The sequence below is a fragment of the Pseudomonas sp. IT-P395 genome, from assembly GCF_949767675.1.
GTDB lineage: Bacteria > Pseudomonadota > Gammaproteobacteria > Pseudomonadales > Pseudomonadaceae > Aquipseudomonas.
The window spans coordinates 226,738-313,530 of sequence record NZ_CATKPW010000059.1 but is presented as its reverse complement, the minus strand read 5'-3'; the positions used below and the strand labels follow the sequence as shown (position 1 = coordinate 313,530).

Genomic DNA, 86,793 nt, shown 5'->3' with positions numbered 1-86,793 from the left:
TCCACCCGCAGCAACGGATATGCCCCCAATCCCAAACCCCAAATCCCAGACAAACAAAAACGGCCCCTATATAAATAGAGGCCGTTCCCGGTAAAGCTAAGACTTCATCGCAAGACAAGTCTTATTTGCGGTCTTCCAGCTTGGAAATGTCACGCGACTCGTAACCAGTGTACAACTGGCGCGGACGGCCAATCTTGTACGGGCTGGAGAGCATCTCTTTCCAGTGGGAGATCCAGCCAACAGTACGTGCCAGCGCGAAAATCACCGTGAACATGCTGGTCGGAATGCCGATCGCCTTGAGGATGATCCCCGAGTAGAAGTCGACGTTCGGGTACAGCGAGCGCTCGATGAAGTACGGGTCGGTCAGCGCGATCTCTTCCAGGCGCATGGCCAGTTCGAGTTGCGGATCGTTGTTGATGCCCAGTTCCTTCAGCACTTCGTCGCAGGTCTGCTTCATTACAGTCGCGCGAGGGTCGCGGTTCTTGTAAACGCGGTGACCGAAGCCCATCAGTTTGAACGGATCGTTCTTGTCCTTGGCCTTGGCGATGAACTTGTCGATGTTCGAAACATCGCCAATCTCGTCAAGCATGGTCAACACGGCTTCGTTTGCACCGCCGTGGGCAGGGCCCCACAGTGCAGCGATACCGGCGGCGATACAGGCGAACGGGTTGGCACCCGAAGAGCCGGCCAGGCGCACGGTAGAGGTCGAAGCGTTCTGCTCGTGGTCGGCGTGGAGGATGAAGATCCGGTCCATGGCCTTGGCGAGCACCGGGCTGATCGGTTTGATCTCGCACGGGGTGTTGAACATCATGTGCAGGAAGTTTTCCGCGTACGTCAGATCGTTGCGCGGGTACATCATGGGTTGGCCCATGGAGTACTTGTAAACCATCGCTGCCAGGGTCGGCATCTTGGCAACCAGACGGATCGCGGAGATTTCGCGATGCTGCGGGTTATTGATGTCCAGGGAGTCGTGGTAGAAGGCCGAGAGGGCGCCGACTACACCGCACATGACGGCCATCGGGTGGGCGTCGCGACGGAAGCCGTTGAAGAAGGTTTTCAGCTGCTCGTGAACCATGGTGTGGTTTTTCACGGTGCTGACGAACTGGGCCTTCTGTTCTGCGGTCGGCAGTTCGCCGTTGAGCAGCAGGTAGCAGGTTTCCAGGTAGTCCGATTTTTCAGCCAGTTGTTCGATCGGGTAGCCGCGGTGCAACAGAATGCCGTTGTCGCCGTCGATATAGGTGATCTTCGATTCGCACGAGGCGGTCGACATGAAACCAGGGTCGAAAGTGAAGCGGCCCGTGGCCGTCAGGCCCCGAACATCAATTACATCGGGACCAACGGTGCCGGTTAAAATGGGCAGCTCGACGGGGGCTGCGCCCTCGATGATCAACTGCGCTTTTTTGTCAGCCATGTGGCCTCCTATTTATGCTTGAACCATCAGACAGACCCCCCACGCAGGGCCCGCACCACTATAGTGAGATAAATTCGAATGTCAATTTGCCTAAAGTCTTGCTCCAGAAGGCTTTAAGCGCACTTTTTCCTCGAAATTGACTGCCATTTACGCCTTTTATACGACTTGTGCAATCAGCTATTTGGGGTAGGTGATTGCGTTGTCATTAGTAACCTAACTGTCTATACTCGGCCACCGACCGCCAAGGGCTTTTGGGCCAGCTTTGTTGGGGGTCGCATCCCTGGGTGGTGGTTACCTGACCAGTGCACTCCCCAACAACTTTGCCCTGATTGTTAGGGGCTCTTCAGTGTGAAAAAAAAGCCGTGAAAAGCCAACGACCTGTAAACCTAGACCTAAGGACCATCAAACTCCCCATCACCGGCGTTACGTCGTTTCTTCACCGTGTTTCCGGCATCATCCTCTTCCTGGGTATCGGCTTCATGCTTTATGCATTGGGCAAGTCTCTGGGTTCCGAGGAAGGTTTTGCCGAAGTGAAGGCATGCTTGACCAGCCCGCTGGCCAAGTTCGTAGCATGGGGCCTCCTGTCCGCTCTGCTGTATCACCTGGTAGCCGGTGTGCGCCACTTGATCATGGACATGGGCATCGGTGAGACGCTGGAAGGCGGCCGCCTGGGCTCGAAAATCATCATCGCCATTTCCGTGGTGCTGATCGTTCTGGCAGGAGTTTGGATATGGTAACCAGCGTTACGAACCTTTCGCGTTCGGGCCTCTATGACTGGATGGCGCAACGTGTGTCTGCGGTTGTTCTCGCGGCTTATTTCATCTTCCTGATCGGATACCTTGCAGCGAATCCGGGCATTGGCTACGACCAGTGGCACGGCCTGTTCGCTCACAACGGGATGCGTATCTTCAGTCTGCTGGCCCTCGTTGCCCTTGGCGCTCACGCCTGGGTCGGCATGTGGACCATCGCGACCGACTACCTGACGCCAATGGCGCTGGGCAAGTCCGCGACTGCAGTACGTTTCCTTTTCCAGGCAGTTTGCGGCATCGCGATGTTCGCTTACTTCGTCTGGGGTGTGCAGATTCTCTGGGGTATCTGATTCATGGCTAACATTCCAACGATTTCTTTCGACGCCATCATTATTGGTGGTGGCGGCGCCGGCATGCGCGCTGCGCTGCAACTGGCGCAGGGCGGTCACAAGACTGCCGTGATCACCAAGGTTTTCCCGACCCGTTCGCACACTGTGTCCGCCCAGGGCGGCATCACGTGCGCAATCGCGTCCGCTGACCCGAACGATGACTGGCGCTGGCACATGTACGATACCGTCAAGGGCTCCGACTACATCGGTGATCAGGACGCTATCGAGTACATGTGTCAGGAAGGCCCGGCCGCGGTTTTCGAGCTGGACCACATGGGTCTGCCGTTCTCGCGTACCGAGCAAGGCCGTATCTACCAGCGTCCGTTCGGTGGTCAGTCCAAGGACTACGGCAAGGGCGGTCAGGCTGCACGTACTTGCGCGGCGTCCGACCGTACCGGTCACGCACTGCTGCACACCCTTTATCAGGGCAACCTGAAAGCCGGTACTACGTTCCTGAACGAGTACTACGCTGTTGATCTGGTGAAAAACCAGGAAGGCGAATTCGTCGGTGTGATCGCGATCTGCATCGAAACCGGCGAAACCACCTACATCCGCGCCAAGGCCACCGTACTGGCTACCGGCGGTGCAGGTCGTATCTACGCTTCCACCACCAACGCCCTGATCAACACCGGTGACGGCGTCGGCATGGCTCTGCGTGCTGGCGTGCCGGTACAAGACATTGAAATGTGGCAGTTCCACCCGACCGGCATCGCCGGCGCCGGTGTACTGGTTACAGAAGGTTGCCGTGGTGAAGGTGGTTACCTGATCAACAAGCACGGCGAGCGTTTCATGGAGCGTTATGCTCCGAACGCCAAAGACCTTGCCGGTCGTGACGTGGTTGCTCGTTCGATGGTTAAAGAAATCATCGCCGGCAACGGTTGCGGTCCGAATGGCGACCACGTAATGCTCAAACTCGACCACTTGGGCGAGGAAGTGCTGCACAGCCGTCTGCCAGGCATCTGCGAACTGTCGAAGACGTTCGCTCACGTTGACCCTGTTGTTGCGCCGGTTCCGGTTGTTCCGACTTGCCACTATATGATGGGCGGCGTTGCCACCAACATCCACGGCCAGGCGATCACCCAGAACGCCGAAGGCGTGGATCAGATCATCCCTGGTCTGTTCGCAGTAGGTGAAGTGGCTTGCGTATCGGTGCACGGTGCCAACCGTCTGGGCGGCAACTCGCTGCTCGACCTGGTGGTATTCGGCCGCGCTGCCGGCCTGCATCTGGAAAAAGCACTGACTGATGGCATCGAATACGACGACGCTACCGAAGCCGACATCGAAGCTGCCCTGTCGCGTCTGAACGCGCTGAACAGCCGTACTGATGGCGAAGATGTGGCAACCCTGCGTCGCGAACTGCAAAGCTGCATGCAGAACTACTTCGGCGTATTCCGTACCGGCGAATACATGCAGAAAGGTATCGCTCAGCTCGCTGACCTGCGTACCCGCATCGCCAACGTGAAGATCAACGATAAGTCGCAGGCGTTCAACACTGCCCGTATCGAAGCGCTGGAACTGCAAAACCTGCTGGAAGTGGCTGAAGCTACCGCCATCGCTGCCGAAGTCCGTAAAGAGTCGCGCGGTGCTCACGCCCGTGAGGACTTCGAAGATCGTGACGACGAAAACTGGCTGTGCCACACCCTGTACTTCCCGGGTGACAAGCGCGTCACCAAGCGTGCCGTGAACTTCTCGCCGAAGACTGTTCCGACTTTTGAACCTAAAGTCCGGACTTATTAAGGGTGACCGCCATGTTGAAAGTCAGTGTTTATCGCTACAACCCTGATCAGGACGCTGCGCCGTTCATGCAGGAATTCCAGGTCGATACCGGTGGTAAAGACCTGATGGTGCTGGACGTGCTGGCCCTGATCAAAGAGCAGGACGAGGGTTTCTCCTATCGTCGCTCTTGCCGTGAAGGCGTCTGCGGCTCCGACGGCATGAACATCAACGGCAAGAACGGTCTGGCGTGCATCACGCCGCTGTCCGCCGTTGTAAAAGGTAACAAGTTGATTGTTCGTCCGCTGCCAGGTTTGCCGGTTATCCGTGACCTGGTCGTCGATATGAGCATCTTCTACAAGCAATACGAGAAGGTGAAGCCTTACCTGCAGAACGACACGCCGGCTCCGGCCATCGAGCGTCTGCAGTCGCCAGAAGAGCGCGAAAAGCTCGACGGTCTGTACGAGTGCATCCTGTGCGCTTGCTGCTCGACTTCGTGCCCGTCCTTCTGGTGGAACCCGGACAAGTTCCTGGGTCCAGCTGCGCTGCTGCAAGCTTATCGCTTCCTGGCAGACAGCCGTGACACCAAGACCAACGAGCGTCTGGCTTCGCTCGATGACCCGTTCAGCGTCTTCCGCTGCCGGGGCATCATGAACTGCGTCAACGTATGTCCGAAAGGCCTGAACCCGACTAAGGCCATCGGTCACATCCGTAACATGCTGCTTTCGAGCGGCGTGTGATTCAGCTGCTGTAACCGCTGCACCGTAGAGGCTGTGGCGCGGGCTTCAACCCGCGTCATGGCTATAACCAGAGCAGTAGCCACAAGCTGCCGCTCTTATTTTGAAGAAATGAGACAAGCAGGGGCATCCGGGCTGGTACCCGGACTATCAGTGTGATCCTAAGTGGCTTGTTTTAGTCGCTGCATTCGGACTTCTGCAAGTTTGCTCGGTGTCGACATCGATGGTGTTCCCCTAACCGAGGGTGACCAAGCATGCAAGAAAGCGTGATGCAGCGCATGTGGAACAGCGCCTACCTTTCAGGTGGAAACGCTGCCTATGTGGAAGAGCTTTATGAGCTCTACCTGCACGACCCTAACGCTGTGCCAGAAGAGTGGCGCACCTACTTTCAGAAGTTGCCTGCCGACGGCAACTCTGCCACTGATGTTTCGCACTCCACAATTCGCGATCATTTCGTGCTGCTGGCAAAGAACCAGCGCCGCGCCCAACCGGTTTCCGCCGGCAGCGTGAGCAGTGAGCACGAGAAGAAGCAGGTTGAAGTGCTGCGATTGATCCAGGCCTACCGTATGCGTGGCCACCAGGCAGCCCAGCTTGACCCGCTGGGACTGTGGCAGCGTCCTGCACCTGCAGACCTGTCGATCAATCATTACGGCTTGACCAATGCCGATCTTGATACGACCTTCCGTGCCGGCGACCTGTTCATCGGCAAAGAGGAAGCGAGCCTACGCGAAATTCACGAAGCGTTGCAGCAGACATATTGCCGCACCATCGGCGCTGAATTTACGCACATCACCGATTCCGAGCAGCGCCAGTGGTTCCAGCAGCGTCTGGAAAGCGTGCGTGGTCGTCCGACGTACTCCGCCGACATCAAGAGCCACCTGCTTGAGCGCGTGACTGCCGGTGAAGGCCTGGAAAAATACCTGGGCACCAAATACCCGGGCACCAAGCGTTTCGGTCTGGAAGGCGGCGAAAGCCTGATTCCGATGCTCGACGAACTGATCCAGCGTTCCGGTTCCTACGGCACCAAGGAAGTCGTCATCGGCATGGCCCACCGTGGCCGTCTGAACGTGCTGGTCAACACCTTCGGCAAGAACCCGCGCGAGCTGTTCGACGAGTTCGAAGGCAAGAAGAAGGTCGAGCTGGGTTCCGGTGACGTTAAATACCACCAGGGCTTCTCGTCCAACGTGATGACCGCCGGCGGTGAAGTCCACCTGGCCATGGCGTTCAACCCGTCCCACCTGGAAATCGTTTCCCCGGTGGTAGAAGGTTCGGTTCGCGCCCGTCAGGATCGTCGTAACGACCCGACCGGTGAGAAGGTTCTGCCGATCTCCATCCACGGTGACGCTGCATTCGCAGGTCAGGGCGTGGTCATGGAAACCTTCCAGATGTCGCAGACCCGCGGTTTCAAGACCGGCGGTACCGTGCACATCGTGATCAACAACCAGGTCGGTTTCACCATCAGCAACCCGCTGGACTCGCGTTCCACCGAGTACGCCACCGACGTTGCCAAGATGATCCAGGCGCCAATCCTCCATGTGAATGGTGATGATCCGGAAGCCGTGTTGTTCGTGACCCAACTGGCCATCGACTACCGCATGCAGTTCAAGCGTGACGTGGTGATCGACCTGGTCTGCTACCGTCGTCGCGGCCACAACGAGGCCGACGAGCCAAGCGGTACTCAGCCTCTGATGTATCAGCAGATCACCAAGCAGCGCACCACCCGTGAGCTGTACGCTGATCGTCTGACCCAGGGCGGTGTACTGGACGCAGAGCGTGTTCAGGCGAAAGTCGACGAATACCGCAACGCGCTGGACAACGGTCTGCATGTAGTGAAATCGCTGGTCAAAGAGCCGAACAAAGAACTGTTCGTGGACTGGCGTCCGTATCTGGGCCACGCCTGGACTGCGCGTCACGACACGCGTTTTGATCTGAAGACCCTGCAAGAACTGTCCGCCAAGCTGCTGGAAATTCCGGAAGGCTTCGTGGTTCAGCGTCAGGTCTCGAAGATCTACGAAGACCGTCAGAAGATGCAAGCCGGCGGCCTGCCGATCAACTGGGGTTACGCCGAAACCATGGCGTACGCGACCCTGGCGTTCGAAGGTCACCCGATCCGCATGACCGGTCAGGACATCGGCCGCGGTACGTTCTCGCACCGTCACGCTGTTCTGCACAACCAGAAAGACGCGGGCACCTACATTCCGCTGCAGCACCTGTACGACGGTCAGCCACGCTTTGACCTGTACGACTCGTTCCTGTCGGAAGAAGCGGTACTGGCCTTCGAATACGGTTACTCGACCACCACGCCGGATGCGCTGGTGATCTGGGAAGCCCAGTTCGGCGACTTCGCCAACGGTGCACAGGTTGTTATCGACCAGTTCATCACCAGCGGCGAGCACAAGTGGGGCCGTCTCTGCGGTCTGACCATGTTGCTGCCACACGGTTACGAAGGTCAGGGCCCTGAGCACAGCTCGGCACGTCTTGAGCGTTACCTGCAACTGTGCGCCGAGCACAATATTCAGGTCGCCGTACCGACCACGCCAGCGCAGATCTACCACTTGCTGCGTCGTCAGGTGATTCGCCCGCTGCGCAAGCCGTTGATCGTGCTGACGCCGAAGTCGCTGCTGCGCCACAAACTGGCCATCTCGACCCTGGAAGATCTGGCCGAAGGTTCGTTCCAGACCGTGATCCCGGAAATCGATACTCTGGACCCGAAAAAGGTCGAGCGTGTTGTTCTGTGTAGCGGCAAGGTCTACTACGACCTGCTGGAAAAACGCCGTGCCGAAGGCCGTGAAGATATCGCCATCGTGCGGATCGAGCAGCTGTATCCATTCCCTGAGGACGACTTGAAAGAAGTCCTGGCTCCGTACACCAACGTCAAAAATGCCGTTTGGTGTCAGGAAGAGCCGATGAACCAGGGAGCCTGGTACTGCAGCCAGCATCACTTGCGCCGTAGCATCGGTAACCTCGACAAGTCTCTCGTACTTGAGTACGCGGGCCGTGAGGCTTCTGCTGCACCTGCTTGTGGTTACGCATCGATGCACGCCGAGCAGCAGGAAAAACTGCTGCAAGATGCTTTCACTGTTTAACGCCTTCGCGCTGACTGAAACCGAATTTTAAGGACCCACAGATAATGGCTATCGAAATCAAAGCCCCGTCATTCCCGGAATCGGTTGCCGATGGCACCGTTGCCACTTGGCACAAGAAACCAGGTGAGGCCGTCAAGCGTGACGACCTGATCGTCGACATCGAAACCGACAAAGTCGTACTCGAAGTCCTGGCTGAAGCTGACGGCGTGCTGGGCGCAATCGTTGCCAACGAAGGCGATACCGTTCTTTCCAACCAGGTACTGGGCTCGATCGAAGAGGGCAGCGCTGCCGCTGCTCCAGCCGCCGCTGCTGCTCCGGCTGCTGCTGCCGCCGCTCCAGCTGCTGGCGAAGGCGAAGACGATCCTGTTGCTGCTCCTGCTGCGCGCAAGCTGGCTGAAGAAAACGGCATCAACATCGCTTCCGTTGCCGGCACCGGCAAAGGTGGTCGTGTGACCAAGGAAGACGTGGTGGCTGCTGTTGCTGCCAAGAAAGCCGCTCCGGCTGCCGCGCCTGCCAAGGCTGCTGCTCCTTCGGCTGCCGCTCCTGTGTTCGCCGCTGGCGACCGCATCGAGAAGCGCGTACCGATGACCCGTGTTCGTGCCACCGTGGCCAAGCGTCTGGTTGAAGCACAGTCGAACATGGCGATGCTGACCACTTTCAACGAAGTCGACATGACTGAAGTCATGGCCCTGCGTTCGAAGTACAAGGATCTGTTCGAGAAGTCCCACAACGGCGTACGCCTGGGCTTCATGTCGTTCTTCGTCAAGGCTGCTACCGAAGCGCTGAAACGCTTCCCGGCTGTCAACGCGTCGATCGACGGCGGCGACATCGTTTACCACGGCTACGCGGACATCGGCGTTGCCGTTTCCAGCGACCGTGGCCTGGTTGTTCCGGTTCTGCGTAACGCCGAGCTGATGAGCCTGGCTGAAATCGAAGGCGGCATCGCCACTTTCGGCAAGAAAGCCCGTGACGGCAAATTGTCGATGGACGAGATGACCGGTGGTACCTTCACCATCACCAACGGTGGTACCTTCGGTTCGATGATGTCGACCCCGATCGTCAACCCGCCGCAGGCAGCGATTCTGGGCATGCACAACATCATCCAGCGTCCTATGGCCATCAACGGTCAGGTCGTTATCCGTCCGATGATGTACCTGGCACTGTCCTACGATCACCGTCTGATCGATGGCAAAGAAGCTGTGACCTTCCTGGTGACCATCAAGAACCTGCTGGAAGATCCGGCTCGTCTGTTGCTGGATATCTGATAGAAGCAGTCGCGGGCTTCAAGTTTCAAGCTGCAGGAAAGGGCAGCTTGGCTTGGGGCGCGCGGCTTGAAGCTTTTCGCTAAAGAGGATTTTTTGAATGTCGCAGAAATTTGACGTAGTAGTGATCGGTGCTGGCCCTGGTGGCTACGTGGCTGCCATCAAGGCCGCGCAGCTGGGTCTGACCACTGCCTGCATCGAGAAGTACACCGACGCAGAAGGCAAGCAAGCCCTGGGCGGCACCTGCCTGAACGTGGGCTGCATTCCTTCCAAGGCGCTGCTCGACAGTTCCTGGAAATACAAGGAAGCGAAAGAAAGCTTCAACGTTCACGGTATCTCGACTGGCGAAGTCAAAATGGACGTCGCTGCGATGGTTGGCCGCAAGGCTGGCATCGTCAAGAACCTGACCGGCGGCGTTGCCACCTTGTTCAAGGCCAACGGCGTTACTTCGATCCAGGGCCACGGCAAACTGCTGGCTGGCAAGAAGGTCGAAGTCACCAAGCCAGACGGCTCGGTTGAAGTCATCGAAGCTGAAAACGTCATCCTGGCTCCAGGTTCGCGTCCGATCGACATTCCACCGGCTCCGGTTGATCAGAAAGTCATCGTCGATTCGACTGGCGCTCTGGAATTCCAATCCGTACCTAAGCGTCTGGGCGTGATCGGCGCTGGCGTGATCGGTCTGGAACTGGGTTCGGTGTGGTCGCGTCTGGGTTCGGAAGTGGTTGTCCTCGAAGCTCTGGACACCTTCCTGATGGCAGCGGACACCGCTGTTTCCAAGGAAGCGCTGAAAACCCTGACCAAACAAGGTCTGGACATCAAACTGGGCGCTCGCGTAACCGGCTCGAAAGTGAATGGCGACGAAGTCGTTGTGAACTACACCGATGCCAACGGCGAGCAGACCATCACGTTCGATAAGTTGATCGTAGCCGTTGGTCGCCGTCCGGTGACCACTGATCTGCTGGCTGCCGACAGCGGCGTGACCCTCGACGAGCGCGGTTTCGTGCACGTTGACGATCACTGCGCGACCACCGTACCGGGCGTTTTCGCCATCGGTGACGTGGTTCGCGGCATGATGCTGGCGCACAAGGCATCCGAAGAAGGCATCATGGTTGTCGAGCGCATCAAGGGCCACAAAGCCCAGATGAACTATGACCTGATCCCTTCGGTTATTTATACTCACCCGGAAATCGCGTGGGTTGGTAAAACCGAGCAGGCCTTGAAAGCTGAAGGCGTTGAAGTTAACGTCGGCACCTTCCCGTTCGCCGCTTCCGGCCGTGCCATGGCCGCCAACGATACCGGTGGTTTCGTCAAGGTCATCGCTGATGCCAAGACTGACCGCGTATTGGGCGTGCACGTGATTGGCCCGAGCGCTGCAGAACTGGTTCAGCAGGGCGCGATCGGTATGGAATTCGGCACCAGCGCTGAAGACCTGGGCATGATGGTTTTCTCCCATCCGACCCTGTCTGAAGCCTTGCACGAAGCTGCTCTGGCTGTGAATGGCGGCGCCATCCACATTGCCAACCGCAAAAAGCGTTAACAGACAATAAGAAACCACGGCGGTAACGGCCCGTCGTGAGCCTTGCGAGCAAGTCTCACCGCGGAATGTCCGCTGGACGCAGTCTTGCGTAGCTGCACCGGTTATCCGGAAAGGCTACGCAAGCAGCAGTCACAGGTGGCGCGGCACTCAAACGAGCGCAGCGCCGAATGCGCAGTACCTAACGAAGACGGTAAAAAGCATGAATCTTCACGAGTATCAGGGTAAGCAGCTGTTCGCTGAATACGGCCTGCCAGTTTCCACTGGTTACGCAGTAGACACCCCGGAAGCAGCAGCAGAAGCTTGCGACAAAATCGGCGGCAGTGAGTGGGTTGTCAAAGCCCAGGTCCACGCCGGTGGTCGCGGTAAAGCGGGCGGCGTCAAGCTGGTTCGCAGCAAAGAAGACGCCAAAGCCTTCGCACAGCAGTGGCTGGGCAAGCGTCTGGTGACTTACCAGACTGACGCCAATGGCCAGCCAGTCACCAAGATCCTGGTTGAATCGTGCACTGATATCGCTAAAGAGCTGTACCTGGGCGCTGTCGTTGACCGTTCGAGCCGTCGCATCGTGTTCATGGCTTCCACCGAAGGTGGCGTGGACATCGAGAAAATCGCTCACGACACTCCAGAAAAAATTCTCAAGGCCACTATCGATCCACTGGTTGGCGCTCAGCCATTCCAGGGTCGCGAGCTGGCATTCCAGCTGGGTCTGGAAGGCAAGCAGGTTGCTCAGTTCGCCAAGATCTTCGTAGGTCTGGCCAAGCTGTTCAAGGATCACGACCTGGCTCTGCTGGAAGTGAACCCGCTGGTGATCAAGGCTGACGGCGATCTGCACTGCCTGGACGCCAAGATCAACATCGACGCCAACGCAATGTACCGTCAGCCTAAGCTGAAGACTTTCCACGATCCGTCGCAAGACGATCCGCGCGAAGCGCACGCTGCCAAGTTCGAACTGAACTACGTAGCACTGGAAGGCAACATCGGCTGCATGGTCAACGGTGCTGGCCTGGCCATGGGTACCATGGACATCGTCAACCTGCATGGCGGCAAGCCAGCCAACTTCCTCGACGTAGGTGGTGGCGCTACCAAAGAACGCGTAACTGAAGCGTTCAAGATCATCCTGTCCGACACCAACGTCGCTGCAGTACTGGTCAACATCTTCGGCGGCATCGTTCGCTGCGACATGATTGCCGAAGGCATCATCGGCGCTGTGAAAGAAGTCGGCGTGAAAATCCCGGTTGTTGTTCGCCTTGAAGGCAACAACGCTGAGCTGGGCGCTAAAGTACTGGCAGAAAGCGGTTTGAACATCATCGCTGCTACCAGCCTGACCGACGCTGCTCAACAAGTTGTCAAAGCTGCGGAGGGCAAATAATGAGCGTCCTGATCAATAAAGACACCAAAGTTATCTGCCAGGGTATTACCGGTTCGCAAGGTAGTTTCCACACCCAGCAAGCCATCGAATACGGCACCAAAATGGTTGGTGGCGTTACTCCTGGCAAAGGCGGCACCGAGCACCTGGGTCTGCCAGTGTTCAACACCGTTAAAGACGCAGTAGCGGCCACTGGCGCTACCGCCAGCGTGATCTACGTTCCGGCTCCTTTCTGCAAAGATTCGATCCTGGAAGCGGCATTCGGCGGCATCAAGCTGATCGTCTGCATCACCGAAGGCATTCCTACCCTGGACATGCTGGACGCTAAAGTTAAGTGCGACGAGCTGGGCGTAGTCCTGATCGGCCCTAACTGCCCAGGCGTGATCACTCCAGGCGAATGCAAGATCGGCATCATGCCAGGTCACATTCACTTGCCAGGCAAGGTCGGTATCGTTTCCCGTTCCGGCACCCTGACCTACGAAGCTGTGAAGCAGACTACTGACGCCGGTTTCGGTCAGTCGACTTGCGTCGGCATCGGTGGTGACCCGATCCCGGGTTCGAACTTCATCGACATCCTGAAGCTGTTCCAGGAAGACCCGAAGACCGAAGCGATCGTCATGATCGGTGAGATCGGCGGTTCGGCTGAAGAAGAAGCGGCTGCCTACATCAAGGCACACGTGACCAAGCCGGTTGTTTCCTACATCGCTGGTGTGACTGCTCCTCCGGGCAAGCGCATGGGCCATGCTGGCGCAATCATCTCTGGCGGCAAAGGCACTGCAGACGAGAAATTCGCTGCACTGCAAGACGCAGGCGTGAAAACCGTGCGTTCGCTGGCAGACATCGGTAAGGCCCTGGCCGAGCTGACCGGTTGGGCTGTCAAGTAAGCCTCGCGCTTAGCTTGCAACTCTGCTGACAAAGGCCACCTTCGGGTGGCCTTTTTTGTTTCTGCAATTTGGAAGATCAAAAGATCGCAGCCTTCGGCAGCTCCTACAGAGAATTGCGATCCCCTGTAGGAGCTGCCGAAGGCTGCGATCTTTTGATCTTTGCCGTACCAACGAAAAATAGATACGTAAACGCGACACAGAAACGTCGCGTATCGGATAGTTCGCCCTCTAACAGTGCGTTCGCGGGACAAATTCGTTAGGCTAGCAGCCATTTTTGCGTCTGCCGCCCACAAGGCATGCAACGCGCTTTAAGGGTCAGTCCCATACGGATCGACAGCATTTCCCTAATTACACAGGGCAATCCCCCTCTAAATTCCGATTCAGTAGTGTGGTATTACCTTAATGAAAGTTTTGAAAGGTCAGGACATCCTGGCACTTGGCTTTATGACATTTGCCCTGTTCGTTGGGGCTGGCAACATCATTTTCCCGCCGATCGTTGGCTTGCAGGCCGGACCTCACGTCTGGATGGCCGCGCTGGGCTTCCTGATCACCGCGGTGGGTCTGCCGGTGATCACCGTCGTTGCATTGGCCAAGGTCGGTGGGGCGATGGATGCACTGAGCAGCCCGATCGGCAAGATCGCTGGCGGCATTCTGGCCGCGGCTTGCTACTTGGCGGTCGGCCCGTTGTTCGCCACCCCGCGTACTGCGACCGTATCGTTTGAAGTAGGCTTGGCGCCGCTGACCGGCGAAAGCCCGTTGGCACTGTTCCTCTACAGCTCGGTGTACTTCCTGCTGGTGTTCTTCATCTCGCTCTACCCTGGGCGTTTGCTGGACACCGTTGGCCGCTTCCTCGCGCCGCTGAAAATCATCGCACTGGCAGTGCTCGGCATCGCTGCATTCGCCTTGCCGGCGGGTGATATCGGTCACGGCACGCCTGAGTATGTGGCGGCACCGTTCTCCCAAGGCTTTATCAATGGTTACCTGACCATGGATACCCTCGGCGCGCTGGTGTTCGGCATCGTCATCGTTAACGCGATCCGCTCCCGTGGCGTCGAGTCGCCGGCGCTGATCACCCGTTACGCGATCATCGCCGGGCTGATTGCCGGTGTCGGTCTGGCGCTGGTGTATGTCAGCCTGTTCCGCCTTGGTTCCGGCAGCCACGAAGTAGCAGCGGGCGCGACCAATGGCGCGGCGGTATTGCACGCGTATGTGCAACACACCTTCGGTTCGCTGGGCAGCGGTTTCCTCGCAGTGCTGATCTCGCTGGCGTGTCTGGTGACGGCGGTCGGTCTGACTTGTGCGTGTGCCGAATACTTCAGCCGTGTGCTGCCACTGTCCTACAAGACTCTGGTAATCATTCTGGCGGCGTTCTCGCTGCTGGTGTCCAACCTGGGTCTGACCAAGCTGATTGCCTTCTCGATTCCGGTGCTGACCGCGATCTATCCGCCGTGCATCGTCTTGGTGGCGCTGAGCTTCTGCAAAGATTTCTGGCATGAGCACGGCCGTATCCTCGGTCCGGTGATGCTGGTGTCGTTCATCTTCGGCACCATCGACGCGCTGAAAGGCGCCGGTCTGGCCGGCTGGATGCCATCGCAGTTGTCCCACTTGCCGCTGAGCGAGCAGGGGCTGGCATGGCTGGTGCCGTGCGTGATGACGCTGGTGGTTGCGGTTGTTTGTGATCGCATGCTCGGCAAGCGCAGCGAAGCGGTTGCCTGACGTTACCTGACCCGCCAAAAGCGGGTCTTCAACGCTTAAACAGAAATGCCCCGTATCAATCGATACGGGGCATTTTTTATGAAAGCTGATAATTCTCAGCCCCGATAACGTACGACCAGAGCCCCTAAATTGATGTTGTCGCTAGCGCGGCTCAGGAGTATTCGCTTGTCGGGCTGCACTGCCACCGAAATCCACTGCATACCAGGCCCCAAGTACTGAGTAACGTATCCCTTGCCTTCACCAAAGTCTGTGTCTGGTTTTCCCGTTGCCAGATAGCGGCAGGCGAGCATTTGCTCTCTTGTTCTTTGTCCCGTGCCTCCCACCACGACCAGACCATCCTTAGGCTCCCCACTCAGATCGAACCAACTGCAACCGTCGGTTAATCCAAGATCAGTGACGATAGGCGTACCCTGATTGAATGCAATATTTGGTTTACCGTTCGGGTTGTACGCGGCCATCATTCCCCTGCGCCCTTTACCCCAATCGTCGTCAGGAGCGGTGTCGACTTCACCAGCGACAAAGAAACTACCGTCAGCACGTAGCATCAGGCTTCGTACGCTGGTCGGGTAATCCGATGGGAAGTAGACAGTTCCAGTGTCATCATCGCCGAAGTCTTCATCGGGCGTTCCATTTACATTCAGACGCACGATCACTCCTTTTCGAGAGGCCGCTGTCGCGCCTGCGACTGTGATGACTCCATTCTCAGAAACCGAAATCGAAGAGATGTTCAGTGCAAGATCTAACCAGCCTTTGCCGTTAAAAGTGGTATCAAAAACTCCTTCCTGATCAAGTCTGAACAGTCGGTTGTTTTGACCGACGAGAATTTTTTCATCAGCGGTCAGTACTACCCTGGTTCTGGAACTCGAGTTAGCGAAAGTCCCTGGTTTTGATGGTTGCGATTTGGACTGCGGGAGAAAAGGGATGTAAACCGTCCCATCGGGACCGAACTCGCGATCTCTTTCACCATCAGCGAAAAATCTGGCAAGCGCAAACCGGTTCCCTTGGTCCTCATCATATTGAAACCCGAAAAGCAGCGCCTTCCCGTCTTTATAAACACAGGCGCCAGTTCCGCTGGCTTGTCCCGAACCTGTAAACGTACCTACGATCGAACCGTTTTTGTTGAAGCCAGTATCGTTAGTGCCGTCCGCCAGTAATTGCGCCAAATGAAAACTGACCTTGCCGTCTACAAAGGTTTGTCCCACGAGAAGGATTTTTCCATCAGGGCGCAGGCCTGCGATGCTCAGAGCCTGGCTTCCCGGAGCAAAAGAGTCGGCATACCCTTGACTACCGAATGTTGCGTCAATGGGCAGTGCAGCGTTCGAAGGTGTCATGATCGAGTCCTTGTCTGGGTTAGCGTGCCTGTCAGTATTCTCTGGTCATAAACAACCTTATGCCCGCCTCACCCTCGGTGCTACTGTCAGAGTTGACAGGTATCAGCCTTCGCAAATTAATAGCTGCGGTCTATTTTTGAATAAATTCGACTCTCGAATGAGCGTGTCTTTTTGCGAGCCAATACGTCGAAACAAAGGGTTACTCCCATCATTCCTCATGCTCAGGAAAACGAATGTCGTTCATCCAAGCCAACCTGATTCACCTGCTCGCCGCCATCTGGTTTGTCATCTGCTGGGGTGGTTATACCCGTTATGCCTCCTGGAAAGGCCGCGATACAGCGTGTCTGGCCAGCGTGCTGCACCTGTACCGCGAAGACTGGATGCGCCGCATGCTGTTGCGTGACAACCGCATCGCCGACGCCAGCGTAATTGGTAATCTTGAACGCAACGCCTCGTTCTTCGCCTCCAGCACATTGATCATCCTCGCCGGCATTCTCACCGTGCTTGGTGCCTCGGAGCGGGCGGTGTCGTTGCTGGCTGACATCCCGATGGTGCAGCAGGCATCGCAGGGCATGTCGGAAATCAAGTTGCTGTGTCTGGCGATGGTGTTCGTCTACGCCTTCTTCACCTTTAGCTGGTGTATGCGTCAGTACAATTTTGCGGCGGTTTTGGTCGGGTCGGCGCCAATGATCGGTGAGCGACATGTCTCCGAACAGGAGCGCAAGGCGTTCGCGGCGCGGGCGGCGCGGGTGATTTCGATGGCGGCGAACCAGTTCAACTTCGGGCTGCGCTCTTACTACTTCGGTATGACCATGCTGGCGTGGTTCGTCAGCCCGTGGCTGTTCATGCTGATGAGCGCCGGGGTGGTGTTGGTCTTGTACCGCCGCGAGTTTCATTCCGACGTTCTCGATGTCATGGTCTATACCCCTACAGAAGCTCCCATTCCCGAGACAAACAAAGAGGTCGCTTGATGAGTATTCCGTTCTGGTGTGTGTTTATCACTGCGCTGTTGATTTATATCGCGCGTATGCCGGTGGGCAAGGCGATGAAAGAGCAGGGCGGTTACAACAACCACCTGCCGCGTCAGCAACAGGCGCAACTGACCGGCTACGGCGCGCGGGCGCTGGCGGCGCATCAGAATACGATTGAAGCGTTCATGTTGTTCGCGGTCGGCGTGTTGATGGCGCACACCACTCAGACGGCAGGATGGCTGATCGATACATTGGCGATCGTTTTTGTTATCGCGCGGATTCTCTATTTGTGGCTCTATCTGGCCGACCAACCCAAGCTGCGCAGCCTGGTTTGGGTAGTTGGCGTACTGTGCTCGTTGCTACTGATGATTAGTCCGACTTTTAGAACTGTCTTGCTCTAAGACGAGCCGGGCGCTAGATGACAGGCAAAAGAAAACCCGCACTTGGCGGGTTTTCTTTTTTCTGCAGCAAAAAGCGAATTATTGCTTCTTGGCAGCTTCTTCTTGTGCAGCAGCGTTCGATTCAGCCTGAGCTTTGGCAGCTTCGGCGTTTTCTTTCGCAGCGTCGTTCACTTTATCCTGAGCTTTGTTCATGTCTTGCTGAGCTTGTTCAGCATGTTGGTTGGCATCTTGAGCTTTGTCCTCGGATTTTTTATCGCAGGCAGCGAGACCGAGGGAAGCGGTCAACATCAAGGCAATAGCAAAAGTCTTACGCATGGGGTGTTTCTCCTTATGGAAAATAACTACTGGCCTTAAGAACTCGGCGCTACAGGTTAAGTTCCTCATTTCTTTCAGATATATAAGTTTGTTTTTACACGGAACTTTTGCTGTATTGCTTACTACTGGCAAAAGGCTCTAACGAGAGTAATTATCAAATGGACAGAAACCCCGTTTTTGAGCGCGCGACGCGGTTTCTCTCCGCGCTGCGACATTGTCAGGTACTCGGATTGCGCGTGCACAGCGCGTCCAGCGAAGGGCTTACGGTGATCCTTCCGTACAGCACGAAAATCGTAGGTAATCCACAGACCGGCGTGATCCACGGCGGCGCAATCACTTCGTTGATGGACACCGCCTGCGGAATGTCCACGCTGTGCGTTTTGCCGGAATTCGAGGTCTGCCCGACGCTCGACCTGCGCATCGACTACATGCATGCCGCCGAACCCGATAAAGATGTGTATGGCTTCGCTCAGTGCTACCGGGTGACCACCGACGTAATCTTCGCTCGCGGTTTCGCCTATCAGGACGATCCCGAGCAGCCGATCGCCCATGTGGTCGGTACGTTCATGCGCATGGGCAAGGGCCTCAAAGGCACAAAAGGCTTTGGCGGTGTAATCAAGGGAGAAGGGCAATGAGCGATGACCTCAAGCAGCAATTGCTCAAGGCTCACGCGCAGGGCGATTACGCGCCGCTGTTGCAGTTGATTCCCTACGCCGGGCTGATCGGCATCGAATGCTCACGCGTCGGCGATGAATTGTTGTTCAGGCTTCCTGCGAACAAGGACAACATTGGTAACCCTTTATTGCCGGCAATCCATGGCGGGGTGATCGCGGGGTTCATGGAGCTGGCCGCCGCTCTGCATCTGTTGATCTTCACCGGTGCGCCCGGGGTGCCGAAGATCATCGACTTCTCTCTCGATTACCTACGCGCCGGGCAGTTTCGCGACACTTGGGCCAAATGTCAGGTGTGTCGCCAGGGCCGGCGTGTAGCCAACGTCGCCATCACCGCCTGGCAAAGTACCGAAAGCGAACCGATTGCCACCGCTCGCGCGCACTTCAAAATCGATGAGCCCTTGAAATCCTGAACAGCGCCCCAAACTCACAAGACAACCCGCCGCCGACCATTTCGGGTCGCGGCCACTGCCATCTGATTGGAGTTTGATGACCATGAGTGTGGAAACTCAAAAGGAAACCCTGGGCTTCCAGACCGAGGTAAAGCAGCTGCTGCACCTCATGATCCATTCGCTGTATTCCAACAAGGAAATTTTCCTTCGCGAATTGATCTCGAACGCCTCTGACGCTGTCGACAAACTGCGCTTCGAAGCCCTGGCCAAGCCAGAGCTGCTTGAAGGCGGCGCTGACCTGAAAATCCGTGTGAGTTTCGACAAGGACGCCAAGACCGTCACCCTCGAAGACAACGGTATCGGCATGAACCGTGACGATGTGATCACCCACCTGGGGACCATCGCCAAATCCGGCACTGCCGATTTCATGAAGAATCTTTCTGGCGATCAGAAGAAAGATTCGCACTTGATCGGCCAGTTCGGTGTGGGCTTCTACTCTGCCTTCATCGTTGCCGACCAGGTTGACGTGTACAGCCGTCGCGCCGGCACCCCGGCCAGCGAAGGCGTGCACTGGTCGTCGAAAGGCGAGGGCGAGTTCGAAGTCGCCACCATCGACAAGCCAGAGCGCGGCACCCGTATCGTCCTGCACCTGAAAGCCGCCGAAGACGAATTCGCCGATGGCTGGCGTCTGCGCAACATCATCAAGAAGTATTCCGACCACATCGCTTTGCCGATCGAGCTGCCGAAAGAAGCGGCAGCTGCCGAAGGCGAAGAGGCTCCGGCCGTTGAATGGGAAACCGTCAACCGCGCCAGCGCTCTGTGGACCCGTCCGCGCACTGAAGTGAAGGACGAGGAATACCAGGAGTTCTACAAGCACATCGCGCACGACTTTGAAAACCCGCTGGCCTGGAGCCACAACAAAGTCGAAGGCAAGCTCGAATACAGCTCGCTGCTGTACGTGCCGGCCCGCGCACCGTTCGACCTGTACCAACGTGAAGCGCCGAAAGGCCTGAAGCTGTACGTGCAACGCGTGTTCGTCATGGATCAGGCCGAGTCGTTCCTGCCGCTGTACCTGCGCTTCATCAAAGGCGTGGTCGACTCCAACGACCTGTCGCTGAACGTGTCGCGGGAAATTCTGCAGAAAGACCCGATTATCGATTCGATGAAGACCGCGCTGACCAAGCGCGTGCTCGACATGCTGGAAAAACTGGCGAAGAACGAGCCTGAGCAATACAAGGGCTTCTGGAAGAACTTCGGTCAGGTCATGAAAGAAGGCCCGGCAGAAGACTTCGCCAACAAAGAGAAAATTGCCGGTCTGCTGCGTTTCGCATCGACCAATGGCGACGACGGCGAGCAGATCGTCGGTCTGGCCGACTACCTGGCCCGCGCCAAGGAAGGTCAGGACAAGATCTACTACCTCACCGGCGAAACCTACGCGCAGGTTAAAAACAGCCCGCACCTGGAAGTCTTCCGCAAGAAAGGCATCGAAGTGCTGCTGCTGACCGACCGTATCGACGAGTGGCTGATGAGCTACCTCAGCGAGTTCGACGGCAAGACCTTTGTCGACGTGGCACGTGGTGACCTCGATCTGGGCAACCTGGACTCGGAAGAGGACAAGAAAGCCGCAGAAGAAGTCGCCAAGTCCAAAGAAGGTCTGGTTGAGCGTCTGAAAACCGCGCTGGGCGATTCCGTGGCGGAAGTCCGGGTTTCGCATCGTCTGACCGATTCGCCGGCCATTCTGGCCATCGGCGAGCAGGATCTGGGTCTGCAAATGCGTCAGATCCTCGAAGCCAGCGGACAGAAAGTGCCGGATTCGAAGCCGATCTTCGAATTCAACCCAAGCCACCCGCTGATCGAGAAACTCGATGGCGAGCAGAGCGAAGAGCGTTTTGGCGACCTGTCGCACATTCTCTTCGACCAGGCTGCGCTGGCGGCGGGTGACAGCTTGAAAGATCCGGCCGCTTATGTGCGCCGTCTGAACAAGCTGCTGGTTGAGCTGTCGGTTTAACCAAGTCGTAGAAAAACCCGCTTCGGCGGGTTTTTTCATTCTGGTGTTTAACCAATCAGGAGTCAGAAATGAGCCAAGTCACTGTACGTTCCGTGGTCTATCAGATCGACGGCCAGCCTTATGAAGGTCGTTTGGCGTTCGACGCCGAGCACAACGGCGCGCTTCCGGGTTTGTTGCTGGCGCCGAACTGGATGGGTGTCAGCGCCGGTGCCGAAGAGATCGCCAAGTCGGTCGCGGCCAAGGGCTACGTGGTGCTGATCGCTGACGTCTATGGTCAGGCGGTGCGCCCGCAAAACGCTGATCAGGCTGGTGCGGCGATGATGCCGTTGAAGGATGATCGCGCGCTGCTGCGCAAACGTATGCAAGCGGCGTTCGAGCAATTGCAGAAGCAGGGCGAAGCAGCGGTCGATACGTCGAAACTGGCGGTGTTCGGTTTCTGCTTTGGCGGTTGCTGTGCGCTGGATCTGGCGCGCACTGGCGCGGCGGTGAAGGCTGCGGTGTCGTTCCACGGTACGCTGGATTCGCCGAATCCTGCCGATGCGCAGAATATCAAGGGTTCGGTATTGGTGATGCACGGTGCTTCTGACCCGTTGGTGCCGAAAGAACAGTTGCCGGCGTTTGAAGACGAGATGAACGCGGCGAAAGTGGACTGGCAACTGCTGAGCTACGGCGGTGCGGTGCACTCCTTTACCGATCCGCATGCCAATGTGCCGGGCAAGATGATGTACGACGCGAAGACCGCCAAGCGCGCATTCAAGTCGATGCATGATTTGCTGGATGAAGTGTTCAAGGGCTAAAAGCCTGAAAAGCAAAAGCCCCTCACCCTAACCCTCTCCCAAAGGGAGAGGGGACTGATTGGGGGATATTTCAGAGGTCCGCCGACCTGAAAATGCTTATGTGAATCCGAAATCGTCTGCTGTGTTTAGCTGAACCCATAATCGACGCTATATTTCAGGTCGATGGATGACTGAAGACACCTCGGTCGGCTCCCTCTCCCTCCGGGCGGTCCGACGTTTCGGGAGGGCTGGGGTGAGGGTGGCTTTTCAGCGCGGCAACTCGATCCGCTCAACTTCCCCTGGCACCGTCGGCCAGTCCCCGGTCGCCCACTTGCGCCGCGCTTCATCGATCGCCGCCGGATCGCTCGCCACAAAATTCCAGTTGATCCGCCGAGGCCCGTCCAGCGGCGCGCCGCCAAACACCACGGCGTGAACATCACTCTCGGCAAACAGACTCATCTCTTCCCCGGCCGGCAATACCGCCAGCGCATGCGGTTCAAGCGCTTCACCGTTCAGTTGCGCATCCCCACTCAGCACATAAACCGCCCGCTCTTCATGCTCGGTCGGAATCAGCAACGTGGTCGCCGTTTGCATCTGCACTTCCGCATACAACGTAGGAGAAAGCACCGGCACCGGCGATTCCAGGCAAAAGCCTGACCCGGCAATCATCCGGATCTGTACACCGAGGTTATCGCTGACCGGCAACGTCGCTGCCGGATGATGGCTGTAATGCCCCGGGCCTTGCTCGTGATCCTTGGGCGACGCCAGCCAGATCTGCAAACCGTGCATGGTGAAGCTTTTGTCCCACAACGGCTCAGGCGTGCGTTCAACGTGAGCAATCGCGCTACCGGCAGTCATCCAGCTGACATCGCCAGCGCTGACCACCTGATCCGAGCCAAGGCTGTCCTTGTGCTGGATCTGTCCTTCGAACAGATACGTGAGCGTCGACAGACCAATGTGCGGGTGCTGTCGGATGTTCATGCCTTTGCCCGTCGGATAAACCGTCTCGAGCATGTGATCAAAAAACACGAAAGGCCCGACGCTGCGGCATTTGGCTGACGGCAGCGGGCGCAGAATCGGCTGGCCTTCGACGTCTTCGGCGCGCGGGCGGATGATCAGAGGTTGCGTGTCCATGGTGCATTCCAGGCTGAGCGGGTGATGCCAGAAGCATAACCCGCCGCTGGCATGAGGAGGATTACTGGCTGTCGAAGCCTTGCGGGGCGTGGGTTTCGATGCTGACGTCGGTTGTGGTCATCAGTTTATGGATCGGGCAGCGGTCGGCGACGCGCAGCAGTTCCTCACGCTGGGCATCGGTGAGTACGCCTTTGAGAGTGAGGGTGACGTGCAGGACGTATTTGCCTTTTTGTTCTTCGCTGTTATCGCGTTTGACGTCGACCCCGACGCCGGTCAGCGGGATGTCTTTCTTCTTCGCGTACATCTTCAGGGTCAGCGCTTTGCAGGCGCCGAGGGCGGCATCGAAATAGTCGTGCGGCTCAGGCGCCGAGCCTTCGCCGCCGGCGGATTTCGGCACGTCGGCAAACAGTTCGTGGTCATCAATCTGTACGGTGTGACGAAAACCTTCAGCGGAGACGGTATTGACGGTAACGGTCATGGGAACCTCACTGGCAGTAGGAAAAGTCGTTCGATCAAAAAAGACCTTGCAGTTATAGAGCATTCCCACTGGCACGCGTTCCACTTTCCTGCGGGATGAACCCTTGTCGTCAGGGCGGGGTCTAGGCTATGCCTACTTGCCGGAGATTACTTGTGTCCCTGTATCGTTTGAGTCTTGCCTGTCTTCTGCTGCTTGCCGGCAACGTCAGCGCCCGCGAATACACCTACAGCGATGCGCACCTGCATTACGTGGATTTTTTCCAGGAAAGCGCAGGCATGGCGAAACTGCTGACGGCGATGAAGGACGGTTCCGTCGAGCATGTGATGATTTCTGGCATTCCGGTGGCGAAAAAATGGCATGAGGACGAACCCAAGCGTCCGCGCTACTACGCTGGCGATGACGCTGATGCCTATTGGTACAGTGCGACCGACGTGATTGTCGCCGACGCCGTGCAAAAGCTGAGCGCCGAGCAGCGGCTGTACTTTCATCCGTTTCTGTCGGGCTTCAACCCCAACGACAAGAACTCTGCCGCACACATCCAGCGCATGCTCGATCTGTATCCGGGGCTGTGGCAGGGCATCGGCGAGGTGTTCACCCGGCATGACGACCTCACGGCGCTGACGTCCGGCGACACGCCGCGGGCCAACAACGAGGCGATGACCAAGATCTATCATCTCGCCGCCGAGAACGATCTGCCGGTGATGCTGCATTCCAATATCACCTCCAAGCGTGAGAAGAATCCGCTGTATCTGAAGGAAGTCGAAGAGCCGCTGCGTAATCACCCACACACGCGATTTATCTGGGCACACGCAGGCACCAGTGCTGAAATTCATCGGCATCAGACACAGTTGCCGTTTTTGCTGCCGACCCTGACGCGCATGCTCGAGGCTTACCCCAATTTGTTCATTGATTTGTCGTGGAGCATGCTCACGCCGTATCTGCTGGACGAGCAGGGCAAGCCGCGCCCGGAATGGCTGGCGCTGGTCGAGAAGTACCCGGACCGCTTCATGCTTGGCTCGGACGTGGTAGGGCGTTTCAACAAGCTCGGTGAGGAAATGCATAGCTTCAAGCCGTTCCTTGATGCGTTGCCCGAGGACGTTGCGAAAAAAGTCGCTCGGGATAATTTCCTGGCGATCTTGCCGCGAACGGTGCTCAAGTCCGGCAAAACCGCGCTGAATCGTTAATGCCCACGGTTCGGAGTATTAAGGCCTTTTGATATCACGTTTTGGTCTTACGCAAATTTTCGCCGGGCCGATACCTTCTAAAGCAACCAGCTGCAGGGTTGATGCAGCGCTTTTGGAAGGAACCAGAGCAATGAGTATCCGTAGTCTCAATATTGCCCCGCGCGCCGGCCTCGGTTTTGGGCTGTTGGCGCTGATGGTGTTTGCCCTCGGGGCGTTCGCTTTGCTGCAAATGTCGAACATGCGCGCCCAATCTGACGAGGTCGATAACAATTGGCTGCCCAGCGTCATGGCGGTCGGTGAGATGAGTCAGGACATGCTGCGCCTGCGCGCATTGACCATGCGCCTGTTGCTCAATCGCGATCCGCAGGCGCTGGAGCAGAATGTCGTCAAACTCAATGAGCTGCGTGGGGTGCTGAGTGAGGCTCAGCAGCGTTACGACGTGCTGATCGTGCTGCCCGAAGAGCGCAAGCTGTTTGATCGCTTCAAGGTTGCCGAGCATCAGTACCTGGAGTTTCAGGCGCAGGTCATGCAGTTATCTGCGCAGAATCGCGTGGAAGAAGCCGCGACCATTCTCAATGGCCAGATGAGTCCGCTGGCCGACGAAATCGCGGTGCTGCTGCGCGAGCTGGTCGAACTGAATAAACACAATGCCAATCTCGCCACTGAAGCGGCGCGACTGGTGTTTATCAATTCGCGGGTGTGGGTCGGGGTGATGATCGGCGTGACCGCGCTGATCACCATCGGCCTGGCCCTGCTGCTGACGCGCAGCATTGTGCTGCCGCTGGCGCAGTCGTTGGGTGTCGCCGAGGTGGTGGCGGGTGGGGACCTGACCGGTGATATCAGCATCAGCGGCAAGGACGAACCGGCGCGACTGCTTCATGCGCTCAAGAGCATGCAGCACAACCTGCGCGACACTATCCGGCAAATATCCGAGTCTTCCAGCCAATTGGCCTCGGCATCGGAAGAGCTGAGCTGCGTCACGGAAGACGCCACGCGCGGGCTGCATCAGCAGAGTCTGGAAATCGAGCAGGCCGCTACTGCGGTCAATCAGATGACCGCTGCGGTGGAGGAGGTGGCCAGCAATGCGGTCGCCACCTCGCAAGCTTCGCGTGAGTCCGATCGCATTGCTCAGCATGGCCGTGAACAAGTGCGCCAAACCGTTTCGTCGATAGAGTTGCTCGCCGAAGACGTGACCAACAATGCGTCGCAGGTCGAAGATCTGGCGCAGAAGGTTCATGGCATCAGCAAAGTATTGGATGTGATTCGTTCGATTGCCGAACAAACCAATCTGCTCGCGTTGAACGCTGCGATCGAGGCTGCACGGGCCGGTGATGCCGGGCGCGGGTTTGCCGTGGTGGCGGATGAGGTGCGGGCCTTGGCGCATCGCACCCAGCAGTCGACGCAAGAGATTGAACAGATGATTGGCGGCATTCAGCAGGGCACCGATTCAGCGGTCGGTTCGATGCAGCAAAGCAATGTGCGGGCGCGTTCGACGCTGGAATTGGCCAAGGCTGCCGGGACTGCACTTGAAGAGATCGCCTCGGCATTCACACTGATCAACGAGCGTAATCTGGTGATCGCCAGTGCCTCGGAAGAGCAGGCAGCGGTGGCGCGGGAGGTGGATCGCAATCTGATGAACATTCGTGATCTGGCGATGCAGACCTCGGCGGGGGCTAATCAGACGAGTGCGGCGAGTCAGGAGCTGTCGCGGTTGGCGGTGGATCTGAACAGCATGGTGGCGAAGTTTTCGGTTTGAGGTTCGCCTTCAAAAGCCCCTCACCCTAACCCTCCCGAAACGTCGGACCGCCCAGAGGGAGAGGGGACTGACCGTGGAAGATTAGCGAGTTACGCCGACCTGATCTTGCTTTGGGGAATCCATAATCGACTCGACTTTTCAGGTCGATGCATGGCGCCAGACATCTCGGTCAGCTCCCTCTCCCTCGGGAGAGGGCTGGGGTGAGGGGCGAGCCAGGTACAAATCTCCAATCCAGCACGCAAAAAAAAGCCCCGCATTTCGCGGGGCTCTTTGATGTAGCGGCGGATCAGCTGCCTTTAACGGTTTTGCCGTTGACTGTGCCGTCCTGGAGCATGATGTTGTACTCCTTGCCGTCGGTTTCAACCTGTTGCAGGCGAACCAGCAGGTAATCCCAATCCTTGGCGAACCACAGGACGGTGATGCGCTTGCTTTGTGTCGGGTCGCGTACGCGCTCGACCTTGATTGCATCGATCTGACCAGCCTTGGTCTCGACTTTTTCCGAACCCAGCACGCGGAAGTCATAGGTATCGACTTCGCCGTCATCGACCACTTGATAGCTCATGGTCTTCTTGCCGGCGGCGACGTCATGCTGCAGCGCCAGTTGATAGGTGGACTTGTCGACCATGCCACGGTTCAGCGGGATTTTCACCGCGTCGCCACGGTCGGTGCCAGTGACCATTTTGCTGTTCCAGTCAAAATCCAGATCAGCCTTTTTCGCTTTGCCCAGGCCGCCACGTTCGAAGTGGTAGGACTGCGGCAGCAGGGTGTCCTTGTCCAGGGTCAGGGTGCTTTCTTCAGTCAGGCTGGCGATCATCATCGAGGCCTTGAAGCTGAGCTTCCAGACGCCGTTGGCTTCCTTGACCAGACTGCGCTCGGCGGTGCCGCTCATGGGCAGTTGCTTCCAGTCGGCGGTGTAGCTGGCGGAGAACGGTTGAAGTTCGGCTGCCTGCGCGAAGGGCAGGGCGAGCAGAGCGCAAGCGAAGAGCAGGGCGCGACGCATAATATCTCCTAGTTTCGAATCAAGTGGCCGCTGGCCGCGAGTAGCTGGCCATCCAGTAAAGCACCGTGTTCACCGAGTGCCAGCCTGCCTTCGGCAAACCAGCGTACTGCCATCGGGTAGATCAGGTGTTCCTGAACGTGTACTCGCTGCGCGAGACTCTGCGGCGTATCGTGCAACTCTACCGGTAATACTGCCTGTACGACCAGTGGTCCGCCATCGAGTTCCTCGGTGACGAAGTGCACGGAGCAGCCGTGCTCCGTGTCGCCGGCCTCCAGCGCGCGCTGATGAGTGTGTAACCCTTTGTATTTGGGTAGCAGCGACGGGTGGATGTTGAGCAGGCGCCCCTGGTAGTGGCGAACGAAATCAGCGCTGAGAATGCGCATGAAACCGGCCAGCACCACGAGTTTCGGTTGGAATTCGTCGATCAGTTCGATCAGAGCAGCATCGAAGGCCTCGCGGCCTTCAAATGCCTTGTGATCCAGCGAGCGGGTGGCGATACCCGCGTCACTGGCGCGTTGCAGGCCGTAGGCGTCGGCGCGATTGGAAATCACTGCAGCGATGCGGACCGGGCTGTCGCCGGTCCGCGTGCTGTCGATCAAAGCCTGCAAGTTACTGCCGGTGCCGGACAACAGCACCACGACATCACAGGTTGCGGACATTAATGAGCCTTAAGGTTCTGCAGATCAACCTGGGCAGCGCCTTCGGCAGCGGCAGCGATCTGACCGATGACCCAAGGCTGTTCGCCGGCGTCACGCAGGGTGTTCAGGGCAACTTCTACGTGTTCCTGAGCCACGCAGATAACCATGCCAACGCCGCAGTTCAGCACGCGGTGCATCTCGGTTTCGTCAACATTGCCTTTTTCTTGCAGCCAGTCGAACACGGCCGGGCGAGTCCAGCTAGCCACGTCAACCACCGCCTGAGCGCCTTTTGGCAGAACGCGCGGGATGTTGTCGAGCAGGCCACCACCGGTGATGTGGGCCATGGCTTTGACGGCGCCGGTGTCTTTGATCAGCTTGAGCAGCGGCTTCACGTAGATGCGGGTCGGGGCCATCAGCAGGTCGGTCAGCGGTTTGCCGTCGAGCTGGATGTTTTCGATGTCGGCGCCGGAGACTTCGATGATCTTGCGGATCAGCGAGTAGCCGTTGGAGTGCGGGCCGGAGGATGGCAGAGCGATCAGGGCGTCACCGGTGGCGACTTTCGAGCCGTCGATGATTTCCGATTTTTCCACGACGCCGACGCAGAAACCGGCCAGGTCGTAGTCTTCGCCTTCGTACATGCCAGGCATTTCAGCGGTTTCGCCGCCAACCAGCGAGCAACCCGACAGTTCGCAGCCAGCGCCGATGCCGGTCACTACCTGGGCAGCGGTGTCGACATTGAGTTTGCCGGTGGCGTAGTAGTCGAGGAAGAACAGTGGCTCAGCGCCGCAAACCACGAGGTCGTTGACGCACATGGCAACCAGGTCGATACCGATGCTGTCGTGCTTGTTCAGGTTCAGCGCCAGACGCAGTTTGGTGCCGACGCCGTCGGTACCGGAAACCAGTACGGGCTGCTTGTAGCCGGCCGGGATTTCGCAGAGGGCGCCGAAACCGCCCAGGCCGCCCATGACTTCCGGGCGCGCAGTGCGCTTGGCGACGCTCTTGATGCGTTCGACCAATGCTTCACCGGCGTCGATGTCTACACCGGCGTCCTTGTAGCTCAGGGAGGGTTGCTTGCTCATGATCCAGGCCTTTAGGGGAGGGGATTCAGGGGTAACGACCGAGTTCAGCGGGAACATCGAAATCGAGGGGGCGAATGCCTCACGCGAGTTTCGAGGGTCTCGGCTGTTGCCGGTCTGCGAAGGCGCGCGATTTTATCAGGCTTGAGGGGCAGCGGCCATCCTCGCACCGACGGGCAGGGCCATATCTCGGGAAATTTTTTGCAATTAAGGCCTGCGGGTGCCTGTATAAGGTGTGGCGATTAACCGTCTATCGTTATCACTGTGCAAAAACTTACCGCTGTCGTGTGAATGTTTGGTGCTGGCAGATTGTCACAGCCATGCTCAACCGATTCACGCGGCCTGTTCCAGCCGCTCCTGTCGACGGGAATTCTCCATGCGTTTTTGTAAATTGTTGTTTGTGGGTTGTTTGTCTCTGCTCAGCCTGGCGAGTCACGCCGAAAATCTCAAAAGCCTCTATCAAGTGCGTGAGCCGGTCAACGGCCAGGCCCCGGAGGAGCGTGATCGCGCCACGCAGGCGGCGCTCGACACGCTGGTGTTGCGTCTGACCGGCGATCCGAAAGCTGCACAAAACCCGGGGCTGGCGGCGATTCGCAAGGATCCGCAGCAGATCATCAGTCAATTCGGTTTTGATGCCGGGCCGCCGGAGGTGCTGAAAGTCGATTTCGATCCGGCGACCACCGAGCAGGCGCTGCGGCGTGCCGGGTTGTCGGTGTGGGGTGCGAGTCGCCCGTCGATTCTGAGCTGGTGGCTCAACGATTCGGCTGAGGGTTCCAGTCTGGTCGGTGATGGTCAGGCCGCTGCGGCGCCGTTGCGTACGGCAGCTCAACATCGCGGCTTGCCATTGCGTTTGCCGCTGGCGGACTTGAGTGAGCAATTGGTTGCCACGGCGCCAGCGCTGGAAGGCACCGATCCGGCGCCGTTGCGCGGCGCGTCCGAACGCTACAACACTGATGCCTTGCTCGCGGTGCATGCCCGTGAAGAGGGCGGGCAGTGGCAGGCCAAGTGGCACCTGTGGCTGGGCGATCAGAAAGAGGCGGGCAGTGTGCAGGGCGCCGATCAGGCTGCGGTCGCTGACGCGGTGATGCTGGCGGTGGCTGAGCGGCTGGCGCCTCGTTTTGTTGCCAAGCCGGGCGCTTCGGGGCAGCAGACTCTGGAAGTGCAGGGGATGAATCTTGAACACTACGCGGCGCTGTTGCGGTTACTTGAGCCGTTTGGCGTGCGTCTGCAAAGTGTTGATGGCGATCGCATCGTCTATCGGGTCAACGGCAGTGCAGATCAAATGCGCGCGCAATTGTCGCTGGCGAAGTTGCAGGAGTTGCCGGCTGAAGCCCCTGTGCCGGTCGCAGCACCACAACCTGCGGTTGCGGGCGCAGCACCTGTCGTGGCTCCGGCCCCGGCACCAGCAGCACCTTCGTTGCGGTTTCGCTGGTAAGTCTTTCCTTATATAGAAGCTACAGGAGTGGTACATGGCCGATACGCGGCGTTGGTTCTGGCTCGGTGGGGTAATCCTGCTTTGCGCGTTTGTGTGGTTGCTGCATCCGATCCTCACGCCGTTTCTGGTGGCGCTGCTGCTGGCTTATCTGTTCGATCCGCTGGTGGATCGCCTGGAAAGACTCGGGCTGTCGCGTACGTGGGGGGTAATCGCGGTATTTGCCTTGTTCACCCTGATCGTCACCGCGCTGTTACTGGTGCTGGTGCCGATGCTCGCCAAGCAGTTGCTGCGGTTATACGAACTGGCGCCGCAAATGCTCGACTGGCTGCAACACACGGCGTTGCCGTGGGCGCAGGCGAAGCTGGGTCTGTCGGATGGTTTCTGGAAGTTCGACAAGGTCAAAGCGGCGATCAGCGAACACATGGGCCAGACCACCGACATCGTCAGTGTGGTGCTCAGTCAGGCGACCGCGTCAAGTCTGGCGCTGATTGGCTGGCTGGCGAATCTGGTGCTGATTCCGGTGGTGAGTTTCTACCTGCTGCGTGACTGGGACGTGATGATGGCCAAGATCCGCAGTCTGCTGCCGCGCGATCGGGAGGAGACTATCGTATCGCTGGCCGGTGAATGTCATGAGGTACTGGGCGCGTTTGTTCGCGGGCAGTTGCTGGTGATGGTGGCGCTGGGCGTGATTTACGCGGCGGGCCTGATGATTATCGGGCTGGAGCTGGGGCTGTTGATCGGTCTGATCGCGGGCCTGGCGGCGATCGTGCCGTACATGGGCTTTGTGATCGGTATTGGCGCGGCGTTGATTGCCGGTTTGTTCCAGTTCGGTGGCGATCTGTACCCGATGGTCGGGATCGTCGCGGTGTTCATGGTCGGTCAGGCGCTGGAAGGCATGGTGCTGACCCCGCTGCTGGTGGGCGATCGCATCGGTCTGCATCCGGTGGCGGTGATCTTCGCGATTCTGGCCGGTGGCGAGCTGTTCGGTTTTACCGGTGTGCTGCTGGCGTTGCCGGTGGCGGCGGTGATCATGGTGCTGGTGCGCCATGTGCACGACTTGTACAAGGATTCCGACATCTATAGTGGTGTTGACGATCCGCAGTTGTAATGGCGCAGGGGCGGCCCGGTAAATCGCCGGGTTGGCCCGTGTCCTGCAGGCGCTGGCGCCAAGGAATCTGTCATAAAACCGGTGCGTTAACGCAAACCTTTGATTTTGCTTGGACTCTGTCGCATTGTGCGCTCAGCTTCACGGGTATAAACTTCGCAAACTTTACACAGAGGCCACTAACGGTTCCTTGAGAACTGTTCAGTCAGCATGAAACCGATTCAGCTGCCCCTAGGTGTGCGTCTGCGTGACGACGCCACCTTCATCAACTACTACCCAGGCGCCAATGCCGCTGCACTCGGCTATGTCGAGCGTCTATGCGAAGCCGACGCCGGCTGGACAGAAAGCCTGATCTACCTGTGGGGCAAACACGGCGTAGGGCGTACGCATCTGTTGCAGGCAGCGTGTCTGCGTTTTGAGCAAATGGGCGAGCCGGCGGTGTATTTGCCGTTGGCCGAGTTGATGGATCGCGGCGTCGAAATCCTCGACAACCTTGAGCAGTACGAACTGGTTTGCCTGGACGACTTGCAGGTGATTGCCGGCAAGGCTGACTGGGAAGAGGCGATGTTTCATCTGTTCAACCGTCTGCGTGACAGCGGTCGGCGTCTGCTGATCGCCGCGTCAACCTCTCCGCGTGAACTGCCGGTCAAACTGGCTGACTTGAAATCGCGCCTGACCCTGGCGTTGATTTTCCAGATGCGCCCGCTCTCCGATGAAGACAAGTTGCGCGCCTTGCAGTTGCGCGCATCGCGTCGCGGTCTGCACCTGACCGATGAAGTCGGGCATTTTATTTTGACGCGCGGCACCCGCAGCATGAGTGCGCTGTTCGACTTGCTTGAGCAGCTCGATCAGGCCTCGTTGCAGGCTCAACGCAAGCTGACCATTCCCTTCCTGAAAGAAACCCTAGGCTGGTAACGGCGCGGCTTTCAGCGTGTTTCGGCATAATTCAGGCGCCAGAAAATCCGCTTTCCTGCAAGCTGTGCAGGCCGCGTCTCGGTTCAAATGGGCTTAAGCGCTTAGATGTAAACGAGAAACCGAGAAGTCACAAAAAGATCGATTGAATTTGCAAATGAGGCTGATAGCGGGCATAGTCTCGGCTTCTTTACAACTATCAGCCACGGTCGTGCCCATGCTAAAGCGCTTCGCACCCCTCGTGCCTCTCGCACTCGTCACCCTGTTGTACGGTTGCGCTGCTCATTCTCCAGTTCAAGAGCAGCCTCAACAGGTTAAAAATTCTGCCACGGCCCAATCTTCCGTTATTTATCAGGAAGAGCTGGACACCGAAAAAGAACTCAACGAATTCAATGGCAAGAAGCCTTATCAGCTTCCTGTTCTGGCCGACAGCATCCTCGAACGCGGCATGTCCCTGATCGGTACCCGTTACCGTTTCGGCGGTACCTCTGAAGCCGGTTTCGATTGCAGCGGTTTCATCGGCTACCTGTTCCGCGAAGAAGCCGGCATGAACCTGCCACGCTCGACCCGCGAAATGATCAACGTTGATGCGCCGCTGGTCTCGCGCAGCAACCTTGAGCCGGGCGATCTGCTGTTCTTCGCCACCAACGGTCGTCGCGGTCGTGTCAGTCACGCCGGGATCTACCTCGGTGACAACCAGTTCATCCACTCCAGCAGTCGTCGCAGCGGCGGTGTTCGCATCGACAGCCTGGGTGACAGCTACTGGAGCAAGACCTTCATCGAAGCGAAACGCGCTCTGGCCAACGCTCCAACTGTAGTCACTGCTCGCAAGTAATCCCTTGTTGTCGCTGCGTTCGCGGCGACAATCAGGCTTGCGGTAACGGAGTAGACTTAGACTTTACAAGGTGAAGTTAAAGTCTTACTTGAAGTTTGCCGCGTAGCCGCTAGAATCCTGTATCTATATTGATGGCAAACCGCCTGCGTGCTCACTCAGGCGGTTTTGTTTTCTGTCCATCGGCAGAAAAAGCCGCAGCCAGATCAGGATGTTCTGCTTATGACGATGTCGGCCCGCCTCACTTTGATCTTCTTCGCAGCGCTGCTCAGCGCCTGCGCCAGTCGCACACCGCCTCCTGCGCCGGTGGTTCGCGCACCGGTCGTGTTCGGCCCCTCCCAAGCTTTTTCGCCTGCTGCTGAAGACGTGCTGTTTCGCGCGCTCGGTCTGGTCGGCACGCCCTATCGTTGGGGCGGCAACACGCCGGATTCAGGGTTTGATTGCAGCGGGCTGATCGGTTTTGTCTACCGTGATGCGGCGGGCATCTCTTTGCCGCGTTCGACGCGTGAGCTGATCGTCATGCAGGCACCGAATGTCGGCAAAGAAGGCTTGCAGACTGGCGATCTGATCTTCTTCGCCACCAATGGCGGCTCGCAGGTCAGTCATGCGGGGATTTACGTCGGGGAAGGGCGCTTCGTGCATGCGCCGGCCACGGGCGGCACGGTGAAGCTGGACAGCCTGTCGAAGGCGTACTGGCAGAAAGCTTATCTGAGTGCCAAGCGGGTGTTGCAGCCGGAGCATCTGGCGCATAACCCGTAATTCAAGCAGCCCACAATCCCATGTAGGAGTGAGCCTGCTCGCGATAGCGGTCGTTCAGTCAATGATGATGTCGACTGATACGAAGTTATCGCGAGCAGGCTCACTCCTACAGTTGTTTGTGCATGGCGAAAATTATTTGCTGGCCGACACTCGCCACACCTTGTTGCCGACATCATCCGCCACCAGCAAGCCACCCTGCTGATCGATCACTACGCCCACCGGGCGACCGAGTGCATTCTCGTCTTTGTCGAGGAAACCGGTCAGCACATCCACCGGTTTGCCACTCGGCTTGCCACCGGTAAACGGCACGAAAATCACTTTGTAGCCACTGTGCGGTTTACGGTTCCACGAACCATGCTGGCCGATGAACGCGCCTTCCTTGAACTGCGCCGGCAGCGTGTTGCCCTCGGCGAAGCTCAGACCCAGTGAGGCGGTGTGCGGGCCGACTGCGTAATCCGGGGCGATGGCTTTGGCCACCAGGTCCGGATTTTGCGGCGACACACGCACATCGACATGCTGGCCGTAGTAGCTGAACGGCCAGCCATAAAAACCACCGTCCTTCACGGAAGTGATGTAGTCCGGCACCAGATCACTGCCGATCTCATCGCGTTCGTTGACCGCTGTCCACAGCGCGCCACTGACAGGCTCCCAGGCCAGGCCATTGGGGTTGCGGATGCCCGAGGCAAAGATGCGGTGATTGCCGGTCGCCCGATCGACTTCCCAGATCGCCGCGCGGCCTTCTTCTTTATCCAGGCCATTTTCGCCGACATTACTGTTCGAGCCGACCGTGACGTACAGTTTGCTGCCGTCCTTGCTGGCGATGACGTTTTTGGTCCAGTGGTGATTCAGCGTGCCGCCGGGCAGATCGACGACCTTGATCGGCTGCGATTTGATCTCGGTCGCGCCGGGTTCGTAGTTGAAACGCAGCAGGCGATCGGTATCGGCGACGTACAGGTCATTGCCAGCCAGGGTCATGCCGAACGGCGAGTTGAGGTTTTGCAGAAACACCGTGCGGGTCTCGGCGACGCCATCGTGATCGGCGTCACGCAGCAGGGTGATGCGGTTTGGGCTTGGCACGCCAGCGCCAGCCTTGCCCATGACCTTCTTCATCACCCAGCCGCGAATCCCGCTGCTGTCATCCGGTTTTGGTGGGGCATTGGTTTCCGCTACCAACACATCGCCATTGGGCAGCACATAGAGCCAGCGCGGATGATCGAGGCCTTCGGCGAATGCCGCGACCTGGGTGCCAGCCGCCGCTGTCGGTTTGCCGCGGTCGGGCCAGCCGATCGCCGGGGCGATATTCACCGTCGGGATCAGGGTCTTGTTCGGTTCGGGCAGCTTCGGTGACGGGCCGGTGCCGTCGGAGACTTGCAGGCTGGAGGTTTCACCGCAGGCGGCGAGTCCTCCGGCGAAGGCGATGACAAAAACGAGCTGGGGCTTGCGCATTGCTGATCTTCCCTATGAATGCATTCCTAATCATAGAGGAGGGCGCAAGCCCGATGGTTCAACTGCTCAACCGCGCGCTTCCTTGAACAGCACGGCGATGCCCGGGTGATAATTGCCGGCTTCGCTGCGTAACTTGCGGTAGGCGTAGGGGAAATACCAGGCGACCGCGCAAGTGTGTTCCTTTTGCAGGTCGTCGACCATGTCCTGCAGCTCTTCGGGGCTGGCGCTGTGCTGGGCTTTTTGCGGCGCGACAAACAGGCAGCCGAGCTTGAGGTCGCTGGCGTAGCTGATGCGTTTGGCGTCGTTGGTGATGTCCAGCAGGGCTTGGGTCAGATTGAGGTTGGTAACCTTTGGCCAGCGCTGGGTGGCCTGGATAAAGGCGCGGTCTTCGGCACCGGCGAGAAACAGATCGGCGCGGGCATTGCGCTCGCCTTCTTCATTCTGCTTGCGCGTGGCAGTGTCGTTCAAAGTCACCAGCTCGGCCATCCAGGCCGCCGCCGAGAGCAATCCGAGATTGGCTTTCTCGTCATGCCAGTAAGGGGTGTCGCTGTCGCCGCGCACGGCGTTGTAACGGTCGATACAGTCAAACCAGCGTTCAAGCACCGGGCGCAGGAATTCCAGGCGCGGGTTGCTGATGATCATGCCTTGCATCGTCATCATCCTTTATTGTTGTAGTGGGCTTTTCGGGAAAAGCATGGCTCTTTGATATCATTTGTATCAGTGTGGCACAAGATTGGCGTCAGATAATTGATCGGCGGCAGTTATTCGCCCGATGACCGCCTCTTTAATTGACGCTCCCCCCCCAACCCTCTAACCTTCGCGGCTTGTTTCAGGTGCTCTGTGACCTGCGTCGACAGAGTGAAACAGGGAAGCCGGTGAGGGTTGTCTTCGCACGAAGAACCACCACGATCCCGGCGCTGCCCCCGCAACGGTAAATGAGTGAAAACTGCGCCTTGAGCCACTGCCTCGAAAGAAGCGGGAAGGCGCGCAGTCAGGCGAAACGCCGCTCATGAGCCCGGAGACCGGCCTGATCCATCCAGCGGCATCACGGTGGGCGATGCCAGGCTTTTTGCCGTCTATTCTTGTGCCTGCCCGCCGTTATCCAGCCTCAACGGAGAGCTCCCCCCATGACCGATTCCCTCGAGCGCGACGAACGCCATCTGGCGCGTATGCAGCGCAAAAAAGCCGTGATCGACGAACGCATCGCCAACTCGCCTGACGAGTGCGGGCTGGTGCTGGTGCTGACCGGCAATGGCAAAGGCAAAAGCAGCTCGGCGTTCGGCATGCTCGCCCGCGCCATGGGCCACGGCATGCAGTGCGGCGTGGTGCAGTTCATCAAGGGCCGCAACAGCACCGGCGAAGAGCTGTTTTTTCGCCGCTTCCCTGAGCAAGTGCGCTTTCATGTGATGGGCGAGGGCTTCACCTGGGAAACCCAGGATCGTCAGCGCGACATCGCCGCCGCCGAAGCCGCGTGGGCCGTGTCCCGCGAACTGCTGCGCGATCCGTCGATCGGTCTGGTGGTGCTCGACGAACTCAACATCGCCCTCAAACATGGTTACCTCGATCTCGATCAGGTGCTCAGCGATTTGCAGGCGCGTCCGCCGATGCAGCATGTGATCGTCACCGGTCGCGCGGCCAAGCCGGAAATGATCGAAATGGGCGACACTGTGACTGAAATGGGCATGCTCAAACACGCCTTCCAGGCTGGCATCAAAGCGCAGAAAGGCGTCGAACTTTGAATCAGCCACGTCACTGCCCGGCGGTGCTCATCGCCGCGCCGGCTTCCGGTCAGGGCAAGACCACCGTCACCGCCGCACTGGCCCGTTTGCATCGCAATCAGGGGCGCAAGGTGCGCGTGTTCAAATGCGGCCCGGACTTTCTCGATCCGATGATTCTCGAACGCGCCAGCGGTGCGCCGGTGTATCAACTGGACATGTGGATGGTCGGCGAGCAGGAAAGTCGTCGTCTGTTGTGGGAAGCCGCCAATGAGGCGGATCTGATTCTGATCGAAGGCGTGATGGGCCTGTTCGATGGCACGCCGTCCAGCGCCGATCTGGCGCGGCACTTCGGCGTGCCGGTGCTCGGCGTGATCGACGGCACGGCCATGGCGCAAACCTTTGGTGCGCTGGCGCTGGGCTTGGCGAAGTATCAGCCGGACCTGCCGTTTGCCGGTGTACTGGCTAATCGCGTCGGCACCTTGCGGCATGCGCAATTGCTCGAAGGCAGCCTCACGGAAGGTTTGCGTTGGTATGGCGCGTTGTCCCGTGAGACCGGTATCGAACTGCCGAGTCGTCATCTCGGCCTGGTGCAGGCCAGCGAACTGAATGACCTCGATGTGCGTCTCGATGCCGCCGCCGATGCATTGGCCAGCAGTTGCGAGGTAGCGCTGCCACCGGCCGTGGAATTCGCCGCGCCTGATGTGATCGCTGTAGAGCCGCTGCTGAAGAATGTGCGAATCGCCGTTGCCCGCGATGAAGCGTTTGCCTTCACCTATGGCGCGAGTCTCGATCTGTTGCGGGCGATGGGCGCCGAGTTGAGTTTCTTCTCGCCGATCCGCGACACGCAATTGCCTGAGGCGGACAGCCTGTATTTGCCCGGTGGGTATCCGGAATTGCACCACGTTGCGTTGTCGCAGAACACCGCGATGCTGGAGGCGATTCGTGCGCATCACGCAGCGGGCAAACCGTTGCTCGCCGAATGTGGCGGGATGCTGTATTTGCTGGATTCTTTGACTGACGTTGAAGGCACTCGCGCTGAGCTGGTCGGGCTGCTTAAGGGCGACGCGGTGATGCAGAAGCGTCTGGCTGCACTGGCGCTGCAAGCAGTGGATTTGCCGGAAGGATCGTTGCGTGGGCACACTTATCATCATTCGTTGACGACGATTGAGCTGACGCCGATTGCGCGTGGCTTGAGTCCGAATGGCGGACGCGGTGCTGAGGCGGTTTATCGTGAGGGGCGGATGACGGCCTCTTATGTGCACTTCTACTTCCCGTCGAGTCCCGCGGCTATCGCAGCATTGTTTGCACCCGACCTCCATGCCGCCATCGCTGGCAAGCCAGCTCCCACAGTGGGCGGTGAGCTTCCTGAAGAAATGCAATCCCCTGTGGGAGCTGGCTTGCCAGCGATGGGGCCATGACAGACAACGCATTTTCCGAAGCCGAACGCCAAGCGGTCTACAAAGCCATCGCCGAACGCCGCGACATGCGCCATTTCACCGGCGGGACCGTCGAGCCGGAATTGCTGCGCCGACTACTGGAAGCCGCTCACCAGGCCCCAAGCGTCGGCCTCATGCAGCCGTGGCGCTTCATCCGCATCAGCGATAGAACCTTGCGCGGCCAGATCCAGAACCTCGTGGAAGAAGAACGCATCCGCACCGCAGAAGCCCTCGGCGAGCGCAGTGACGAGTTCATGAAACTCAAGGTCGAAGGCATCCATGACTGCGCCGAAGTGCTGGTCGCCGCACTGATGGACGATCGCGAAAAACACATCTTCGGTCGCCGCACGCTGCCGGAAATGGACATGGCCTCGCTGTCCTGCGCGATTCAGAATCTGTGGCTGGCCTCGCGCGTCGAAGGTCTGGGCATGGGCTGGGTTTCGCTGTTCGAGCCGCAGGCACTGGCGGATTTGCTGAAATTGCCCGCAGGCGCCAAACCTCTCGCCGTTTTGTGTCTGGGCCCGGTCAAGGAATTCTATCCGGCGCCGATGCTGGTACTCGAAGGGTGGGCGCAGGCGCGGCCGCTCAATGAGTTGCTGTATGAAAATTATTGGGGAGTGAGTCAATGAGTGTGGCGTTGTTGAGTGTCGCCGCGGTCGCGCTGGATGCGCTGCTCGGTGAACCGAAACGCTGGCATCCGCTGGTGGCGTTCGGCAATTTCGCCGGGCGCATCGAGCAACGTTTCAACGCCGGTGGTCGTGGCTGGCGCAGTCATGGCGTTACAGCGTGGGTGATCGCGGTGCTGCCGCTGACCTTGCTCGCCACCGCATTGTCCTGGGCGCCGTACGTGGGCTGGGTCGTCGAGATTCTTGCATTGTATTGCGCCCTCGGCATGCGCAGCCTCGGCGAGCATGTCGCGCCGGTGGCCGCTGCTTTGCGCGCAGATGATCTGGACGAGGCGCGCAAACGCGTGGGCTATCTGGTCAGCCGCCAGACCGATGAACTCGACAGCACCGCCGTCGCCCGCGCCGCCACCGAGTCGGTGCTGGAAAACGGCAGCGATGCGGTGTTTGCCGCGCTGTTCTGGTTTGTCGTGGCGGGTGCGCCGGGCGTGGTCCTCTATCGCTTGAGCAACACGCTCGATGCGATGTGGGGTTATCGCAACGAACGCTTCGAGCGCTTTGGTTGGGCTGCGGCGAAAATCGACGACGTGTTGAACTACATTCCTGCGCGTCTGGTGGCGTTGACCTACGCGCTGCTGGGTAAAACCCGACTCGCGTTGAAGTGCTGGCGCACACAGGCGCCGAAGTGGGACAGCCCCAACGCCGGTCCCGTGATGGCTGCCGGGGCCGGTGCCTTGGGCGTGGAGCTGGGCGGCGCGGCGATCTATCACGGCGAACTTCACGACCGTCCGCAACTCGGCGAAGGGCAACCGGCCGATGCCGATTCCATCGACCGTGGCTGGCAATTGGTTCAGCGCGGCGTATGGTTATGGCTGCTGATTCTCTGCGTGGGGGCTGAATTCTATGCTTGAGCACGGTGGCCGGCTGCGCAAGGCTGCACTCGATTACGGCATCGCTGAAGCTGACTGGCTCGACCTGTCCAGCGGTCTGGCGCCGTGGCCGTTTCCGATCCCGGAGATCCCGCTGCGCGCCTGGGCACGCTTGCCGGAAACCGATGACGGTCTGGAGCAAGCTGCGTGTGATTACTACGGTGCTGCGCAAGTGCTGCCGGTGGCGGGTTCGCAGATGGCCATCCAGTTGTTGCCGCGTTTGCGTCGTGCCGGCAAGGTCGGTGTGTTGTCGCCGTGTTATGCCGAGCATGCCGAAGCCTGGCGCCGCAGCGGTTACATCGTGCGCGAAGTGCTGGAGCAGGAAGTCGAGTTCTTTCTCGACAGCCTCGACGTGCTGGTGGTGGTCAACCCGAACAATCCGACCGGCCTGAGCCTGACCCCGGCACGATTGCTCGACTGGCACGCGCGGCTTGCCCGGCGTGGCGGCTGGCTGGTGGTCGATGAAGCCTTCATGGACAACACGCCGCAGTTGAGTCTGGCACCGCATGCCCATCAAGTCGGGCTGATTGTGTTTCGTTCGTTCGGCAAGTTTTTCGGTCTGGCCGGGGTGCGTCTGGGCTTTGTGCTGGCCGAGCGCAAGTTGCTCAAGCTGCTCGCCGAACAGGTCGGGCCTTGGGCGGTGAGCGGGCCGACGCGGGTGCTTGGCCAAGCGTGTCTGCAAGACACCGAAGGGCACACACGCCAACGGATTCGCAGCGATGAAGCCAGTGAACGACTGGCAGCGCTGCTTGAACGCTACGGCTTCAAGCCGCAGGGCGGTTGCGCGCTGTTCCAGTGGCTGATCACCGAACACGCCGAGGCGTTGCACGCGTTCATGGCCCGTCGCGGCATCCTCCTGCGCATCTTTACTCACAACAGCAGTTTGCGTTTTGGCCTGCCTGCCGACGCGGCTGAAGAGGCGCGTCTGGAACACGCTTTAATCGCTTTCGCCAAGGATCACGCATGACCACCCTGATGGTGCAAGGCACCACCTCCGATGCCGGTAAAAGCACACTGGTGACGGCGCTGTGCCGCTGGGCGACGCGTCAAGGCGTGGCGGTCGTACCGTTCAAGCCACAGAACATGGCGCTCAACAGTGCTGTGACCGCCGACGGCGGTGAGATCGGTCGCGCGCAAGCGGTGCAGGCGCAAGCGGCATTCCTCGATCCACACACCGACATGAACCCGGTACTGCTCAAGCCCAACAGCGACACCGGCGCGCAAGTGATCATCCACGGTCGCGCGGTGACGTCGATGAACGCCGTGGCGTATCACGACTACAAAGCCATCGCGATGAAAGCAGTGCTCGCGTCCCACGAGCGGCTCAGCGCTGCGTATCCGCTGGTGATGGTCGAAGGCGCGGGGTCGCCGGCGGAGATCAATCTGCGCGCCGGTGACATCGCCAACATGGGCTTTGCCGAGGCGGTGGATTGCCCGGTGCTGCTGATTGCCGACATCAATCGCGGCGGGGTTTTCGCGCATCTGGTCGGCACCCTGGAATTGCTCTCGCCGAGCGAACAGGCGCGGGTCAAGGGCTTCATCATCAACCGTTTTCGCGGTGACATCGCCTTGCTGCAACCGGGTCTCGACTGGCTCGAGCAACGCACCGGCAAACCGGTGGTGGGCGTGTTGCCTTATGTGATGGATCTGCACCTTGAGGCCGAGGACGGCATTGATCAACGCCAGACCGACAAGGCCGAACAAGTGCTGAAAGTGGTGGTGCCGGTGCTGCCGCGCATCAGCAATCACACTGACTTCGATCCACTGCGTCTGCATCCCCAGGTCGATCTGCAATTTGTCGGGCCAGGGCAGGCGATTCCGGCGGCTGACCTGATCATCCTGCCGGGCTCGAAGAGCGTGCGTAGCGATCTGGCCTACCTGCGCGCCAGTGGCTGGGATGCGGCGATCTCTCGGCACTTGCGTTACGGCGGCAAGGTGCTGGGGATTTGCGGCGGTCTGCAGATGCTTGGCGAGCAGGTGCATGATCCGCTCGGCCTCGAAGGTGCGCCGGGCACGAGTGCCGGTTTGGGCTTGTTGGCGTCGGAAACCACGCTTGAGGCCGAGAAGCAGTTGCGCAATGTGCGCGGACGATTGGTGCTGGAAGATGCCGACGTCAGCGGCTATGAAATTCATGCCGGCGTGACCAGCGGACCGGCGTTGGAAAACGCTGCGGTGCATCTGGATGACGGCCGTTGCGACGGTGCGCAGAGTGCTGACGGGCAAGTGTTCGGCACCTACTTGCATGGCTTGTTCGAATCGCCGACGGCGAGTGCGGCGTTGCTGCGCTGGGCCGGGTTGAGCGATGTGCAGGCGGTGGATTATCACGGCTTGCGCGAACGCGATATCGAGCGGCTGGCGGATCTGGTGGAGAAGCATCTGGATACCGAGTTGTTGCGACAGCTCTGTGGGATTTGAGGTGAATTTAATGGCCTCATCGCGAGCAGGCGAAGGCCTACAGGGTTATGTGTTTTACACAAAACTCTGGGTTGCTCGAGATCCCTTGTAGGAGTGAGCCTGCTCGCGATAGCGCCTATGGCTTCAACACATAATTTTCAGGATGTCCCCCATGCTCCAACTGATCCTCGGCGGCGCCCGCTCCGGCAAAAGTCGTCTGGCCGAAAAACTCGCCAGCGACAGCAACCTTTCGGTCACCTACATCGCTACCAGCCAACCTCTTGATGGCGAGATGAGCGACCGCGTCGCCCATCACCGCGCGCGCCGACCTGCCGAGTGGGCGCTCATCGAAGAGCCGCTGGAACTTGCTCGCGTCCTGCGCGAATCCGCCAGCGCCGAGCGTTGCCTGCTGGTCGATTGCCTGACGCTGTGGCTGACCAATCTGCTGATGCTCGATGACGCCGAACGCCTCACCGCCGAGCGCCAAGCCTTGCTCGACTGCCTGGCGTCCTTGCCGGGTGAAATCATTTTTGTCAGCAACGAGACCGGAATGGGTGTCGTGCCGCTGGGCGAATTGACTCGCCGTTACGTCGATGAAGCCGGTTGGCTGCATCAAGCTCTGGCCGAGCGCTGTCAGCGTGTTGTCCTGACCGTCGCCGGCCTGCCCCTGACTCTGAAAGGACCTGCGTTATGACTCAATCCTGGTGGCTGAACCCGTGCAAACCAGTCGACATCAATGTCGTTGAACAAGCGGCGGCGCGGCAGCAGCAACTGACCAAACCGGCCGGTTCGCTCGGTCGACTGGAATCGGTAGCGGTGCAACTGGCCGGTCTGCAAGGCCAGGTCAAACCGACGCTGGCGCAGGTGTGGATCGCGATTTTTGCCGGTGATCACGGCGTGGTGGCTGAAGGTGTTTCGGCGTTCCCGCAAGAAGTCACCGGGCAGATGCTGCTCAACTTTGTCAGCGGTGGCGCGGCGATCAGCGTGCTGGCGCGTCAGCTCGGCGCGCAGCTGGAAGTGGTCGATCTGGGCACGGTGAATCCAGCGCTGAACCTGCCGGGTGTGCGCCATTTGAACATCGGCGCGGGCACGGCGAACTTCGTGCAGGGCGCGGCGATGACTCAGGCCCAGGGCGAGCAGGCATTGCAGGCGGGTCGCGACAGTCTGCTGCGCGCAAAAGTGGCGGGCGCGCAGTTGTTCATTGGTGGCGAAATGGGCATTGGCAACACCACGGCAGCGAGTGCCTTGGCCTGTGCCTTGCTCGATTGCCCGGTGGCGCATCTGACCGGTCCCGGCACCGGACTGAATGCCGAAGGTGTCAGCCACAAGGCGCAAGTGATCGAGCGGGCGCTGGCATTGCACGCCGCACAGCGTAGCGATGCGTTGCAGACCCTGTTCAATCTGGGTGGTTTTGAAATCGCCGCGCTGGTCGGTGCCTATCTGGCCGCGGCTCAAGAAGGTGTTGCGGTGCTGGTCGACGGCTTTATCTGCACGGTCGCGGCGCTGGTCGCGGTGCGCTTGAATCCGGCCTGCCGCGAGTGGTTGTTGTTCGGTCATCGCGGTGCCGAGCCGGGCCATCGCCATGTGCTGGAAACCCTACAGGCCGAGCCGTTGCTGGAACTCGGCCTGCGTCTGGGCGAGGGCAGTGGCGCGGCGCTGGCGGTGCCCTTGTTGCGTCTGGCCTGTGATCTGCACGGGCAGATGGCGACGTTCGCTGAAGCGGCGGTGGCGGATCGTCCGGCATGACTTTAAATCTGGATCTGCTGCGCCATGGTGAGACTGAACTGGGCGGTGGCCTGCGTGGCAGTCTCGATGATGCACTGACCGAAAAGGGCTGGGCGCAGATGCGTGCGGCGGTGGTCGACAGCGGGCCATGGGATCGTCTGGTCAGTTCGCCGTTGCAGCGTTGCGCTCGCTTTGCCGCCGAACTGGGTGAGCAGTTGGATCTGCCAGTGCAATTGGACAAGGATCTGCAAGAGCTGCATTTCGGCGCATGGGAAGGGCAGAGCGCAGCGGCGTTGATGGAGACGGATGCCGAGGCCTTGGGGCTGTTCTGGGCTGATCCGTATTCCTTTACGCCGCCGCAGGGTGAGCCGGTCAGCGAGTTTTCCTCGCGAGTATTGGCAGCGGTTGCGCGCCTGCACACTGCATACGCCGGTGAGCGGGTTTTGCTGATCAGTCATGGCGGCGTGATGCGTCTGCTGTTGGCGCAAGCGCGAGGGCTGCCACGCGAACAACTGCTCAATGTTGAAGTCGCTCACGGCGCGTTGTTTGCACTGAAGGTTGAACCCGGTGGTTCGCTCAAGGAAGGTCACTGACATGTTGCCGCTGTGGATCGCCCTGCAATTTCTCAGTAGCCTGCCGATTCGTTTGCCGGGGATGCCTGAGCCGGAACAGCTTGGGCGATCGCTGCTGTTTTATCCGCTGGTGGGGCTGTTGTTCGGGCTGATCCTGTGGGCGCTGAATCTTGCCTTGAGCGGCGCGCCGTTGCTGCTGCATGCGGCGTTGCTGCTGACGGCGTGGGTGGTGCTCAGCGGCGCACTTCACCTGGATGGTCTGGCCGACAGCGCCGATGCCTGGCTCGGCGGTTTTGGTGATCGCGAGCGTACGCTGACGATCATGAAAGACCCGCGTAGCGGGCCGATTGCGGTGGTCACGCTGGTGTTGGTGTTGTTGCTCAAGTTTGCTGCGCTGCTGGCGCTGATCGAACAGCAGCAAGGTCTGGCACTGATCATCGTGCCGTTGCTCGGGCGTGCGGCGTTGCTCGGGTTGTTTCTGACCACGCCCTATGTGCGTGCGGGCGGATTGGGACAGGCGTTGGCGGATCATCTGCCGCGCAAGGCCGGTTGGTGGGTGCTGGGCTTGAGTGCTCTGGGCTGCGTGTTTATCGCCAGGTTTGGCGCTGTTGTTGCGTTGGTGATTTCGGTCGTTGTGTTTGTCTGGCTGCGGCAGGTGATGATGCGGCGGTTGGGTGGGACGACAGGCGATACGGCGGGGGCGTTGCTGGAATTGCTGGAGATGGTGGTGCTGGTGGGATTGGTTTTGGTCTAAGAGATTATTGCTGGATGGGCTGGACCCATCGCGAGCAGGCTCACTCCTACAATTTGAAATGCATTCCCCTGTAGGAGTGAGCCTGCTCGCGATAGCGGTGTGTCAGGCGCCACAAATGTCATGGGTAAACTCATCTGTAACTTGATTTAACACAGTCGCGGGTATATACACGCATCATGCTTCCTTCTCAGTGTTTGTGCACCAACCTGCGTCGCGCCGCTCGTGGCGTCAGCAGGCATTACGACGGCGCTCTCGACGGCTTCGGGATCAACGTTGCCCAGTATTCTTTGCTGTGCAACCTGCAGCGTCTGGATCAACCGAGCATCTCGGAACTCGCCGAGGCGATGGGTCTGGACCGCAGCACCCTCGGGCGCAATCTGCGGGTGCTGGAAGGCGAGGGGCTGGTGGCGCTGGCCGAAGGCGAGGACATGCGCAATCGCATCGTCAAGCTCACCGAAACCGGCGTGCAACGCCTGGCAGCGGCACTGCCGGCCTGGGAAGCGGCGCAGCAGCGGTTGATCGACCGACTGGGCGCCGAGAAGCGTGAAACCTTGCTCAGATTGCTGGATGAACTGGCCTGAGGCCGGTTTTTTCCAAACTCAAGCGGGTATATACCCGCAAGCGGAGAACAATAATGACATCGATGTGGCGTACGTGCGGTTGGGTGTTGGTCGGGAGTGCGCTGATCCTGGCGTTGTCATTGGGCGTGCGGCATGGTTTCGGCTTGTTCCTGTCACCGATGAGTGCGCAGTTCGGTTGGGGGCGTGAAGTGTTCGCCTTTGCCATTGCCTTGCAGAATCTGATCTGGGGCCTGGCACAACCGTTTACCGGCGCACTGGCTGACCGTTTCGGCGCGGCAAAAGTGGTGCTGGTCGGTGGGGTCCTCTACGCGGCGGGCCTGGTGTGCATGGGCCTGTCTGATTCGGCGGTGACGCTGTCACTGAGTGCCGGTCTGCTGATCGGTATCGGTCTTTCGGGCACTTCGTTTTCGGTCATTCTTGGTGTCGTGGGTCGTGCTGTGCCGCCAGAGAAACGCAGCATGGGCATGGGTATCGCCAGCGCCGCCGGTTCTTTCGGCCAGTTCGCCATGTTGCCGGGCGCGCTGGGCCTGATCGGCTGGCTCGGCTGGTCGGCCGCGCTGCTGGTGCTGGGCCTGCTGGTGGCGCTGATCGTGCCGCTGGTGAGCATGCTCAAGGACAAGCCGCTGCCGGTGCTTGGCCATGAGCAAACCTTGTCCGAGGCCCTGCGCGAAGCCTGTTCGCATTCGGGTTTCTGGTTGTTGGCGTTCGGCTTTTTTGTCTGCGGTTTTCAGGTGGTGTTCATCGGTGTGCACTTGCCTGCGTATCTGGTCGATCAGCATCTGCCCGCCAGTGTCGGTACCACGGTGCTGGCGCTGATCGGGCTGTTCAATATTTTCGGCACTTACACTGCCGGCTGGCTGGGCGGGCGCATGTCCAAACCCCGTCTGCTGACAGCGTTGTACCTGTTGCGCGCGGTGGTGATTGTGCTGTTTCTGTGGCTGCCGGTGACGACCATGTCGGCGTACCTGTTTGGCATGGCCATGGGCTTCTTGTGGCTGTCGACGGTGCCGTTGACCAACGGTACGGTGGCGACCTTGTTTGGTGTGCGCAACCTGTCCATGCTCGGTGGCATTGTGTTCCTGTTTCATCAGCTCGGCTCATTCCTGGGCGGCTGGCTGGGCGGGGTGGTGTATGACCGAACCGGGAGTTATGACTTGATCTGGCAAGTGGCAATTCTGCTGAGTCTGCTGGCGGCCGCGCTGAACTGGCCGGTGCGCGAACGACCGGTCGCGCGTCTGCAAACCGCAGCGAGTGGCGTATGAGCCGATTCTGGCCACGATTGGCCATCACCGCACTCGGCGCTGCATTGCTGGCGCTGGTGTGGTGGGGCTGGCATCAGGGTGGCCTGGCGTTGATGCAGTTGGGCATGAGCATTTGCTAGAAACAGGCATGACGAGTAACGTCAAACTCTGACGACTGCTCAAGGATGCTCGACATGCTGATGCGCTGGTGTGCTGTTCCCGCGTTGCTGATGGCGTTGACTGGTCTGGCCCAGGTCGCCGACTGTCCCGAATTGCTGCAAGGCTCGCTGCCCAAACTGCGAGCCAAGGAATCCATCGATCTGTGCAAGCAGTACGCCGACAAACCGTTGGTGGTGGTCAACACCGCAAGCTTCTGCGGTTTCGCGCCGCAGTTCGAAGGCCTTGAGGCGCTGCATAAGCGCTACGAAGGGCAAGGGCTGGAAATGCTCGGCGTGCCTTCCAATGACTTCAAGCAGGAGTCAAAGGACAGCGCCGAGACCGCCAAGGTCTGTTACGCCAATTACGGCGTGACGTTCGCCATGACCGAGCCGCAGAAGGTTCGTGGTGATGATGCTACACATCTGTTCCAGGTGCTGGCCGCACAGAGCAGCGCACCGAAGTGGAATTTCTACAAGTATGTGGTCGATCGCCAGGGCAAGGTGATCGCCAATTTCTCCAGCCTGACCAAGCCCGATGATCCGGAATTTATTGCCGCGATCGAAAAGGCGATTGCCTCGAAACCCTTGAAGCCCTGATCTGTAGGAGCTGCGGCACGCTGCGATCTTTGATTTTAAAAAACAGATCAAAAGATCGCAGCCTCGTTGCACTCGACAGCTCCTACAGGTCGCACAAATTTCAGGCATAAAAAAGCCCCGCCTCTGCAAAGAGAGCGGGGCTTTTTGTGGGCGAGGGATTAGCCTCGCCGCGCAGCATCAGAAGCGGTAGGTCGCGCCGACACCGAAACCGTTTGCCGAGTTTTCATACTTCGAGTTGTAGCTCTGGCCACGATCGTTCTGGTTGCGGATGTTGACCGACTCTTCCTTCAGGTACGAGTAGGCCACGTCGATGGTCAGATCTTCGGTCGGGCTCCAGCCGGCACCGATGCTGAAGATCGTCCGGTCGCCGGTAGGAATGCGTGGCGAGCGGTCGACGTTGTTGGTCGGCGACTGGTCGAAAGTCAAACCGGTACGCAGTACCCATTCCTTGTTCAGCTGGTACGAAGTACCCACGGCGTAAGCCCAGGAGTCGTGCCAGTTCTGGTCTTCGGTGATCTCGCCGAACTGACCGGCCAGCAGCGGCTGCACACCGGAGTTCTTGACGGTGATTTTCTCCAGCTGGCTCCAGCGGGTCCAGGTAGTACCGGCATAAACGTTCCAGCGATCGTTGATCGCCTGGGTTACCGAGAGGTCGACCGATTCAGGGGTAGTGATCTTCAGCGAAGCGTCGTACTTCTGGTTGGCGCCCACACCGACCAGGGCCAGTGCGCCGTAGTTGACCTTGGTGTCGCCTTCGAGCTTGTAGTCGACTTTCGAGTGGTACGTCAGACCGACGCGAGTGCTGTCGGTGGCTTGTACCAGCAGGCCGACGTTGTAGCCCAGTGCGGTGTCGTCACCCTTGATCTTGACCTTGCCGTCCGGCAGGGCTTGAGTGATCGACAGGTTGGACTCCAGCGAGCCGTCAATGCGGTTGATGGTTGGACCGAAACCGATCGATACCTTATCGTTGAAGGCGTAGCTGACGGTTGGCTGGAAGGTGATCACTTGTACTTCGGACTTGCTGCCGAAGTAACGGCCGGCAAAGCCTTTTTCGTAGTCGGTAATCAGGCCGAATGGCACGTACACGCCAAGGCCGAATGCCCAATGATCATCGATCGGTTTGACGTAGAAGCCCATAGGTACTGAGGTGAAGGGCACCATGTCGCCTTTGTTGCTGCCGCCGTTAGGGCTGGAGCTGGCATCGCTGATATCGGTTTTTGCATCGAGGAATGCAACGCCGCCAGTGACTTGTTCGCGCTTGAGTCGCGACATGCCGGCAGGGTTGCCATAAACAGTGCTTGCGTCGTCGGCAGAAGAAGATCGCCCAGCGTAACCAGTGCCCATCCCGCTGATGCTGTGTTCGTTGATGGCAAAGCCAGCTGCGAAGATCTGGGTGGATGCCATGGTAACGGCGAGGCTAAGGGTGGTTTTGAGCATGACTTTTTTCATTATTAGAACTCCTGGTGATCACCGGGGCGAAAATTACCAACATTTTCGCCCCAGCGCTATAGTCCGTATGCCTTGAGTTAGAGCGGTTTTGTAGGACAATCCGACCAGATTCGCGACCTGTTGGCAGATCTTCTGAAACCCGGCGGTCAGCAAGCGACCTGATTCACCGTTGAAACACACGTGTGCCAGGCATAAGTGAAGTCGCGCAGACGACCTTGGGGTTGAAAGGTCTGGCGCCAGATACGCGCCATCCCCAGCAAATCGTTGGAATCGGGGAGAGTGGGGTTTTGTTCTTCTACCAGCAGCCAGGCAATCGCTGTGGCGTAACGCAGATTGACCGTAAGTTCCAGGTGTGGACCGCTGAGGAAAGCGTGTTGACTGGCGAGGCCGCGCACCAGGCTCGCGCGTTCCGGGTCGAGCGCCAGATAATCATCCCAGAGGGCCTGATGGCGATGCTCGGCGATGCGGTAGAGGCCGTGCCCACGGCGGTCATGCAGGGCGGAACCCAGGGCTGACTGGCTGGCGGCGATGCCCAGCAGCAGAGATTCGGCAGTCGCGCTGTGACGTCCCAGGTAGATCAGCGTAGGACGGATCACGTAGCGGCACAGTTCGCTGGCAGCGATACCCATAAAACCCTCGGTTCTTGTTATTAATGGCGAGTCCTGAAGGGGGGCTTGGCAGCTGTGGATCGGTTCAGGCTCGCCGCAAGCGGATCACGCCGCTTGAGTTGAAGTGTAGTGTCATATTCGCGACGTAAAGGCCTGTTTTTAAAATATTTCCCGATGCGGGGAATATTCGTTATATCCGATGGTGCTTAGCCGCTGAGGGGTAAAAGCGAAACATCGGGCAATAAAAAGCCCCGCATTTTGTGCGGGGCTTTTGCTTTTGCAGCCTTTTCGGCTTTCAGGCAACCAGTGCCTGACGGGTACGATCGATCACGGCCTGCAGCGGTTCAGCGCTGGAGTACTGATCGGGGTACAGACGCTCGCTGTGGCGGGCGATACCGTGTTCGTTGACCAGTGTGAAGCTGAAGCAGCCTTTGCGAGCGGCCATGATCAGGCAGTTCATTGGTGCAAAAGCGTTGGTTAGGGTGCGAATGGCATCCTGAGTATGGATTTGAGTAGACATAGTTATTAGGTGTTCCTACAAATGACACGGATAAGAACCGTGCAACGTTAAAACGTTCCAGTAACGTCGACCACCATTGGTCAAACGAAGAACCCGACTGGAACAAAGCAGCCAGTTTGAAGCGCTGATAAGTTGGCGCGCTTGGGCTGGCAGGTAGGTACTTAGGAGGGCAGGCATCACAACGAGGGCAAAGGTTCTGGGCCCGGGGTGAAGATCCTGATCAATTTGCAGGTTGGTTCGGTCAGAGTAAGTGTTCTTCGCAACACCCTTCGCATCATTCGAAGGCAGTGTCGTCGCAAGATTTACCTGGAAACCATCGAGGGGTCGTTCCCGCTTTTTCGGTAGGGCTTCTTGGTAGAAGGCTGACCGTGGGGATGTGTTCGACCGGAATTGACTTTCAGCTTGGTACTAACGCCGCGGATACTAACGGATCGAAACGGGTAAAGCAAACTTCGTGTAGAAAAACATCGCAGCCACAGCTTGAGGCTGCTTGGCGTGTTTGCTCAAATGCCCGGAATTGGCGCATTGATTGACCGTCGGTCGGTGAAGATATTTTCATCGAGGCGCGCGCCAGACTGGTTTATTCCCCCACCGATCGCCAAAACGACCCGAAAAAGCGCAGCGATATAACCAGGTAACAGGTACTTGTGCACATTAGTTGCGCAGGCTGTAACGGCGCTGTCATACCAATCCTGACCCCGATGGCTGCCTGCAACGAAAGTTTAAGTCAATGAAAAACATCGCTTTTTTTTGTTGGTGAAAAAATCGTCAGTTTGACTGCGAGCCCCATTCCATAAGGCTTTGCGAGGGTTGGAGGGCGGTTGTCCACTGAGTTATCCACAGCTTCTGTGGATTGTCCCGAGCGCTTGCTCTAGGACGGGCGTGCCGGGTTGTTTTTCGACTTTACCTGTAAGAAAAAGAGAGTAGAGTGGCGCGCCTTCCGATTCGTCCCACAGTGCTTTATGAAGTTTCGCTCAGTATCAGACTCTGTTACCTCACAGCCTTCTCCTGTTACCCCGCCCAAGCGATTTTCCGTTCGCGTTGCCGAATGGCTGCTCGACAGCCCGCGCCTGAGCGACAGTCACAATGCAAAACACCTCGCTGGCCGCCTGCTCAAACAACCGGCGCGTGATGGCGTGGTGGTTGCGCAAAGCCGTCTCGGCCAATTGATGTGCCGCGAATGCGGTAACGCACGGGACCGTCGCATCGGTCAGGATCTGTTGCGCCAGGCTGCTCGCGCCGGCGACCGTCGTGCGCAGCAGGAACTCGGTCTGCTCGAAGACTGAGCTGTCCAAGACCTGACACCTTGGTTAACCTTCAGGCTTTATAAGATCGGCGGGAGTGGCTATGGCTATGGACTTGACCAGCGTATTGCTGGGGCTTGCAGCAGCGGGATTGCCACTGCTGGCGCTGGCCTGGCAACTGCAACGCCGGGCGAGCAATGGGCAGGCCGAGGTGGCTCTGCTCGAAGAACGTCTGGCCATGGCGCAACTGGCACAGGATGGGCTCAACGCGCAGCTCGACGCCAGTCGCGATGAGATCGCCGATCTCGGTCAGGCCAATGCCGCCAAGCAAGCTGAACTGGCGGCTCTGCGCCGGGAAGTCGAACTGCTGCAGATCGAACGCGACGACGCTCGCGATGCCTCCCACGCCTGGAACCTCGAACGTGCGAACAAGGAAGCAGAACTGCGCCGCCTCGACGCACAGGCCGCCTCACTGAACGCCGAACTGCGCGAACAGCAGGAAAGTCATCAGCAACGCCTCAGCGACCTGCAAGGTTCGCGCGATGAACTGCGGGCGCAGTTTGCCGAACTGGCCGGGAAGATCTTCGATGAGCGCGAGCAGCGTTTTGCCGAGACCAGTCAGCAACGGCTCGGACAGTTGCTCGATCCGCTCAAGGAGCGCATTCAATCCTTCGAAAAACGTGTGGAAGAAAGCTATCAGGCCGAGGCCCGCGAGCGCTTCTCGCTGGCCAAGGAACTGGAGCGCTTGCAGGCGCTCAATCTGCGTCTGAGCGACGAAGCCACCAACCTGACCCGTGCCCTCAAAGGCCAGAAAACCCAAGGCAACTGGGGCGAGCTGATTCTTGAGCGTGTGCTCGAACACGCCGGTCTGGAAAAGGGCCGCGAGTACCAGACCCAGGTCAACCTCAAAGGCCCGGACGGCGAGCGCTTCCAGCCTGACGTGATCATTTACCTGCCGGGCGACAAGCAAGTGGTGGTGGACTCCAAGGTGAGTCTTACCGCGTATCAGCAATACGTGGCTGCCGACGACGACACGCTCGGGCAGATCGCGATCAAGCAGCACGTCCTGTCGTTGCGCAATCACGTCAAAGGCTTGGCCGGCAAGGATTACAAACGTCTGGAAGGCCTGCACAGCCTCGATTTCGTTTTGCTGTTCGTGCCGATCGAAGCGGCGTTTTCGGCGGCGTTGCAGGCTGAGCCATCACTGTTTCAGGAAGCCTTCGACCGCAACATTGTCATCGTCAGTCCGACGACGTTGCTGGCAACGTTGCGCGTGATCGACAGTCTGTGGAAGCAGGAGCGCCAGAGTCAGAACGCTCGGGAAATCGCCGAGCGCGCCGGGTGGCTGTACGACAAGTTCGTGCTGTTTATTCAGGATCTCGACGAGGTCGGCAATCGACTGCAACAGCTGGATAAAGCCTACAGCTCAGCGCGTAATAAGCTGACAGAAGGGCGCGGCAATCTGGTCAGTCGCAGTGAACAACTCAAATTGCTCGGTGCGCGGGCGAGCAAGAGCTTGCCGGCGGACTTGCTGGAGCGGGCGATGACCGATGTCGATGGTCTCGTCGAACTCCCTGAATAAAGATCAAAAGATCGTCCGAACGCGGCCCGAGCCTCCGGCAGCTCCTACAGGATGTACGCCATACCCATGTAGGAGCTGCCGGAGGCTGCGATCTTTTGCTTCTATAGCGGCAAATACCGACTCAACAACGCCCGTAACGCCGCCGGCTTCACCGGTTTCGGCAGATAATCCAGCCCCGCCGCATGTACCTGTGCAACCATCTCCGGTCGCCCGTCCGCACTGATCACCACCCCCGGCACCGGTTCGCCCAGGCGAGTGCGCAACCACGCCATCAACTCGGTGCCGGTATCCCCGTGATCGAGGTGATAGTCGACCAACGCCAGTTGCGGTCGCACGCCGTCACTCAGCAGCGCCGCACACTCCTCACGATTGCGCGCCGTCCACACCTGACAGCCCCAGCGGCTCAGCAGGCTGTTCATGCCGATCAGAATGCTGTCTTCATTGTCGATGCACAGTACCTGCGCGCCGCTCAGCAACTTGCCATTCAATTCAGCGACGGCGCTGACCGGCACGGCTTGGGAGCGGGCCAGCGGCACGCGGACACTGAACACACTGCCGCGCCCCGGCCACGAGCGCACACGCAAGGTGTGGCCGAGTACGCGGCACAAGCCATCGGCAATTGCCAAACCCAGCCCGAGGCCTTTTTCAGCGCGGGTCTGATGACTGTCGAGGCGTTTGAATTCCTCGAAAATCACCTGCTGTTTATCTTCCGGAATCCCCGGCCCGCGATCCCACACTTCCAGGCACAGTTCGCCGCCGCGTCGACGCACCCCGAGCAGCACCGGGCCCTTGGCATAGCGGAAAGCGTTGGTAAGGAAGTTCTGCAGAATTCGTCTGAGCAATTTGATGTCGCTGTCGATGCGCAGATGACTGCCGCGTACACGGAAGGTCAATCCCTGTTCCTGTGCCAGTGCCTTGAACTCGGCACCGAGAGTGTCGAACAGCTCATTGACGGCGAACGGCTTGCGATCCGGGTTGATCTTGCCGTTTTCCAGTCGGGAGATATCCAGCAGATCGCTGATCAGATCCTCGGCCGAGCGCAGCGAACTGTCGAGGTGCTGCACCAGTTTCTGTGCCTCGCCGCTCAAGCCGTCGTCCTGATGGGAGAGGGCGGCGGAGAACAGCCGGGCGGCGTTCAGCGGTTGCATCAAGTCATGGCTGACTGCCGCGAGAAAACGGGTTTTCGACTGATTGGCCGCCTCGGCAGTGCCCTTGGCTTCGGTCAGGGCGACGTTGAGTTGCGACAGTTCCTGGGTACGTTCGCTGACCCGTTGCTCCAATCCTTCATTGGCTTCGGTCAGCGCCTGTTCGGCTTCGCGGAATGCGGTGATGTCAGTGAAACTCATGACGAAGCCGCCGCCCGGCATCGGGTTGCCGATCAACTCGATCACCCGGCCGTTGGGGAACAGCCGCTCAGACGTATGCGCGCGGCCCTGGCGCATCCAGTGCAAACGACGAGCAACGTGGACTTCCGCTTCACCGGGGCCGCACAAACCGCGCTCGGCGTTGTAGCGAATAATGTCGGCAATCGGTCGGCCGACACTGATCAAGCCGTCCGGGTAGTTGAACAGCTCCAGATAACGCCGGTTCCACGCCACCAGTTTTAGCGACTGATCGACGACGCTGATGCCCTGGGTAATGTTCTCGATTGCACCCTGCAACAGGGCGCGGTTGAACTGTAGGACCTCCGAAGCTTCATCGGCGATTCGGACTACATCCTCCAGTTGCATTTCCCGACCTTCGATGGCAGCTTTTACCACCGCGCGGGTCGAGGACGCGCCAAGCACACCGGCCAGCAAACGCTCGGTATGGGCGATCCACTCGCCGTCGGCATTTTGGTTCGGGTTAAAGCCTTTGCCTTGACGGTAAGCGAAACGAATAAAGCTCTGCCGCGCACGTTCCTCACCGACGAAACGCGCGGCCAATTGCAGCAAATCGTCAATCTGCACCGCCAGCATCGAGCGTGCACTCGGCCGTGCACTGATCTCCTGTCCGATGAAACGCCCGGCCTGCCAGTGCTCCGACACGCGCGTGCGGGATAACACCGAGACCCAGGCAAACAAGGTGAAGTTACCGGCCAGTGACAGCACGACGCCTTGGGTTAGTGGGGTGATCGGCAGGTTCAGCGGATTGCTGTGCAGCCAAGCCAGCCCCGGAAAACTGCTCAGTGACCAACCGAGACTGTGCGCGGCAATCGGCAGGATCAACGTGTAGAACCACAGGAAAGTACCGGCGGCCAGGCCTGCGAAAACACCACGGCGGTTGGCCTGTTTCCAGTACAGCGCGCCGAGCATCGCGGGTGCCAGTTGGGTCACCGCGGCAAAGGCAATCTGGCCGATGGTCGCCAGGCTCGCGGTCGAACCGAGCAAGCGATAGCTGACGTACGCCAGCAGCAGAATCACTACGATGCTCACGCGGCGTACCGAGAGCATCCACTGGCGGAATACTTCGAACGGGCGCTCGGCGTTATTTCTGCGCAGCAACCACGGCAATAGCATGTCGTTGGAGACCATGGTCGACAGCGCCACACTGGCGACAATCACCATGCCGGTCGCCGCTGATGCGCCGCCGATAAACGCCAGCATCGCCAGCGCCGGATGCGCCTGAGCCAGTGGCAGGCTGATCACGAAGGAGTCGGGCAAGACGTCACTTGGCAGCATCATCTGACCGGCTAAAGCGATCGGGACTACAAACAAAGCAGCCAGTGCGAGGTACGCTGGAAACACCCATTTGGCCAGGCGCAGATCCTGCGGATCAATGTTCTCCACCACCGTCACATGGAACTGCCGGGGCAGGCAGATGATTGCCATCATCGCCACGCCGGTTTGCACCACCATCGATGGCCAGTTGATGGTTTCTTTCCAGTATTCCTCGAGGCGTGGGGCGAGCATGGCTTGGTTGAACAGGTCTTCGAAACCGTCATACAGGCCATAAGTGACGAAGGCGCCGACGGCGAGAAACGCGAACAGTTTGACCAGCGATTCGAAGGCAATCGCCAGCACCATGCCACGGTGGTGTTCGGTTGCATCGAGGTTGCGCGTGCCGAAGACTATGGTGAACAGCGCCAGTACCAGCGACACGATCAGCGCGGTGTCCTGGGCGCGGGTACCCATGGCGTCGGCACCGGCGCCGATCAGCAGGTTCACGCCGAGGACAATGCCCTTGAGTTGCAGGGCGATATAAGGAAGGACGCCGACCAGGCAGATCAGCGCAACGACCACCGCCAGCGATTGCGATTTGCCGTAACGCGCGGCGATAAAGTCAGCGATGGAGGTGATGTTCTCCTGTTTGCTGATCATCACCATTTTTTGCAGGACCCACGGCGCGCCCACCAGCAGCAAAATCGGCCCGAGGTAAATCGGCAGGAATGACCACAGTTGTTCTGCCGCCTGACCGACTGCGCCGAAGAACGTCCAACTGGTGCAGTAAACCGCCAGCGACAGGCTGTACACCCAGGCACGCATGCGCGGCGGCAACGGCGCGCTGCGGCGGTCGCCGTAGAAGGCGATGGCGAACATGATGGCCATATAGGCCAGGGCGACGGCGGCGATCAGCCCGGTGGACAGCGACATGCAACACTCCCGACAAATGACTCCCCGGCACTCCTGCCCGGGCGGACAGTCTCGCATGCGCGGGGCGGTTAGTCAGTGTCGACCAAGGTCGTGGCGTGGCGGTGTGTCGCAGGTTTGAATGGAGGCGTTGTGCGTTGACATTGCCAGGCATCGAACCCTGTAGGAGCTGTCGAGTGAAACGAGGCTGCGATCTTTTGATCTTTCAAAATCAAGATCAAAAGATCGCAGCGTGCCGCAGCTCCTACATGAATATCGGTGTCAGTCCTGACGCAGCGCAATATCAATCAACCGATGCAACTCATCCACCTCCAGCGCCGCCGCCGAAAACAGAATGCGGAACACCACCGGCGCGACCACCAGATTGATCAACCGATCGACACTCGGCGCCGCCTCATCCGGATGCCGCTCGATGATCGTCTGCAACTGCGCGCCGATGATCGTCACGCAATACCCCGGCGTCGCGCTCGCTTGCACGTCACGCATCATGTTGCGCCCAGGCTCGGAGCTCATCTCGTCGAGATACTGCTCGGCCCACGCGCGGATATCGCTGCGCAAGCTGCCGGTTTGCGCCGGCTCGCTGTCCGGGCGCATGCGGGCGAGGGCAACGTCTGCCAGCAACGCCGACAGATCACCCCAACGCCGGTAAATCGTCGACGGCGTCACCCCGGCGCGCGCGGCAATTTGCGGGACGGTCACGGTCGAGCGCTCCTGTTCTTGCAGGAGCGCTCGAACTGCCGAATGAATTGCATCTTGCACCCGGGCACTGCGGCCGCCGGGGCGTAAACCTTCTTTAATAGCCATGCGGCAGACCTTAACACAAAGAATTTGCTTTAAGCGCGAGGCAGTAGCACACTCCGCAAAAGCAAAAAATTAGCTTTTGCGGAGTGTGCCCATGACCAGCCTTGCTAACAACCGATCCAGCCTGTGGTTTCTGGCGATGACTTTACTGAGTTTTCTCGCCGCCTCCACGGCGCCGACGCCGTTGTATCACCTCTATCAGGATCAACTGCACTTCTCGGCCGCGGTGCTGACGCTGATCTTTGGCGTGTATGCACTCAGTCTGTTGGCGGCGCTATTAACAGTCGGCTCGCTGTCTGATCACCTCGGGCGCAAACCGGTGATCTTCACCGCTGTGGTGCTCAACGCGTTGGCGATGCTGCTGTTTATCTACGCCGACAGTGTGACTTGGCTGATCAGTGCGCGTGTACTCCAAGGTTTTGCGACCGGCATGGCCACCGCCGTTTTAAGCGCGACGTTACTCGACACCGACCGTCAGCAAGGACCGTTGATCAACAGTGTGGCGCCGTTGCTTGGCATGGCATTGGGCGGTATGGGCTGCGGTTTGCTGGCCGAATTTGCGCCGGCGCCGTTGCAACTGAGCTATTGGCTGCTGCTCGCACTGTTTGTATTGCAGGGCATTTATGTCTGGCGCTTACCGGAAAGCGTCACTCCGCAAGCGGGGGCGTGGGCCTCGTTGCGGCCGACATTGCACGTGCCGATTCAAGCGCGGGCCACCTTGTGGCGCGTGTTGCCGCTGAATACGGCAACGTGGGCGCTCGGCGGTTTCTACGCCTCGTTGGCACCGTCATTGGTGCGCACCGCCACCGGTTCGACGTCCAATCTGATCGGCGGCGCAACCGTGGCCGCCCTGACAGTGACCGGTGCATTGATGATTTTCACCCTGCGCAATCGTCCCGCCGCACGGGCATTGCAGCTAGGCGCGAGCCTGCTGCCGATTGGTCTGGTGTTGATTCTGCTGGGTGTGCACAGCGCCAGTCTGTCGCTGTTTTTCCTTGGTACGCTGGTGGCCGGTTGCGGCTTCGGTGCAGGATTTCTCGGTGCGGTGCGCAGCCTCGTGCCGCTGGCCTTGGCCCATGAGCGCGCGGGGTTGATGGCCGCGTATTACGTGCTCAGTTATCTGGCGTTCTGCCTGCCGGCGTTGCTCGCCGGGCACTTGTCGCGCAGCTACGGATTGCTGGCGACCACCGATGGTTACGGGGCGATTTTGATCGTGTTGGCTGTCGCCGCGTTGTTGCTCAGCCTGCGTCCTGCGCCAGCCAAAGTGTGCCGCGCTCCATAATCACTGCGGTTTCGGTTAGCCTTGGCGCGCCTTCTTCTCACGGATTGACTCATGAAGATTATTCGCAGCAAAACCTTCACCGCCGAGCGCGCCTGGGGTGCGCTGGACATCGCCAACATGAACGGCATCACCACGCGCCTGCACTGGACCGATCAGCCGTACAAATGGCACATCAACGACGGCGAGGAAGTGTTTGTGGTGCTGGATGGGCAAGTGCTGATGCATTACCGCGAACTGGGCGAAGAAAAACAGGTGCAGCTGGATGTCGGTGACATCTTCTATGCGAGCGTCGGCACCGAGCACGTCGCCCATCCGCAAGGCTCTGCGCGGATTCTGGTGATCGAGAGCGAGGGCAGCGTCTGAATTCTTATTGGTAAAACAGATAACAGTTAGAGATATTACCCGTTATATAGATATTCGATTCGGTTCTACCATGGACTCAACCTCACCGGAGGACAGGAGTTCATGATGATTTGCCCCAATAGCGCCAAACCCGGCATCAAGCCGTTCAGCCAGCTTCAGCATCCACGCGAAGTCATCCGTCAGTTCACCCCGAACTGGTTCGCTGCCACCATGGGCACCGGTGTGCTGGCGTTAGCGCTGGCGCAATTGCCTTTGGCCATTCCAGGCCTGCACGCCATCGCCGAAGGTTTGTGGTTGTTCAACATTCTGTTGTTCAGCGTGTTTGCCGCTGCCTATGCCGCACGCTGGATCTTGTTCTTCGATGAAGCGCGGCGGATTTTCGGCCACTCCACCGTGTCGATGTTCTTCGGCACGATTCCCATGGGTCTCGCGACGATCATCAACGGATTTCTGCTGTTCGGCCTGCCGCGCTGGGGCGACGGTGTGATTCATCTTGCCGAAGTGCTGTGGTGGATTGATGTGGCCATGTCACTGGCTTGCGGCGTGTTGATTCCGTACATGATGTTTACCCGTCAGGAACACAGCATCGACCAGATGACCGCCGTTTGGCTGTTGCCGGTCGTCGCAGCCGAAGTGGCAGCGGCCAGCGGTGGTTTGCTCGCGCCGCATCTCAACGATGCCCACTCGCAACTGGTGGTACTGACGACAAGCTACGTGCTCTGGGCTTTTTCCCTGCCGGTAGCGTTCAGCATTCTGACGATTCTGCTGCTGCGCATGGCCCTGCATAAACTGCCACACGAAAACATGGCCGCTTCGAGCTGGCTGGCCCTCGGTCCGATCGGTACCGGTGCGCTGGGCATGTTGCTGCTCGGCGCTGATGCGCCAGCGATCTTCGCGGCCAACGGTCTGCCGGGCATGGGTGAAATCGCCTCGGGTCTGGGACTTATTGCCGGCATTACCCTGTGGGGTTTCGGGCTGTGGTGGATGCTGATGGCGCTGCTGATCACCGTGCGGTATTTGCGTGACGGCATCCCGTTCAACCTTGGCTGGTGGGGATTCACCTTTCCGTTGGGCGTGTATTCGCTGGCAACCCTGAAACTGGCGAGCACCCTGAACCTGACGTTTTTCAGCGTCGTCGGCACGCTGTTGGTGATGTTGCTGGCGGTGATGTGGCTGATCGTCGGTAAACGCACCGTGCAGGGCGCCTGGCGTGGCGAGCTGTTTGTCTCGCCGTGCATCGCAGGTTTGAAGAAATAACCTGAAAAGTTTAGGTAAGGTGTGGCCTGGATCGCGCTTCGAGAATCCAATAAGCAGTACCCAGGCCTCTCTACCTTAAACATCAGGGAAACACGGAAGATGAGTCACCCCTCACAGTTCAACCTGCTGCGCACCCGGCGCTTCTTGCCGTTCTTCATCACGCAGTCGCTCGGCGCGTTTAACGACAACGTGTTCAAACAGTCGCTGATCCTCGCCATTCTCTATCGGCTGACCATCGAGGGTGACCGTTCGATCTGGGTCAACCTGTGTGCGTTGCTGTTTATCCTGCCGTTTTTCCTGTTCTCGGCACTGGCCGGGCAGTTTGGCGAAAAGTTCGCCAAGGACGCGCTGATTCGTCTGATCAAACTCGCGGAAATCGCGATCATGGCCGTAGGATCGGTCGGTTTCCTCTTCGATCACCTGTCGCTGATGCTGGTGGCGCTGTTCGCCATGGGCACGCATTCGGCGCTGTTCGGGCCGGTGAAATATTCGATCCTGCCGCAAGCGCTGCGCGAGGATGAACTGGTTGGCGGCAACGGCCTGGTGGAGATGGGCACGTTTCTGGCGATTCTCGCCGGGACGATTGGCGCCGGGGTCATCATGTCTTCGAGTCACTATGCGCCGTTGGTGTCCTGCGCGATCGTCGGGATTGCCGTGCTGGGCTATCTGGCCAGCCGCAGCATTCCCCGTGCAGCGGCGTCCTCCCCGGAAATGCGCCTGAACTGGAACATCTTCAGCCAGTCGTGGGCGACGTTGAAACTCGGTCTGGGCCAGACTCCGGCGGTGTCACGCTCGATTGTCGGCAACTCGTGGTTCTGGTTTGTCGGGGCGATTTATCTGACGCAGATTCCGGCTTACGCCAAGGAATGGATGCACGGCGATGAAACCGTTGTAACGCTGATTCTCACGGTGTTCTCGGTCGGTATTGCGCTGGGTTCGATGCTTTGCGAGAAGCTGTCCGGGCGCAAGGTCGAGATCGGTCTGGTGCCGTTCGGCTCATTTGGTCTGACTGTGTTCGGCCTGCTGCTCTGGTGGCACTCCGGCGGAATTCCCGACAGTGTCACTGGCCATAGCTGGATTGAGGTGCTGGGCTTCGTGCACACCTGGGCGGTGTTGGTCGATATTCTCGGCCTCGGCATCTTCGGTGGTTTCTACATCGTGCCGCTGTATGCCTTGATCCAGTCGCGCACTGCCGAGAATGAGCGGGCGCGGGTGATTGCCGCCAACAACATTCTCAACGCGTTGTTTATGGTGGTTTCGGCCATCGTTTCGATCGTGCTGTTGAGCGTGGCCAAGCTGTCGATCCCGCAGTTGTTCCTGGTGGTGTCGCTGCTGAATATCGGCGTCAACGCCTACATCTTCAAAATCGTCCCCGAGTTCAGCATGCGTTTCATGATCTGGCTACTCAGCCATTCCATGTACCGCGTCGAGCACCGTAACCTTGAGGCGATTCCCGATGAAGGCGCGGCATTGCTGGTGTGCAACCACGTGTCGTTCGTCGATGCCTTGCTGATTGGCGGTGCGGTGCGTCGGCCGATTCGCTTTGTCATGTACTACAAGATCTACAACTTGCCGGTGCTGAACTTTATCTTCCGCACGGCGGGGACAATTCCGATTGCCGGACGTAATGAAGACATCCAGATTTACGAAAAGGCCTTCACGCGCATTGCTCAATATCTGAAGGAGGGTGAGTTGGTGTGCATCTTCCCGGAAGGCAAGTTGACTGCCGATGGCGAGATGAACGAATTCCGCGGTGGGCTGACGCGGATTATCGAGGAGACGCCGGTGCCGGTGATTCCGTTGGCGTTGCAGGGGTTGTGGGGGAGTTTCTTCAGTCGCGATCCGAATAAAGGTGTGTTTCGGCGGTTGTGGTCGCGGGTGACGTTGGTGGCGGGTGCGCCGGTGGGCGTGGATGCTGCTGAGCCGGCGCAGTTGCAAGTGTTGGTGGGGGAGTTGCGCGGGGCCATCAGATAGTCGGCGATTTTAAGGGCCTCTTCGCGAGCAGGCTCGCTCCCACAGTTGATCGTATTCCTCTGACGGAACGCGGTTGAATGTGGGAGCGAGCCTGCTCGCGAAAGCGCTAGTGGCTTAAGCGCTGACCTTGAGGCCAATCAACCCGGTAATGATCAACGCTACGCTGGCCAGCCGAATCAACGCCATCGACTCGCCAAACAGAATGATCCCGGCAATCACCGTGCCCACGGCACCGACACCGGTCCAGATCGCATAGGCCGTGCCCAGCGGCAATTCCTTCATCGCGAGGCCAAGCAGGCCAAGGCTGATGGCCATGGCCGCAACGGTCAGAACGGTGGGCAGCGGGCGGGTGAAGCCGTCGGTGTATTTCAGGCCGACGGCCCAGCCGACTTCGAACAGGCCGGCGAAAAACAGAATGATCCAGGACATTCAAGACCTCCATCGATAGACGGGGTCGTCCCCAGATTAATAACTCGATCGAGCCGCAGGGTCGTCCCCGCGTTGCGCGCTAGTTTGACCAGCATTAACCCGGGGATCAAGTTTCGAGGTCAGTCAGCCGCTTGCGGCGCCAGGGTCTCGCGATCTTCCTTTTCACTCATGCGCCGGAAGTAAGTCGACAGCAGCGCGCCGGAAATATTGTGCCAAACGCTGAACAACGCGCTCGGCACCGCCGCCAATGGCGAAAAATGCGCACTGGCCAATGCAGCGCCCAATCCCGAATTCTGCATACCCACCTCCAGCGCCAGCGACTTACGCTGGGCCAGCGGCAGCTTGAACAGGCGCCCGGTGAAGTAGCCCAGCAAATAACCGAAGCTGTTGTGCAGCATGACCACGGCCATGATCAACAGGCCGGACTCGGCGATCTTTGCCTGACTGGCCGCCACCACGGCGGTCACGATAATGACGATGCTGACCACCGACACCAGCGGCAACACATCGACGGCGTGACGAACCTTGTCGCCAAGCAAACGCTGGGCAACCACGCCAAGAATGATCGGTAGCAACACCACTTGCAGGATCGACCAGAACAGCTCCATGAACGATACCGGCAGCCATGCCGAAGCCAGCAGCCAGATCAACGCCGGGGTCAGCAGCGGGGCGAGGAGGGTGGTGACGGCGGCGATGGCCACCGACAATGCCAGATCGCCGCGAGCCAGCCAAGTCATGACGTTGGACGAAGTGCCGCTCGGGCAGCAACCGACCAGAATTACTCCGACGGCAATTTCCGGCGGCAGGTGGAACACTTGGCAGAGCAACCACGCCACACCGGGCATGATCACGAAATGCGCGACTACGCCCAGCGCCACGCGCCACGGATGGCGGGCGACGGCAGCGAAGTCGTCAAGTTTGAGGGTCAGGCCCATGCCGAACATCACCAGGCCCAGCAACGGTACGATCGCGCCTTTGAGGCCGAGGAACCACGCCGGTTGCAGGAACGCAATCACCGCGAAAATCAGAACCCAGTAAGCGAAGGTATTGCCGACAAAGCGGCTGAGTGCAGCCAGTGCGCGCATGGCTTGATCCTTATTATGTGAAAGCGTTAGGAAGCTAAGCATACGTCGCCAGCAAAAAGATCGCAGCCTCCGGCAGTTCCTACAGAAAAACACGTCCTCTGTAGGAGCTGCCGAAGGCTGCGATCTTTTACGCGTTCACACAAAAAACCGATCAGATCCCCTGCGGAGTCTCTTCGCCACCCAACGCTTCCACCAGCGCCGGCAGGAAATCACCGAAGGTCAGCATCATCAGGGTGAAGCTGGCATCCAGTTGACCCAGTGCCTCATCACCACCGTCCTGTTCCGCCTGATCCTGCAACAGATCTTCGAACTTCAGACGTTTGACAGTCATCTTGTCGTCGAGCATGAACGACAGTTTGTCCTGCCATGCCAGCGACAACTGAGTGACCACTTTGCCGGTGCTCAGGTGCAGCTGGATTTCTTCGCTGGTCAGGTCCTGACGCTTGCAACGGACGATACCGCCGTCTTCGTGGGTGTCGCGCAGTTCGCACTCGTCCAGTACATAGAAGTCGTCGGCGGCTTTTTGCGTGGTGACCCATTCGGTCATGGTCGCGGTAGGCGACATTTTCACGGTCAGCGGACGGACGGGCAGGGTGCCGATCACTTCACGCAGGGTCGACAGCAGGTCTTCGGCACGTTTCGGGCTGGCCGAGTTGACCAGGATCAGACCCTGTTTCGGCGCGATGGCGGCGAAGGTCGACGAGCGACGGATAAAGGCGCGCGGCAGGAACGCCTGGATGATTTCATCCTTGATCTGGTCGCGTTCCTTCTTATAGACCTTGCGCATCTGCTCGGCTTCGATCTCTTCGACCTTTTCCTTGACCGCGTCACGCACGACGCTGCCCGGCAGAATGCGTTCTTCTTTACGGGCGGAAATCAGCAGGAAGTCACCGCTGACGTGCACCAATGGAGCATCTTCGCCTTTGCCGAACGGCGCGACGAAACCGTAGGTGGTCAACTCCTGGCTTGCACATGGACGCGCCAGTTTGGTGGCCAGTGCAGTTTCCAGCGCCTCGGCATCGACAGGCAGGTCTTGGGTCAGGCGATAGATAAGCAGGTTTTTGAACCACATGGGGTGAGTCTCTCCTTTATACAAAGGGGGGCATTATTGTCTTCGCCGTCTCATAGGCCAACCCTTCTCTAAGCCTTTGGAAGGCCTGAGAAAATTATTTAAAAAAGTGCTTGCCAGAGGTTGGGTCGCTCCGTAGAATGCGCGCCACACCGAAGCGAAGGGTGATTAGCTCAGCTGGGAGAGCGTCTGCCTTACAAGCAGAATGTCGGCGGTTCGATCCCGTCATCACCCACCATTCGTTTCAAGTGTTTAGCGCAGCGGTAGTTCAGTCGGTTAGAATACCGGCCTGTCACGCCGGGGGTCGCGGGTTCGAGTCCCGTCCGCTGCGCCATATTCGGTAACCTGGACCACTGAACGCCAGGTCACCACGGAAAAACCCGCCAAGGCGGGTTTTTTTCTGCTCCAAGGTTGTACCCGCGGGATGTGTCGTTTTACCGGTTTTCGGATTTATTTGAAAAAAAACTTCAATTAAATCAACACTTTACGAAAACTTGTGGCATAATGCGTCCCGTAACGAAGCGAAGGGTGATTAGCTCAGCTGGGAGAGCGTCTGCCTTACAAGCAGAATGTCGGCGGTTCGATCCCGTCATCACCCACCATTCGTTTCAAGCGTTTCGCGCAGCGGTAGTTCAGTCGGTTAGAATACCGGCCTGTCACGCCGGGGGTCGCGGGTTCGAGTCCCGTCCGCTGCGCCATATTCGGAATCTGGAACACTGAACGCCAGATTCCACAGAAAGCCCGCCTAGTGCGGGCTTTTTGCTGTCCCGGATTTGTTGATTTCAAGTTTCCACGGTGTCATGACACCGTGCTACTGCGCAGCATTTTGGCTGTGTCGATAGTCGCTCACTGCCTCGTATACCGTTTTACGCAAGCGGTTGATCCCGCCAATCGGCCGATGCGCCTCAAGCCCGAACCACGGATTAAACGAAAGGTTGTCACACGCCAGATTTAGCGCCGGGGTATCGAAATCCTGCGGCGGCAGGGTGATCCGCGCGACGGTTTCAAAGGGTGAGTCCTGCTCGCGCCATTCGATGCTGGTGTCTTCGATCGGCATGTACTTGTTGGCATCCTGGCGCTGGATCTGCAGTACGAAACAGGCTGGTATCCGGTCCGTCGACAACTGCTGAGTCAAAGCGCTGCGCAGGAAATTCGGCAGGTCGTGGTTCTGTTTGGGCAGTGTATAGGCAGGGCAACTGTCCGGATCGGGTGCAACACGAAACTTTGCATTGGCTTCCCCGAACTTGTAGGGCGAAACCGAAAAGTATGTCGTCGCTGTCGGGCTGTCCGGTGGCGGCGATAGCGTTGCCAAGGCAATAAACAAATGGCGGATCTGCCAGCTGCGCGGATCCCAGCCGGGGAAAAACGCCATGACCTTTTTGCCGTCAGCCTGCGCCGCCACATTCTGACGGTACTCGGCGACATCGCTGACAAAAAAGTTCGGGTGGCTGAACATCACGAAATCCTGCTCAGGCTGTGACTGGCGATTGCCAAGCAGCTGTTTTCCCGATACGTCCAGCAGTTTGATCGCCATGCCCCGCGCGTCGCGGAGGCTGTCGAACTGTGGGTAGGCATTGCCATTGGACAGGCGAATCATCGCTTGCCAGGTTTTGCCGGGCTCACTGAACACGCCTTGTCGCAGCGACTGCACCAGTTGCGGCAACACCTGCACCTGAGCTTTTACACAACCATGAGCCTTGGCATGGGCGTCGCGCAGATACCGTGTGCTTTCTCGGTGTTGATCGACGATGCGTACGGCGGTCTGGATCACGTCCTGGGTCATCGCCGCTTCGCCGGTGGGAATCTGCTCCTGCGCCGACACCGGGCCACGGTGTTGCCAGGCAAACCAGACCGTAGCGATGGCCCAGCCGAGCAAGCCGATGACAAGCGCTATCAACAGAACCTTGCCCAGCAAACGACCCAGCCACAACCAGATTCTGGCCAGCAGCGACTGTTCTTTCTTGAAGGTTGAGATCATGGCAGTTGCGCCTCCAGTGGGCCGCCGAGGACTTTCAGGTACTCAAGAAGCGCCCAGCGTTCTTCGGGCTGCAATAGCCGGCCAATCACGCCGTTGCCACGTTCGCCGGCGCGGAACTCATGGCCGCTGTTGTGGTTGCCGGTGATCCGCGTATCGAACAGGAAGCCATTGGTAAACGCTTCGGTGCGATACCCCAGATGTCGCGGATCGTATTCAAAGGTGCCTTTGAAGAAGGTTGTGGCGCGCTCATCCTGCGGCGACAGCAACTGATAGATGTTCGGTACCGAACCGTTGTGCAGGAACGGAGCGGTGGCCCAGATACCGGCCAGCGGGCGGGCCTTGTAAGCGACTTTTTCGCGAACGCCGATCGGCAGGCCAAAGCCGTCCATGCGTGGTTTTTCCTGCGGCGTGACGTTGGCTTCGCGATAGGCGCGGTCTTCGACGAAAGCGGTGACGTAAGCCAAGCCCTTGGCCACCGATAACTGGCTCAAGTCCAGTGGCTCCTTGGGTGTCGGATGCAGCTTGACGTCCATTTTTTCCAGTTCTTTCAGATCCCACTGCAGGGCTGTCAGGTCGAAACGGTGGTTGGCGATATTGTCGGCAGCGGTCGGGTCGGTGCCGATGACATTGACCGGCAGCATGTGCAAATGCTGCACCCAGCGCTCACCTTCCTGAGTCTGGCGCGGTACGTGACAACCGGCGCAGTTCTCGACAAATAGCGTGCGACCCTTGGCTGCCAAGGGTTTGTCGATGGCGCCAAACAGATCCTCTGGCCAGGCTGGCGGCTTGAGTCTTTGCAGGGTTTCTTCGATTTTGTGCAGATCACGCACGCGCACGCTGGAGGCATAGCGTGCTTCGCCTTGCAGCGGCTGGCCGTTGGCATCGAAAAAATTCAGGGTGGCGCCGACGCCTAACGCTTCACCGATATTGCGCGCCATTGGTTGCTGCGCCGAGCCGTTCCACTGCACCCAATCGAACGTCCACATGTCCCAGAGCTGCGGGTAATCCACCGGAGCATTGGCCACGCGGTAGTTGGCGGGGGAAATCGCATCGCCAAACGTCGCATTGGCAATGCGTCCGAAAGCATCGGCGCGGCCGGGACCTTCTTCGGTCGGGTAGAGGCCGCGATGGGTATCGTTCCAGGCGACTTTGAGGAATGTATTCAGTGAGGTTTTGAAGTCTTTGCGCAATTGCTCGTGACGCGTGTCGTATTCGTCGCCCAGCACGGTTCTGGCAAAACGTTCGAATTTCCATGGGTTGTAGTAAGTCGCGGTCAGACTTGCCACCAATGCCTGTCCGAAACTGCCACCACGCAAAGTAGGAACACTGGAAGGCAACACATGTTGCGCGGTACCCCCGTCAATTCGCACGGCCTGGCCGTTGATGCGCAATTCGCCGGTGTGGCAAGCGGCGCAAGTAATGTCCAGATATTGCTCAGAGCTGCCGGGATTCTGATGGCGGGCAAAACCGACGGGGAGGTTGCCGGGGTTGTTCGCCGTGGCTTTGTGCTGCGGATCAATCAGAAAACCGAAGCGCGCGAGGTAATCGGAGGACGCGAAACGCTGTTCAGAAAAAGGCAGCTCCAAGGCCTGGAACCACTCGTAGCGAAGGCCTTTGACCTGCGTACCCTGAGGCGTGAAATAGTAGGTTTGCCGGTCTTCGTCACTCCACTGATCGAGGTAATGCACCTGCTCGGCGGGGGTGTAGAAGGGCAATTTCGGGTTGGCGACGTAATACAGGACGACGGCAAGAACCAGTCCCAGCAGCACGACGATCAGGGTCAGCACACGGAATAAGAGGCGCAAGATAAACATCCTTGTCGATTTGTTCCGCTGTTATGCCTGAGCACGCCCCCATGCGGCAAGTGGCCATTACGCCAGATGATGCAAGAAGGAACGACGCTGATTGTCGGGACAAGATGACAGAAGCTTCATCGTCGCTTCGCCTCGATGCGTTTTAATCCCTGAACTTATCGGAAGTTTCCTGCTCTCATGCCGGTAGCCATTGGTCGTGGCGGCCTGATAAGCTCGCGGCTTTACTCGATTGCCCTTTCGGCGCATGAACAAGGAAATAGCATGAAACAGCATCGGTTGGCGGCGGCGGTTGCCCTGGTTAGCCTGGTCCTCGCGGGTTGTGATTCGCAGACCAGCGTAGAGCTGAAAACCCCGGCGCAAAAAGCTTCCTACGGTATCGGCCTGAACATGGGCAAGAGCCTGGCTCAGGAAGGCATGGATGATCTGGACTCCAAAGCGGTAGCCCAGGGCATCGAAGATGCCGTCGGCAAGAAAGAACAGAAGCTGAAAGATGAAGAACTGGTCGAAGCCTTCGCCGCGCTGCAAAAGCGTGCTGAAGAGCGTATGGCCAAAATGAGCGAAGAGTCGGCTGCGGCTGGCAAGAAGTTCCTCGAAGAAAACGGCAAGAAGGCGGGTGTAACCACCACTGCTTCCGGCCTGCAATACGAAGTGGTCAAGAAAGCCGACGGCCCACAGCCCAAGCCGACTGACGTAGTGACTGTTCACTACACCGGCAAGCTGACCAACGGCACCGTATTCGACAGCTCCGTCGAGCGCGGCAGCCCGATCGATCTGCCGGTAAGCGGCGTGATTCCGGGTTGGGTTGAAGGTCTGCAACTGATGCACGTTGGCGAGAAGTACAAACTGTACATCCCTAGCGATCTGGCTTATGGCGCTCAGTCGCCAAGCCCGGCAATCCCGGCCAACTCGGTTCTGGTCTTCGACCTGGAACTGCTGGCCATCAAGGATCCAGCCAAAGAAGCCGCTGCTGCCAAGTAATTGGTAAAGGCTTCAACAACAACGCCTCGCTTATGCGGGGCGTTGTTGCATCTGGACCCTGGCAAGGGTAAACAGAGCGAACCGATGGCGGTCGGGAGAGTCATAGCCAATGAGACTGCCATCGCTAGCCGCCCTGAGCAGCCAAGTCAATGAAATATTGGGGTTTTTTATGTGAGTAAAAAACGCCCGATCTGAGCGCAGCCCTTATGAAACGGGGCTTTCAGCGCTGAAATGCAGCTCTGTTCACAAGGTTATCCACAATTTGTGTGGATAACATTTCAACGGGAGGAATAGATGAAAGCTCCGTGGAATTTTGCTCGATTCCTGCCCTTGGCCGGCCGTCTGCTCGCACGCGGCCGTTTGCCGACCTTATTGTTTGCGGTTGCCAGCAAAGGCGCTGCGCAGGGCAATCGCCTCGGTAAACTCAAGGACGATTTACGTTTACTCCAGGCTTTGTGCCTGGCCTATTGGCGCGGCGAGTACCGCGCCATCAGTGGCAAAGCGCTGGTGTCGGTGGTGGCGGGTTTGATGTATTTCCTCAGCCCGGTGGATGCGATTCCGGATTTCATTCCCGTATTCGGCATGCTCGACGACATCGCCGTCCTCGCCTGGCTGATGAAAACCCTCGACGATGAGCTCAATGCCTTTCGCCTGTGGCGCAATCGTCAGCAACCGGAAAAGCTCGCAGTCGTCGAACGCCTGCCGGATACCCCCGAGCAACTGCAACTTCAGGGGCCGAAAAAAACCTGATTCCTCAACACCCGCCTACAGATAGATACCCCCCGCGACCTTGGCCGCTGTTAGGATTACACTTCTAGGGAAAAGTGCCGACTCGCTAAGTGTTGTTGTCCTACGGGGTAGTCATGGATATTCAGATAATTGCACGCGATGGCGAACCCGAATACGCGGTTCTGCCGTGGGCTCAGTATCAGGCTCTACTAAAAGCAGCAGGCATTAATGAAACACCGTCGCGTCCGGCACCTACGCCGCTCGCGGCCTCACCAGACACGATTCTTCCAGGTCTGGATCAACTACGCAGTTTGCGCGAAGGGAAGGGCATCGCCATTGAGGCGTTGGCCCGCACGGTAGGCATCAGCCCGTCTTATCTGGCCATGATCGAAAGTGGCGAGCGTCAGCCCGACGCCGCGATTCGCCGCAGCCTGGCTTGGGAATTGACGGTGCCAGGGTGGAGGGATGAATCGTGAGCGTACGCATCAGTCGTCAACATTGGGACGGATTGCTCGGAGAACTGGATCAAGCGCGCCGTCAGCGCCATCTACTGACTTATCGGGCCTTGCTCGAGCGTTTGCAATTGCCGACACCGGCCATGCAAACCTTGACCGCCGCGCTTGAGCATCTGGCCGCGCTGGATGCCAAGGCCGAACAACCGTTGCGCAGTTCACTGGTGATCAGCCAAGGTGCCAGTCGCCTGCCGCGTACCGGTTTCTTTGAGTGTGTTGAACGTCTGGGGCGTTTTTCCGGGCCGTCCGATGGTGTTGCTGCGGCCTCTTGGCATGCTTCGGAAGTTGTCCGTGTTTTTGAATACGAGTACCCGGAATCGGCGGAGGCCTGAGTGTTTTTACGACTCAAGGCGCGGGCCAGTTACTGGCTGGCCCGTAGGCTGTTTCACTGGTCATGGTTCGTTCGACAACCGCGTGGCTGGCGCTGGCTCGAAGGGCAGTTTGCGCGCATGGCCAACCTTGGCGATGTCGGTGCGCAGAGCTTCTATGGGCACATCCTGACCTTTCGCGGTGTCGGCTTGGGCGCGCGTGAAGAAGGTGTGCGCCTGTTGCGCTTGGCGGCGCTCGCAGGCGATGGCAAAGCGGCTTATCAGGTCGGTGTGATCAGTCTGGCCGGGACGCTGGGTAAACTCCCGGACCCTGTCGAAGCCGCACGCTGGTGGGGGATGGCTGCCAAGGCCGGGCATCCGTTGGCTGAGCTCAAATTGAAAGAGCTGAGCGCTCGGGATTCAACGCAGTAAATCCATTTGTGTCCGCACGATAAACGCGGCGTGAGGTTTTCCTCACGCCGCGTTTGCGTTTCTGTGCACCTGTTTAGCTGCTGGTGATGCTTTACAGATAAGTCCTACAGTCATCGCCTACTTGCCTGACTTCTTTCCTGATTGATCCCCCGCACAGTTCCCGCGCCTAATTTTTGCGCGAGGGAACGCTCATGTTTGATCCGCTTATTCAGTCCACTTCGCACACCCGCGTGCGCTGATGGACGCCGTCACCCGCATCGAGCAAGCACTCGACAGCTTTCCCGCCACCCTCAGTATTTACCGCGAACAGCTCAAGCATTGGGCCAGTCACGCGGCGGACAAGGTCAGCCACGCTGCGGATCTGCCGTCGCTGATGGGCATGGAGCGGATCATTCGCTTCGGCTCCGATAGCACTGCCGTCAGCAGCACCGACAACGAATTTTTCTCAGGTGTCGTCCAGTGCCCGAAGGGCGGGTTGATGCAGATCGAGAGCAAGTTCGAGTCGGTCTACGACATTCCGCTGGGCAACATCGTGGTCGATGTGATCGCCATGGACGGTGGCGTAACCACCCCTATCACCCTTGATGAGCAAGGCAAGGGCTCTTTCAAAGGAATACCTGGCAGGTTCTACCGGGTGCAGGTGCACAGCGATGTCACTCCGGATCAGGTCGAGGACCTTTTCAAAGCTTATGACGGCCTGACCGCTGAGCTGGATGGCTGGCTACGCAGTGAATGGAAGAGTTTCAAGCCGCAGTGGTCGCAGTCGGTGGCGACGGCGGCAGGCAACGGCATGCTCGCCGGGAGCTGGGCGGCCATCGAGGGGGTGTGGGACAGCATTGGTTTGCTCTCGGACATTCTCCAGGATCCCGGCCAGTTTGCTGAGCGCTTGGGCAGTGGCGCGGCAGATCTGATCGAGCTGGCGAAAACTGCGCCCGAGGTCATGGAGAAGCTGCAACTGCTGGTCAGTGACGAAGCTGCACTGTGCTTATTACTGCGCACTGCCAGCCTTTGGCTGGAGATGCTGCCGCCCAGTGAAGTCGCCGGCAAAACTGCTGAAGCGGCGTCGATGATGATGGTGCAGTTGCTTATCGATGTGCTGATCAGCGTCGTCTTGACGTTCGTCAGTGGTGGCGCAGGCATCGCTTATCTGACGCTGCGTCTGGCGGATCGCGCCGTGCAATTGCTGTCGGCGGTGAAGCGTTTGGTGAAGGCGATGTTCGGCATCGTCGAAGGGTTCATCAAATACGTCGATCAATACAAAAGCGTTGCCGCCCGAGGCATCGCCACCGGGGTGAAAAAGGGCCGGATGCAATTGCGCTGGAATGCGCAGCGCAACACCTTGTTGAAGAAAGACGAGCCTCACGACGACTCGCCGGATCAGGCGAAAAACCCCAACGGCGACAGCGCCGATTGCGTGCCGCGCACCTGCACCAACGGCTGCCCGGTGTCGATGGTCACTGGCGAAGAACTGCTGACCCTGAGCGATGCGGTGCTCGATGGCGTGTTGCCGTTTGAGTTCACGCGGTTGTATCGCAGCAGTGCCGCCGAAATCGATGTCGGGTTGGGGTTTGGCTGGAGTCATTCGCTGGCACATCGGCTGGAGTTTTTCGCTGATGAGGTGGTTTGGGTCGATCACGAAAACCGGCGCACTCGATTTCCGTTGCCGAGCGTTGAAAGACCGGCGATTCACAACAGTCTGTCGCGGGCGGCGATCTTTCTGGGTGATGAACCGGAAGAGCTGATCCTGGCACTGGCCGGGGAAACGGCGCGGTTCTATCACTTTCGCGCAGGACGGCTGACGGCGATCAGCGATAGCTATGGCAACCGTCTGACGGTGCAGCGCGATCGCTCTGACCGGGTGCAGCGCCTGGACAACGGCGCCGGGCGTTCGCTGCTGTTGCGCTATGACCGCGCGCAGTTGGTTGGTGTGGATTACCAGGTGTTTCGCGACGGTGCCTGGAGCACTGAACAGGCGCTGGTCAGTTACCGCTACGACGCTTATCAACACCTGATCGAGGCCAGCAACGCCGTCGGTGACAGCGAGCGTTACGACTACGACGACGCCCACGTGATCCTGCAGCGGCAACTGGCGGGCGGGGCGAGTTTCTTCTGGGAGTGGGAACGCTCGGGGAAATCGGCGCGGTGCGTGCGCCACTGGGCATCGTTTTCGCAGATGGACACGCGTTACGTCTGGAATGACGACGGCAGCGTCGCAGTGCATTGCGTCGATGGCACCGAAGAGACTTACGTCCACGACGAGCGTGCGCGGCTGGTGAGTAAAGTCTCGGCGGATGGTGGCGAACAGCTCAAGGCCTATGACGCTGCGGGGCGGTTGATTGCCGAGCAGGATGCCTTGGGGGCGGTCACCGAATACCGCTACGACGAGGTCGGACGGCTGGTGGCGCTGATTCCGCCGGCTGACGCGCCAACGTCCTACGAGTATCGCAACGGTTTCCTGCATAAACGCTCTCGCGGTGACGCGGTGTGGATCTACCGGCGCAATGCCGAGGGCGATGTCACCGAAGCGGTCGATCCCGATGGTCAGGTTACCCATTACTACTACGACACTCGTGGCCAGTTGCTGTCGATCCGTTACCCGGACAGCAGCCGGCATCGGCTGGTCTGGAATGCCCTCGGCCAACTCATTGAAGAGACCTTGCCCGACGGTGGCGTGCGGCGTTTTTCCTACGACGCGCTGGGGCGGCGGACCACAACCGCCGACGAACACGGTGCAGTCACCCGTCAGCATTGGGATGCGGTTGGCCGACTGATCCAGACGACATCTCCTACCGGCAATACCCGTGCTTACAGCTACGGCGCCTACGGTCAGGTCACTGCCGAGCGCGATGAACTGGGGCGCATCACCCGTTATGAATACGACGACGATCTGCATCTGGTCTCGCGGCGGATCAACCCCGACGGCACGCGGGTGCAGTACCGCTACGACCATGCGCAACTGCTGCTCACCGAGATTGAAAACGAGTCCGGGGAAAAGTACCGGCTGGATTACACGCCGACCGGGCTGATTCGCCAGGAAAGTGGTTTTGATGGCCGGCGCACGGCGTATGCCTATGACCTCAACGGGCATCTGCTGGAAAAGACCGAGTTCGGTGATGACGGCTCGACGCTGATTACTGGATATGCAAGAGATGCTGCCGGGCGCCTGTTAATCAAGACCCTGCCCGACGGCCTCAAGGTCACCTACCAATACGACCGACTTGGTCGACTGATCGGTGTTGATGACGGCCAGCAACACCCGCTGGCCTTCGAGTACAACCGTCAGGACCGGCTGATCACCGAGCATCAGGGCTGGGGCACCCTGCGCTACCGCTACGACGCCTGCGGCCAGCTCAAGCGCATGCGCCTGCCGGACAACAGCGTGCTCGACTACCGCCACGCCAAGGGTGGCGCGCTGACCGACATCGACCTCAACGGCACGCCGCTGACCCGTCATGTCTATCAGTCCGGACGCGAACGGCAACGCCAGCAGGGTTTGCTGCTCAGCGAATACACCTACGACGATCAGGGCCGATTACTCGCCCACGCCGTAGGCCATCAGCGCGATGCGTTGTTCCGCCGCGATTATGCCTACAACGCCAACGGCAATCTCGCGCACATCGCCGACAGCCGCCACGGCCAGCGCACCTACGGCTACGACGCCCTCGACCGCCTCATCCGCGTACGCCACTCGCGCGACGAACTGCCGGAATCCTTCGCCCACGACCCGGCCGGCAACCTGCTGATGCAGGACCGCCCCGGCCCCAGCCAGATCAAGGGCAACCGCCTGCTGATGCAGGGCGACCGCCACTACGACTACGACGCCTTCGGCAACCTGATCCGCGAACGTCGCGGCCGCGCCCAGACTCTCGTCACTGAATACCGCTACGACAGCCAGCACCGCCTGATCGGCCTGACCCGCCCCGACGGCCAAACCGCCAGCTATCGCTATGACGCCTTCGGCCGACGCATCAGCAAAACCGTCAACGGCGAGACCACCGAGTTCTTCTGGCAGGGCGATCACCTCGTCGCCGAAAGCAGCGAAAACGAATACCGCAGCTACGTCTACGAACCCGGCACCTTCCGCCCGCTCGCCTTGCTCGACGGCAAAGGCCCGCAAAAAGCCTGCCCGTTCTACTACCAACTCGACCACCTCGGCACCCCGCAGGAACTCACCGACTACAGCGGCGACATCGTCTGGTCCGCGCAATACGACGCCTACGGCAAAATCGCCGCACTGACCCTGGCTGGCGAGGATTACCTGAACCAGCCGCTGCGCTTTCAGGGGCAGTACTTCGATGCGGAAAGTGGGCTGCATTACAACCGGCACCGGTATTACGACCCGAGGCTGGGGCGGTATCTGACGCCGGATCCGATCAAGTTGGCCGGTGGGCTGAATCAGTACCAGTACGTGCCGAACCCGACGGGGTGGGTGGATCCGTTGGGGTTGAGCTCTAACTGCCCGCCGCCGAATAAGCCTGGGTGTGAGGCGCCGGGTGGGATTGGTGGCGCTAAGGTAGAAGAGGGTGAGCCAGCGCTGCCAAAGATGACGGCGCAGGAGCGGAGGGCAAGGATTGATGAGTTGGCGGAGGCGAATGCGAAGAGGCGAGTGAATGAATACGAGTCTTTGTACCAAATGCATACTGTCGCTAAACATAATCCGGAAATTCCGGATCACGCGCTGAAGCAAAGAGCCATTGATGGCAGTCATCCGACAATAAGTGGAGTACGGGAGAGGGTAAATTCGAGCTCTCAGTTCAAGAGTTGGCGGCTACAGCTCCATGCTATCAATGATGCTGTTTCCAGAATGAGCCGAACCCCTCCTGCTCCCACAGGATTTACATCACAGGGGGACCCGGTGGTGAGGAAAGAGATGCCGAATGGTGGCAGAGGATATAAGCCAAATAGAAGAGATCAACAAAATCCACGATATGTAGATGAGTTGAATTATTCTGAAGTGCGGTTTCGCAGACAAAATATTAATAGCCCTTACACAGCTTTCCCGGATTAGGAGTGTTTTATGTTGATGTCGCCGGGAGTGAATCTTCCGTTTACTCCCCAGCTTTCTTATTGGCTTGGTGGGATAGGAACCTATGATCAGGAGGAAACATTGGGGGTGGCCCTATCTATTTACGACCCCAATGACGCATTCGATAGAGAGGTTGTTATAAGGAAGTTTATTTTAGATGGCTTTTTTGGATATACGTATAGACATAAATTTCTGATGGTTAAAATTCTTGAAGAAGCTTTGAGTTCGCCATGTTTTGATTTTTCAAAATTATTCGAAGATGACTATGACTCGAATACATGTGTTGCGTGGGACGAAACGATGGTAGACGATCCGCGTGGCTTTTTTGAAGATATATATAGATTGGCAGTTGAGCAATGGCATGAGGAACTAAAAAAAGCACGTGCGGAGAATCAGTCGTCTTGGTAGGTCGAGGGCAAGCGCGCTCCCACAGGTTTTTTGTTGTTTGAGGAGTCAGCGCTGGCCGATGGCCTGCGGCGAATGGACGTCTGCGGGAATAAGACTATCAAGCAAATGCACGCTATACCCCGGAACATTCTTCGCATGATGCTTCGCTTGCGAAGCCATCTCTGCAAGTTGGCTGGCGTCGAGTTGTGCGCAGGCTTCGGGGTGCAGGTGGACCACGCCAATCGATAGCGACAGCAGCGGAAATTCTTGACGAATGCCTTGCCGATTCGGGGCAATGAAGCAGCCAGCCTCCAGATGCTCAGGCCGATAGAAACGGCGACATTGGCTTTGAAAGTCGTCGAGCAACTGGTTGATGCGTTTGCGCCAGTCGTCCGGACCGAGGACAAGGAGGAAGTCGTCGCCACCAATGTGACCAACGAAGTCGCGGGACGGGTCGACGCGTTCGTTGAGGCATTGCGCCAAACACAGCAAAACTTCATCACCACGCCCGTAGCCATAGATATCGTTGAAGGGTTTGAAACTGTCGATGTCGACATAGCAGATGACCGACTCGCGCCCCTGCTGCAGCAACCGCGTCAGGCATTGCTGGATCGGCACATTCCCCGGCAACAAAGTCAGAGGATTGGCATACCGCGCCTGTTGAATCTTCAACTCGGTGATCAGTTTAAGCACGTCGATCACCCGGCCAAGACCCAGGTAGCCGCCGTTAAGAGTAATGATGAAGTCTTCTTCAATGCGTTGCCGCGCGCGGCTGGTGATCAGGCGGCTGACTTGTTGCAGCGACTGGCTCATTTCCACGGCGAGGAAATCGTCGTTCATCAGACGGCTGATCGGTTTACGGGCGAACAGGTCGGTGGCGAACGGTTTGAGCAGGGCATCCGATAACGAGTGGCGGTGGACGATGCCGCAGGGTTGGCCTTGTTCGTCGAGTACCGCCAGTGAGTTGAGGTTGGCCTGGCGGCGGAAGGCTTCCAGCACAGTGGCGGTGGGGGTGTCGCGATGCACGGCCGGTTGGTCGTTGAGCAGGGCGCTGAGATCACTGCCTTCGTCGTTCAGCGCAACGCTGCTGCTGTCGTGTTTGGGCATCAAGGCGCGGGCATCGCGCGGTGGGTGTTCTTGGGGGCGGCCAAGCAGGTAGCCCTGCACCAGATCGACGCCCATTTCCGTCAGCACCGCGAGTTCTTCCGGCAACTCGATGCCTTCGGCGATGACTTGTGCGCGTGAGGCTTTGGCGATTTGCAGGATCGAGCCGACGAACTCGCGCTTCAACGCATCTTGATGAATGCCATCGATGAAGTGCCGATCGATCTTCACATAATCCGGGCGCAGTTCCGACCATAACCGCAAGCTCGAATAGCCGGCACCGAGATCATCCAGCGCAATGGAAAAACCCATGGCCCGATAGTGATGCAAGGCGGTTTGCAGCAACTGAAAATCGTCGATGGGCGTCTGTTCAGTCAGCTCGATCACTACCTGACTGGGCGGAATGCCGAAATCCTGCAGCAACTGCAACGTGCGCCCCGGTTGATGGGCGGCTTCAAGCAAGGATTCCGGCGAGACGTTGAGAAACAGTTTGCCCGGCAGTTGCTGCTCATTGAAGCGACGGCAAGCGCTTTGCCGACAGGCGATTTCCAGTTCGCTCAAACGCCCGGCCTGACGGGCCACGGCGAACAGCGCGATGGGCGAGTGAAGAGGGCTGTTGGACGGACCACGGGTGAGGGCTTCGTAGCCGAGAATGCGCCGTTCGGAGAGAGAGATGATCGGTTGGAACAGGCTGTGTAAACCGCTTTGAGTCAGGATCGAGCTCAAGGCACTCAGCTGTTCGGTCGTGGTCATGGCTATCTCTGGCGATAAAAAAAGGACTGGGAGCGCTCTCGATGAAGAGAGTGGCTCCCAGTCCTTTATTGCACGACAGAATGATGACTGTTTGATGACGATCCGGGGATCGTCAGCATTAAATTGCCATCACCTTACTTCTTGGCCACCTGATTGCTCAGCTTCAGGTAATCCAGCAGTACTCGCCCGGTTTCGCTCAGGTAGGCATCGTCTTCTGGTTTGACCTTGTCCGGCTCGGCGGCCGCGAGGGCGTCGTCGTCTTCTTTCTTCAGCTCTTTGAGCGGCTCTTCGCCTTTGGCTTTGCGACGGATGTTTTCCATGGCCAGTTGCTTGGCGTCGATATCGGTGTGTTGCGCGCGACGCTCGGCTTCGTTAAGGCTGACGGTTTTTTCTTCCATCAGTTTCTGCGCCAGGGCCAGCTTGTCACGGATGAACACGAACTCGGCATCTTTGGCGGTGCGTGTGTCATGTTCGGACTTGAGCTGCGCCAGGTACGGCTTGAACGGATCGGCCGCCGGTTTGATTGCCGCGCGGATGGTGTCCCACGGCATGGCTTCCGGCAGTGCGCTCTCGCCGATTTCCTTGGTGTCGATCAACGACGGGTAGTCGATGTCCGGCAACACGCCCTGATGCTGGGTGCTCTGACCGGAAACCCGGTAGAACTTGGCCAGGGTCAGTTTCAGTTCGCCATGGTTCAACGGCTGAATGGTCTGCACGGTGCCTTTACCGAAGGTCTGGCCACCGATGATCAGCGCGCGGTGGTAGTCCTGCATGGCGCCGGCGAAAATCTCCGAAGCCGAGGCGGACAAGCGGTTGACCAAGAGTGCCATCGGGCCTTTGTAGAACGCGCCCGGGTTTTCATCTTCGAGTACGTCGACACGGCCATCGGCATTACGTACGAGTACGGTCGGGCCTTTGTCGATGAACAGGCTGGTCAGCTCGGTGGCTTCCTGCAGGGAACCGCCGCCGTTGTTGCGCAGATCGATGACCACGCCGTCGACTTTGTCTTTCTGCAGCTCGGTGAGCAGCTTCTTGACGTCGCGGGTGGTGCTCTTGTAGTCCGGATCACCGGCACGGAACGCCTTGAAGTCGAGGTAGAAGGCTGGAATCTCGATGACGCCGAGTTTGTAGTCCTTGCCGTCCTGTTTCAGGTTGAGCACGGACTTCTTCACCGCCTGGTCTTCGAGCTTCACCGCTTCACGGGTGATCGGCACGATCTTGGTGGTCTGGTCGTTCGGCGCATTGCTCGCCGGAATCACTTCCAGACGCACCACGGTGCCTTTCGGACCACGGATCAGCTTGACCACTTCATCTAGACGCCAGCCGACCACGTCGACCATTTCTTTGTTGCCTTGGGCAACGCCGATGATCTTGTCGGCCGGGGCGACCTGTTTGGTCTTGTCGGCCGGGCCTGCCGGCACCAGACGCACGACTTTCACCTGGTCGTTATCGCTCTGCAACACGGCACCGATGCCCTCGAGGGACAGGCTCATGTTGATGTCGAAGTTTTCCGCGTTATCCGGCGACAGATAGTTGGTGTGCGGATCGTACGACATGGCGAAGGTGTTGATATACGCCTGGAAAATGTCTTCCGGACGGGTCTGGTCCAGGCGCGCCAACTGGTTCTTGTAGCGCTTGGTCAGGGTTTCCTGAATCTGCTTCGGCTCTTTGCCGGCGATCTTCTGGCGCAGGACTTCGTCCTTGACGCGTTTGCGCCACAGGTCATCCAGCTCTGCGGTGGATTTCAGCCAAGGGGCGTCCTTGCGATCGATCAGCAAGGTCTCCTTGGTGTTGAAATCCATCTTGTCGACGCCTTTGTTCAGCTCGGCAAGGGCGAAGTCCAGACGCGCCTTGACGCGGTCCAGGTAGCGCTTGTAGATGGTGAACCCGGCGTTGAGGTCGCCGCTTTTGAGGAAGTCGTCGAACTGGGTCTTCCACTTGTCGAACTCGGCGATGTCGCTGGCCATGAAGTAGCTGCGCGACGGATCCAGCAGCTTTATGTAGCTGTCGTAGATGATCACCGAGCGGGCATCGTCAAGCGGCGGCTTGCTGTAGTGGTGACGCTTGAGCAACTCGACGACGTTCAGACTGGCGATGACTTCATCGCGATCAGGCTGCAATTTGTCCCAGCTGTTGGCTGCGAATGTATTGCCCGACACCGGCAACAAACCGATACCGATGAAAAGAGCGAGGGCGGTGCTGGGGAGCAAATGCTTCATGCTGATTCGACGCGGGGACAATTGATAACGCATATTAGGCCGTCTTTGAAGTCGCCGGTTCTACGAGAGCCGGTCGCATAATGCAAAAAGCCCGGCGCTACAGCTTCGGGCTCAGTCCAGACTCACTATGGAGGCACTGTGAAGGCATTGCAAGGCGTTGACGGTCAAGTGGCATGGGTTGAAGAGCCGAGTCCTACGTGTGATGTAGGACAAGTCCGCATCCGAGTGGCGGCAGCGGGCCTCAATCGCGCCGATTTATTACAGAAAGCAGGGCTTTATCCGCCACCGCCAGGGGCCAGCCAAGTGCTCGGTCTTGAGTGTTCCGGGGTGATCAGCGAGGTCGGCGCGGGCAGTGCGTGGCAGGTCGGCGATCGGGTTTGCGCCTTGCTGGCCGGGGGTGGCATGGCCGAAGAGGTGGTCGTCGACGGGCGGCACGTGCTGCCGGTTCCCGAAGGCGTCTCGCTGATTGAGGCGGCCGCATTGCCCGAGGTTTATGCAACAGTCTGGCTGAATGTGTTTCAACTTGCGGCGCTCAAACCGGGTGAGAAAGTTCTCTTGCACGCCGGCGCAAGTGGAATCGGTTCAGCCGCGATTCAGTTGTGCAAGGCGTTTGGCAATCCATGTTGGGTCAGCGTCGGTTCGGCTGAGCGTTTGGCCTACTGTGAAGCGCTGGGTGCGCAGGGCGGGGTGGTGCGCACCGATGATCTGGAGAGCCTGCGCGATTTTGGGCCGTTCAACGTGATTCTCGACCCGGTCGGCGGTAATTATTCGGCGCTGAACCTGAAGCTGATGGCGCTGGATGGACGCTGGGTGTTGATCGGTTTGATGGGCGGGCGTGAGGCGAAGCTGGATCTGGCGCAGGTGTTGGCCAAGCGTGTGCAACTGCTGGGCTCGACGTTGCGCAGTCGTGACGATCAGTTCAAGGCGGATCTGTTGAGTGATCTGGGTCAGCAGGTGTGGCCGTTGTTTGCTGAGGGGCGCTTGAGTCCGCAGTTGGCCAAGGCGTTTGCGGTGAAGGATGCCGAGGCGGCGTTTGCGGAGTTGGCGAGTAATACGGTGGCGGGCAAACTGGTATTGGTGATTGACGAAAGTCTGAGCTGAGATCAAGGCAAAAAGCCCCTCACCCTAACCCTCTCCCAAAGGGAGAGGGGACTGACCGGGTTGTTCTACCGGGCTACATCGACCTGACGCATCGGGTTGAACTCAGGTTTGGAATATCAGCCTGCCTGTGCAGATTAAATCTTTGTCATTTCCAGAGATGGATTGGCCAGTTGGCCTTTTCGGCATGTTCCAGCAGCACTGGGTCCGGATTCACCACATGCGGGAAATCCACCTTCAGCAACAACGGCAAATCATTACGCGAGTCGGAATAGAAACTCGCACCTTCCAGGTTCTCTTCTTCAGCATCCAGCCATTCTAGCAAGCGGGTGATCTTGCCTTCGCGGTAGGTCAGGGTGCCAACGGTATGCCCACTGTAAACGCCATGGGCGACTTCCAGTTCAATCCCCAGAATTTCATCAATGCCCAATCGATCGGCAATCGGTCTGACCAGGTGCGTCCCCGACGCCGAAATCACCAGAATGCGGTCGCCGGCCTTGCGGTGGGCGGCGATGGTTTTGGTCGCGTCGCTGAAGATGATCGGTTCAATGAAGTCTTCCACCCACGGGCCAACCAGATGCTCGACTTCTTCCGGTGTGCGGCCGATGAGCGGTTCCAGGCTGAATTCCATGTAGTCTTCCATGCGCAATTTGCCATGGCTGTAGGCGTCCATCAGTTCGTTGTTCTTGCGCATGAACGATTCAGGATCGACCCAGCCCAGGCGCCCCATCTGCTCGCTCCAAAGGGTGGCGCAGTCGCCGTGGATCAAGGTTTCGTCCAGATCAAAAATTGCCAGAGCCATCAGTGCAGTTCTCTCTTCAACGTCAGCAAAGTCATCAGGCTACCTCACACAGGGCCGTCGGATCGATGGAAAGCGCCAGACGCTGACCGTCGGGATGCAGATCGGCCGCCGAGCGGTTGAGCACATCCACCACCAGTTCCACGCCCCGCGCTTCGATGCGGTAACGGATGACGTTGCCGAGCAGACTGTGGCTGCGGATCTGCGCGTCGAGTTCGCCTTCCAGGCTCAGCTCGATGGCTTCCGGGCGAATCGCGATGCGGTGGTTGATCGGGCGCTGCAACAGTTTTGATGCGTCGTCGGCATCGAGTAGGTTGTAGTTGCCGATGAAGCCGGCGGCGAACACATCGACGGGGGCGGTGTACAGGGTTTCGGCATCGCCGCTTTGTACGATTTTTCCTTGATTCATCAGGAAAATGCGATCAGACATCGTCAGCGCTTCTTCCTGATCGTGGGTAACGAAAATTGTGGTCAGGCCTAGTTCGCGCTGAATCTGGCGGATCTGTTCGCGCAGGTGTTTACGAATCCGTGCGTCGAGAGCCGACAGCGGCTCGTCCAGCAGCAACAGACGCGGACGCGTGACCAGCGAACGGGCGAGGGCCACCCGCTGGCATTGACCACCGGATAACTGATGCGGATAGCGGCTGGCGAAGTCGTTCAGTTCAACCAGTTTCAACACCTCGGAAACGCGTTTATGGCTGTCGTCGGCATTGACCTTCTGCATACGCAAACCGAAGGCAACGTTCTGTTCCACGGTCATGTTGGGGAACAGCGCATAGCTCTGAAACACCATGCCGATCCCGCGTTTCTGCGGACTCAACGGCACGATATCGACGCCATCGAGGAGGATCTTGCCGCCATCGACCGGTGTCAGGCCGGCGATGCAACGCAGCAGTGTGGATTTGCCGCAACCGGAGGGGCCGAGCAGGGTGACGAATTCACCCTTGTTGATTTCGCAGTCGATGTCGCTGAACACGGTCGTGCCGGCGTAGCTTTTCTGCAGGTGTTGGACGCTGACATAGCTCATTCGCTTTTGTCCTTGTTCAAGATGTTGGCGATCCAGGTCAGGACCAGCACGAAAAAGAAATACGAGATGACCAGCGCACTGGTGAAGTGACCGCTGCTGTTGCGCATGTTGTTCAGATAAACCTGCAGGGTTTCGTAGCGCGTGCCGACCAGAATGTTGGCAAAGACGAACTCACCGAACAGGAACGAGAATGACAGCAGCAACGCGACCATCAGGCCTTTGCGCAGATTCGGCAGCACCACCAGAAACGCCGCTTGAAAGGTGCTGGCGCCAAGCAGTTGCGCAGCGTCCATCAGGTCGCGCAGGTTGATCGCTTGCAGGTTGTTGGTGATCGCCCGGTACATGAACGGCAGCGCCACGGTGAAGTAGCAGCCGATCAGAATCCACGGTGTACCGACCATGGCCATCGGCCCGGAACCGTAAAGTTGCAACAGTCCCACCGACGACACCACCGGCGGCACCGCGAAGGGCAGCAGGATGAGGATGTTCATCAGCGCATCGAGTTTCGGAAAGTGGTAATGCACGACGAACAGCAGCGGCAGGATCAGCACGACTGAAAGCACCAGCGCGCCAACGCAGACCAGCAATGACTGGCCGAAGGCGTGCAGGAAACGCGGATCGCTCCACAACTGGATGTACCACTTGAAGGTGAAACCGCTGGGCAGGATGGTCGCTGACCAACTGCTGGCGATCGAATAGACCAGCGTGCCCACGAGTGGCAGCAAGAGAATGGCGAACAACAGATAAACCACGACGCGGTGGTAGAGGCCGGCCGGGCCGGATTCAGCGCGAGACATGGTAGCTCCTCTTCAACAGCAGTTGATGCACGACGGTGACGATGGTCATCAACGCCACCAGCACCACGGCCAGGGCGCTGGCCAGATTCGGGTCGAGGGAAATGTCACCGGAGACCATCGCTGCAATACGGATTGGCAGGACGTTGAAGTTGCCGGTAGTCAGCGCATAGACCGTGGCGTAAGCGCCGAGGGCGTTGGCCAGCAGAATCACGAACGTCCCGAGCAATGCAGGCGTCAGCACAGGCAAACCAATATGCCGCCAGAACTGCCAGCCATTGGCGCCAAGCAGTGCGGCGGACTCGCGCCAGTCTTCACGCAAAGCGTCGAAGGCCGGGTAGAGCAACAACACGCCGAGGGGAATCTGGAAGTAGGTGTAGAGAATGATCAACCCGGTTTTCGAGTACAGGTTGAAGTCCTGAATGATCCCCGACTGCTTGAGCATGATGGTGATGCTGCCGTTGAAACCGAGCAGGATGATGAACGCGAAGGCCAAGGGTACGCCTGAAAAGTTGCTGGTCATGTTGGCGAAGGCATTCACGAAATTGCGCAGTTTCGAGTCGACCCGGCGCAGGGAATACGCACCGAGTACGGCGATGATGATGCCGAACAAGCTCGACCAGAAGCTGATTTCGAGGCTGTACTGGATCGCCTGCAAGTAGAACTTCGAACTGAAGATCTTGCTGAAGTTGGCCAAGCCCCAGCCGAACTCTTCCGATTGCAGACTGCTGATCATCACCCAGGTCAGCGGGGCGATTTCGAAGACGATAAAGAACAGCGCGAAGGGCACCACGCACAGCGCCGCCAGCCATTTGCCGCGAATTATTGAGTTCACTTGAGCAACTCCCGGCACACAGGTTTGTCGTGGGGCACGCCGAGTAGTTCGCAGACGGTGCCGCAGATTTCCGTCTGTTTCGGTGCGGCATCGGCGTTGAGGCTGAAGGCTTCACCGAGGACAAACAGCGGCACTTGGCGTTCTTCCGGCAGCAGGCCGTTGTGTGAGCGATCGTTGTTCATGCCGTGGTCGGCAGTTACCAGCACTTGATAGCCAGCGTCGAGCCAGTTCTGCAGATAGTCGGCAAGGATGATGTCGGCGAAGCGCGCGCTGTTGCGGTATTGCGAAGAATCGAGACCGTGTTTGTGCCCGGCGTCGTCGATGTTCATCGGGTGGATCAGCAGGAAATTCGGATCGTGGCGCAGGCGCAGGTTTTCGGCGTCGGCGAACAGGTGCGAATCCGGGTAGTGATCGCTCCAGTAGAAATGCCCGTGCTGGATCGGCAGCGACAGATTGTCGGTGTGCCGGTCGCGCGCGGCTACGAACGGTGAGCGGTTGTACAACTCGCTGACCCAGTGATACGCCGCTGCTGCGGTTTTCAGGCCGGCGTCGCGGGCGTAGTGATAAATGCTG

The 86,793-nt window shown here is 58.8% G+C and carries 78 protein-coding genes, 4 tRNA genes and 1 riboswitch (1 of these 83 only partly in view); of the genes, 55 read left to right on the top strand and 27 right to left on the bottom strand.

Annotated features, from left to right (window positions below; translation table 11 throughout):
- Positions 1 to 121: 121 nt before the first annotated feature.
- The gene (gene gltA, locus ACM6IN_RS26670; protein ID WP_007919904.1) at positions 122 to 1,411 is read right to left on the bottom strand and encodes a citrate synthase; all 1,290 of its coding nucleotides are present in this window, start codon (positions 1,409 to 1,411) and stop codon (positions 122 to 124) included.
- Between the two features lie 362 nt (positions 1,412 to 1,773).
- Here gltA and sdhC point away from each other — a divergent pair, with 362 nt between their 5' ends.
- The 10 genes from sdhC (at position 1,774) to brnQ (ending at position 14,847) form a co-directional block, all read left to right on the top strand.
- Positions 1,774 to 2,148, top strand: a complete 375-nt coding sequence (sdhC, locus tag ACM6IN_RS26665) for a succinate dehydrogenase, cytochrome b556 subunit (RefSeq protein WP_038363944.1) — start codon at positions 1,774 to 1,776, stop codon at positions 2,146 to 2,148.
- Positions 2,142 to 2,510, top strand: coding sequence for a succinate dehydrogenase, hydrophobic membrane anchor protein (gene sdhD, locus ACM6IN_RS26660; protein ID WP_007919900.1), 369 nt, complete (start codon positions 2,142 to 2,144; stop codon positions 2,508 to 2,510). Before sdhC ends, sdhD begins: the two co-directional genes overlap by 7 nt.
- Positions 2,511 to 2,513: 3 nt before the next feature.
- Positions 2,514 to 4,286, top strand: coding sequence for a succinate dehydrogenase flavoprotein subunit (gene sdhA / locus ACM6IN_RS26655; protein ID WP_007919889.1), 1,773 nt, complete (start codon positions 2,514 to 2,516; stop codon positions 4,284 to 4,286).
- A gap of 11 nt (positions 4,287 to 4,297) precedes the next feature.
- Positions 4,298 to 5,002, top strand: coding sequence for a succinate dehydrogenase iron-sulfur subunit (locus tag ACM6IN_RS26650; RefSeq protein ID WP_007919888.1), 705 nt, complete (start codon positions 4,298 to 4,300; stop codon positions 5,000 to 5,002).
- Positions 5,003 to 5,253: 251 nt separating this feature from the next.
- Positions 5,254 to 8,085 carry a 2-oxoglutarate dehydrogenase E1 component gene (locus ACM6IN_RS26645; RefSeq protein WP_007919886.1) on the top strand — a complete coding sequence of 944 codons (2,832 nt, stop codon included), beginning with the start codon at positions 5,254 to 5,256 and terminating at the stop codon, positions 8,083 to 8,085.
- Positions 8,086 to 8,129: 44 nt separating this feature from the next.
- Positions 8,130 to 9,350, top strand: coding sequence for a 2-oxoglutarate dehydrogenase complex dihydrolipoyllysine-residue succinyltransferase (gene odhB / locus ACM6IN_RS26640; RefSeq protein WP_007919883.1), 1,221 nt, complete (start codon positions 8,130 to 8,132; stop codon positions 9,348 to 9,350).
- Positions 9,351 to 9,447: 97 nt separating this feature from the next.
- Positions 9,448 to 10,884 (top strand): dihydrolipoyl dehydrogenase, encoded by a 1,437-nt coding sequence (gene lpdA / locus ACM6IN_RS26635; RefSeq protein WP_007919881.1) that lies wholly within the window; start codon positions 9,448 to 9,450, stop codon positions 10,882 to 10,884.
- A 199-nt stretch (positions 10,885 to 11,083) separates the two neighbouring features.
- On the top strand, positions 11,084 to 12,250 hold the full coding sequence (sucC, locus tag ACM6IN_RS26630) for an ADP-forming succinate--CoA ligase subunit beta (RefSeq protein WP_007919879.1): 1,167 nt from the start codon (positions 11,084 to 11,086) through the stop codon (positions 12,248 to 12,250).
- Positions 12,250 to 13,131: a succinate--CoA ligase subunit alpha gene (gene sucD, locus ACM6IN_RS26625; protein WP_007919877.1), complete on the top strand. Its 882-nt coding sequence runs from the start codon at positions 12,250 to 12,252 to the stop codon at positions 13,129 to 13,131. The genes sucC and sucD overlap by 1 nt, the downstream gene beginning before the upstream one ends.
- A 402-nt stretch (positions 13,132 to 13,533) precedes the next feature.
- A complete protein-coding gene (gene brnQ, locus ACM6IN_RS26620) occupies positions 13,534 to 14,847 on the top strand; it encodes a branched-chain amino acid transport system II carrier protein (protein WP_007919876.1) in 1,314 nt (437 codons plus the stop codon).
- Positions 14,848 to 14,942: 95 nt separating this feature from the next.
- On the opposite strand, the gene ACM6IN_RS26615 is transcribed toward brnQ, so the two are convergent.
- Positions 14,943 to 16,178, bottom strand: coding sequence for a hypothetical protein (locus tag ACM6IN_RS26615; protein ID WP_414916995.1), 1,236 nt, complete (start codon positions 16,176 to 16,178; stop codon positions 14,943 to 14,945).
- Between the two features lie 233 nt (positions 16,179 to 16,411).
- Here ACM6IN_RS26615 and ACM6IN_RS26610 point away from each other — a divergent pair, with 233 nt between their 5' ends.
- Positions 16,412 to 17,149 carry a DUF599 domain-containing protein gene (locus tag ACM6IN_RS26610; RefSeq protein ID WP_007919871.1) on the top strand — a complete coding sequence of 246 codons (738 nt, stop codon included), beginning with the start codon at positions 16,412 to 16,414 and terminating at the stop codon, positions 17,147 to 17,149.
- On the top strand, positions 17,149 to 17,550 hold the full coding sequence (locus ACM6IN_RS26605) for an MAPEG family protein (protein WP_007919869.1): 402 nt from the start codon (positions 17,149 to 17,151) through the stop codon (positions 17,548 to 17,550). The genes ACM6IN_RS26610 and ACM6IN_RS26605 overlap by 1 nt, the downstream gene beginning before the upstream one ends.
- A gap of 78 nt (positions 17,551 to 17,628) precedes the next feature.
- Here ACM6IN_RS26605 and ACM6IN_RS26600 read toward each other — a convergent pair whose 3' ends face one another.
- Positions 17,629 to 17,865 (bottom strand): hypothetical protein, encoded by a 237-nt coding sequence (locus ACM6IN_RS26600; protein WP_007919867.1) that lies wholly within the window; start codon positions 17,863 to 17,865, stop codon positions 17,629 to 17,631.
- Positions 17,866 to 18,023: 158 nt separating this feature from the next.
- On the opposite strand from ACM6IN_RS26600, the gene ACM6IN_RS26595 reads away from it, so the two are divergent.
- From ACM6IN_RS26595 to ACM6IN_RS26580, 4 genes are all read left to right on the top strand, one after another.
- Positions 18,024 to 18,500 carry a PaaI family thioesterase gene (locus ACM6IN_RS26595; RefSeq protein WP_414916994.1) on the top strand — a complete coding sequence of 159 codons (477 nt, stop codon included), beginning with the start codon at positions 18,024 to 18,026 and terminating at the stop codon, positions 18,498 to 18,500.
- The gene (locus tag ACM6IN_RS26590) at positions 18,497 to 18,949 is read left to right on the top strand and encodes a PaaI family thioesterase (protein WP_414916993.1); all 453 of its coding nucleotides are present in this window, start codon (positions 18,497 to 18,499) and stop codon (positions 18,947 to 18,949) included. Before ACM6IN_RS26595 ends, ACM6IN_RS26590 begins: the two co-directional genes overlap by 4 nt.
- An 82-nt stretch (positions 18,950 to 19,031) precedes the next feature.
- Positions 19,032 to 20,936: a molecular chaperone HtpG gene (gene htpG / locus ACM6IN_RS26585; RefSeq protein ID WP_034156253.1), complete on the top strand. Its 1,905-nt coding sequence runs from the start codon at positions 19,032 to 19,034 to the stop codon at positions 20,934 to 20,936.
- A 68-nt stretch (positions 20,937 to 21,004) separates the two neighbouring features.
- A complete protein-coding gene (locus tag ACM6IN_RS26580) occupies positions 21,005 to 21,733 on the top strand; it encodes a dienelactone hydrolase family protein (protein ID WP_414916992.1) in 729 nt (242 codons plus the stop codon).
- A 246-nt stretch (positions 21,734 to 21,979) separates the two neighbouring features.
- On the opposite strand, the gene ACM6IN_RS26575 is transcribed toward ACM6IN_RS26580, so the two are convergent.
- Complete coding sequence (locus ACM6IN_RS26575; protein WP_095114121.1) at positions 21,980 to 22,846, bottom strand: pirin family protein; 867 nt, start codon at positions 22,844 to 22,846, stop codon at positions 21,980 to 21,982.
- 61 nt (positions 22,847 to 22,907) lie between these two features.
- Positions 22,908 to 23,324 carry an OsmC family protein gene (locus ACM6IN_RS26570; protein WP_007919858.1) on the bottom strand — a complete coding sequence of 139 codons (417 nt, stop codon included), beginning with the start codon at positions 23,322 to 23,324 and terminating at the stop codon, positions 22,908 to 22,910.
- A gap of 128 nt (positions 23,325 to 23,452) precedes the next feature.
- On the opposite strand from ACM6IN_RS26570, the gene ACM6IN_RS26565 reads away from it, so the two are divergent.
- A complete protein-coding gene (locus tag ACM6IN_RS26565; RefSeq protein ID WP_414916991.1) occupies positions 23,453 to 24,508 on the top strand; it encodes an amidohydrolase family protein in 1,056 nt (351 codons plus the stop codon).
- A gap of 130 nt (positions 24,509 to 24,638) precedes the next feature.
- Entirely contained in the window at positions 24,639 to 26,264 is a 1,626-nt protein-coding gene (locus ACM6IN_RS26560; protein ID WP_095114119.1) for a methyl-accepting chemotaxis protein, read from the top strand.
- A gap of 286 nt (positions 26,265 to 26,550) precedes the next feature.
- Here the strand turns inward: ACM6IN_RS26560 and ACM6IN_RS26555 are convergent, their stop codons facing one another.
- Genes ACM6IN_RS26555 through purM form a run of 3 tightly spaced genes read right to left on the bottom strand, consistent with a single transcriptional unit; the run spans position 26,551 to position 28,981 of the window.
- Positions 26,551 to 27,264: a DUF3108 domain-containing protein gene (locus ACM6IN_RS26555; RefSeq protein ID WP_095114118.1), complete on the bottom strand. Its 714-nt coding sequence runs from the start codon at positions 27,262 to 27,264 to the stop codon at positions 26,551 to 26,553.
- 8 nt (positions 27,265 to 27,272) lie between these two features.
- Complete coding sequence (gene purN / locus ACM6IN_RS26550) at positions 27,273 to 27,923, bottom strand: phosphoribosylglycinamide formyltransferase (protein WP_007919841.1); 651 nt, start codon at positions 27,921 to 27,923, stop codon at positions 27,273 to 27,275.
- Positions 27,923 to 28,981, bottom strand: a complete 1,059-nt coding sequence (gene purM, locus ACM6IN_RS26545; RefSeq protein WP_007919839.1) for a phosphoribosylformylglycinamidine cyclo-ligase — start codon at positions 28,979 to 28,981, stop codon at positions 27,923 to 27,925. The genes purN and purM overlap by 1 nt, the downstream gene beginning before the upstream one ends.
- 373 nt (positions 28,982 to 29,354) lie before the next feature.
- Here purM and ACM6IN_RS26540 point away from each other — a divergent pair, with 373 nt between their 5' ends.
- The 5 genes from ACM6IN_RS26540 (at position 29,355) to ACM6IN_RS26520 (ending at position 34,021) form a co-directional block, all read left to right on the top strand.
- On the top strand, positions 29,355 to 30,413 hold the full coding sequence (locus ACM6IN_RS26540) for a DUF2066 domain-containing protein (RefSeq protein WP_414916990.1): 1,059 nt from the start codon (positions 29,355 to 29,357) through the stop codon (positions 30,411 to 30,413).
- A 34-nt stretch (positions 30,414 to 30,447) separates the two neighbouring features.
- Complete coding sequence (locus ACM6IN_RS26535; protein ID WP_007919830.1) at positions 30,448 to 31,521, top strand: AI-2E family transporter; 1,074 nt, start codon at positions 30,448 to 30,450, stop codon at positions 31,519 to 31,521.
- A gap of 207 nt (positions 31,522 to 31,728) precedes the next feature.
- Positions 31,729 to 32,433, top strand: a complete 705-nt coding sequence (hda, locus tag ACM6IN_RS26530; protein ID WP_007919828.1) for a DnaA regulatory inactivator Hda — start codon at positions 31,729 to 31,731, stop codon at positions 32,431 to 32,433.
- A gap of 214 nt (positions 32,434 to 32,647) precedes the next feature.
- A complete protein-coding gene (locus ACM6IN_RS26525; RefSeq protein WP_007919826.1) occupies positions 32,648 to 33,265 on the top strand; it encodes a C40 family peptidase in 618 nt (205 codons plus the stop codon).
- 219 nt (positions 33,266 to 33,484) lie between these two features.
- The gene (locus ACM6IN_RS26520; RefSeq protein ID WP_007919825.1) at positions 33,485 to 34,021 is read left to right on the top strand and encodes a C40 family peptidase; all 537 of its coding nucleotides are present in this window, start codon (positions 33,485 to 33,487) and stop codon (positions 34,019 to 34,021) included.
- A 132-nt stretch (positions 34,022 to 34,153) separates the two neighbouring features.
- Here ACM6IN_RS26520 and ACM6IN_RS26515 read toward each other — a convergent pair whose 3' ends face one another.
- Together ACM6IN_RS26515 and ACM6IN_RS26510 are read right to left on the bottom strand one after the other, a co-directional pair.
- The gene (locus ACM6IN_RS26515; RefSeq protein ID WP_414916989.1) at positions 34,154 to 35,467 is read right to left on the bottom strand and encodes a PQQ-dependent sugar dehydrogenase; all 1,314 of its coding nucleotides are present in this window, start codon (positions 35,465 to 35,467) and stop codon (positions 34,154 to 34,156) included.
- Positions 35,468 to 35,533: 66 nt separating this feature from the next.
- Positions 35,534 to 36,118, bottom strand: a complete 585-nt coding sequence (locus ACM6IN_RS26510) for a hypothetical protein (protein WP_077571724.1) — start codon at positions 36,116 to 36,118, stop codon at positions 35,534 to 35,536.
- A 163-nt stretch (positions 36,119 to 36,281) separates the two neighbouring features.
- Positions 36,282 to 36,513: riboswitch (cobalamin riboswitch) on the top strand.
- Between the two features lie 81 nt (positions 36,514 to 36,594).
- Between ACM6IN_RS26510 and cobO the strand changes: the two genes are divergently transcribed.
- From cobO to ACM6IN_RS26440, 14 genes are all read left to right on the top strand, one after another.
- Positions 36,595 to 37,206, top strand: coding sequence for a cob(I)yrinic acid a,c-diamide adenosyltransferase (gene cobO, locus ACM6IN_RS26505; protein WP_414916988.1), 612 nt, complete (start codon positions 36,595 to 36,597; stop codon positions 37,204 to 37,206).
- Positions 37,203 to 38,603: a cobyrinate a,c-diamide synthase gene (locus ACM6IN_RS26500; protein WP_414916987.1), complete on the top strand. Its 1,401-nt coding sequence runs from the start codon at positions 37,203 to 37,205 to the stop codon at positions 38,601 to 38,603. Before cobO ends, ACM6IN_RS26500 begins: the two co-directional genes overlap by 4 nt.
- Positions 38,600 to 39,250: a 5,6-dimethylbenzimidazole synthase gene (bluB, locus tag ACM6IN_RS26495; protein WP_123374669.1), complete on the top strand. Its 651-nt coding sequence runs from the start codon at positions 38,600 to 38,602 to the stop codon at positions 39,248 to 39,250. Before ACM6IN_RS26500 ends, bluB begins: the two co-directional genes overlap by 4 nt.
- Positions 39,247 to 40,155 (top strand): adenosylcobinamide-phosphate synthase CbiB, encoded by a 909-nt coding sequence (gene cbiB / locus ACM6IN_RS26490; protein ID WP_007919815.1) that lies wholly within the window; start codon positions 39,247 to 39,249, stop codon positions 40,153 to 40,155. Before bluB ends, cbiB begins: the two co-directional genes overlap by 4 nt.
- Positions 40,148 to 41,140, top strand: coding sequence for a threonine-phosphate decarboxylase CobD (gene cobD / locus ACM6IN_RS26485; protein ID WP_414916986.1), 993 nt, complete (start codon positions 40,148 to 40,150; stop codon positions 41,138 to 41,140). Before cbiB ends, cobD begins: the two co-directional genes overlap by 8 nt.
- Complete coding sequence (locus ACM6IN_RS26480) at positions 41,137 to 42,588, top strand: cobyric acid synthase (protein ID WP_414916985.1); 1,452 nt, start codon at positions 41,137 to 41,139, stop codon at positions 42,586 to 42,588. Before cobD ends, ACM6IN_RS26480 begins: the two co-directional genes overlap by 4 nt.
- Positions 42,589 to 42,739: 151 nt before the next feature.
- Positions 42,740 to 43,261 carry a bifunctional adenosylcobinamide kinase/adenosylcobinamide-phosphate guanylyltransferase gene (cobU, locus tag ACM6IN_RS26475; protein ID WP_123374673.1) on the top strand — a complete coding sequence of 174 codons (522 nt, stop codon included), beginning with the start codon at positions 42,740 to 42,742 and terminating at the stop codon, positions 43,259 to 43,261.
- The gene (gene cobT, locus ACM6IN_RS26470; RefSeq protein ID WP_007919800.1) at positions 43,258 to 44,313 is read left to right on the top strand and encodes a nicotinate-nucleotide--dimethylbenzimidazole phosphoribosyltransferase; all 1,056 of its coding nucleotides are present in this window, start codon (positions 43,258 to 43,260) and stop codon (positions 44,311 to 44,313) included. Before cobU ends, cobT begins: the two co-directional genes overlap by 4 nt.
- Positions 44,310 to 44,885, top strand: coding sequence for an alpha-ribazole phosphatase family protein (cobC, locus tag ACM6IN_RS26465; protein ID WP_414916984.1), 576 nt, complete (start codon positions 44,310 to 44,312; stop codon positions 44,883 to 44,885). The genes cobT and cobC overlap by 4 nt, the downstream gene beginning before the upstream one ends.
- Before the next feature lies 1 nt (position 44,886).
- Positions 44,887 to 45,618, top strand: a complete 732-nt coding sequence (locus ACM6IN_RS26460; protein WP_414916983.1) for an adenosylcobinamide-GDP ribazoletransferase — start codon at positions 44,887 to 44,889, stop codon at positions 45,616 to 45,618.
- Positions 45,619 to 45,794: 176 nt separating this feature from the next.
- Positions 45,795 to 46,199, top strand: coding sequence for a MarR family winged helix-turn-helix transcriptional regulator (locus ACM6IN_RS26455; protein WP_007919794.1), 405 nt, complete (start codon positions 45,795 to 45,797; stop codon positions 46,197 to 46,199).
- 53 nt (positions 46,200 to 46,252) lie between these two features.
- A complete protein-coding gene (locus tag ACM6IN_RS26450; protein ID WP_414916982.1) occupies positions 46,253 to 47,461 on the top strand; it encodes an MFS transporter in 1,209 nt (402 codons plus the stop codon).
- Complete coding sequence (locus ACM6IN_RS26445) at positions 47,458 to 47,580, top strand: hypothetical protein (protein ID WP_007919790.1); 123 nt, start codon at positions 47,458 to 47,460, stop codon at positions 47,578 to 47,580. The genes ACM6IN_RS26450 and ACM6IN_RS26445 overlap by 4 nt, the downstream gene beginning before the upstream one ends.
- A gap of 60 nt (positions 47,581 to 47,640) precedes the next feature.
- Positions 47,641 to 48,195, top strand: a complete 555-nt coding sequence (locus ACM6IN_RS26440) for a glutathione peroxidase (RefSeq protein ID WP_414916998.1) — start codon at positions 47,641 to 47,643, stop codon at positions 48,193 to 48,195.
- Positions 48,196 to 48,372: 177 nt separating this feature from the next.
- Here the strand turns inward: ACM6IN_RS26440 and ACM6IN_RS26435 are convergent, their stop codons facing one another.
- The 3 genes from ACM6IN_RS26435 to ACM6IN_RS26425 form a co-directional block, all read right to left on the bottom strand.
- Positions 48,373 to 49,644: an OmpP1/FadL family transporter gene (locus ACM6IN_RS26435; RefSeq protein WP_007919786.1), complete on the bottom strand. Its 1,272-nt coding sequence runs from the start codon at positions 49,642 to 49,644 to the stop codon at positions 48,373 to 48,375.
- 146 nt (positions 49,645 to 49,790) lie between these two features.
- A complete protein-coding gene (locus ACM6IN_RS26430) occupies positions 49,791 to 50,273 on the bottom strand; it encodes a hypothetical protein (RefSeq protein WP_007919783.1) in 483 nt (160 codons plus the stop codon).
- Between the two features lie 274 nt (positions 50,274 to 50,547).
- Positions 50,548 to 50,772: a hypothetical protein gene (locus ACM6IN_RS26425; RefSeq protein WP_003214941.1), complete on the bottom strand. Its 225-nt coding sequence runs from the start codon at positions 50,770 to 50,772 to the stop codon at positions 50,548 to 50,550.
- Between the two features lie 962 nt (positions 50,773 to 51,734).
- Between ACM6IN_RS26425 and ACM6IN_RS26420 the strand changes: the two genes are divergently transcribed.
- Both ACM6IN_RS26420 and rmuC read left to right on the top strand, forming a co-directional pair.
- Positions 51,735 to 52,058: a hypothetical protein gene (locus ACM6IN_RS26420; protein ID WP_007919780.1), complete on the top strand. Its 324-nt coding sequence runs from the start codon at positions 51,735 to 51,737 to the stop codon at positions 52,056 to 52,058.
- A gap of 175 nt (positions 52,059 to 52,233) precedes the next feature.
- Positions 52,234 to 53,598 (top strand): DNA recombination protein RmuC, encoded by a 1,365-nt coding sequence (gene rmuC, locus ACM6IN_RS26415; RefSeq protein WP_177321054.1) that lies wholly within the window; start codon positions 52,234 to 52,236, stop codon positions 53,596 to 53,598.
- A gap of 101 nt (positions 53,599 to 53,699) precedes the next feature.
- Here rmuC and ACM6IN_RS26410 read toward each other — a convergent pair whose 3' ends face one another.
- Positions 53,700 to 57,170, bottom strand: coding sequence for a NahK/ErcS family hybrid sensor histidine kinase/response regulator (locus ACM6IN_RS26410; protein ID WP_414916981.1), 3,471 nt, complete (start codon positions 57,168 to 57,170; stop codon positions 53,700 to 53,702).
- A 258-nt stretch (positions 57,171 to 57,428) separates the two neighbouring features.
- Positions 57,429 to 57,971 (bottom strand): TetR/AcrR family transcriptional regulator, encoded by a 543-nt coding sequence (locus tag ACM6IN_RS26405; protein ID WP_042704976.1) that lies wholly within the window; start codon positions 57,969 to 57,971, stop codon positions 57,429 to 57,431.
- 91 nt (positions 57,972 to 58,062) lie between these two features.
- Between ACM6IN_RS26405 and ACM6IN_RS26400 the strand changes: the two genes are divergently transcribed.
- The 4 genes from ACM6IN_RS26400 to ACM6IN_RS26385 all read left to right on the top strand — a co-directional run bounded on the left by ACM6IN_RS26400 (position 58,063) and on the right by ACM6IN_RS26385 (position 62,844).
- The gene (locus ACM6IN_RS26400; protein WP_414916980.1) at positions 58,063 to 59,250 is read left to right on the top strand and encodes an MFS transporter; all 1,188 of its coding nucleotides are present in this window, start codon (positions 58,063 to 58,065) and stop codon (positions 59,248 to 59,250) included.
- Between the two features lie 51 nt (positions 59,251 to 59,301).
- Positions 59,302 to 59,613: a cupin domain-containing protein gene (locus tag ACM6IN_RS26395; RefSeq protein ID WP_095114101.1), complete on the top strand. Its 312-nt coding sequence runs from the start codon at positions 59,302 to 59,304 to the stop codon at positions 59,611 to 59,613.
- 105 nt (positions 59,614 to 59,718) lie between these two features.
- The gene (locus tag ACM6IN_RS26390) at positions 59,719 to 60,870 is read left to right on the top strand and encodes a TDT family transporter (RefSeq protein WP_414916979.1); all 1,152 of its coding nucleotides are present in this window, start codon (positions 59,719 to 59,721) and stop codon (positions 60,868 to 60,870) included.
- Positions 60,871 to 60,969: 99 nt separating this feature from the next.
- A complete protein-coding gene (locus ACM6IN_RS26385) occupies positions 60,970 to 62,844 on the top strand; it encodes an MFS transporter (protein ID WP_414916978.1) in 1,875 nt (624 codons plus the stop codon).
- A 114-nt stretch (positions 62,845 to 62,958) separates the two neighbouring features.
- Here ACM6IN_RS26385 and sugE read toward each other — a convergent pair whose 3' ends face one another.
- The 3 genes from sugE to rdgC all read right to left on the bottom strand — a co-directional run bounded on the left by sugE (position 62,959) and on the right by rdgC (position 65,430).
- Entirely contained in the window at positions 62,959 to 63,273 is a 315-nt protein-coding gene (sugE, locus tag ACM6IN_RS26380; protein ID WP_003223093.1) for a quaternary ammonium compound efflux SMR transporter SugE, read from the bottom strand.
- Between the two features lie 119 nt (positions 63,274 to 63,392).
- Positions 63,393 to 64,358, bottom strand: coding sequence for a bile acid:sodium symporter family protein (locus ACM6IN_RS26375; RefSeq protein ID WP_414916977.1), 966 nt, complete (start codon positions 64,356 to 64,358; stop codon positions 63,393 to 63,395).
- Between the two features lie 151 nt (positions 64,359 to 64,509).
- Positions 64,510 to 65,430, bottom strand: coding sequence for a recombination-associated protein RdgC (gene rdgC / locus ACM6IN_RS26370; RefSeq protein WP_007919763.1), 921 nt, complete (start codon positions 65,428 to 65,430; stop codon positions 64,510 to 64,512).
- Between the two features lie 159 nt (positions 65,431 to 65,589).
- Between rdgC and ACM6IN_RS26365 the strand changes: the two genes are divergently transcribed.
- The 4 genes from ACM6IN_RS26365 to ACM6IN_RS26350 all read left to right on the top strand — a co-directional run bounded on the left by ACM6IN_RS26365 (position 65,590) and on the right by ACM6IN_RS26350 (position 66,125).
- Positions 65,590 to 65,665 (top strand) — tRNA-Val (locus ACM6IN_RS26365).
- A gap of 19 nt (positions 65,666 to 65,684) precedes the next feature.
- A tRNA-Asp gene (locus ACM6IN_RS26360) sits at positions 65,685 to 65,761 on the top strand.
- 192 nt (positions 65,762 to 65,953) lie between these two features.
- A tRNA-Val gene (locus tag ACM6IN_RS26355) sits at positions 65,954 to 66,029 on the top strand.
- A gap of 19 nt (positions 66,030 to 66,048) precedes the next feature.
- Positions 66,049 to 66,125: transfer RNA gene (locus ACM6IN_RS26350), tRNA-Asp, on the top strand.
- A gap of 113 nt (positions 66,126 to 66,238) precedes the next feature.
- Here the strand turns inward: ACM6IN_RS26350 and ACM6IN_RS26345 are convergent.
- Together ACM6IN_RS26345 and ACM6IN_RS26340 are read right to left on the bottom strand one after the other, a co-directional pair.
- Positions 66,239 to 67,405 carry a catalase family protein gene (locus ACM6IN_RS26345; protein ID WP_414916976.1) on the bottom strand — a complete coding sequence of 389 codons (1,167 nt, stop codon included), beginning with the start codon at positions 67,403 to 67,405 and terminating at the stop codon, positions 66,239 to 66,241.
- Positions 67,402 to 69,210, bottom strand: a complete 1,809-nt coding sequence (locus tag ACM6IN_RS26340) for a di-heme-cytochrome C peroxidase (RefSeq protein ID WP_414916975.1) — start codon at positions 69,208 to 69,210, stop codon at positions 67,402 to 67,404. The genes ACM6IN_RS26345 and ACM6IN_RS26340 overlap by 4 nt, the downstream gene beginning before the upstream one ends.
- Before the next feature lie 270 nt (positions 69,211 to 69,480).
- On the opposite strand from ACM6IN_RS26340, the gene ACM6IN_RS26335 reads away from it, so the two are divergent.
- The 7 genes from ACM6IN_RS26335 (at position 69,481) to ACM6IN_RS26305 (ending at position 77,612) form a co-directional block, all read left to right on the top strand.
- On the top strand, positions 69,481 to 70,197 hold the full coding sequence (locus tag ACM6IN_RS26335) for an FKBP-type peptidyl-prolyl cis-trans isomerase (RefSeq protein WP_007919751.1): 717 nt from the start codon (positions 69,481 to 69,483) through the stop codon (positions 70,195 to 70,197).
- 294 nt (positions 70,198 to 70,491) lie between these two features.
- Entirely contained in the window at positions 70,492 to 70,947 is a 456-nt protein-coding gene (locus ACM6IN_RS26330) for a YkvA family protein (protein ID WP_007919749.1), read from the top strand.
- A gap of 113 nt (positions 70,948 to 71,060) precedes the next feature.
- Complete coding sequence (locus tag ACM6IN_RS26325) at positions 71,061 to 71,402, top strand: helix-turn-helix domain-containing protein (RefSeq protein WP_007919748.1); 342 nt, start codon at positions 71,061 to 71,063, stop codon at positions 71,400 to 71,402.
- Positions 71,399 to 71,770 (top strand): hypothetical protein, encoded by a 372-nt coding sequence (locus tag ACM6IN_RS26320; RefSeq protein ID WP_003223109.1) that lies wholly within the window; start codon positions 71,399 to 71,401, stop codon positions 71,768 to 71,770. The genes ACM6IN_RS26325 and ACM6IN_RS26320 overlap by 4 nt, the downstream gene beginning before the upstream one ends.
- Complete coding sequence (locus ACM6IN_RS26315) at positions 71,771 to 72,178, top strand: SEL1-like repeat protein (RefSeq protein WP_007919747.1); 408 nt, start codon at positions 71,771 to 71,773, stop codon at positions 72,176 to 72,178.
- A 238-nt stretch (positions 72,179 to 72,416) separates the two neighbouring features.
- On the top strand, positions 72,417 to 77,186 hold the full coding sequence (locus ACM6IN_RS26310; RefSeq protein WP_414916974.1) for an RHS repeat-associated core domain-containing protein: 4,770 nt from the start codon (positions 72,417 to 72,419) through the stop codon (positions 77,184 to 77,186).
- 9 nt (positions 77,187 to 77,195) lie between these two features.
- Complete coding sequence (locus tag ACM6IN_RS26305; protein WP_414916973.1) at positions 77,196 to 77,612, top strand: hypothetical protein; 417 nt, start codon at positions 77,196 to 77,198, stop codon at positions 77,610 to 77,612.
- Between the two features lie 45 nt (positions 77,613 to 77,657).
- On the opposite strand, the gene ACM6IN_RS26300 is transcribed toward ACM6IN_RS26305, so the two are convergent.
- Together ACM6IN_RS26300 and ACM6IN_RS26295 are read right to left on the bottom strand one after the other, a co-directional pair.
- Positions 77,658 to 79,448: a bifunctional diguanylate cyclase/phosphodiesterase gene (locus ACM6IN_RS26300; protein ID WP_414916972.1), complete on the bottom strand. Its 1,791-nt coding sequence runs from the start codon at positions 79,446 to 79,448 to the stop codon at positions 77,658 to 77,660.
- 134 nt (positions 79,449 to 79,582) lie between these two features.
- Positions 79,583 to 81,667: a carboxy terminal-processing peptidase gene (locus ACM6IN_RS26295; RefSeq protein ID WP_176472379.1), complete on the bottom strand. Its 2,085-nt coding sequence runs from the start codon at positions 81,665 to 81,667 to the stop codon at positions 79,583 to 79,585.
- 138 nt (positions 81,668 to 81,805) lie between these two features.
- On the opposite strand from ACM6IN_RS26295, the gene ACM6IN_RS26290 reads away from it, so the two are divergent.
- On the top strand, positions 81,806 to 82,768 hold the full coding sequence (locus ACM6IN_RS26290) for a zinc-binding dehydrogenase (protein ID WP_007916328.1): 963 nt from the start codon (positions 81,806 to 81,808) through the stop codon (positions 82,766 to 82,768).
- Between the two features lie 145 nt (positions 82,769 to 82,913).
- Here the strand turns inward: ACM6IN_RS26290 and ACM6IN_RS26285 are convergent, their stop codons facing one another.
- The 5 genes in view from ACM6IN_RS26285 to ACM6IN_RS26265 are tightly spaced (at most 34 nt apart) and all read right to left on the bottom strand, a layout consistent with a single transcriptional unit that may run on beyond the window.
- Positions 82,914 to 83,567, bottom strand: a complete 654-nt coding sequence (locus ACM6IN_RS26285) for an HAD family hydrolase (RefSeq protein WP_007916329.1) — start codon at positions 83,565 to 83,567, stop codon at positions 82,914 to 82,916.
- Positions 83,568 to 83,601: 34 nt separating this feature from the next.
- A complete protein-coding gene (locus ACM6IN_RS26280; RefSeq protein ID WP_007916331.1) occupies positions 83,602 to 84,591 on the bottom strand; it encodes an ABC transporter ATP-binding protein in 990 nt (329 codons plus the stop codon).
- Positions 84,588 to 85,388 (bottom strand): ABC transporter permease, encoded by an 801-nt coding sequence (locus tag ACM6IN_RS26275; RefSeq protein ID WP_007916333.1) that lies wholly within the window; start codon positions 85,386 to 85,388, stop codon positions 84,588 to 84,590. Before ACM6IN_RS26275 ends, ACM6IN_RS26280 begins: the two co-directional genes overlap by 4 nt.
- Positions 85,375 to 86,220, bottom strand: a complete 846-nt coding sequence (locus ACM6IN_RS26270) for an ABC transporter permease (RefSeq protein ID WP_007916335.1) — start codon at positions 86,218 to 86,220, stop codon at positions 85,375 to 85,377. Before ACM6IN_RS26270 ends, ACM6IN_RS26275 begins: the two co-directional genes overlap by 14 nt.
- Positions 86,217 to 86,793 carry the 3' portion of an alkaline phosphatase family protein gene (locus ACM6IN_RS26265; protein ID WP_007916336.1) on the bottom strand. It continues 230 nt past the right edge of the window, so 577 of the gene's 807 nt are visible here — the last part of the coding sequence; the start codon falls outside the window, past its right edge; the stop codon is at positions 86,217 to 86,219. The genes ACM6IN_RS26270 and ACM6IN_RS26265 overlap by 4 nt, the downstream gene beginning before the upstream one ends.

What these genes read in the sequence shown, in the direction of transcription:
- ACM6IN_RS26575 (WP_095114121.1), bottom strand. Translation starts at nt 22,846, where the DNA reads ATGGACACGCAACCTCTGATCATCCGCCCGCGCGCCGAAGACGTCGAA.
- ACM6IN_RS26295 (WP_176472379.1), bottom strand. Translation starts at nt 81,667, where the DNA reads ATGAAGCATTTGCTCCCCAGCACCGCCCTCGCTCTTTTCATCGGTATC.
- ACM6IN_RS26515 (WP_414916989.1), bottom strand. Translation starts at nt 35,467, where the DNA reads ATGCGCAAGCCCCAGCTCGTTTTTGTCATCGCCTTCGCCGGAGGACTC.
- sucC (WP_007919879.1), top strand. Translation starts at nt 11,084, where the DNA reads ATGAATCTTCACGAGTATCAGGGTAAGCAGCTGTTCGCTGAATACGGC.
- ACM6IN_RS26330 (WP_007919749.1), top strand. Translation starts at nt 70,492, where the DNA reads ATGAAAGCTCCGTGGAATTTTGCTCGATTCCTGCCCTTGGCCGGCCGT.
- ACM6IN_RS26310 (WP_414916974.1), top strand. Translation starts at nt 72,417, where the DNA reads ATGGACGCCGTCACCCGCATCGAGCAAGCACTCGACAGCTTTCCCGCC.
- ACM6IN_RS26335 (WP_007919751.1), top strand. Translation starts at nt 69,481, where the DNA reads ATGAAACAGCATCGGTTGGCGGCGGCGGTTGCCCTGGTTAGCCTGGTC.
- ACM6IN_RS26275 (WP_007916333.1), bottom strand. Translation starts at nt 85,388, where the DNA reads ATGTCTCGCGCTGAATCCGGCCCGGCCGGCCTCTACCACCGCGTCGTG.
- hda (WP_007919828.1), top strand. Translation starts at nt 31,729, where the DNA reads ATGAAACCGATTCAGCTGCCCCTAGGTGTGCGTCTGCGTGACGACGCC.
- ACM6IN_RS26450 (WP_414916982.1), top strand. Translation starts at nt 46,253, where the DNA reads ATGACATCGATGTGGCGTACGTGCGGTTGGGTGTTGGTCGGGAGTGCG.
- htpG (WP_034156253.1), top strand. Translation starts at nt 19,032, where the DNA reads ATGAGTGTGGAAACTCAAAAGGAAACCCTGGGCTTCCAGACCGAGGTA.
- ACM6IN_RS26385 (WP_414916978.1), top strand. Translation starts at nt 60,970, where the DNA reads ATGAGTCACCCCTCACAGTTCAACCTGCTGCGCACCCGGCGCTTCTTG.
- ACM6IN_RS26560 (WP_095114119.1), top strand. Translation starts at nt 24,639, where the DNA reads ATGAGTATCCGTAGTCTCAATATTGCCCCGCGCGCCGGCCTCGGTTTT.
- cobT (WP_007919800.1), top strand. Translation starts at nt 43,258, where the DNA reads ATGACTCAATCCTGGTGGCTGAACCCGTGCAAACCAGTCGACATCAAT.
- ACM6IN_RS26345 (WP_414916976.1), bottom strand. Translation starts at nt 67,405, where the DNA reads ATGATCTCAACCTTCAAGAAAGAACAGTCGCTGCTGGCCAGAATCTGG.
- gltA (WP_007919904.1), bottom strand. Translation starts at nt 1,411, where the DNA reads ATGGCTGACAAAAAAGCGCAGTTGATCATCGAGGGCGCAGCCCCCGTC.
- sdhD (WP_007919900.1), top strand. Translation starts at nt 2,142, where the DNA reads ATGGTAACCAGCGTTACGAACCTTTCGCGTTCGGGCCTCTATGACTGG.
- cobO (WP_414916988.1), top strand. Translation starts at nt 36,595, where the DNA reads ATGACCGATTCCCTCGAGCGCGACGAACGCCATCTGGCGCGTATGCAG.
- cobD (WP_414916986.1), top strand. Translation starts at nt 40,148, where the DNA reads ATGCTTGAGCACGGTGGCCGGCTGCGCAAGGCTGCACTCGATTACGGC.
- ACM6IN_RS26430 (WP_007919783.1), bottom strand. Translation starts at nt 50,273, where the DNA reads ATGGGTATCGCTGCCAGCGAACTGTGCCGCTACGTGATCCGTCCTACG.
- ACM6IN_RS26445 (WP_007919790.1), top strand. Translation starts at nt 47,458, where the DNA reads ATGAGCCGATTCTGGCCACGATTGGCCATCACCGCACTCGGCGCTGCA.
- ACM6IN_RS26325 (WP_007919748.1), top strand. Translation starts at nt 71,061, where the DNA reads ATGGATATTCAGATAATTGCACGCGATGGCGAACCCGAATACGCGGTT.
- ACM6IN_RS26410 (WP_414916981.1), bottom strand. Translation starts at nt 57,170, where the DNA reads ATGTCGCTGTCCACCGGGCTGATCGCCGCCGTCGCCCTGGCCTATATG.
- ACM6IN_RS26535 (WP_007919830.1), top strand. Translation starts at nt 30,448, where the DNA reads ATGGCCGATACGCGGCGTTGGTTCTGGCTCGGTGGGGTAATCCTGCTT.
- ACM6IN_RS26525 (WP_007919826.1), top strand. Translation starts at nt 32,648, where the DNA reads ATGCTAAAGCGCTTCGCACCCCTCGTGCCTCTCGCACTCGTCACCCTG.
- ACM6IN_RS26460 (WP_414916983.1), top strand. Translation starts at nt 44,887, where the DNA reads ATGTTGCCGCTGTGGATCGCCCTGCAATTTCTCAGTAGCCTGCCGATT.
- ACM6IN_RS26285 (WP_007916329.1), bottom strand. Translation starts at nt 83,567, where the DNA reads ATGGCTCTGGCAATTTTTGATCTGGACGAAACCTTGATCCACGGCGAC.
- ACM6IN_RS26605 (WP_007919869.1), top strand. Translation starts at nt 17,149, where the DNA reads ATGAGTATTCCGTTCTGGTGTGTGTTTATCACTGCGCTGTTGATTTAT.
- cbiB (WP_007919815.1), top strand. Translation starts at nt 39,247, where the DNA reads ATGAGTGTGGCGTTGTTGAGTGTCGCCGCGGTCGCGCTGGATGCGCTG.
- brnQ (WP_007919876.1), top strand. Translation starts at nt 13,534, where the DNA reads ATGAAAGTTTTGAAAGGTCAGGACATCCTGGCACTTGGCTTTATGACA.
- ACM6IN_RS26645 (WP_007919886.1), top strand. Translation starts at nt 5,254, where the DNA reads ATGCAAGAAAGCGTGATGCAGCGCATGTGGAACAGCGCCTACCTTTCA.
- ACM6IN_RS26420 (WP_007919780.1), top strand. Translation starts at nt 51,735, where the DNA reads ATGAAGTTTCGCTCAGTATCAGACTCTGTTACCTCACAGCCTTCTCCT.
- ACM6IN_RS26610 (WP_007919871.1), top strand. Translation starts at nt 16,412, where the DNA reads ATGTCGTTCATCCAAGCCAACCTGATTCACCTGCTCGCCGCCATCTGG.
- ACM6IN_RS26570 (WP_007919858.1), bottom strand. Translation starts at nt 23,324, where the DNA reads ATGACCGTTACCGTCAATACCGTCTCCGCTGAAGGTTTTCGTCACACC.
- sugE (WP_003223093.1), bottom strand. Translation starts at nt 63,273, where the DNA reads ATGTCCTGGATCATTCTGTTTTTCGCCGGCCTGTTCGAAGTCGGCTGG.
- odhB (WP_007919883.1), top strand. Translation starts at nt 8,130, where the DNA reads ATGGCTATCGAAATCAAAGCCCCGTCATTCCCGGAATCGGTTGCCGAT.
- ACM6IN_RS26650 (WP_007919888.1), top strand. Translation starts at nt 4,298, where the DNA reads ATGTTGAAAGTCAGTGTTTATCGCTACAACCCTGATCAGGACGCTGCG.
- ACM6IN_RS26280 (WP_007916331.1), bottom strand. Translation starts at nt 84,591, where the DNA reads ATGAGCTATGTCAGCGTCCAACACCTGCAGAAAAGCTACGCCGGCACG.
- ACM6IN_RS26615 (WP_414916995.1), bottom strand. Translation starts at nt 16,178, where the DNA reads ATGACACCTTCGAACGCTGCACTGCCCATTGACGCAACATTCGGTAGT.
- ACM6IN_RS26595 (WP_414916994.1), top strand. Translation starts at nt 18,024, where the DNA reads ATGGACAGAAACCCCGTTTTTGAGCGCGCGACGCGGTTTCTCTCCGCG.
- ACM6IN_RS26440 (WP_414916998.1), top strand. Translation starts at nt 47,641, where the DNA reads ATGCGCTGGTGTGCTGTTCCCGCGTTGCTGATGGCGTTGACTGGTCTG.
- ACM6IN_RS26405 (WP_042704976.1), bottom strand. Translation starts at nt 57,971, where the DNA reads ATGGCTATTAAAGAAGGTTTACGCCCCGGCGGCCGCAGTGCCCGGGTG.
- ACM6IN_RS26540 (WP_414916990.1), top strand. Translation starts at nt 29,355, where the DNA reads ATGCGTTTTTGTAAATTGTTGTTTGTGGGTTGTTTGTCTCTGCTCAGC.
- ACM6IN_RS26375 (WP_414916977.1), bottom strand. Translation starts at nt 64,358, where the DNA reads ATGCGCGCACTGGCTGCACTCAGCCGCTTTGTCGGCAATACCTTCGCT.
- ACM6IN_RS26520 (WP_007919825.1), top strand. Translation starts at nt 33,485, where the DNA reads ATGACGATGTCGGCCCGCCTCACTTTGATCTTCTTCGCAGCGCTGCTC.
- bluB (WP_123374669.1), top strand. Translation starts at nt 38,600, where the DNA reads ATGACAGACAACGCATTTTCCGAAGCCGAACGCCAAGCGGTCTACAAA.
- ACM6IN_RS26480 (WP_414916985.1), top strand. Translation starts at nt 41,137, where the DNA reads ATGACCACCCTGATGGTGCAAGGCACCACCTCCGATGCCGGTAAAAGC.
- ACM6IN_RS26510 (WP_077571724.1), bottom strand. Translation starts at nt 36,118, where the DNA reads ATGCAAGGCATGATCATCAGCAACCCGCGCCTGGAATTCCTGCGCCCG.
- ACM6IN_RS26580 (WP_414916992.1), top strand. Translation starts at nt 21,005, where the DNA reads ATGAGCCAAGTCACTGTACGTTCCGTGGTCTATCAGATCGACGGCCAG.
- purM (WP_007919839.1), bottom strand. Translation starts at nt 28,981, where the DNA reads ATGAGCAAGCAACCCTCCCTGAGCTACAAGGACGCCGGTGTAGACATC.
- ACM6IN_RS26395 (WP_095114101.1), top strand. Translation starts at nt 59,302, where the DNA reads ATGAAGATTATTCGCAGCAAAACCTTCACCGCCGAGCGCGCCTGGGGT.
- ACM6IN_RS26455 (WP_007919794.1), top strand. Translation starts at nt 45,795, where the DNA reads ATGCTTCCTTCTCAGTGTTTGTGCACCAACCTGCGTCGCGCCGCTCGT.
- sucD (WP_007919877.1), top strand. Translation starts at nt 12,250, where the DNA reads ATGAGCGTCCTGATCAATAAAGACACCAAAGTTATCTGCCAGGGTATT.
- ACM6IN_RS26590 (WP_414916993.1), top strand. Translation starts at nt 18,497, where the DNA reads ATGAGCGATGACCTCAAGCAGCAATTGCTCAAGGCTCACGCGCAGGGC.
- purN (WP_007919841.1), bottom strand. Translation starts at nt 27,923, where the DNA reads ATGTCCGCAACCTGTGATGTCGTGGTGCTGTTGTCCGGCACCGGCAGT.
- ACM6IN_RS26425 (WP_003214941.1), bottom strand. Translation starts at nt 50,772, where the DNA reads ATGTCTACTCAAATCCATACTCAGGATGCCATTCGCACCCTAACCAAC.
- ACM6IN_RS26300 (WP_414916972.1), bottom strand. Translation starts at nt 79,448, where the DNA reads ATGACCACGACCGAACAGCTGAGTGCCTTGAGCTCGATCCTGACTCAA.
- ACM6IN_RS26565 (WP_414916991.1), top strand. Translation starts at nt 23,453, where the DNA reads ATGCCTACTTGCCGGAGATTACTTGTGTCCCTGTATCGTTTGAGTCTT.
- cobU (WP_123374673.1), top strand. Translation starts at nt 42,740, where the DNA reads ATGCTCCAACTGATCCTCGGCGGCGCCCGCTCCGGCAAAAGTCGTCTG.
- sdhA (WP_007919889.1), top strand. Translation starts at nt 2,514, where the DNA reads ATGGCTAACATTCCAACGATTTCTTTCGACGCCATCATTATTGGTGGT.
- ACM6IN_RS26555 (WP_095114118.1), bottom strand. Translation starts at nt 27,264, where the DNA reads ATGCGTCGCGCCCTGCTCTTCGCTTGCGCTCTGCTCGCCCTGCCCTTC.
- ACM6IN_RS26390 (WP_414916979.1), top strand. Translation starts at nt 59,719, where the DNA reads ATGATTTGCCCCAATAGCGCCAAACCCGGCATCAAGCCGTTCAGCCAG.
- ACM6IN_RS26305 (WP_414916973.1), top strand. Translation starts at nt 77,196, where the DNA reads ATGTTGATGTCGCCGGGAGTGAATCTTCCGTTTACTCCCCAGCTTTCT.
- cobC (WP_414916984.1), top strand. Translation starts at nt 44,310, where the DNA reads ATGACTTTAAATCTGGATCTGCTGCGCCATGGTGAGACTGAACTGGGC.
- ACM6IN_RS26400 (WP_414916980.1), top strand. Translation starts at nt 58,063, where the DNA reads ATGACCAGCCTTGCTAACAACCGATCCAGCCTGTGGTTTCTGGCGATG.
- ACM6IN_RS26435 (WP_007919786.1), bottom strand. Translation starts at nt 49,644, where the DNA reads ATGAAAAAAGTCATGCTCAAAACCACCCTTAGCCTCGCCGTTACCATG.
- lpdA (WP_007919881.1), top strand. Translation starts at nt 9,448, where the DNA reads ATGTCGCAGAAATTTGACGTAGTAGTGATCGGTGCTGGCCCTGGTGGC.
- ACM6IN_RS26600 (WP_007919867.1), bottom strand. Translation starts at nt 17,865, where the DNA reads ATGCGTAAGACTTTTGCTATTGCCTTGATGTTGACCGCTTCCCTCGGT.
- rdgC (WP_007919763.1), bottom strand. Translation starts at nt 65,430, where the DNA reads ATGTGGTTCAAAAACCTGCTTATCTATCGCCTGACCCAAGACCTGCCT.